Here is a 115,343-nt window from a genome sequence, read left to right on the forward strand (position 1 = left end):
GCTCAGTGCAAAACAAATGTCCGTGCGTGCAGAAGCAATGTGAATCAGAACATCCGCAGGAACAACGGGCATTTGAAAGGCACCTTGAATCGGTTCTAACTGCTTAAACCCTTCAGGCGAAGTATGATAAAGCTTTGACCATAGTTCAGGACCGAAAGCGATTGCAGTTTTAATCTCAGCTTCGGGGTGTTGCGTGATCAGGCGATCACGAGTGCTCAATAAGGCATTGAGACGCTTTTTTAAGCCATCAATAGACAGATTTTTTAAATTTAAAACGATGAAGCGAGCATGGTCAGAGGGTAAAGGTAAAATTACAGATTGGGCTGTCATATCGAGATGGCTCCTCAATTTTTATTTATCAATCTAGCTATTGTGCATGAACTGGCAACAGCTGGGTAGTAAAGTCTTATACTTTTTACCAATTAAATTAATCGAAATGTGTCGTTTTAAAACCGCTATAATGCTTTGTTCAAAATATTTTATTTTTTGTTATGTCCTATCAAGTTTGGTTTGCATATATGTTGGCGTGTTGGGTGATTAGTATCTCACCAGGCGCAGGCGCTATTGCATCAATGTCGAGTGGTTTGAACTATGGTTTTCGCCACGGTTACTGGAATGCAATAGGGTTGCAACTGGCATTGTTGGTTCAAATCGCAATTGTTGCTGCAGGGGTAGGGGTATTATTTGCTACTACACCGATGGCTTTTCTTGCTGTGAAATGGTTTGGAGTTTGCTATTTACTGTACTTAGCCTATATGCAATGGACAGCTAAAACACAGTCTATAGATATCCCAACAGAACAACCGACTAAATCCATTCCCAAGTTGATTCTATACGGCTTTGTGGTGAATATCAGTAATCCAAAAGCGATCGTATTCTTACTTGCAGTATTGCCGCAATTTTTAGATCTGTCTAAACCACAATGGATTCAATATGTGATTATGGCGATCACGATGATTACGATCGATTTAATTGTGATGGCTGGCTACACAGGGTTGGCTGCAAAAGTCTTGAGATTGCTTAAATCTCCCAAGCAGCAAAAGTATATGAATCGTACCTTTGCCGTATTATTTAGTTGTGCTGCTGGTTTGTTGAGTTTAGTACATCAGTAAAAGTCTCATGGTTTGAGTTATTGAACAATTAAAAATAAATCCAATAGAATATCTGTTAAGCCGAGGGTCACTTGAATTATTTAGAATTTTATCTGTATGCCATCAGTGTAATTATCATGATAGCAACACCAGGACCAGTCATGATTTTGGTGGCAAGTGCGGGTTTAAAAGGGGGCTATCGCAAATCATTACAAACCATCGTCGGAACAAACCTCGCTTCTTTGGTATTGATTGCAATTTCCATTTTAATTTTAAAGGGAATGTTGAGTGTTAATGAAACACTTTTCCTGATCATCAAAATCCTTGGATGTCTTTATATTGCTTATTTAGGTTATGGCATTCTCAAAGAGGTGTGGTTTCAGCAAGACCAGCAGTTGACTACTGTACTTTCGCCAGTAGAGGGTGGTTTAACGAAAGGTTTTCTGGTCGGTATTTCAAACCCTAAAGATATTATTTTTTTCTCTTCGTTTTTTCCACAATTTATCCATGTTCATTCAGATCTGAATGTAAGTTTAGTTATCCTCGTGATCACATGGATTATCTTGGATTTCCTCACCTTATCTATAGTTTATTTGTCTTTTAATCAGTTGTCTAAAAGTCGAATTTATCCCAAAATATTAGGGCTTTGCGGTTTAATTTTAGTCACAATCGCGCTTTATGGCTTATACATTTCAGCTCAAAGCCTATTTTAAGTATTGGATGTTCAATGAACCCTATAAGCGATGCTAGGGTTTAATTGAAATTATCCTTTTTTAATTTTCATCGTGCAGAAGATCAGTGCAAACAATAAAGACATGGTCAAAACAATGCTTAGACCTGTTGAAATATTTAATGCTGCACTTGACCATAAGCCTACAGTGACACCAATTTGTGCAATCACAAAAGCACCGATCACCATTTGTTTAGGTGAGTGCGAAATCAAACGTGCAGCTAAAGCAGGAATAACCAGAAGAGCACCCATCAGCAACGAGCCGACCGCACGTAAAGCCAGTACCGTGAACAATGCCAATAACAACATAAAAATTAAACGTTGCCATTTGGCATTAACACCTTCACTGACTGCAATATCTGGATCAATTGCAATTTGAATTTGCGCTTGCCAGTGAGAATACAAAATTGCCAAAGCGCCAATAATGACAGCCGCGAAAACAGCTAAGTCAGACCATTCAATCGTCAGTAAGTCACCGAATAAATAGCTCAATAGTTCTGGACGTAAAGCAGGTAAGTGCTGGATCAGCAATAAACCTGAACAGAGTAGGGTGGCTGCGCATAAAGCAAGTAGAGCATCATTTGGCAGGCGAGGGTCGTGTAGAACCCACAGCACAGCAACCAAAAGTACTGCGGTAAAAGTAACACCGACCCAGAGCGGTAAACTTAACATTGCTGCCAAAGCCACACCCAGCAAAGTACCATGAGCCATGGTATCTGCAAAGAAAGACATTCTGCGCCATAACATCAAACAGCCCAGTGGTGCAGTTAGAAACACCAACAGTGTGCCCATGATCCAAGCAGGTAAGAGTAATTCTAACCATTCCATCATGGTTTAAGCTTCCGGTTCAGGGTGAATGTGAGGATGTGAACCATGTTCACAGGTTTTGGCAGAGTCACCATGCGCACAATGATCATGGTGATGTTGGTAAAAGGCATGTTGCTTGCCAAAAGTGTCACCAAATAAAGCCTGATACTCAGGATGTTGTTGAATGCTGTCTGGTAAGCCGCTGCAACATATATGCTTGTTTAAACATACAACACGTTGTGTTCCTTGCATCACCCATTGTAAATCATGAGAGACAATCAAGATGGCACAACCATAACGTTCAGGTAAACTTCGAACATAGCCATATAACTCTGCCTCAGACTGGATATCTAAACCTTGCATAGGCTCATCTAAGACTAAAATATCAGGTTGGCGTAATAATGCCCGTGCTAATAAAACGCGTTGACGTTCGCCACCGGAAAGTTGTTGTACTTTAGAGTTTTCGAGTTTTGCTATGCCTGTATCGCGAATGATTTCTGCTTTAATGGCTTTATCACATTTTTCCAGATCAAGAAGATCTTTAACTCTTAATGGAAGGCTATGAGAGGGGTTGAATTTTTGAGGTACATAGGCGAGTTTCAGTTTTGATGAACTGACAATACTCCCTGAATTGGGTTTTAAAATACCCAACAGTACTTTGATCAATGTGGATTTACCCGCACCATTGGGACCAATAAGCGTGACAATTTCTTGTTTTTGTAGCGAAAAATCTACATTTTTTAAAATGTCACGATCATCAATCTGGACATTGATCTGCTTTAGCTGAACAAGGGGGGTGTTCACGCTTTGCTTGAGCACTGCTGACATATTCCTGAAATCTCAATAATACTATGATGTGCTTTGAACTGGTCGGACTCTGCCAAATGATTCAATTGTTGAATCAAACCTATTGCTGAAGCTTCTTTCACTGTATGGCATTCAGTACAGATCAAAAAAGCAGCTTGATGTCCTTCACGTGGATGACAGCAAGGGATATATGCATTAATAGAGGTTAAACGATGGATAAATCCTTTTTCTAAAAGGAAGTCGAGTGTTCTATATACCGTTGGAGGGGCTGCCGGTCGTTCCGCAGCACCTTTCATCTTGGCTAAAAGATCATATGCACCAACGGGTCCTGATGCATTCAAAATCAACTCCAATACTTCTTTACGTAAGGGAGTAAGACGCGCGCCTGAGGTTGCACAAAGGTTTTCTGCTTCTGATAAACGCTCTTGTACATTGAGATGATCGTGTACACCATGCAAAGTATCATGGTGTTCGTGTGAACATAAGCTCATATCAGACCTCAAAACTTCTTATTTGAATGAAGAGAATCATAAATATTAACATGAAGCTCTATCAACTTACGAATGGCGTAGGTATTTTTTAACTTTTGTTATACTATAACATAAATTCTTTTTGGTAATACACTCCCATGAATCGCATGATCGCTTTTTGCTTATGTGCATTATTTGCTAGTGTCACTTGGGCTCAAGCGCCTTTGGTGGTCTCTACTCATCCTATTTATCTGATTGCAAAAGAAATCACCCAAGGAGTAGAAGAACCTGTTTTGCTGTTAGGGAATCAGACCGGGCATGATGTACAGTTAACACCAGATAATCGAAAGACGATTATGGATGCTTCATTGGTAGTTTGGTTGGGTAAAGCACACGAAGCACCTTTAGAAAAAGTTCTTGGAGACAATGCTAAAGCCATCTCGATTCTTGACTCAGGTATTATTCAGGCGCTTCCACTTAGAAATCCGAAAGGCATTGCACTTAAAGACACGATAGATACTCATGTTTGGTTAGATCCAAACAATGCAGTACGCATAGGCTTCTTTATTGCTGCCTTGAGATCACAACAGCATCCTGAAAATAAAACTGCTTATTGGAATAACGCGAAAAAATTTGCCAATGAAATGTTGCTCGCTTCACAAAAAATTACCACAGCGGGTGCTGCACGTCCTTATTGGGCATATCACGATGCTTACCAATATCTTGAGCGTTCACTCAATTTAAAATTTGCAGGTGCAATGACGGATGACCCACATGTGGCACCGACTGTTACACAAATCAAGTTTTTAAACGATACGCGTCCTTACAAAAAAATGTGTTTACTTGCAGAAGCCAGTGCGAGTCCAAGTCAATATCGAAAATTGGGAGAAATTTCTTTTCAATCCGTTGATGAGACTTTAGCAAAACAACAAGATTTTGTGGTTGCATGGCAAGCTTTGGCACAACAGACACAAGCCTGCGTACTTAATGCACGAAAATGATGCAAAAATTAATCAACAAATGCTCATATGAAAAGCAGCCTGTATATCGAAAAAAACACGACTAAGGTCGGGAAAAGATTGCATGTTCAGGGGTGTAACTCTATAATGCCTGCGATTAAAAACGATCATCAGCTAAACTTGTCAAGCATTTATGCTGTGAGTGGATAAAAAATGAGCCAAACTAGTCGCTTGATTGACCGACGATTAGCAAAAGCTTTGGTCTATTTACAAGCATTAATGATACCTGTTTCAGCCTTGGTAGCGTGGGTCTTGAAAGACTCGACTGCGGCTTTAAGTGCAGCATTAGGTGCACTGTTATGTTGGCTTGCCAGTTGTTATTTTTCTTGGCAGTCGTTTCGAGCCGCTGGTGCACGTGCTTCAAAACAGGTTCTTTCGAACATGTATCGAGGCTTGATGGGCAAATTTGCAATTGTGATCGTTGGTTTCATTTTAATTTTAAGCAATGTTAAACCGTTATCCCCGGTAGCATTGTTTTGTGGTTTTATTCTCGTGCAGGCGATGTCGTGGGTTGCTCCATTTTGGGTAGCACGGCAACAAAAACGAGTATAAGCGCAGCAGAAATTGAAAATTTTTTTGGGGATTAACGAGATATCATGCAGCACGCGATATTCGTTAACCCTATTTATTATTTGACATTGACCAGGTGTGATTTATGGCTGCTGAAGAACATGCCCTGACTTCGACCGAGTATATCAAGCATCACTTGACCAATATGACCTATGGCAAAATGCCAGATGGTACTTGGAAATTGGCTGAGAATGGTGCAGAAGCTCAACAGATGGGGTTCACTGCTATTCACTTGGATTCAATGGGTTGGTCAATTGGCCTTGGTTTGATTTTCTGTTTGATATTCTGGTGTGTGGCGAAAGCTGCAAACTCTGGTGTTCCTACCAAGTTCCAGTCTGCAATCGAAATGATTATCGAGTTTGTTGACTCAAGTGTTCGTGATACGTTTCATGGTAAATCACGTTTAATTGCACCTTTAGCCTTGACCATTTTTGTGTGGATTTTCCTCATGAATGCGATGGACTTAATTCCTGTTGACTGGATTCCTTATCTAGCACAACAAATTGGTGCAAGTGTATTTGGCATGGACCCTCACCACGTTTACTTCAAGGTTGTTCCATCTACAGATCCTAACATTACCCTTGGTATGTCATTGTCTGTATTTGCGTTGATCTTGTTCTATAGTATCCGTGAAAAAGGCATCGGCGGTTTCGTTGGTGAATTAGCACTTAACCCATTTAATCCAAGTAACCCAGTTGCAAAAGCGTTATTGATTCCAGTGAACTTGATTCTAGAATTGGTAACATTCCTTGCACGTCCAATTTCATTGGCGCTCCGACTATTCGGTAACATGTATGCGGGTGAGTTGATCTTCATCTTGATCGCGTTGTTACCTTTCTGGATCCAATGGGCGTTGTCTGTGCCTTGGGCTATCTTCCACATTCTTGTTATTACGTTGCAAGCCTTCATTTTCATGATGCTAACAATCGTATACTTGAGCATGGCAAGCGAAAAACATTAATGGTATTGCCTAACTGTCATCAGGTGGTTAGGTATAATTTTTTTAATTTAATTTGGTATAAACCTAACCTCTGAGGAATTATCATGGAACTCACTTTAGGTCTAGTTGCAATTGCATCTGCTATCTTGATCGCTTTTGGTGCTTTAGGTACTGCGATTGGTTTTGGTCTTTTAGGCGGTCGCTTCCTTGAAGCTGTAGCTCGTCAACCAGAATTGGCTCCACAACTTCAAACTCGTATGTTCTTAATCGCGGGTCTTCTTGATGCTGTGCCTATGATCGGTGTTGGTATTGGCTTGTTCTTCATCTTCGCTAATCCATTTGTAGGTTAATCAGCTTAATTCCGAAATTCACTATTTGAGGAATTTGCAATGAATATCAACCTCACATTGTTTGGCCAAGCGATTGCATTTGCGATATTTGTCGCATTCTGCATGAAGTTTGTATGGCCACCACTAATCAATGCGATTAGTGAGCGTCAGCGTAAAATCGCTGATGGCTTAAACGCTGCGGAGAAAGCGAAAGCTGATCTTGCTGATGCACAAGCACAAGTTAAGCAAGAAATTGATGCGGCGAAAGCACAAGCGGCTCAATTGATCGAACAAGCGAACCGTCGTGCGGCACAATTGATCGAAGAAGCGCGTACTCAAGCATCTGCTGAAGGTGAGCGTATTCGTCAACAAGCGAAAGATGCTGTTGACCAAGACATCAATTCTGCTCGTGAAGAATTACGTCAACAAGTTGCTGCTCTTGCAGTTGCTGGTGCAGAGAAAATTCTGAACCAACAAGTTGACGCAGAAGCTCATAATGCCATGCTGAATCAGCTGGCTGCTAAACTTTAAGAGAGGCGAATATGGCTGAACTCTTGACGTTGGCACGCCCATACGCTAAAGCAGCATTTGCTTATGCATCTGAGCAAAATGCAACTGACGCTTGGTCAAATGCATTACAACTGCTCAGTGCTGCGGTGCAAGATGAAGCATTTTCCGCTTATTTAAATCGCCCTGAGTTGACACCTGCTGAGCAGGTTGGTCTTTTTGCGAAAGTTTTAGGTAACGAACAAACTGAAGCTGTGTCAAACTTTTTGACACTTCTTGCAGACAATGGTCGTTTAGCATTGTTACCTGAAATCGACACAGAATTTGAACAACTCAAATCGCAAAATAACAACACTGTAGATGTTGTGATTGAGTCAGCTTTCCCGCTGGACTCAGTGCAAGAACAGAAGTTGGCTCATGCGTTAGAAAAACGTTTGAACAGCGCTGTGAAAATTACAGTTGAAGTAAACCCAGCATTGATTGCTGGTGTTGTTATTCGTGCAGGCGACCAAGTGATAGATGATTCTGCGCTTAGCAAGCTTGAAAAAATGCGGACTCGTCTTCTAGCGTAATTGTTAAAAATAACTGCGAACAGAAGACTGAACTTTAAAAAGATTGAGGTATAGCGCAATGCAACAACTGAATCCATCCGAGATCAGTGCGCTCATTAAACAGCGTATCGGCGATCTGGACACCAGCGCGACCGCTAAGAACGAAGGGACCATTGTTATGGTTTCCGACGGTATTGTGCGTATTCACGGCCTTGCTGATGCAATGTACGGTGAAATGATCGAATTCGACGGCGGCTTATTTGGTATGGCACTGAACCTAGAACAGGATTCAGTGGGTGCCGTTGTCTTAGGTAACTACTTAAGCCTTCAAGAAGGTCAAAAAGCTCGTTGCACAGGTCGTGTATTAGAAGTTCCGGTTGGTCCAGAACTTTTAGGCCGTGTAGTAGATGCTTTGGGTAACCCAATTGATGGTAAAGGCCCTATTGATGCAAAACTTACTGATGCTGTTGAAAAAGTAGCACCAGGTGTTATTTGGCGTCAATCAGTGGATCAACCTGTACAAACTGGTTATAAATCAGTAGATACAATGATCCCTGTTGGTCGTGGTCAGCGTGAGTTGATCATCGGTGACCGTCAAACTGGTAAAACAGCAATGGCGATCGATGCGATCATTGCTCAAAAGCAGTCAGGCATTAAATGTGTATACGTTGCGATTGGTCAAAAACAATCAACAATTGCAAACGTAGTACGTAAGCTTGAAGAAACTGGCGCTATGGCGTACACGACTGTTGTAGCAGCAGCTGCTGCTGATCCTGCAGCGATGCAGTATCTAGCACCTTATGCTGGTTGTACAATGGGTGAGTACTTCCGTGACCGCGGTGAAGACGCGCTTATCATTTATGATGACTTGTCTAAACAAGCTGTTGCTTACCGTCAAATTTCATTGCTTCTTCGTCGTCCACCAGGTCGTGAAGCTTATCCAGGTGACGTGTTCTATCTTCATTCACGTCTACTTGAGCGTGCTTCTCGTGTATCTGCTGACTATGTTGAGAAATTCACGAATGGTGAAGTTAAAGGCCAAACTGGTTCATTAACTGCATTGCCAATTATTGAAACTCAAGCGGGTGACGTATCTGCATTCGTACCAACAAACGTAATTTCGATTACTGACGGTCAGATCTTCTTAGAAACATCATTATTCAACGCAGGTATTCGTCCTGCTGTGAACGCGGGTATCTCTGTATCACGTGTTGGTGGTTCTGCTCAAACTAAGATCATCAAAAAATTGTCAGGTGGTATCCGTACCGCTCTTGCACAATACCGTGAATTGGCTGCGTTTGCTCAGTTCGCTTCAGACCTTGACGAAGCAACTCGTAAGCAACTTGAACATGGTCAACGTGTAACTGAATTAATGAAGCAAAAACAATATGCTCCATATTCAATTGCTGACCAAGCAGTTTCAATTTATGCATCTAACGAAGGCTATATGGCTGACGTTGAAGTGAAGAAAATCGTAGACTTTGATACTGCGTTGATCTCTTACTTCCGTTCAGAGCATGCTGCGTTAATGCAAAACATCGATGCAACTGGTAACTACGACAAAGACATCGAAGCTGCAATTAAAGCAGGTATTGAAAGCTTTAAAGCGACTCAAACTTACTAAGATTCAACGATGTTGAATCTAGTTAAGGTTTGGTTCACGGATCAACCTTCGGAAGCTCGAAAGGGCTTTCGAATACTAGGTTAAGCGTATGGCAAATTTAAAAGAAATTCGCGCCAAAGTAGCTAGTATCAAAAGCACGCAGAAAATTACTCGCGCGATGCAGATGGTAGCAGCTTCTAAGATGCGTCGTGCGCAAGAGCGCATGGCTCAGGGCCGTCCGTATGCCGAAAATATGCACCGTGTAATTGCTCATTTGGTACAAGCGAATCCTGAATACAAACATCGTTATATGGTTGAACGCCCAGTAAAACGCGTTGGCTATATCATTGTTTCTTCAGATCGTGGTCTTGCTGGTGGTTTGAACATTAACTTGTTCAAAAAAGTGGTTAAACACGTCCAACAGCAACAAGAGCAGTCAATTGAAGTTCAATTTGCTTTGATTGGTCAAAAAGCGGTTTCGTTTTTTAAAAACTACGGCGGTAAAGTACTTGGAGCAACTACAAACGTAGGTGATGCACCAAGTCTTGAACAGTTAACTGGTTCTGTACAGGTGATGTTAGATGCATTCGATAAAGGCGAATTAGATCGTATTTATCTTGTGTCAAACGGCTTTGTCAATGCCATGACTCAAAACCAAAAAATCGAACAACTCGTTCCTTTGGCTGCGGCTGATACGAACGAAGATCTTAACCGTCAATATGGTTGGGATTACTTATATGAACCAGAAGCTGAAGAGCTTTTAAATGGTTTGTTGGTTCGTTACATTGAGTCTATGGTTTATCAAGGTGTGATTGAAAACATCGCATGTGAGCAATCTGCACGTATGGTTGCAATGAAAGCTGCAACTGATAACGCAGGTGAGCTTATCAAGAGCCTACAACTCATTTATAACAAGCTGCGTCAAGCCGCGATTACTCAGGAAATTTCTGAGATCGTTGGTGGTGCCGCTGCCGTTTAACATTATTTTGAATTGAGGAGACAGCAATGAGTAGCGGTCGTATCATTCAGATCATCGGCGCGGTTATCGACGTCGAGTTTGAACGCAACAGCGTTCCTAAGATCTATGACGCTCTCCAAGTTGACGGTACTGAAACTACTTTAGAAGTTCAGCAACAACTTGGTGATGGTGTAGTTCGTACCATCGCAATGGGATCTACTGAAGGTCTTAAACGTGGTCTAAACGTGTCTAATACTGGTGCGCCAATTTCTGTACCAGTAGGTACTGCATGTTTAGGTCGTATCATGGACGTTCTTGGTCGCCCAATCGACGAAGCTGGTCCTGTAGCGACTGAAGAGCGTTTACCGATTCACCGTCAAGCACCTTCTTATGCTGAACAAGCAGCTTCTACTGACCTTTTAGAAACAGGTATTAAAGTCATTGACTTACTTTGCCCGTTTGCAAAAGGTGGTAAAGTTGGTTTATTCGGTGGTGCCGGTGTTGGTAAAACTGTAAACATGATGGAATTGATCAACAACATCGCGAAAGCACACTCAGGTTTATCTGTGTTTGCTGGTGTTGGTGAGCGTACTCGTGAAGGTAACGACTTCTATCACGAGATGAAAGATTCTAACGTTCTTGACAAAGTAGCAATGGTCTACGGTCAGATGAATGAGCCACCAGGTAACCGTTTACGCGTAGCGTTAACTGGTTTGACGATGGCGGAATACTTCCGTGATGAGAAAGATGAAAACGGTAAAGGCCGTGACGTATTGTTGTTCGTTGACAACATTTACCGTTACACATTGGCTGGTACTGAAGTATCTGCTCTTTTAGGTCGTATGCCATCTGCAGTAGGTTACCAACCGACGCTTGCAGAAGAGATGGGTGTTCTTCAAGAACGTATTACATCGACTAAGTCTGGTTCGATTACATCTATCCAAGCGGTATATGTACCTGCCGATGACTTAACAGATCCATCGCCTGCAACTACATTTGCTCACTTAGATGCAACTGTAGTATTGAGCCGTGACATCGCATCTTCTGGTATTTATCCAGCGATCGATCCACTTGACTCTACTTCACGCCAGTTAGATCCATTGGTTGTTGGTGCTGAGCATTATGAAATTGCACGTTCTGTACAGAACGTATTGCAACGTTATAAAGAGCTTAAAGACATCATTGCGATCTTGGGTATGGACGAGTTAGCTGAAGAAGACAAACTTACTGTGTACCGTGCACGTAAGATTCAACGTTTCTTCTCTCAACCGTTCCACGTAGCTGAAGTGTTTACTGGTGCTCCTGGTAAACTTGTACCACTTAAAGAAACAATTCGTGGCTTTAAAGGTCTTCTAGCTGGTGAATACGATCACATCCCAGAACAAGCGTTCTATATGGTTGGTGGTATTGACGAAGTGATCGCTAAAGCCGAGAAGCTTTAATTAGCAACTCTCATTTAGGAGATTCACATGTCGACTATGCAATGTGATGTTGTAAGTGTTAAAGAGTCTTTGTACTCAGGCACTGTGACAATGCTTATCGCAAAAGGTGCTGGCGGTGAATTGGGTATTATGCCTGGTCACGCGCCGTTAGTCACTTTGCTCAAGCCGGGCGCGATTCGCGTTCTGCTTGAAAACGGTACAGAAGAGTTAATCTATGTATCTGGTGGTGTTCTAGAAGTTCAACCGCATGTCGTTACGGTTCTTGCAGATACTGCAGTTCGTGCTGACAACTTAGATGAAGCTGCAATTCTTGAAGCACGTAAAAATGCTGAACAGTTGCTTGCAAATCAAAAGAGCGATTTGGACGCTGCTGCTGCTTTGGCTGCGCTTGCAGAAACTGCTGCTCAGTTGGAAACCATCCGCAAAATCAAAAACCGCGCTCAATAAGACGCAGTTGGCGATTGAAAAACCACCCGAGAGGGTGGTTTTTTTATGGTTAAAAATATATATTTACTAAATAAAATTATTTAGCGCAGTAATTTGTAAATGTTTAATTGTTACGAGATAGAAAGTGTAGAGAATATTAAATCTATACTTTAAGCAGAGAACACTTTTTTCGTATTTGATACGAATGTATTACTTAATCTATATTTTTATCAATCAGAAACATTAGAGAAGATTTTTTCTTCTATTGAACATGTAAAAGATAGAGCCTTCATTCCATTTCAAGTACGACTAGAATTTGAGAATAGAAGACTAAATATTATTTCAAATAATTTAAATAAATATAATAAACTAAAAAGTATTTTAAATGATGGAAAGGATTCGATATATAAAAGTATAGTTGATAAACAAGTATATAAAGATCAAATTAAATTTACTCAGTCAAAGGATTAATAGATCGAAAAGTTCATTAAAGTTAATAATGTACGAAGTATTAGATACAAAGTATATGCATTGTTATTAAAGTTCACCCACTTTTTTACTAATATTTGGAAGATACAGAGTTTCTTTAGGTAACAAAGCCGTTGCTTCATCCAATTTTCCATCAAAAACCAACTGATGTACATGTTGCGCTTCTTGGGTAATGTCTGTGATATTCACAATCCAATCCTGAATATAGTGTTGAACGGCTTCACCTGTTAACCCAATTTGAATTGCACGATAGTCCAAAGGTTCTAAGTATAGATTTCTTTCTGGATCCCATTGAATACGTACTGGATGTTGATCTTTAAAATGTTGCCAAGTTTCATTGTCCATGTGTTCAGCTTTATGGCTTGTACAACTATGTTCTAAAGCCCAATCGAAACCTTGTTTAGATATATCAATCGCAAGTATGCTTTTCTGTCCTTCATCTTTATAACCCCATCCACAGCGATACATCATCCATAAATAAGATGGTTTAATCCAAGTCATACGGCTTTCTTTAAAAAATGGATTATTTAAGAAACCATGTTTTACCGCATGTTGTGCAAGGGGAGGATTGTATGCTTGATAAACGCGTATGGTATTTTCGGCTTGAAATGCACGTATTTGTTTAAAATTATTCATTTTTCTCCAATAGAAATTGTGTTTTTATAAATTGTTTTTTTAGCAAGATGCTTAAGTTCTTTTGTTGTCTCTTGAATTATTCTATATGAAATTTTATTAATTGGCAATATGACACTTTAAAATTTATTATAAAGCTAAGTGATTTGATACATTTTTTGCTAAAGTCGAATTTTCAATTCATTGCTAAGTTTATATGTTAAAACATTGTATTTAGAATAAATCACTATGCACCTCATTGACCAACAAGCACACTTTTGGGAACTCTACCAAGCCCAAGACCAATACTATCTCAGTATTGCTGTCGATATGAGCTCAGTTGTATCTTGTTGGGATATTGCACTCACTGAAGCAGATATTGCGCAATATCAGCACAAAGGACGAATTGCAATCGAAGATTTGGCAAATTCAATTGTGGCAGAAACCTATCGTGGTGATTTTTCCAATTTAGAACGCAATAAAGTCCCTGTACAAATTCAACAACAAATGCAAATGGCATTTAAAGTATGGAAAACAGCGCAAGACTAAATTTTTATAGATCAACAGGCTGAATTGCAAAACCATCGTTTGGAATGAGTTTTACTTTAAATAACGTATCAAAGCCTTCAGAAATTTTGGGAATTTCAAGTTTATAAAAGGTCGCTTTTACTCCCTTTTCGGGAATATTGGCTTTACCTGAGCGTTGAGCATTACGCTGTAAAGTACGGTCGAGGTCTGTTTCAAAATAATAAGAAATAACTTGAAAACCTACAGCTTTGGCACGTTGAATATAACGGGCGCGATCTATCTGGCGCATGTTGGTATTGTCGATCACAATTTTGGTTTTTGAAGCCAACTCTGCTTCAAAGATCATATTCTCACGATGCCTTGTTTTCAGCATATCTAAATTGATACGTAAATGCGTATGGTAAAAATAGTGTTGATAAAATGTTGATTTACCAGAAGCTTGTACACCTGTGAATAGAATCAGTTGCATGAAACACTACAAAAATACGATGAATTCCGTATTAAACCATGTTTATGAATTTTGCTACAATTGATTCAATGTTGAGAACGCTTATAAATCTAAAATGAAAAAATATACTCAATTTCGCTCTATATTTTCCGTATTTATTTTCGGCAGTCTGAGTGCTTGTCAAAGTCAGTTTGTCACTACACCGAACCTACCCACTGAAGCCAATTTGGTGGCAAATTCAGTCAATAATGGTTTGGAAACGGAGTTGAATATTGATTATATTATTGCCTTTAAAAACTTAAAAATGGCATATGGTCAATGTGTTGCTTTTACTGGTGAACATGAGTTTGTATTTACTGACAATAAATTAGAACAAGATCTGGAAATGGGGACTTTATTCGCACGTACAGAGGGTGGAGCCTCATATGCGCCGAGTTAAGAGTTAAAGCATTGGAAAACATTAATAAATTTGTGATGATGGTGTGGCAGATATTAACCTCTTACTGTGAATATTTACCAACAACCATCATTAAGTCACAATCATGAATGTATTTGAACAATTAATGCAAGCCCTTCCTACTCATTTTTCCGAACTCGCTTACCAACATGAAGCATTTCAACGCATTAGAAAAATCAAAAGCCCTGAAGAACTTTTTCAAATTATCATGTTGTATTGTGTACACGATTTATCATTGAAAAGCTGTGCAGGCGTGTTTGCTCAAACATATGGTCGTCTGTCCGATGATGCGATTAAAGAACGATTATGTAAGAGCATAAACTGGATTAAATCACTCATAATTCATATGTTTAAAATCACACACCGACAAAGTGACGACAGCTTACGTTTTGTAATCGTTGATAGTACAAGCATCCAAGAACGCGGTGCAGATGGAGCGACATATCGCTTACATACAGCAATGGACTTATGGAATTTATCTTTACTTGAAGTTGTACTCAGTACTCGTAAAGTCGCAGAAAGTTTACAACATCATAGGTTTGAGAAAGGAGATGTGGTGATTGCCGATCGTGGCTACAGTCGCACAAAAACCATCCTTCCTGTTGTTGATATGGGGGTAGAAATAGTGATTCGGTACAACCCAAATTCGATGCTGACTTATGAAAAAATAATAAAAAACGATCATATAGAGTTCAAACAAATAGATTGGCAAGAAAAATTAAATCAAAATTCTAATCAACCGCAAGTGATAGAAGCTTGGATGATAGGAGGAACGAAAACAGAGCAAAAATACTACAAAGTATATATTCATGCATTTCCTAGAAGTGAAGCAGACGCAGAGCAAGTACGTCGAAAAATTAAGAGGCAATCCAGTAAAAGGTGTGCAAAGAACCCACCAAAAGCGATCACATTGTATTTGGCTAATTGGATGTTGATCATCAGTACTTTGCCACCAACACGTCTTTCGGCAGAACAAATCAAGAATATTTACCAAGCACGTTGGCAGATTGAAATAGCATTTAAACGACTGAAAAGTATATTAAATATTGATAAGTTACGCGCTAAGAAAGGAAGTATGCTTGCAGAGGTTTATTTATTGGGTAAGTTACTCTATGCGGTCTTATTAGAAAAATTGATTGTGCAAAAATTTCCGCATACAACTTTATTTGAGTTTTGGAATGAACGTCCGTTAAGTCTTTGGCGACCACTCACTCTAATACAAAATCAAGTTAAAGCAGGTTTGATGGCATTGTTTCCGATGCGCTCTGAATTTACAGAGGATATACTTTATAGCCTGTCAGAACGCAGGCGAAAGCGGAAATTACAGTTTATGATCAAATGAATTTATGATGAAATTCAAATAATTGAAGAGTTATTATGGCTTAACTCGGCGCATATGGGGTGGAGCCTATTTATCAAAAACTCTGGTGGAATCTATTGGTAAGAATAGAACCCGATTAACACTATTCTTACCAGTAGGTTATAAATCTGCTCAAGCACGTTTTAAACTTGATGCAAAACGAGCATTAGGACAAGATCCGTCATGTAATGTTGCAAAGCCTATCTAAATGAATCAATCAGATGTCGGATCAACTTTGTTCAGAAGAAGCTGTATCTTTTGAGTTGGGAATCATCATACTGGCAAGTTTAAGCATATCCATCTGAATATTATTCATTTGCTGTTCAATTTTCTTGAAATCAACTTTTGAAATATCCAAGTCGCCATTTAAAAGTGCAGAGTTAAGAAGTTGCTGATTACTCTGTAAAACTTGCTGGCGTAAGCCATCTATTTCCTGACTTTTTAGATCTAGGGAAATTAAAGCAGTGTTAAAGCCCTGTAGCTCTCGACTCAGATCTTTTACAGTTTGTTGTAAGACAACATGATCTTTAGATTGAATAGCTTGTTGCAAATCAGACTGAGTCTGTTGCAGTTTCTCAATATAATCACCCGTTTTTAATTGAACATCGGCGACATCGCGAGCGATATAAAACAGGTTACCCGATTTTAAATCCTCAGCGCTTTTATGGGGCACTTCTGATTTTTGCTCAAGTGCTGAATCAGATGCTTGAGTTGATTCAGTCTGTTGAGTGTCTTGTTGTTGATGTGATTGTTCAGCGGCTTGATTACAGCCCAAAAGTAAAATGCCTGAAGTAAAAATAATAAAAGGTAAAACAGCACCTTGTAGTAACTTTTTCATTGAAATCCAAAATTCATTTGATGGGCTATGTAGTGAATATAGGATGCAAAAATGTAGAGATTGAGGATTGTTGCAAAGGGCATACAGACTGTAACGTGAACCATTCAATTCTTTAAAAGAGTCAAATACGAGTGCAATGGTTGCACTCGTACGCTTATTTAATCGTGAGTATCGAATGTTCTATAAAATGAGGCTAAAGTCTTTAGAGCATCAATTTACGATGTTTAGTATCAAGTTGCGCTGTTATTTAAAGTTGTGTTGTTATTTAGCCAATTCAGCTTCGATTGCTGAAGTGATGCGTGGGTCATCAGCAGTAATATCTGGTGCAAAACGTGCCACAATTTCACCATTTTTTCCAATTAAGAACTTCTCAAAGTTCCAAAGCACTTCTGGTTTAGGATTTGGCGTTAAACCGTAATCGACTAAATCTTTCCACCATGGACCTTCACCAATTCGCTCTGGAATTGAATGAATTAAAGTATCATAGAGCGGGTGCTTGTCATCGCCAGCCACAGAAATTTTTGCAAAAAGTGGGAAGTCGACATTGTAGGTCAATGAACAAAATTGCTCGATCTCATCATTGCTACCGGGTTCTTGAGCAAGAAAGTTATTTGCAGGAAAGCCTAAAACTTCAAATCCTTGATCTTTTTTTTCGGTATAAAGTTTTTCAAGCCCCTCATATTGTGGCGTTAGCCCACATTTAGAAGCAACATTGACAATTAACAGGACTTTACCTTGATATTGATTCAAGGTAACTGGCTCACCTTTGATGGTATTGACTGGAATATCGTATACAGAATTGCTCATGGCTTTATCCTTAAACATTAAGTCTTCAAGTAGAAAAATATGTTTAATGTTTTAACGATATTGCATGATTTCGGCAAGTTGCATTTGTATCTAAGTGCAAATAAAAAAAGCAGATCAAGAGACCTGCTTTTAGCATGAATCAAATTGAATTGATTATGGTGCAGCATTGGCTTTCGTTTGAAGCGCTTGCATTTCAGTTAACAGGCTTTGCTGTAACTCAGTACCTTTCTTTTGAAGTTCCATAATTTTTTGTGGATCTGGTGAACTTGCTAAACCAGCTTCAGACATTTCAACGCCTAGGTTGTTTGATTCTTTCATTTTGTCACGTACTGATGCAACTTCAGTACTCTTAAGTGCTAAACCATCAAGGTCTTTGTTGAAGCCATCAACATAAGTTTTCATTTTATCAACAACGCCTTTCAGCGCATCTTTATCACCTTTTTGAGCAGCTTGCATAACTTCAGTTTGGAAGTTTAATGCTTCTTTTGCTTTCGCTGTAGACATTGTTTGAAGTGCAGTTAAGTCACTTTTGATATCCGCAGCATTGTTGGTGCTGAGTGAAACAGCCGCAGCAGCTGGTTTGCTGTCTGTACCAGACGTAGCATCTGCTGGTTTTTTGTCACACGCAGTTAAAGCCAATGCTGAAGCACATAGCGTAGCAAGTAGTAATTTTTTCATTATAAAACCCTTCATTATTTAAAATTCTTAAGAACCTGACCCTAAGTCTACATATTCATAAAGTTATATGCTTAATTTTGAGCATAAGATGCAAAATGCACAATTTTAAGGCAATTTTCTATAGTATTTTTGTACATAAGCTTAGCAATAAAGTGAAAATTGTCACTCAAAAGAGGTCCTAATCTAAATATTTCGCATCTGAGCAGGTGTCTGCTGTGTATAACGTTTAAAAAATTCAATAAAGCTAGAAGTGTGTTGGTATCCCAATTCTAGGCTGATTTTTTTCACTGAAAAACCTTGTTGAATCAGTGAAATAGCATGAATGATTTTGGCACGATTGCGCCATTCAGACAGAGACAGTTTTAGCGAATCTTGGCTGAGTCGAAGTGCGTGTCGTTCAGTAATTTGAAAGCTATCTAAAATTTCCTGTAAGCCGCGGTTAAATTGTTGGGTATCTGAAAGCTGTTCAAGAATTGGCTTTAAAATGGGATGATTTGTTTGCGGTAAATAGTGTTCATAACAGGGGCTATTTTGAATTTGATCAACCAACAGTTGTAATAGGTGTTGATGATATGTTGGAGAAGGAATTCCTTGCTTTTGCTGATCCAAAATTTCTTCAATGGTATGACGCAAAAATGGTCGAATACTTAATGTTTGTGTGTTGCTTGACAACTGTTGGCAAAGCTGCGGATGAAGACGGATACAAATATAATGTGTTAATAAATCATCGACCGCTGTACAGCAATGTTCAGTTTGCGGGGGAATCCATAAACCATAACTGGGCGGTGATAAATAAGTTTGATCTGCAACTGTCAGCTCTAAAGTACCATTTAGGCTTAAATTGAAGTCACCCCATAAATTACAATGAGGGGTGACGACATCATGTTTCTGATAGAAAAATTCTTCTACGGAAATCAGATTGGAATACATGGTTAAAAGTTTTAACTCTCACATTGCATAGCATTGGTTTCAGTTTTTGGATTATTTAAGCCTCGACTCAAAGTGAAAATTGAAATAAAGGCTAAAAGAATAAAGCTAAGTACACTATACAATAAAATGTTGGCATTAAAATGATCAACAATATAGCCGCCGATCAAAGCACCTGTTGCAATCATTACTTGGAAAAAACCAACAAATAAAGGCATGCCTTTTTCAACTGCATGAGGCGCATGTAAAAACATCCATATATTGGCTGTTGTTGGAAACGCACCAAATGCAAAACCCCACAGCGCAGTCAGAATAAATGCACCAATCGGTTGAATTGCCAAGAGTGGGAAGCCGAAGAACACAATTCCAAAACAAATTGCGACAAAGGCAAAAGTATAGCGAACATTTAAATTACCACTGTAACCAGCAAACGCATTCCCAAATACGCCAGCTACACCAAATAGTAACAAGAGTGAACTGATGGTTGCATTATCAAAACCTGCTGAATTTTTGAAAAATGGTGTGAGATAACTAAATGAAGAAAAGTGAGCTAAACCAATTAATAAGATAATAATTAAACCTTGTCTGGCTTTATTGATTCTTAATAGAGCAGGTAAATCTTTAAAATGGATGGCTGATTCTGGTTTTAGACTCGGGATAAATTTGACACCCAGCAACAACACAATAAATCCAATGACAGCGGTAATGGCAAATGATGTACGCCAACCATAAGCATCACTGAGCCATGTGCCAATTGGCACACCAAGTACAGTCGCTAAAGTTACACCAGCCATAACCGTCGCTGTTGCTTTGGCAATAGGCAGGTGTCTCGGAGCTAAACGACCACTTAAAGCAATGGCAGTTGCCCAGAAGCCACCAATGGCAAAACCAAGAATAAAACGGCTGATTAATAAAATTTCAAAATTCGGTGCAATTGCAGTAATGGCATTGGCAATAACCATGGTTGCAGCAAGGGCGAGTAGCAAATAACGTCGATCTAAATTTTTTACCAGTACGGGTAACAATGGAGCCGCTAAGGCTGCCATGATGCCTGGTAATGTAATCATTAACCCTGCTGTACCCACAGAGACATGCAAATCTGTAGAAATGCTATTCAGAACACCAATAGGAAGGAATTCGCTGGTGACCAAAGCGAAAGCAGTGACAGCAACGGTAAGCAGTGCTAGCCAACTGCCTTGATTACTGGGGGCAACCTCTGATGAAGGTTGTTGCGAAATTTCTGATTGCATCATGTTCATGAATATAGTCCTGATGAAAGCATGAGAATGTGAGAGGGAGTTTTAATTGATTAGCGATCGTTATAAAAATAAAATATTTGATTAATTCTTAGCTGTCAATTAATTTAATAATGTTTGTTATAAAAATATGTGTGAAGATTATGGCGGATTCTGAAGAGCATGATTTAGTCGCGGAAAAACAGGTGATTAAACGCGGACGTGGTCGCCCCAAATGTTTTGATGAGCAACAGGCATTGCACAAAGCGATGTTGTTGTTCTGGGAATTTGGTTATGAGGCGACATCGATGAGTGATTTAACCAAAGCACTCAATCTTACTGCACCGAGTATTTACAGTAGTTTTGGTGATAAATCACAGTTTTTTTATGCCTGTTTAGCCTATTACTTAAAACATGAGGCTTGTTCACTAGATATTATTTTTCAACAAGCCAAGACCGCAAAAATTGCGATTGAACTTTATCTGCATGAAAATCTTAAAAAACTTGTTCAACAGAATAAACCAACAGGCTGTATGTTGGTGACAGCAACCATCAATTGTTCTCAAGAACATGCGCCAATTCAACATGATTTACTACTCAAAAGACAGCAAGTCAAAGAAAGAATTTATCAACGCTTAGAGCAAGGGATAAAAGATGGTGATCTAAATCCACAAGCTGATTTACAAGCAATGGCAGATTATTATTCTACGGTGATCCAAGGTTTAACCATGCAAGCTCGTGATGGTGTGGGGTTAAAACAGTTGCAAAATGTGGTGGCACTGGCAATAAAAACTTGGGACTTATTTTAGGTTTGAGAATATTCGGTAATATCAATACCTTACAGTGATTTGTCTGAAAAACCCTATAGATGTCTGAAATGCCATATTTAAATTGATTCAGACTTCATTGATAATTCTTGCAAGTTCTCATGAATAGTGGAAGTTATGTACACCAACACGAAACCTATGTGGTGGGCAGTCAGTTTACCCATTATCGCTGTCTTGATCTGGTCACTCAATATTGCAGTGACACGTTATGTCACAGATTATATTTCACCTGTCAGTATTAGTTTTTATCGCTGGTTGGTGGCATTTATTCTTTTGACTCCTTTTATGTTGTCTAAGGTCTGGCAGCAACGGGATTTAATCCGTCAACACTTTGTTCAATTTGCCGTACTGAGTGCTTTTGGGATGTTCTTGTACCAAGGTTTGGCATATAGTGCGGCGCATTACACCACTGCAACGAATATGGGGATTATCAATGCCTTTATTCCAGTATTTACGATACTGGTATCGATGATGTTGTTGCGTGAAATTCCAAATCGCTATGCAGTGATCGGGAGCATATTGTCTTTTGCAGGATTAGTGTATGTGATCGGGCGTGGAGATTTTGCTAATTTGACTCAATTGGCAGGTCATTCTGGTGATCTGATCATGGTCTTAGCTGTGTTCTTTTATGCCTTTTATGGCGTATTTTTAAAGAAATGGCAATTAAAAGTGCCCTTACTCCTGAGTCTATATGTACAAATCGCATTTACTTTGATTTATCACTTACCTTTTGTATTTTATTTAGGGATCGATACGATAAATGCGAGTAATGTTGCCAGTGTGCTGTATGCAGGTGCATTCCCATCCCTGATCGCACCTTTACTTTGGATGATGGCGGTTCAATATTTGGGTCCAAATCGAACCAGTATTTTTATGAACTTAATGCCTGTATTTACCGCCATTATTGCGTATTTTTGGTTACATGAAGATTGGACGATTTATCATACAATTGGTGGAATCATCATTTTGGTCGGTATTGCTTTGGCACAAAAAAAGTCACATAGTGTCAAAAAAAGTAAATCTATTTCTGCATCTTAAATTTAAAATGAGTGAAATTTATACGATTAATCAACTATTTTGTGTTCTGATTCAGTATTAAATTCACTCAAAAATTATTTTTAATTAAGAATTTAGCGTTCAAAATCTTAAATAATAAAATAAATTTAACTACTTAAATATATTGCGAGTTTGTAATCAATTGCTGATTATAAAGTATGATTAAAAAATAGGCGGAATAATATGTTTGTATTCGAAAAATATTTATAGGATAATATTTTTCATCGAGCCAATTAAGAATTTCTTAATGAAACTGGCTTACACTGTATTTATCAAATTCATCATACCCTCTGGATGTGATTAACCGCATCCTTTTTTATACTCAGCCAACCCTATATATGGCTGAGTTTTTTTTTGCTTTTTTTAATGTCAATTTTCACAAAAGATGACGTGTTGATTGAGATATTTCTGATTAATCACGAATGATTTGCCCAGTTGAGGCATCAATAATTTTGCTTGGCTCTCGGCTTAAACCTAAATCACCATTTAAATAATTCAATTCTGAGCCAAAATAGTGACTGGCTTCTTGTAGTGAGCGAGCTGGTGTTAAACTTGCAGGATTGGCGCTGGTTGAAACAATAAAACCATTAAATGCATTGCACAAAGCTGTACATAATGGGTGATTGGTGACTCGAACAGCGACTTGTGTATGTTGACCTTTGATCCATTGTGGAATCTGTTCGTCTGCTGGAAGTAACCATGTTGTCGCTCGTTCCGTGTGAGAACGTTGAGTCCAAGATTGTATGATTTGTTCACGAATACTTGAGTCTACATTTGTTAGTAGATGTTCAACTTGCGAAAGCTGACCTGCCAGTAAGATGACCCCTTTTTCAATAGGGCGTTGCTTGAGTCTAAGAATTTCTAAAAATGCATGTTCATTAAATGGGTCGCAACCTAGACCCCATACCGCCTCTGTTGGATAAGCCAATACTTTACCTTGTTGAAGAATTTGTGCAGCTTCAGCAACTGAGGTTGTAATCATTGATGTTCACCTTGTCAGTTCGAAAAAATAGAAGGCTATTGTGAACCTTAATAGCTGACTCGGCAACGTAAGTATAGTCCAGATTGTTGAATGCAGAGTCCCAACAGTTCTAATTCCATCAAATAACTGGTTAATTGTGCGGTGTTGAGTTTGGATTTTTGAGCCAATGTATCTAGGTCTTGCCCAATCCAATCTAGTAATTGGTAGAGTTGGAATAAATATTCAGGAATTTCAGGGGGCTGTGAGTTGGTTTCAGCTTGCTGTGTACATTGCCATTGGGTGGGTAGAGCTAAATCTTCCACAATTTGTTCAGGATGATCAACAAGGATTGCACCCTCACGAATGAGTTGATGGCAACCTTGGTGGTGTTCTCCATAAATATGCCCAGGAATGGCAAAAATAATTTTACCTTGTTCAGCCGCCGTTTGAGCGGTAATTAATGAGCCGCTACCCAATTGTGCTTCTGCGACAAGAACACCTAGACTTAAACCGCTCACAATACGATTTCGATAAGGAAAATTACGTGAAATAGGCTGAGTCTCTGGAAGATACTCACTGATGATGCTTCCAGAATTTTGTAGAATTTGCTCTTGTAACTTTCGATTTTGGCTTGGATAAACTAAATCTAACCCTGTACCAATCACAGCAATGGTTCGCTGGTTTTTGAGACCACCCATATGTGCAGCTTCATCAATTCCTTGCGCTAACCCGCTGGTAATAAAAAAGCCTTTTTCACTTAAATAATAAGCAAAATCATATGCCACTTGTTTTCCATGCGGACTGGCTTTTCGACTACCGACAATTGCAATCTGAGGTTGACTCAAGTTTTGTGAAGACCCTTTTCCAAATAAAATTGGAGGATGGTTTTGATAAGGAAGCAGTTGTTGTGGGTAATTTGAATCGGTATCTAACAGAATAAAATCACTATGTTGTTGGATTTTATCTAAGCATATTTTAAATTGGGATTGTCCTTGTGCTGTTACAAAGACATTGGCTCGCTCGATATGATTTTTATGAATTTTAAGTTCAGACCAGCGGGGTAAGCTTTCTGGAGCTACCGCTTTTGCAATAGAACCAAAATAACTCTCTAGCTTACGGAAGGCGCTGGTTGAGTGTTGAACCAAATACCAAAGTTGAATGGCATTCAATTGATGATCGGGTATTTGATTCAACATATTTACATCACATTACTGAAAAATCACTGATCTGTAATCGCAGGTGGTTTGATCTCAGCACCTATTTTAATCGGTAAGTTGCTTTCTAAAATATAAGCATAACTCAGATGATCAAAACTTTTAAAAATCATCAGTGTACCAATTTGCTGACTTGGTAATTTTACCGATTCCTTGGTTTTTGGATCACGAACAACTTCACCTTGTTGATAAATACTAAATACTTGTCCAGGTTTCGCACCTTGTAAGTTACCGCGATCAATAGTGACCACACTGTGTTGCGCTGCTGTACCAATCGAACCTTGGACACGCACCACTTTACCACCAGTACTCACTTCATTAGTGGTGGTTGGATAGAACAAGCTCGGTAGTTCTGCATCATAGCTAGGAAGAACATAATCACCTTTACGAACTTCGGCATTGTAGCTCTTGGTCAATTCAAGTGTGGTGACATCATTTTCACCCGCCGTTGCGATTGCTGAAGCAACTTCAGATAACTCCAGTCCCGCATTAAACTTTTTACCTTCCGCATTGAGGAACATATAAGGTTTACCTTCGCGGTAAATGCCATAGCGCTGACCTACCACTAAGCCATTTCCGCGTGCATATACGGTTTGACCAGCACCCGTAATCACACGATTATCAGCAGCACCAATGGTATAAGGAATATTTTGTAAAGACTCAGGACTGATGACAATGCTGTGTTCTAGCCACGGTTGAATATCAGATAGAGGAATCACCGAAATTGCACTGTTTAATGACTCCACACGTACTTGTGGACGTAAAGATGTTCCACCTTGATGACGACGAATAATACCCTCACAACCATCACCTTCATCCACGCCGATTAATGGACGACCATCTAAAGTACATAACAGTAATTTATCGCCAGGATAAATCCAGTGTGGATTTTTAACATGTTTATTGCTTGCCCAGATTTCAGGCCAACGCCACGGCTTACTTAAAAATTTCCCTGCGATATCCCATAAGGTATCACCACGTTTCACCACATAAACATTGGGTGCACTGGATTTGAGTGCAGGTGGATTAACATTTGGGCTTGCATGTGTCATTTCCATGTAAGTGAATCCTGCACTTAAACATAGTGTCACAGCAAGTAACTGTTTCTTGAACCCCTTGGCATGAAAACCTGTTATGCCAGTTAAAACCTTTTTCATTATCATAATTCCTAAAATTATGTCTCTATATGCGTTATAATACGCATATTACACACATTTTTTTAATGAAGCATATTCTTCATTTAGTTTTAAGATCAATGGCATAGCAACAGAGGATACAGTATGGCCTTATTACCAATTTTAAGTTTTCCTGATCCCCGTTTACGTACCATTGCAAAACCTGTCGATGCTGTAACTGATGAAATTCGTCAATTAGCAGCTGACATGTTTGAAACCATGTATGAAGCGCCAGGTATTGGTCTGGCTGCTACACAGGTCGATCAACATATTCAACTTATCGTCATGGATTTGTCTGAAAATAAAGACCAACCTATGGTGTTCATTAACCCCAAAATAACACCACTTACAGAAGAAACATTCTCTTATGAAGAGGGATGTCTTTCTGTTCCCCAAATATACGATAAAGTTGAGCGTCCGTCACGAGTTAAAATCGAAGCAATTGACCTTGATGGTAAAGCTTTTGAGCTTGAAGCGGATGAATTATTGGCTGTGTGTATTCAACATGAAATGGACCACTTAAACGGTAAGTTATTTGTTGACTATTTATCTCCGTTGAAGCGTCAACGTGCACGTGAAAAAGTTGAAAAAGTCGTGCGTCAACGTGAAAAGCAGAAAGTTCCTGCAAAACGTTGATATAGAGAATTGAAAGTTAAAAGTTTCTTGAATTTTTCTTCAATACAAAGCCCAATTTTGTTTGGGCTTTGTTATACTCTGGCTCGAAAAATGTTGAGACGAACGTTTTGTTGAGAATAGGTTTACTGCTGGGTTTCACCGCAGTTTTTTTACAGATTGCTGTATTTTTACAGCCTTTGCTACCGAAGCAATATCAAATTGCGCCGGTCTGTGAAACTATTACTCAAGCTTTAGTGCAAAGTCACTTTTATGAGAAACATCAACAAAGTACTCATCATCAACATCATTCGGCTTCTTTGACGCAGGAGGCTTCGGGTCATCAGCATCTGATGGCACATCATGAGCCTGCTGTACAAGAACAGACAAGCCATCATCATGATGCAGGTCACCAATGCCAATACTGTACAGTCTATGGCAATCTGGTTTTACCTCCAGAACTTGAAGTCAAAGAAATCTTAGATCGTATCCAAGTACGTCTGGTTGCATTTCAAAAAGCATTTCGACATGTTTATTTTGTCCTGCAACGCTTATTTTTACTTCCTCAAGGACGCGCTCCGCCCGTTTTCGCTTAAATCAAAACTTTTTTAGGAACTTTTTGTCGAGGTCCTGATGCTGCTTTGTCGCAGCTCATATTTATGATTTAAGAGAAAGAAAATGGCTCAACCTCAATTTTTTTTACAGCCCTTAGCGGCTGCGATTTCTATCGCTTGTTATTCAGTAACCGCTTTTGCTCAAGATCAGCAGGAAACTGCTCAACTCACACCGATTGTTGTGACAGCTCAGCTCAATAATGACGCCAACGGATTGATTGTTCATGCTGATCCTAAACAGCCAATTCAGCCTGTACCTGCAACAGATGGTGCGGACTATCTACAAAGTATCGCGGGTTTTAACGCCATTAAAAGTGGTGGAACCAATGGTGATGTTACGTTCCGTGGCATGTTTGGTACACGAATCAAAATATTGACAGATGGTACAGAAAACTTAGGCGCATGCCCTGCACGAATGGATGCACCAACATCATATATTCAACCTGAAAGCTTTGATCGAATTTCAGTCGTGAAAGGACCACAAACCGTTCAATATGCCAATACAGGTTCAGCAGCAACTGTCATTTTTGAGCGTCAGAAACCAACATTGACTGATGAGAAAAACTATCTCGGTCAAGCCAGTGTTTTGGTCGGATCTTTTGGGCGTTTGGACCACAACATTGAAGCTGCTGTTGGCGACAGTAAAAAATATTTACGTGTCAATGCCAACCGTTCTGAATCCAATAGCTATGAAGATGGTGATGGTCATAAAGTTCCATCTTCTTGGGAGCGCTGGAATACGGACTTGGCTCTGGGATGGACACCCAATGAGGATACTTGGGTTGAACTAACAGGCGGTAAAGCAGATGGTGAGGCTGAATATGCCGGTCGAACCATGGATGGCTCGCAGTTTGCTCGTGAAAGCCTTGGTCTACGTTTTGAGAAAAAAAATCTGAGCCCTGTGATTAAAAAACTCGAAGGGCAGGTTAATTATAGTTATAACGACCATATTATGGATAATTATAGTTTACGTAAGCCAAGTCCTGAATTGGTTATGAATAACAAACATGAGATGGTGTTAAATCATTCCGATATGGAGGTGACACGCCGTACTTTAAATAGCCGTTTAGCCATGACCAGTGAATGGGATAAGTTAAGTTTAATTACAGGGATAGATTCACAATTTAATAAGCATGGTGGAGATATGGTGTCTCCAAAAATGAATATGCCTTTTGCGCTTAATATGAAATTTCAGTCTTATGGTGCATTTGGTGAGTTAGGCTATCAGTTTAATGATGCCTACAAGTTGGTGACAGGTGCTCGTTTAGATCAAGTGAATGTAAAGGATTTAAGAGCAGAATCAAAAGCAAAAGGGCTTAATCTTGAGTTAGATAAAACATTACCAAGTGCCTTTATACGTTTAGAAGGTCAGCATCCTGAACATAATGCCAAGTCTTATATTGGTTTAGGTTATGTGGAACGTGTTCCAGATTATTGGGAGCTTTTTAGTTCAGCTCATGGTAATCCTGGTACACCTAATGCTTTTAACGGCTTAGATACTGAAAAAACTTTACAGTTGGATCTTGGTTATCAATACCAACATGGTCCTTTCAGCGCATGGACATCAGCTTATGCTGGGTTGATTAATGACTTTATTTTATTGAGTTATCATAATCATCCAACAGGTGGAATGGATGGGCATAGTCATGGTTCATCATTTAGTGCGGGTGCAAAAAATGTCGATGCAACCATTGCAGGTGCAGAAGCTGGGGTAGGTTACCAATTTACTGATGCCATTCAAGCTGATCTTAGTGCAATGTATGCATGGGGTGAAAATACCGACACACATCAAGCATTACCACAAATTGCACCATTAGAAGGACGTTTAAACTTACGATATGTGCAAGATCAATATTCTTTTGGATTGTTATGGCGTGCTGTGGCAAAACAAGATCGTATTAGCCTAAACCAAGGTAATATCGTGGGTTATGATACAGGTGAAAGCAAAGGCTTTACCACTTTGGCTCTAAATGCTTCTTACAACATTCAAAAAAATCTGAATTTGTCTGTTGGTGTCGATAATGTATTCGATAAAACCTATACCGAACATTTGAATAAGTTAGGTGTTGGCGCTGATGGTCAAGTCGGCACACAGCAATTTAATAATACTGGGCGTAACTATTGGGCGCGCGTGAGCATGAAATTTTAATTTTACCGAAATATGAGGATGTCATATGAGTAACGACAGTAATAAGTTATCGCCAGAAAAGTCATTTTGGGGATGGAAGTTGCTAGTCATCGCAATTATTTTAAGCTGCATTTTCATGGGAATCTTCTATTTGGCGATTACCAATGAACCTGACTATATGCCAAGTCAAAAACAGAAAGCGGCTGAACAGCACGACATGTCTAAGATGAGTCATGAAGATATGCAAAATATACAGCATTCAGCTTCAGAGCCAAAGCATAATCATTGATGATGTGAAAATCTTAAAATAAAAAGGAGGTCTGAGGACTTCCTTTTTAATTACAGATATTTAAAATAGGGTCAAACAGTAAAGATAATTAGAAATGAATGAAAAAATAGAAGCTTATCTTGATATTTTTAAACAATATGGCGAAGTTTCCATCGCGGATGAAGAGTGGACAACAGCGTTTGAACAAATATTTAGAGAACGACTAAAAATTGAAGGAATTGACGAAATTCGTATTTATCAGACCATTGTACAACCTGATCGAAAATTAATTTGTAGAGTATTTCATCAACCCAGTATGAAAATTCTTCAGGAATATCCTGCAAGAACAGCATTTATTCGTTGGTTACCTTTGCTTTGTATTGTGCTTTGTTATTTTTTAATCATCTCACTGATTGCTTTAAGTTCAGAGAAAATGTTGACAGTGGCATTTCTACTATTCTTACCTTTTAGTCTGGGTGCGATCATGGAGTATGTGAAATCTTTAAAATCTCCAAATTCGTTAAAACAAACATTTCTTCAGCAAATTTATATTTTATTCGGGATCATTGTTGTTGGTGTAGTCATTTTAAGAGAGGGTGGCATTTGTCTGATCATGGCAGCGCCGATATTTTTCCTCTGTTCGACTTTAGGTGCGACATGCATGCATTTTTTATGTCGACGTTTATGGAAGCCATATAATAAAGTTTACTCTATTGTACTTTTACCTTTGCTAGGCTTGTTACTATTACCTGATTTCTCTCAGTATCATAATGGTGTAACACGTCAAGAAATTATTGTTAATGCACCTATTCAAGATGTTTTTGCATCGATTAATAATATCCAACAGATTCAGTCCAGCGAAATAAAATTTAGTCCAATTTTTTTAATGGGTTTTCCAAAACCAATTTCTGGAATGACTGAGCAAACAGATAATGGCTTGATTCGTCAAATTTATTGGCAACGCGGTATTCATTTCCAAGAAAAAATCACTCAGTCTCATGCACCAACGCAGTTGGCTTGGACTTATGTTTTTAATCAGGAATCCTTTCCCAAAGGATCTTTAGATGATCATTTGAAAATTGGTGGAGCATATTTCAATTTGTTAACAACAGACTATCAACTGGAAGCCATTAGTCCACAGCAAACGAAAATGGTATTAACGATCGATTATCGTTTATCAACTGAAGTGAATTGGTATGCGGATTTATGGACACGCTATGTGCTGAATGAATTTAGTGATGTTGTACTTAATATCTATAAACACCGCTTGGAAAAACAAAGTTAAGGCTGAACACCTTAACTTTTCAAATCATGACTGATGCATACTCGCGAGTTGCTTTCCTGCATTTTGATAGAGGCTTAGGGCATATTCTTGTTTGGCACGACCACTTTCTTGCAAATATTGATCAAGTTTAGGGATATGTTTTGCGCCACGATAAACCAATGTATTTTTAGCAATTAAATACAATGGATACCATGCCAGCGTACGCGGTTTCAGTCCTAGATTTTTCATTTTACGTTGCCCAATAAAAAACTGAGTAATGTCTAAATGGTTTTGATAAGCCTTTCTTTGTAAAAATCTATTGAAATATTTATAGTGCCGCTCAAAAGGTTCTTTGGATAAACTGACGGCTAAAGCTTTGCTGCTTTCATCAACTTTGGGATGCGCATAATTCATCCACTGTAATAATTTCCACGCTTCAGACTCTTTATTGACTAACCATTTTTCATCTATTCCCATTAACCAACCCGCGTACTTCCAAAAATGCATCAAGGCATCGCACTCAGCTTTGCTTGGAAAAATACCAATGGCTCTCACACCGATCAGAAGCACCGCACTAAAGGCAATATTGGTCATGGCTTGATCATATTGATTGATGGGTGTGCCCCAAATCTCGTGATCCCAATCTTTTGACTTATTCAACTGATAACGTACAAGAGAATGAATGAACCGAACATAAATCGTCGAGGTAAAGCCATCGTTAAAACGTGAGAAGCTATTCAGTTGATTGACATCTAACCACCACTTATGCGTTTCTGCTAAACGTTTTCCTGCATATTTATGCAAAGCCCCAGTCTGAATAAGTGGTTGGTTAAAGCCGGGGTATTGATAACCTGTCATTAAAGCGAGATCACGTAGAATAAAAGTTCCATTGGAACCTAAACGATGCGTGAATTTGATTGCTGTTTCAATTTTGGCTGAATCCAGCCAACTCGGTGCATGCTCGACAATTTTAAAAAAATCAGTGAGCACTGGAATATCATGAGGAAGTTTATCTAAACCTTGATACAACGCCGCTTCAAAAAGCTTGCGATTTTGTCTAGGGTTGGTCATGACCCAATCCATAACTTGATCCATTGCATTATCACCCGTTTGTAGCGCATCGTTTAAAGATAAATACTCGGCATAACTTGGCTGTAGCGGTTGTTCTGTAAAATAATGAAAAATTCTAGTCTTGAGATTAGTTCGTGACATTTTTTCATAGGGTGCAAGTCGTTGTGGCTTAACTAAGGTTTGCATTTTTCGTTTGACCTGATTATTGTTTAGTCAAACTCTAATATGAATAATTATTCGTATTCAATTCGCATTTCGGGATGAATATGCCAATGAGAAAACAACCCCAACAACAACGTGCTCGAAATGTTGTAGATAGCATTTTAGAAGCAACACAATTGTGTATTGCTGAACACGGTTTGCTAAATGTCACCACACCTAAAATTTCTGAAAAATCAGGTGTCAGTGTCGGATCGATATATCAGTATTTTGGCAATAAAGAAGAAATCATTCAGGAGTTGCTACGCCGTAAAAGCGAGCAGCTCGGACTTGCACTTAAACAAATTGCCATCAGCCAAGAAGGTTTAAGTTTAAATGAAATCATACCGCTTAGTATTCAATTCGGTTTTGACATGATGAAAGCTGATGGTGGTTTCTTTATAGAGGTGTTGAAACATTGGCATGGTTATAACAATTCAGAAGCTGCAAAAGTTTTAGAAAAGCACTTCTATGAAGTCGGCTTATATGTATTCAGTCGCTTTTTTAAGGATTGGAGTTTTGAAGTGCTTAAGAATAAGTCTTTCGTCATTATTAACAGTACGCTTTTTACTATGATGCGCTATGTAAGCCATAATAACTTTCTAATTTCAGAGCAACAGCTTAAAAAAGAACTAACCTTAATGATCTTGGCTTATTTGGAACAAGATACCAACATCGTGCAATCTCAAAGCCAAGCCTAAAATAAAAGGCGAACCAAAACGTCAGTCCAAAATGTCAATAGATATGTGAAAGAACGGATTGTTTGGTTATCACCATCTCCACACGTGTCCTCATATGTAAGTAGAGTAAGTAGAGATAGTCATTCAGCAGATTATTGTGATTTTGATTCATAGGTAGGTATAGAACAAGAAATAATAATGATCGAGATGAAAATTCGAGTGATGCTGTTGAACTGAAGAGGAGTGCTCAAGGAGACTAACGAATTAAAATCATATTCACTGTGTGTTTTTTAAACCAAAAATGCATTTTTTTAATAAAAAAGCCAGATTTAGGGGAATAAATAGGCAAACAAAGCGAAATTAAGAAAATAATTAAAAAAGGGGGTTGTGTTAGGTTAGGAATGCTGTAGAATGCACATCCATCGGCGGTGATGAAGATTAAAACTTCTGATAAAACAATGACTTGGTTGAATTGATTAAGTTGGGTTTTAGAAAGGAAGTTTAAAAAATAATTTGAAATCACAGTTGACTTTCTAGAGATAGAGAGTAATATAGCCGACCTAGCTTGATGCTGACGAAGCATGAAGAAGATCATTAAGAGAATATGAAGAACAACTTGTGTGGATTTTTACTGATTGATTGATCGAAATATTATCATTGATTGATTGGTTTAAATTACTCGAAGTTTATTTGAGAGAATTTGTCAGTAATTGATGAGCCAGAATTGTGACCTTAAGTCACTAATGATTTTAACTGAAGAGTTTGATCATGGCTCAGATTGAACGCTGGCGGCAGGCTTAACACATGCAAGTCGAGCGGGGGAGATTGCTTCGGTAATTGACCTAGCGGCGGACGGGTGAGTAATACTTAGGAATCTGCCTATTAATGGGGGACAACATCTCGAAAGGGATGCTAATACCGCATACGCCCTACGGGGGAAAGCAGGGGATCACTTGTGACCTTGCGTTAATAGATGAGCCTAAGTCGGATTAGCTAGTTGGTGGGGTAAAGGCCTACCAAGGCGACGATCTGTAGCGGGTCTGAGAGGATGATCCGCCACACTGGGACTGAGACACGGCCCAGACTCCTACGGGAGGCAGCAGTGGGGAATATTGGACAATGGGGGGAACCCTGATCCAGCCATGCCGCGTGTGTGAAGAAGGCCTTATGGTTGTAAAGCACTTTAAGCGAGGAGGAGGCTCTTTTGGTTAATACCCAAGATGAGTGGACGTTACTCGCAGAATAAGCACCGGCTAACTCTGTGCCAGCAGCCGCGGTAATACAGAGGGTGCGAGCGTTAATCGGATTTACTGGGCGTAAAGCGTGCGTAGGCGGCTTTTTAAGTCGGATGTGAAATCCCCGAGCTTAACTTGGGAATTGCATTCGATACTGGGAAGCTAGAGTATGGGAGAGGATGGTAGAATTCCAGGTGTAGCGGTGAAATGCGTAGAGATCTGGAGGAATACCGATGGCGAAGGCAGCCATCTGGCCTAATACTGACGCTGAGGTACGAAAGCATGGGGAGCAAACAGGATTAGATACCCTGGTAGTCCATGCCGTAAACGATGTCTACTAGCCGTTGGGGTCTTTGAGACTTTAGTGGCGCAGCTAACGCGATAAGTAGACCGCCTGGGGAGTACGGTCGCAAGACTAAAACTCAAATGAATTGACGGGGGCCCGCACAAGCGGTGGAGCATGTGGTTTAATTCGATGCAACGCGAAGAACCTTACCTGGTCTTGACATAGTAAGAACTTTCCAGAGATGGATTGGTGCCTTCGGGAACTTACATACAGGTGCTGCATGGCTGTCGTCAGCTCGTGTCGTGAGATGTTGGGTTAAGTCCCGCAACGAGCGCAACCCTTTTCCTTACTTGCCAGCATTTCGGATGGGAACTTTAAGGATACTGCCAGTGACAAACTGGAGGAAGGCGGGGACGACGTCAAGTCATCATGGCCCTTACGACCAGGGCTACACACGTGCTACAATGGTCGGTACAAAGGGTTGCTACCTAGCGATAGGATGCTAATCTCAAAAAGCCGATCGTAGTCCGGATTGGAGTCTGCAACTCGACTCCATGAAGTCGGAATCGCTAGTAATCGCGGATCAGAATGCCGCGGTGAATACGTTCCCGGGCCTTGTACACACCGCCCGTCACACCATGGGAGTTTGTTGCACCAGAAGTAGGTAGTCTAACCGTAAGGAGGACGCTTACCACGGTGTGGCCGATGACTGGGGTGAAGTCGTAACAAGGTAGCCGTAGGGGAACCTGCGGCTGGATCACCTCCTTAACGAAAGATTGACGATTGGTAAGAATCCACAACAAGTTGTTCTTCATTGATGTATCTGAGGGTCTGTAGCTCAGTTGGTTAGAGCACACGCTTGATAAGCGTGGGGTCACAAGTTCAAGTCTTGTCAGACCCACCAAGTCTACTGAACACAGAAGAGCAGATATATTAAGATCTTAAGCTGGGGACTTAGCTTAGTTGGTAGAGCGCCTGCTTTGCACGCAGGAGGTCAGGAGTTCGACTCTCCTAGTCTCCACCACTACTACGCAGTTACCTGATTAAAAAAGATTGATTATAGAAATTAATGAACTGAAGTTTATAGAGTTTATTAACTTCTGTGATTTATCACAGTGAACTACTTGCTGACGAGGCGGTAGTGAATCATTAACAGAATATATTTGAGTTGAAATAATTGTTTAACTCGTTTTATGAAGCTTAACAAGCAATTGTTAAAGCGGAATGAAATGAGAACTAGCGATAAAACTGAATCAAGCGTTTTGGTATATGAATTAAATTGAAGCTGTACAGTGATTAAGTTCACAAGCAACAAATAGAAGTGGTTAAATCCACATTGTTGATCCTCCTTGTAGGGATTAACGACTGTTTGGGGTTGTATAGTCAAGTAATTAAGTGCATGTGGTGGATGCCTTGGCAGTCAGAGGCGATGAAAGACGTAATAGCCTGCGATAAGCTTCGGGGAGGCGGCAAATATCCTGTGATCCGGAGATTTCTGAATGGGGAAACCCACTTACCATAAGGTAGGTATCGCATGATGAATACATAGTCATGCGAGGCGAACGAGGGGAAGTGAAACATCTCAGTACCCTTAGGAAAAGAAATCAATTGAGATTCCCTCAGTAGCGGCGAGCGAACGGGGATCAGCCCATTAAGTTATATGTGTATTAGCGGAAAGCTCTGGGAAGTGCTACCGTAGAGGGTGATAGTCCCGTACACGAAAGTGCACATATAATGATGACGAGTAGGGCGAGGCACGTGAAACCTTGTCTGAATATGGGGGGACCATCCTCCAAGGCTAAATACTCCTGACTGACCGATAGTGAACCAGTACCGTGAGGGAAAGGCGAAAAGAACCCCTGTGAGGGGAGTGAAATAGATCCTGAAACCGCATGCATACAAGCAGTGGGAGCCGACTTGTTCGGTGACTGCGTACCTTTTGTATAATGGGTCAGCGACTTATATTCAGTAGCAAGGTTAACCGTATAGGGGAGCCGTAGAGAAATCGAGTCTTAATAGGGCGTTTAGTTGCTGGGTATAGACCCGAAACCGGGTGATCTATCCATGAGCAGGTTGAAGGTTGGGTAACACTAACTGGAGGACCGAACCCACTGTCGTTGAAAAGCCAGGGGATGACTTGTGGATAGGGGTGAAAGGCTAATCAAACTCGGTGATAGCTGGTTCTCCCCGAAAGCTATTTAGGTAGCGCCTCGGACGAATACCATAGGGGGTAGAGCACTGTTTCGGCTAGGGGGTCATCCCGACTTACCAAACCGATGCAAACTCCGAATACCTATGAGTACTATCCGGGAGACAGACTGCGGGTGCTAACGTCCGTAGTCAAGAGGAAAACAATCCAGACCGCCAGCTAAGGCCCCAAAATTATAGTTAAGTGGGAAACGATGTGGGAAGGCATAGACAGCTAGGAGGTTGGCTTAGAAGCAGCCACCCTTTAAAGAAAGCGTAATAGCTCACTAGTCGAGTCGGCTTGCGCGGAAGATGTAACGGGGCTAAAACTATATGCCGAAGCTGCGGATGTATACATTGTATACGTGGTAGGGGAGCGTTCTGTAAGCCGATGAAGGTGTGTTGAGAAGCATGCTGGAGGTATCAGAAGTGCGAATGCTGACGTGAGTAACGACAAAACGGGTGAAAAACCCGTTCGCTGAAAGACCAAGGGTTCCAGTCCAACGTTAATCGGGGCTGGGTGAGTCGACCCCTAAGGCGAGGCCGAGAGGCGTAGTCGATGGGAAATTGGTTAATATTCCAATACTTCTGTGTAATGCGATGAGAGGACGGAGAAAGTTAAGTCAGCCTGGCGTTGGTTGTCCAGGTGGAAGGTTGTAGGCATGCATCTTAGGCAAATCCGGGGTGCTCTATGCTGAGAACTGATAGCAAGCGAGTTTACTCGTGAAGTGGCTGATACTATGCTTCCAGGAAAAGTCTCTAAGCTTCAGTTACACAGGAATCGTACCCGAAACCGACACAGGTGGTCAGGTCGAGTAGACCAAAGCGCTTGAGAGAACTCTGCTGAAGGAACTAGGCAAAATGGTACCGTAACTTCGGGAGAAGGTACGCTGCTGACGGTGATAGGACTTGCTCCTTGAGCTATTGGCAGCCACAGAAACCAGGCCCCTGCAACTGTTTATTAAAAACATAGCACTCTGCAAACACGAAAGTGGACGTATAGGGTGTGATGCCTGCCCGGTGCTGGAAGGTTAATTGATGGGGTTAGCGTAAGCGAAGCTCTTGATCGAAGCCCCAGTAAACGGCGGCCGTAACTATAACGGTCCTAAGGTAGCGAAATTCCTTGTCGGGTAAGTTCCGACCTGCACGAATGGCATAATGATGGGGGCGCTGTCTCCAGCAGAGGCTCAGTGAAATCGAAATCGCCGTGAAGATGCGGTGTACCCGCGGCTAGACGGAAAGACCCCGTGAACCTTTACTGCAGCTTGACATTGAACTTTGATCTTACTTGTGTAGGATAGGTGGGAGGCTTAGAAGTAGCGACGCCAGTTGCTATGGAGCCATCCTTGAAATACCACCCTGGTAATATTGAGGTTCTAACTCTGTCCCGTTATCCGGGACGAGGACCATGTCTGGTGGGTAGTTTGACTGGGGCGGTCTCCTCCTAAAGAGTAACGGAGGAGTACGAAGGTGCGCTCAGCGTGGTCGGAAATCACGCGTAGAGTATAAAGGCAAAAGCGCGCTTAACTGCGAGACCCACAAGTCGAGCAGGTACGAAAGTAGGTCTTAGTGATCCGGTGGTTCTGTATGGAAGGGCCATCGCTCAACGGATAAAAGGTACTCTGGGGATAACAGGCTGATACCGCCCAAGAGTTCATATCGACGGCGGTGTTTGGCACCTCGATGTCGGCTCATCTCATCCTGGGGCTGAAGCAGGTCCCAAGGGTATGGCTGTTCGCCATTTAAAGAGGTACGCGAGCTGGGTTTAGAACGTCGTGAGACAGTTCGGTCCCTATCTACCGTGGGCGTTGGAAATTTGAGAGGATCTGCTCCTAGTACGAGAGGACCAGAGTGGACGAACCTCTGGTGTACCGGTTGTGACGCCAGTCGCATCGCCGGGTAGCTATGTTCGGAAGGGATAACCGCTGAAAGCATCTAAGCGGGAAGCCTACCTCAAGATAAGATTTCCCTAGGACTTTATGTCCTCTAAAGAGCCGTTGAAGACTACGACGTTGATAGGTTGGATGTGGAAGTGCGGTGACGCATGAAGCTGACCAATACTAATTGCTCGTGAGGCTTGACTATACAACACCCAAGCAGTTGTATGTGAAGCATCATTTGATTCATAAAAGATCAAAGAAACTTGATTTAGTTGTAAAGCTAGTTACAATAACCAACTCAAATGTTCTTCTGTTAAACTCATTTGGAACAAAGTAAGGCATACCCATAAGACCCGAAAAAGTCCATAACAGTTTGCTGGCGACAATAGCAAGAGTGAACCACCTGATCCCTTCCCGAACTCAGAAGTGAAACCTCTTAGCGCTGATGGTAGTGTGGGGTTACCCATGTGAGAGTAAGTCATCGCCAGCTTTTAATTCTTAAAACACCCTCAACTAAAATGTTGAGGGTGTTTTTTTATGGGGAAAATATAAAAGTGAATGAATGAAATGATGTTTTTAGAATATAATTTAGAGGATGAGAATACAAAAACGAAAATGCTCGAACATAATAGAGCTCATAGTTTTTCTTTAGGCTTTTATCCTAAGGTTGAATTTGCTACAGTTGCAATATTTTGCTATCAACAAAATAAAAAAATGCCAAAACAAATTGGTTCAGGTGTAGCTGTTTGTTTGTGTGGAGAATATTTTATTTTTTCGGCGGCACATGTATTTCATGAATTTGGAAATAAGCCAATCATTGTAGGTTATTTTGGAGGCTTAAAACTTATTTATTTACAAGGAGATAGGTTCAGTACAGCAAAATCAGGGAAAAATCATAATAGTGATCCTATAGATGCAAGTGTTTATCATATACATTCTAAATTAGATGAAAGCTTTAAAAAGATTTTTTTAGATTATGATGATTTGGACTTACATAGAACTAACTTGAAAGTATGTAATAATTTTCAAGATAATCCTTATATTATTTCAGGGATTAAATCAAATAGATCAAACATCTCGAATAGTATAGCCAATTTTAAGCAAGAGGGATTTCCTACAAGAGAAATGCCGAAAGAAGTCTATGATTATTATAATTTAAATCAAGATATACATGTTGCTATGGTCTATGATAAGAAAAGACTAATTAATGGAAAATTATGGGAGACTTCTCCAAATTTAAAAGGATGTAGTGGGGGGGCTATCATTCGTTCACAGGGTATTTTTTTCAAGGAGCCCTTTATTGTAAATCAACCAAAGCAAAAACTAACAGCAATTCTAATTGAGCATAAGCTAGGCAGAGGGAAATATTTTGATACCGCTGTTGGAATTAGGATAAATATTCATTTAGGTTTGATTAATAAATACTTGCCAAATCTAAAATTTTATTCAATACCTTAATTAGAATAAAAGGACATGATTTGCGAATTTAGTGTTTTAATACATCTAAGAGAAATGATTAGATGGAAAAAGTTATTGCTTATCTAAGAAGCTTATAGCTTCTTAAGATGTACATCATAATATATTATATAGTTACAAAAAGAAAACCCCATCATCCTGATGGGGTTTTCTTCGTATTGGTGTGTTAGATTTGACTCCTGTCGAATCTCACGTTCCTGATGCTCAGACGTTTTGTTATTGTTGTTTTGTCTGGGAAACTTCCTGTTCCCGATAACGATAGAATAGGTGAATTTAAAGCAACCGTATATTCGCTAAATTCGGCAGGATTTGTAGGTAAATGCTTACTTCGAATGGATTAGAAAATTGCTGTTAACAATATAAAATAGTTCAATACTGTCTTTTCTTTACAATAAATAAAACATCAAAGTATTGAGGAACAAGAAATGGAAGCGTTACGACAGAAATTTTTTTACTTACCTCTACTCATGGGCTGTACATTACTCAGTGCATGCAATGCTCAAAGCAATTCATCATCTGAAGTAAAACAAGCGACAGAAAGCACAACTGCGATGATTGATCAAAGCTATCGTGTTGAAAAAGTCGCGACATTTGATGAACCCTGGGCAATGACTGAATTGGTGGATGGGCGATTATTGATTACAGAGAGACGAGGGAAATTAAAGCTCTATGATCCTTCTTCATCACAAAGCATTGATATTTTAGGTGTTCCGCCAGTTGCTTATGGTGGGCAAGGTGGATTGGGTGATATTGCTTTGCACCCTGACTATAAAAATAATCATCAAATCTATTTGAGTTATGCTGAAAAAGGCAATGGTGGTTATGGCGCAGTTGTAGTTCGTGGTGAATTAAACCTGCAAGAAACAAATCCTCAAATCCGCAATATACAAAGAATATGGGAACAAGTTCCAAAGGTCTCAGGACAAGGGCATTATGCGCATCGTATGTTATTTGGGAAAGATGGAAAGCTTTGGATCAGTTCTGGAGAACGTCAGAAATTTGATCCTGCACAAGATATGAAGTCGAATTTGGGTAAAGTCATTAGACTGAATGATGATGGTACTGTTGTTGCAGATAACCCATTCACTCAACAAGGTGAAATCGCAAAACAAGTCTGGTCTTTAGGGCATCGTAATCCCTTAGGTATCGCTTTTGATCATAAAGACCAATTGTGGGTTGTAGAAATGGGACCTAAGGGCGGTGATGAATTAAATCTAATTCATAAAGGTGAGAATTATGGTTATCCCATTGTTTCCAATGGGGATCATTATTCAGGAAAAGAGATTCCTGATCATGTCACCCGTCCTGAATTTAAAGCACCTGAGATCAGTTGGACACCTGTAATTTCTCCATCGAATTTGGTGTTTTATCAAAAACAATTGTTCCCTCAATGGACGAATAAGGCGCTCATTGGTGGATTGTCTTCAGAAGCAATTATTGTGGTCGATACTGAATCAAAGCCAGTTCGTGAAATACAGCGTTTGAACATGAAACAGCGGATTCGAGATATTTATCCAGCGCATGATGGTTCGATTTGGGTACTGGAAGATGGAAAAAATGCTGGGCTATTAAGACTATTACTAAAATAGAAAACTTATTTAATTCAATATATTGTTATATCTTAAGGATAGATGATACATCAAACTTTTATGATGAGAAAATGTTGAAACAATTTAATCAATATGAGGTTAATTGATACGGTAGTATATTAATCATGCTATCCTTTTGATTTTAAAATAACATAAAATGAGAACAAATAATGCCTGCAACTACAATTGATGTTCGATATCAATATTCTGTTGAACAAGAAGTGGATTTAGTTGGAGCAGTTCAAAATGCTTTAGTTAGTGTATTTAAAATTACTGATGATGATCGTAATATTTGTTTAATCGTACATGATCCACATCGCTTTTTATGCCCTCCAAATAAGCGTAATCCCGAAAAGTTTACTCGTATCACTATCGATTGCTTTGTTGGGCGTACATTGGACACAAAACGAAGTTTGTATCTTAAAATTGTAAATAACCTTTCTGCATTTGGAATTCCAAAAGATCATATAAAAATTATATTAAGAGAGATCCCAACGGAAAATTGGGGAGTACGTGGTGGTCAAGCAGCTTGTGATATTGATTTGGGATTTGATATTCAAATTTGATCCAAAATCAAACTTACTTGACTCCGTATTGTCATTGAAATGACTTAAAATTGTCATCCTGATTGGTTTAAATAAGGCTCATTTAAACCAATAAAAAGACCTTTATGAAAAAATTAGCCTACTCACTTTTAGCTTTCAGTATATTGGGTTTAACCGCTTGTAATGATGATGACAACGACTTTTCGTTCGAATCATCGGTTACCGTGCCTACATTGCTATCATTTGCTAAGCTTGATGTTGAAACTTATGCTGCTGGTCCAAATTCAGGCGCTTTCGTCAAAGGTGCCAATGGTATATTTCCGCCATTTAAAGGACAGCCCGTACAAGGTTTTTCAGGTGCATTAAAAAATAATGACGGTACCTATATGGTCATGGCTGATAATGGTTTTGGTACCCAAGATAATTCATCAGATTTTCTGTTGCGTTTGTATCAGATCAAATCTGATTTTCGAACCAAGTCATCTGGAACAGCGAAAGTTCAAGTGATGAGCTTTGTCCAACTTCGTGACCCAAATAAATTAATTCCGTTTAATATCGTCAATCAAAATACCGCTGATCGTTTGCTCACTGGCGCTGATTTTGATCCTGAATCGATTCAACGTACTGCGGATGGTACGTATTGGATTGGGGATGAGTTTGGACCTTATTTACTGCATTTTGATAAAGATGGAATCTTGTTGGATGCGCCAATTCCATTACCAAATCCATTGAAAGTAGGCGCTGAATTACGCTCACCACAAAACCAGTTCAACAAAGCGAATATAAATTATGTTGAACCATTGGTTCAGCAAAGTGGCGGTTTCGAAGGTATGGCATTGTCTAAAGATGGGCAATATTTATACCCATTACTAGAGAAACCCTTAAAAGGCGAGACCACTCAGCAATTACTGATTTCTCAATTTGATGTAAAGAAAAAAGCCTATACAGGACGTTATTATTATTTCACTTTAAATACCAAAGCGACCAATATTGGTGACTTCCAAATGTACGATGACAAATCTGGCATTATTATCGAACGTGATGCGAGTCAGAATAAGCTCGATGGTTATAAAAAGCTGATTCAAATTGAGCTTGGCGATGTTGGTAAAGCGGTTAAACGTTCAGATTTGGTCGATTTAATGAACGTTGCTAATCCAAATAATTTATATGGTGCGCCACATGATGGTGATATCGGTACAGGCACTACATTCGCCTTTCCATTTGAAACGATTGAAGATGTCATTATTGAAAATAAAAATACTTTAACTGTGATGAACGACAATAATTTTCCCGGATCTTCTGGACGAAATGCAAAGCGTGCTGATGACAATGAAATTATTCAGATCAAGTTGCCTAAGGCATTGTATTAATACTGAGTCGCAACTATTCAAAGAATCGTATGTGGATATTTGATCAGAGTAAAAAGCCAGTCATTTGACTGGCTTTTTGTACTTCCTAAATAAGGCAATTAGGCTAAACAATCTTGTTTAGAGACTTGATCTGGGCAACCCAGAGGATTTAAAGCGCATTTTAAATCTTCGATCTGCTCATGAGTTACATAACCTTTAGATTTGAGGTAATCCGCAACTCGATCATTACGTAAACTTAAAAATGCTGCATCATATACGCCTAAATCAACAAATAATGCTGCTGTTTCTAAACTATTGAAGCGATCAAGGAAGACATCATTGCCATACATCAAGAATACATGGTCATAGTCTGCATGAGCATCTACTTTTAGACGCATTGCGAGCGTTGTCGGTGAAGTTTTAATGAATAACAAGTCTGATAGTTCATCAAACTGGGTCATGTCTAAACTATTTTCCCCAGTTTTAACTTTACCTAACCATGCTTTAAATACCAATACAGCACCACCACGAAGTAACATACTCCAGACTTGATGACGAACCTCATCATTTAAGCATTCGCATTCATCTTCTAAGCGTTGAACTAACTTTTCTTCTTGTTGGGCTAATTTATCAAATAAACCTAGACCTTGTGGATGAAATGCAACAGGTGCAAATACATCAAATTTTAATTCATCAAAAACTTGCAGTGCTAAAGGTACTGTTGCTTGATAGATGGTATTCAGCGCTTGGATTTGAGTGTCTTGCAACTTACTATGTTTAAAAATAGCTTGCCAATCGATTTCAGGCAGAATTGAATTAGCACCATATTGACGATGGAATTGTTGAGCTTGGTGTAGCCCATGTGGAACAGTTTCTGAAATATTCATAGCTAAAATCCTATTTAAAATTGAATTCAAACGCTGTTTTTGTTTCCCTAAACATGAGCGTGATTTTGTCTTGAATTAATTTTTGATTTATCTGAGATGCAATAGGAATACGACTAAAGTTGTATATGGGGTGAAAAGTAGTTTTTTATTATTTAAAATCAAATAAATATAAAATTGTAACTAGCTATACAAGTGTATATTTACTATTTTGATGTTATTTGCCATAGAAAATAAAGCTTTGGAATCTTTCGCCAATAAACAAGGCAGTCTTTGGCAGCTTTTTGAATGCTTTTGCACAATCCTTAAAAAAAATTGCTATTTATCTTAAAAAAATGTGTAACACACGCGCTAGAGCACGAAGCTCTAGCGCGTGTAAATGTTTCAAAACATTAAAGAAGGGGATTCTAATAGGCAACACTATTTTGAAATTTTCAATCCAGATAACCATGCGCGTAGTGAGGCTGGTTTAAGTGGTTTCTTTAAAAGCACAACATTTAAATCTTTGACACGTTGTGGTAATTCAGGATCGGAGTCTGCGGTGATCAGTGCTGCAGGAACATTTTCCTGACGATTTTCAATGATGAAATCCAAACCAATTTTGCTATTGTTTAGATGCTGATCCACTAACCAGACTTGAATATTTTCTCTTTGAATAATGTCCAAAGCCTGTTCAGGTTCTGTGGCCTTAAAGACTTGATAACCCCATTTGGTCAGCAGGGTAGTCATGCCTTCCAAAATTGTATCGTCATTATCTAAACATAAAATCTTATATGCTTTTGCTTTTAAAGGAACAGCTTGCACTGGTGTAGCAACAATTTTAGGTGCTTCTACAACGGGGACATCAATCATGAAGCATGAGCCTTTACCGAGCTCTGAATAGACATGTACAGGATAATCCAACAAGCTGGTCATTCGTTGAACAATCGCAAGACCAAGCCCTAAACCTTGTTCCCCCCAAGGTGAAGTATGCCCACAACGCTCAAACTCCTGAAACAGTTTAATGCGTTGTTCTTCTGCAATCCCAGGACCTGTATCCCAAACACCAATGCGGATATGTTGTGGAAGATCTGAAGCACGCAGTACACCCACCACGACACGCCCACGCGCTGTATAACGTAAGGCATTACTAACAAAGTTTTGGATGATACGACGAATCCATTGCGGGTCGGTGTCAATCCAGAATTGAGCATCATGTACGTGCAACTGGATATCACGTTGTGCGGCAATCGATTTAAATTGCAGTTCCAAATCACTGAGTAAATCATGTAATGGATAGGCTTGGCGTTTCGGCTGAATTGAACCACCTTCCAAGCGTGCAATATCCAAAAGAGCAGATAACATGCTTTCTGCACCATGCAAAGCACGGTCAAGCTGTTGTAAGGTTTTTCGGTCTTCATCCGACTGAACGCTTTGTTCTAATGCTGTACTGAATAGACGTGCGGCATGCATGGGCTGAAGTAAGTCATGGCTGGCGGCGGCAATAAAGCGACTTTTTGACATGTTGGCTTTATCGGCTTGTTCGCGTGCAAGTTGTTGTTCTTCAAGTGCATCAGCCAACTGTTGGGTACGATCAGAGACACGGGCTTCAAGTACAGCTTCATTTTCACGGAATGCGGTAATATCAGCAAAAGTGGTAACGAAACCTCCACCTTCAATTGGATTTCCACGCATTTGAATGACACGACCATCTTTACGAATTCGTTCAAACTCATGCGCACTTCCGACTTTCATCCAGTGAATTCGCTTGCGTACATGTTCTTCTACAGAGCCAGGACCACATTCACCACGTTCAGCGTTATAACGAATCAAGTCTGCAATTGGACAACCGACATAAACGAGATCTTTAGGATAATCAAAAAGTTTGAGGTATTGATTGTTCCATGCTACCAGACACATATTTTCATCCACCACACTGACCCCTTGCGTCATATGGTCAATCATGGTCATGATGAGATTTTGGTTAAAGCGTTGCCATTGTGAGGCTTGGTCAAGAATGTTGGCAACTTGCCCCAAGGCTAAGCCGTTATTGACCATCGCTGTAGTTAATAAGGTACGCGCAGATGCTGCACCAATCGTTCCAGCAAGATACTGTTCGGTAAAACGCCACCACATCCCATTTGCACTGCTATTTTCATTTAAAACCACATTGTTCATAGCACAGAATTGCTGAAATGCGTGTGTTGCAGGCCCTTCACCAGTGATACGTTTAGCCAGTGCGATTAAATCGCCAACTTTGAGCTTGGCGACATCGTGGTGCAAATAGTTAATATCAGTCGAAGTATTTTGCGCAGGTAAAGGTTTGGTTTCGTAATAGAAAAAGCTTTCGGCCTGTATTTGTTCAGCAATACTTGGGCGATAAATTCGAGATACCCAGATATATAAGGTAATGTTTAATCCGAGTGCCCAAATAACACCATGTGTTAATGGTGCGAATGATTCAAAACCAAATAATGCTTCTGGTCTTAACCATTCGATATTTAAAGGACCAAACATTAAAAACTGATGTGCGAACTCACTATACTCAACAGGTAAGCTTCGCAAAATTGTTGGAAGCAACAAGGTATATGACCACAGGATAAAACCGACCACTAAACCAGAATAGACCCCTTGGCGGCTACCTCCTCGCCAATATAAACCACCAATCAATGCTGGTGAGAACTGTGCAACAGCACTGAATGCCAAAAGACCAAAAGTTGAGAGTTGGTCAATATCATTAAAGAAATGGAAGAATAGAAAACCAAGTAGCATCACCGCTAAAATACACACACGACGTGTAAATTTAAGCACTTGCGGTAAGCGTTTATCATGACGGGAAAGAATTCCAAATTTCCATAAAGCAGGCATGATCAAGTCATTACTCAGCATGATAGACAGTGCGACAGAAGAGACCAAAAGCATCCCTGTAGATGCAGAAAACCCCCCTAAAAATGCCAGTAAAGATAACCAGTCTTGGTTATAACTAATCGGTAAAGAAAGTACCGCAACATCTGGAATGGTTAAATATTTCGGTGCTGCATGAAGTGCCCAACTGGCAATTGGAATAATGGCAATAATGGTAAGGATTAAATAAGCAGCAAACCAGCGTCTAGCACCTCGAATATGCTTTTCATCGCGTAACTCCACCACAGCAACGTGGAACTGACGGGGCAAACAAATAATCGCTAAAGATGCCAATAAGGTTTGAATCCAAAATGTTTCAGGAACACCAAACAGTTGCACTTCATGAAAGGTTTTTTGTACATCATGTGAAATTTGTACAATATTTTGAGGGTGGTCAAAAATAAAAAAGAAGGCAACACAGAGTAGTGCAAACAGTTTGACAAAAGATTCAAATGCTACCGCAAGCATGAGTCCGCCATGCTGTTCGGTATTGGCGATTTGTCGCGTTCCAAACATCATCGCTAAGATTGCAAGCACCGCAGTGAGTCCAAGTACACCATTGGTTGTGGTTGAAACAACTTGGGTATTATGATCCAGCATGACCGATGCACTGAGTGCAATCGCACGTAACTGCAAAGCCAAATAAGGAATAATTGCAATAACTGCTAAGATGGTGACCAAAGAGGCAAGTGTTCCGCTTTTACCATAACGAGCAGCAACAAAGTCGGCAATCGATGAAATTGCATGATGCTGGCGTACACGACCTAAACGACGCCAAATGTCATAACCTAGCCAAACGAATAACAAAGGTCCTAAATAAATCGGTAGGAAAATAATCCCTTCTCTTACTGCTGCACCAGTTGCACCATAAAAAGTCCAAGATGAACAATAAACGCCCAATGTTAGACTAAAGAGAAGCATTCTGCCGCGAGTGCTTAATCGGCTGGCATGCTTCTCCCCAAAGAAGGCACAAACGAAGAGAATGAAGATGTAAAGGGCTAAAACCCCTATAATTAACCAACTGTTCATAAGGACTACAGTATAAAAATCTACCCCCTATCATACCGCATCCATGAATTGACTCACGCACTTTGCTCAAAATTTAACGACCAAAGTCTAAGTTACGAGAACCCCACAATATTGTTAATTTTGACCATGTAAAAAAAGATTAAAAAAAGCAACCAGGGTTCTGGTCGCTTATCAAGGAGCATGGTTATGGATGAGAGACAAGTAGAGGCGATTCTACAAAATCCAAAATTCAAAGAAATGGTTGCTAAAAAAAGTAGATTGAGCTGGACATTAACTGCAATTATGTTGTTCGTTTATGTTGGATTTATGCTTTTAGTTGGCTATAACAAAGAATTTTTGATGACTTCATTTAGTGGTGGAGTCACCACTTGGGGTATTCCTTTAGGTCTAGGCATTATTGTTTTATCTTTCATTTTGTGTGGTGTGTATTCATATATTGCCAACAATAAATTGGATCAATTGAATGAAGATGCAATGAGAGAAGTAGAAGCAATTGCTCATGAAAAAGGACTTCACTAAGATGAAATGGAACTCTTTAAAGACTAAAGCAGCACTTGCATCTACTGCACTGCTTTCTACTGTTGCACAAGCTGGTCCAGATTTAGGTGAAGCTCAGCAACAAGCGACCAACTGGCATGCGATTATCATGTTCGCAATTTTCGTTGGTCTTACCTTGTTCATCACTAAATGGGCTGCAAAACAAACCACCAATACAGCAGACTTCTATACAGCTGGCGGTGGTATCTCAGGTTTCCAAAATGGTTTGGCGATTGCCGGTGACTACATGTCAGCTGCATCGTTCTTGGGTATTTCTGCAATGGTGTTTAGCTCAGGTTTTGATGGCCTGCTTTATTCACTAGGTTTCATGGTTGGTTGGCCAGTTGTACTGTTCTTGGTTGCTGAACGTCTGCGTAACTTAGGAAAATACAACCTTTCTGATGTGGTTTCATTCCGCTTAGAAGAAAAGCCGGTACGTACACTTGCTGCAATCAGTTCTTTGGTTGTTGTTGCATTCTATTTGATTGCACAAATGGTGGGTGCAGGACAGCTAATCAAACTTCTTTTTGGTTTGAACTATAACATTGCAGTGGTGATCGTTGGTCTTCTGATGATGGCTTATGTGATCTTTGGTGGCATGTTGGCGACTACATGGGTACAGATCATTAAAGCGGTGATGTTGCTTTCAGGTGCAACATTCATGGCGTTCATGGTGATGCATTCTGTAGGCTATAGCTTCTCTGAAATGTTTAAACAATCTATCGATGTATTTGCAAAAGTGCATGATGTAAGCATCGAAGATGCAACTAAGATCATGGGTCCAGGTAGCTTGGCGAAAAACCCATTAGATGCATTATCGCTTGGTTTAGCATTAATGTTTGGTACCGCAGGTTTACCACATATCTTAATGCGTTTCTTTACTGTTAAAGACGCAAAAGAAGCGCGTAAATCAGTTGTTGTGGCAACAGGTTTCATTGGTTACTTCTACTTATTAACATTCATTATCGGCTTCGGTGCGATTCTGTTCGTATCAAACAACCCACAATTCATTGATGTAGCAAAAATGGCTGTAACTGGCAAACTAGAATTAGTTGGCGGTAACAACATGGCAGCGGTACACCTTGCTGATGCAGTGGGTGGCGATCTGTTCATGGGCTTCATTTCAGCAGTGGCGTTTGCAACTATTCTTGCAGTTGTTGCAGGTTTGACACTTTCAGGTGCTTCAGCAATTTCACATGACTTATATGCAAACGTAATTAAAAAAGGTCAAACTACACCTGAATCTGAATTACGTATGTCTAAGATCGCAACTTTAGGTCTAGCAATTTTCGCGATGATCTTAGGTATTTTGTTCGAAAAACAAAACGTTGCTTTCATGGTTGGTTTGGCATTCTCCGTAGCTGCATGTGCAAACTTCCCAGTGTTGGTACTTTCAATGTTCTGGAAAGGCTTAACGACACGTGGTGCAGTTATCGGTGGTGTTGTTGGTCTAGTAACAGCAGTGACTTTAATTATCTTATCGAAAGCTGTTTGGGTAGATACTTTAAAAATCTCTGATACACCAATCAACTCATTCAATGGTCCTGCAATCTTCGCTATGCCATTAGCCTTCATTTGCTGCTGGTTGTTCTCTGTGACTGATAAATCAGCACGTGCACAAGCAGAACGCAAAGCATTTGATGCACAGTTTGTACGCTCACAAACAGGTATCGGCATCTCAGGTGCTTCAGATCACTAATTGATTTGAGATCAATTCTAAAAAGCACCTTTAAGAAGGTGCTTTTTTTATGGGTTTTCAATTTGAAAGCCTTCATGTCCCTTTTATAACAGGATTAAGTGCTTGAATAATTTAGAGTAGAAATAAAGCTTGAAAAGCGCACGATTTAGCATGTTATAAATAAGATGAATTATCTCAATTTATAGATTGAACAATAAGGTAAAATTTAAACAATTTATCAAATTGAATGAATATGTTAATTTGAAGTTTTAAAACAATAACCAGAAATTATTTATGCAATCAATCGTCGAATTTTGGAAAGGATTCAAGCAATTGCCTTCGGCATGGCTATTATTGGTGCAATTGCTGATTTTGGTTTTGTCTGTGTACACCAATGCCAGTAGAAGCTATCAAATTCTTACATGGCTGCTTGGGGTGTCTGCATTGTTGATCATTGCCAAGGTAATACGACAAACACCAACATTTACCGTGCTTGGGTTAAGCTTTGTGTTGGGGGCTTTTTCGTTATCTTTTTTGATGCTGATCGGTTTTCATTCAGTTACTTTGCAAATTATCGCCCATGCTTTTGAAGCAGCAGCATATTTTTGTGCTGCTTATGGACTGATCCGTTATATGTTTGCAGACCGTTACCTCACCAAAGATGAGTTATTTGCTGCTGGGGCAGTTTTTACCCTGATTGCTTGGGGCTTTGCCTTTTTATACAGTATTTGCCAATTATTGGTTCCACAAAGCTTTCAAAACCCCAATCATGTTGCGGATTATCAGACTTGGCTGGATTTATTGTTTATTAGTTTTAGTTTGCAATCTGCAACTGGATTGTCGGATTTGATCCCTGTTGCACCCGCAGCACGTGTGATTTCGATGTTGCAAATGTTTTGTGGTGTGATGTATTTTGCGCTGATCGTTTCACGTATGATTGCACTGCAATATATTGAAAATAAACCAAAATAACGTGAAAACTATCTTGTTACATTTGCTAAATTGTTGAAAATATTAATTTAAATTATAATGTGTGCTGAATCTAATCGCTGTTCTACAGGATTCGTCTTTTTTCACTATTGTGAATGCCTTTTTTGACTTTAATACGTCTGTCCTTTTAATATAAAAACCTGGGGGAAATATGCCTTCCAAAAAAATCACTTGGTTTGACAATATCAATCCAAATGTTTTCTTGAGCACTGTTGGAATAATTGCGCTGTTTTTAGCGGTGGTTATCTTTGCACCTAATGCCTTTGAACTGATGACCACGCAAATGAATAAATGGATCACGGATTCATTTAGCTGGTTCTATGTTTTGTCCGTCGCAATTTTTTTAATTTTGCTTATTTTTATTGCCTTTTCTGAGATGGGCAAAATTAAACTCGGTCCAGACCACAGTCAGCCTGAATATAGCAATGGGTCATGGTTTGCCATGCTGTTTACTGCTGGTATGGGGATCGGTTTGATGTTCTTTAGTGTGGCTGAACCAGTCATGCACTATGTCAATCCGCCTACTGGAGATCCCCAAAGTATTGACTCTGCGCAACAAGCGATGAGAATTACCTTTTTCCATTGGGGTTTACACGCTTGGGCGATCTATGCTGTGGTTGGTCTAACACTGGCTTATTTTGCTTTCCGTTATCATTTACCACTAAAAGTTCGTTCGGGCCTATATCCAATTATTGGACGTAGGATCTATGGACCTATTGGCGATGCTGTGGATACCTTTGCGACCATTGGTACGGTATTTGGTGTTGCCACGACTTTAGGTTTCGGTGTAACCCAAATTAACTCTGGCTTGAGCTATTTATTCGGCTGGGAAAGTAATATTACAACGCAAATTATATTGATCATCATCGTCAGTACACTTGCGTCACTGTCCGTATTTTTAGGCTTAGATAAAGGAATTAAAAGACTTTCTGAGCTGAATCTGGTCTTGGCTTTGCTACTTCTTGTTTTTATTTTTCTCGCCAGTTCAAGTGTTTATATTTTACAAGCCACAATTCAAAATGCTGGACAATACATCTCTAATTTATTCACCATGACCTTTAATTTATATGCCTATCAATCCAATGGTTGGATCGGTGGGTGGACCATTGTGTATTGGGCATGGTGGATTTCATGGTCACCATTTGTGGGGATGTTTATTGCCCGTGTTTCGAAAGGGCGTACCATTCGAGAGTTTATTGTTGGCGTTTTGCTGATTCCGACAGGTTTTACCCTGATCTGGATGGGCTTTATTGGTAATGCTGCATTATTCAGTATTTTGCAACAGGGGCAAGACAGTTTGATGGCTGCTGTGCAAAAAGATTCTTCAGTGGCATTGTTTGAATTCCTCGCTCATTTACCTTTCGCAGGAATCTCAAGTCTAATCGCGACGGTACTGGTGGTTCTATTTTTTGTCACCTCAGCAGATTCTGGTGCATTGGTTACCGACTATCTCACAGCAAAGTCTGATAATTCACCGACTTGGCAACGTTTGTTTTGGACCATTTTAATGGCAGTACTTTCGATCATTCTATTAATGGTGGGTGGGCTTAGTGCATTACAATCCGCGACAATGATGAGCGCATTGCCATTCACATTTATTATGCTGTTGTTATGTTGGGGCTTAGTGAAAGCACTTCGTGTGGATGTGACCAAAATGCAAGCTTTACAAGTCGCAAGAATTACTCCAAGAGCTGTACAAAACCCACGAAGTTGGCAACAACGTCTAGGCTTAATTATGCATTATCCGCATACACAAGCTGAGGTGCATGAATATATCCAATCTCATGTGATTAAAGCTTTTGAAAGTATTCGTTTTGAATTCAAACGCCGTCATTTGAATGTCGTCATCAAAGAATTGGAAGATGGTGTTCAGTTGAGTGTAGATCATCATGACGAACTAAACTTTATTTATAAAGTAATGGTGCGGGAAATGGTTGCACCCAGCTTTATGATGAATGAACAGCATCAACAAACAGATGACTTTTATCAAGCTGAAGTATTTTTAAGAGAGGGCGGTCAGAACTATGATGTGATGGAGTGGACACAGGAAGACTTGATTCAGGACATCATTGATCAATATGAACGTCACCTGCATTTTTTAAATGTACTGAGAAGCTAAGTTATTTATCTTCAAGCAATAAAAAAGGACTCGTGAGAGTCCTTTTTTACAGATTCAATTTCTAAGTTATTAGAAACGGAATTTAGCGTTTAAGCCAACAGTTTGCGTATCACCAACATAAGCGATCGCTTGACCTTTATTCGCTTCGTAGTTTGCATTTACGTAGCTTGCACCAACTGCAATCGCAGGAGTGATGAAGTAGTTTACGTTCGCGCCCCAAGCTGAATCTGGAGTACCTTCGTAGCTAGATGCTGCGTAAGAAGCACCAACGCTTAATTGTGGGTTCAAATAGAAATCAGTTTTGAATTGGTATGCAGTTGCATCACCATAGATAATGCCTGATTCAAATGCTAAAGACATGTTCGTACCGTCAATACCGCCAACGTATTTAGCACGTGCAGTGATTGCGTCTTGATCTTCACCAATTGTTGCAGCTTCAGCAGTTGCTTTAGCAACACCATTACCCATTACATTGAATGCATCTAAAGCAACTTGGTCAGCAACGTTGGTATAACCAACAGCAACTAAGAAGTTTTGAGTAGGTAAAGCACCTAATTCTAAAGCAAAACGGTCGCCTTGATCGTTAGATAAGCCGTGTTTGCCATCAAGAATTGTGTGGCTATAAGATACGCTTGCATAAGCAGGAACATATGGTGTTGGAACATAAGCTTCAGCTTTAGCGCCATAGTTGTGTGCAGTTACGCCAGCATCTAATTCGCCATAGTTGTACGCTAAAGATACGTTAGAAGCTTGGTTTAAGAACGCTGCTTCAGCCAAAGGACCTTTAGAAGAGTCAACATTTTTGAAGTAGAAAGTACCTTGAAGACCACCAGTGAAGTCTTTGTCATTTTCAGTTGTATCGATATACTCTGATTGACCTTGAACTTCAAATTGGTATGCTTGTGCGCCGGTCATGGCTAATAATAGAGCAGTGGCTAAACCGAGTTTTTTCATAATCTTTTCCAATAGGAGAAATTGGTGAAACACACGGCATTGTATTGTAACAAGATATTAAGTCAATGATGTTTAAGACGTATGTTTACAAAGCAGATACATGAAAAAAACACTGTTTAAAAAACGAACATTTGTTTAACTTCGAGTCAACCTTAGAAAAAGTTTAATCAGAACAAGTAAATAAAACTAAAGAGCAGTAATATTTATTAAAAAAAGGATGGCAAAATACGAATTTTATTGATTTGTTTTTTCTATTGTATTCTGTTGTTAATTTGTATTTTCGATGGTTTTTTTGCAATCTATGTCAAGAAAATGTCATTAAAATCTGCTTAGCTGGCATAAAATATGTGATTCAATATTCATTTTATTTAATAAAGTGTTGATCGTGGCGCAATTATTAGTAAAAACGATAATATTTCTATATCCGATCAATTTAATAGGTTTTACAAAGTGTGATGGATTTTAGATAATAAGTCTATAAAGTTCATTGCTAATCAATGAGTTTTTTTAAATTCGCAGTTTATATGCCCAGCTTTCCCCAAGGTTGGGCTTTTTTTTGTTTAAAAATCAATAAATTTTCATCAAATCAGGTAGGGGGAGAAATTTTGCACCAATATAGTGCTAAAGTTAACCTTTTAGGATAGAGTTGGCATGATTTTTGCCAAAAAAAATCCCAATTTTCAAAGAAAACTGGGATTTTTCGCCAAAATCTGGAGCAAAGCTAAAGTTTCTGCTGAGGAAAACCTAATTATTGCCCTAATGAGGTGCATTATGCACCAATATATTGCACATGTAAATATTTTCTTACATTCTTGGCACAATATATTTTTCCATGATCTCTACGATTTCAATTTTTCAGCATGTTAGAGTGGTATTTAAGGTCACCAATATCATGAAGTTTAAAATGAAAGGTTTATTTTGTATCATCCTCAGTAGTTTGGCATTTTCAGGTTGTGTTTATGATTCAAAACTACAACGCCCAGTCATATCAGAGCGAGAAACTGAGATTCCTTTATTATTTAATCAAGCACAGACTCAAGCTGTGTTTGTTACTTATGATGGGATTCATCTAAAAAGTTATGGTAATGATCTAAGCCGAGCAAAGACTGAATATATTCCTGCATCTACATTTAAGATGTTGAATGCTTTAATTGGCTTGCAAAATGCAAAAGCAACCAATACTGAAGTATTTCATTGGAATGGTGAAAAGCGCGCTTTTTCAGCATGGGAAAAAGATATGACTTTGGCAGAAGCGATGCAGGCTTCAGCTGTTCCTGTATATCAAGAGCTTGCTCGACGTATTGGCTTGGAATTGATGCGTGAAGAAGTGAAGCGTGTAGGTTTTGGCAATGCGGAGATTGGTCAGCAAGTCGATAATTTTTGGTTGGTGGGTCCTTTAAAAATCTCCCCTGAACAAGAAGTTCAATTTGCCTATCAACTGGCAATGAAGCAATTGCCTTTTGATTCAAATGTACAGCAACAAGTCAAAGATATGCTTTATATCGAGAGACGTGGTGACAGTAAACTGTATGCTAAAAGTGGTTGGGGAATGGATGTTGAACCTCAAGTGGGTTGGTATACGGGATGGGTTGAACAACCCAATGGCAAGGTGACTGCATTTGCGTTAAATATGAACATGCAAGCAGGTAATGATCCAGCTGAACGTAAACAATTAACCTTAAGTATTTTGGACAAATTGGGTCTATTTTTTTATTTAAGATAAATGCATGAGTTAAAAAAATGCCCAGTTTATTGGGGGTAACTGGGCATTGAAAAGGGTATATTTTCAAAATGTGATAATTCATTTGATTTTTATATTTTAAGAATAATCTATTTATATGTAAAATGTTAATTTTCAATATCACTTATCTGTAAAAGCGATAGTATAGTGAATGCAATAAACAGACTGAAGTTTAAATACTTGGGTAGAATTGATTCAGATACCCTATAATATAGCCAAATTTTTTAGATTCATTCGACATTACTTCCCATAGGGTCATGACGATGGTGCAGGAACTCCGATCAGAACAAATAAGCACCCGTTTGCTTATCCTTATGTCAGTCATTATTTTGTCCGTTTTATTGATCGCTGTTCCTCAAATTATCAGTAATTATCAAGAATATGTTCGTTCAAAGAGAATTTTAGTCGATATTCAAACCTTACAAATTTTTGCAGAAACATCAAATAAAATATCACGAGAAAGGGCACCAACGAATAAGGCAATGTCGAGCTCAACCCAAGATTTGTCTGAAAATATGAAAGCCTTGCAAGATTATCGTAAGGGGGTGGATCGGCAAATTGATCTAACTGTCGAATCTTTAAGGCAGACAGGCTTCAATGCTTTAGCGGATCAGGTGGATGTACAGTTAAGACATGATTTAGCTGTCGCACGGGGGAAGGTCGATGCTTATTTGGCATTGCCTGCAAAAGAACGTACTTCTGTTCAAATGGATCAAGCAATTCAGGGGATGTTTGCTGCATGGGATAGCTGTAGAGCCATGTTACAGCGCTTAATCAATGACTCAAAAAAAATAAATAGTGATGTGACGGACTATGCATCTATCGTATTGATCTTGGCGGATTTACGAGATCAATCGGGGCGTGTGGCTTCCAATATTATGGCACCACTGAGTTTTTCAGAGCCTATTCCTGAATATAACAAAGCGCGCTCACTACAGACTCAAGAGCAAGTAAAATACTTATGGCGTTTGATGGATACCATGCAAATGGAAAATTTAAAAACGCCAGCATATCTACATTTATACGCTCAAGTAAAAAGCCAATTTATTGATCAAGGATTACCGACTGTTAATCGTTTAATTGAGGAAAGTTCACATCAGCAAGCTTATTTTTTAACAGCCAATCAGTTGACTGATGTTTTGGTTGGGAAATTCAATTCAGTGATCGACTTACAAAAGTATTTATTGGAAACACATGCGTTGAGTGCTCAAGCACAATTGGAGTCGGAGCAACGTCAGTTTTTGATCACATTATTTATCTCGCTTTTGTCATTGGCTGTGGCGATTTTTACCATGTTATATACTAGGAAAAAACTCTTTGAGCCTTTGATTTATGCTAGAAATATGATTTTAGAGTTATCACAAGTTCAAGAGCGTGACTATATGGGCGCTGTTTCTACCGCTCCTAGTAAAGAAGTGCACACATTGAAAGATGCCATTGATAAATTAAAAGAAATGTTAAAACAGCGTGATGCTTTTGAATTTCAATTACAGAACAGTGCCAATACGGACATTTTAACCGGAGTTTCGAATCGTTTGGCATTAGAAGATTATTTAAAAAATATTGCCACTCAAACAGAACGTTTTGAAAAACTCACACTAATCATGGTGGATATTGATAATTTTAAATATGTGAATGATCAATTTGGGCATATCCTAGGCGATTCTGTCATTGTGGAAATTGCCCAGTGTCTAAAAGCCAATATTGCCCAGTCAAATTTGATTGTACGTTTTGGTGGCGATGAGTTTTTGATTTTAATTGATCAAGTCGAGTGGGATTGGGCGTTGCAAATTGCTGAAAGTATTTTGGCAGATGTTTCCCAGTTGAAATTTAATCATACACCTTCAACAGATCACTTGAATGTTTCCGTAAGTATTGGCGTAGCAACAGGGGCAAAGAATTGGGAAGATTTATTCGCGCAAGCGGATGCATCTTTATTTAAAGCAAAGGCACAAGGTCGCAATAAAGTCGTGGGATAGTTCATTCAAACACGGTTATTTGAGATTCACTTTTTTTAATTCCCGATATAACTGATCCAGAAATTGCTGTTGTTCAGTATCATGTTTAAAGTAGCGTTGATAAAGCACACTACAATTTTCTACATCAGCTATATTATTCAGATTAAATGACCAATCGTTATTATTTTTAATTGTAATTCCAAGATGGTCATTACAACTTTTCCATAATTTTGAAAATCTCGTGCTTTGACTCGGTGATAACTTTTCGAATTCTGCATGAACACTATAACCGCGCATTTGTGAATTGAAAAATTTCTCGATCATACTGACGGGTACGCCACCCCATATGATGTTTTGTCCACTTGGCATCAAAATGGATTGTAGTTTATTTTCATTCATGAGTTGATTTTGTTTGCCTGTCTTAAAACTTTGTTTCTCATAGGTCAGTATAGTCCCTGCCGGTACATTTATTTTTTTAATGATCATGGGTTGTGTAGTGACGAAATATGGATAGTTGGGGCGACCATTTCCACCAGCTGGATTCATATTGCCGATACAGCCGCTGAGTAAAGCAATACTGGGGATCAAAAAGCATGGGTAAAGAAACTTCATATGATGAATATCCTGTGCTATGGATTGATCTTGCCTTGTATAAATTGGAAATGCAAAATTTTTACAGTTAAAAGACAGAGTAATGAGCCAAGATATAGATCAGAAAACCTGACATATAAGCTAATAATTGACGGATAGATGGGTAAAAGACAAATATCAAAGTGGATAAAAAATATCAGTTATATATGTTAATTTTAATTATAAAGACTTAGAGTCCTCTATGCCCCTTTAACGACGAGCATAGAGACGTGAGCCCTCTCTAAAACAAGAGAGGGCAGAAATGCAATAAATCGCCTTACTTCAACAACGGTTTTAGGAATTTCGCTGTATGTGAAACTTTCGATTTAACCACATCTTCTGGTGTGCCTTCAGCAATAATTTGACCACCACCTGAACCACCTTCAGGACCTAAGTCAATTACCCAGTCCGCAGTTTTAATCACATCCAGATTATGCTCAATCACCACAATCGTATTGCCCTTATTGCGAAGCTCATGCAGGATGTCTAAAAGCTTGGCAATATCGTGGAAGTGTAAGCCCGTCGTTGGTTCGTCAAGGACATATAAGGTTTTGCCTGTATCTCTCTTTGCCAATTCACGTGCCAATTTAACACGTTGTGCTTCACCACCAGACAAAGTGGTTGCTGACTGACCTAAACGAATATAGCCTAAACCCACTTGGTTTAAGGTTTCTAATCGACGGTGAATGACAGGAATTGCATCAAAGAAATGCATGGCATCTTCAACCGTCATTTCCAACACATCAGAAATATTTTTACCTTTATAGCCGACTTCCAAAGTTTCACGGTTATAACGTTGACCATGGCAGGCATCACAAGGCACGTACATATCAGGCAAGAAATGCATCGCCACTTTGATCATGCCATCACCTTCACAGGCTTCGCAACGACCACCTTTGACGTTGAAAGAGAAACGACCTGCGGCATAACCACGTGCTTTCGCTTCAGGTGTTTGAGCAAATAATTCACGAATCGGGGTGAATAAACCTGTATAGGTTGCAGGATTGGAGCGTGGTGTACGTCCAATCGGGCTTTGGTCAATATCGACCACTTTATCAAGGAATTGCAAGCCATCAATCGAGTCGAACTTTTCCGCCGTTAAGGTGGTTGCACCATTGAGTTGAGTTGCAGCCAAAGGCAATAGCGTACGGTTGATCAGTGTTGATTTTCCTGAACCAGAAACCCCTGTCACACAGGTCATCACACCCAAAGGTATGCTCAGATCAACATTTTTAAGGTTATGACCTGCTGCGCCCATCAGTTTAATTTGCTCATCAGGTTTTGGCGGTGTTACACGCTGTTTAGGCACTGCGATTTTTAATTTTCCAGATAAGTATTTACCAGTTAAAGAATCTTCATTGCTTGCCAATTCTTCATAAGTACCTTCTGCAATGACATGGCCGCCATGGATACCAGCGCCAGGACCAATATCAATAATATGGTCAGCGGCACGAATGGCATCTTCATCATGTTCAACCACCAATACCGTATTGCCAAGATCACGCAATCGTACCAATGTTTCAAGTAAACGGTCATTATCACGTTGATGTAAACCGATAGATGGTTCATCTAAAACATACATCACGCCCATTAAGCCTGCACCGATTTGCGAAGCAAGGCGAATACGCTGTGCTTCACCTCCTGAAAGGGTTTCAGCCGAACGTGAAAGGCTTAAATAATTTAAACCAACGGAAACAAGGAAATGCAAACGCTCACGAATTTCTTTAAAAATCTTATCGGCAATTTCACCTTTGGCACCTTCAAGATTTAAATCTTGATAGTAGCTTTCAGCATCACCAATCGACATTTTAGTTATTTGAGCAATGGTTTTATCTTTTACCCGAACATGACGGGAAATTTCATTTAAGCGTGAGCCACCACAAGCATCACAAGCGGCATTTGATAAATATTGTGCCAAATCATCGCGAACATAATTCGATTCAGTTTCACGATAGCGGCGTTCTAAATGGGGCAAAATACCTTCGAAAGGTTGTACTCGATTGTGCTTACGACCACGTTCATCGATATAGCTTAAATCAACTTTTTCCTTGCCTGTTCCATACAGAAATTTCTTTTTGGTTTCTGCATCCAGCTCATTCCATGGTGTATCTAATGAAAAACCGAAATGATCTGCAACTTTTTGAATCATGCTGTAGTAGTAAGGGCGTTGTCTGTCCCAACCACGTATCGCCCCTTGGCTAATAGATACATCAGGGCTAGGGATTAATTTTTCAGCGCTAAAGTGGCTTCGCGTACCCAAACCATCACAGACAGGGCAGGCACCGAAAGGATTGTTGAACGAAAACAGACGGGGTTCAAGTTCGGCTACTGCACGATCACATTCAGGGCATGAGTGCTTTGCAGAAAACACACGATCAGGCTGCTCACCGCTCATCCACGATAGAACTGCAATATCACCACCTAGACGTAGTGCTGTTTCAAAGCTTTCTGCAATACGGTTCCCTAAATCGTCACGTACTTTAAAGCGATCAACAACCACTTCGATGGTATGTTTTTTCTTTTTATCCAGCTCTGGCGGAGTATCGATATCAATCACTTCACCATCAACACGCGCACGGACAAAACCTTGACTTTGTAATTGTTCAAACAGATTGGTGTATTCACCTTTACGCTCACGAACCACAGGTGCAAGTAGCATTAACGCTGTACCTTCTTCTAGAGCTTTAACTGCATCTACCATTTCAGAAACAGTTTGTGCAACCATGGGTAAGTCATGTTCAGGGCAATAGGGTGTACCTACACGTGCATAGAGTAGACGTAGATAGTCATAAATCTCAGTGATGGTTCCGACTGTTGAACGAGGGTTATGGCTGGTCGACTTTTGTTCGATGGCAATCGCAGGGCTTAAACCTTCAATTGAGTCGACTTCTGGTTTTTCCATTTGTGAGAGGAATTGACGTGCATAGGCAGAGAGGGATTCAACATAACGACGTTGACCTTCAGCATATAAAGTATCAAAAGCCAGTGATGATTTTCCTGAGCCTGAAAGTCCCGTGATCACCACAAACTTGTCACGTGGAATATCGAGTGACACATTTTTTAAATTATGGGTACGTGCGCCTCGAATACGGATATGACTTTGACTCATAAAACTTTCTCGAAATTATGCGAATTAAAGTGCTATATGATAGCGATTTAATTTTGTTCAAGCTGTAAAAAATAGTTTTTAAGCGACAAATTGTGTCATCTAACTGACCATTTTTTAAAAGCTACCACAATCAATGTTTTACATAAAATAATAAGATTCATAGCATTAGACTGATTGTGATTTATTTTATTGGTCTAATTTTTATACGTTCAATATGACAATATAATTTATTTAAAATGAAATGCTTATGAAATAACCAGTTTCATATATCAAAAGTTGAGTCTGTATTTTTTACCCAACGGATTGGTTTGTTTTGAGTGTCTGGTTATGACTACTGAATGAGATGAAAAACCATTTATCTAGAAAAACAGATTGTAAGACAACTATTCTGCGATTGGTTATTATTTTTACTGTAACATATGTGATGTGCATCGCATTTACAGGGGGCTTAAAAATGAATATACACAAACTTATATGTGTTCTTTGTTTGGTATTTTCGTGCAATGTTTTTGCAGAAGATGCTACGCCAGTCCTGTTTGACCAAGTTTTACAGCTTAAACCAAATCAATTGTATGAAGTGGAATTAGAAGATGTTCAACCTGGTGATCAGATTTGGACAGCTGTATATTTAGTCGGACGTCAAAACTTCCCTGGATTGACGTCAAAAGCAGATTTTATACTTGAAAATCAAGGCTTATTAAATAAAGCGAAGCCAAGCGAACATTCCACACAGCAAACCTTGATTGCAGAGCAACTTACACAAACCAATCAGTATTCATTTCATCAATTTAAAGCGTTAACCGCTTTGTTGGATGAAAACGCTGTTCAACTCATTCAAGATCCCAAATTAGAAAAAACCGACACCATTCGTATCTACAGCCAGCTGAATGATTGGATTCCTGAATACAATACTTATGAACCGATAAAGGTTAAATTTGGCATTCAAAATGCAGTGGATTTTGATGTTGTTGCTGCCTATGTTTTAGTTGGCAAAGGTGAAAAACCAGCTGCGCTGACTGAATTAAACTTTAAAAATATCAAACCCTCTTATCTGACGACAAGTATCCCACCTGTACAAGCAGATTTTAGCCAAACAGAGACCAACAAATCTGAATACCATTTAAGCCGAAGTGAAATTAAATTCATTTTTTTCCTCGGTGCGTTAGCGGCAATGGCTTTTTTTGCTTTTATTCATCGTGGCAAATTGAAACGTGCATTCTAATTCAACATTGTTTTGATTTTGGATGAAATAAGCTGATTTTTTAGATTTCAAAAGGATAATGTTGGCGTAAACTCTTGCTCAGATCTGATGTTTGTTTGAGTGGTATTCAATGTTGTCTTTATTTTTGAAATGCAGTATCGGTGCAGCAGTAGTTTTACTGATTTCAATTCTTTCAAAAAGTAAGACATTTTATATTGCGGGCTTGGTTCCACTGTTTCCGACCTTTGCACTGATCGCACATGTAATCGTAGCTCAAGAAAAAGGTGCCGAAGCGTTAAAACAAACCGCTTTATTCGGAATATGGTCACTCGTTCCTTATTTTATTTATTTGTTGGTGGTTTATTTATTGGCAACAAAACTTTCAATGTGGTCTTGTTTTGGCGTTGCGACATTGTGTTGGATTGTAGCTGCTGCAGGTTTAATTTATGGATGGCAAATATTCCACCAATGATATAGTCGTTTTAGTCCTGCTTTGAAGTAATTGCATCTGTATTCAATGTTATTGATCTAATTTGAATAGATTGATCAAAAGTTGAACCCTATCAGACTGAATAAGATGAGTTTTTGAAAATTCATCTTATTCATTCCATCGATTGACGATATAAAGCTTAGACGACGAATTGTTTAGGCGCTTCTAAGTTTTTAATTGCATTATAGATTTGATCAGCATGGTTACACACAATCAGTTTGGCACGATGTTGTGGTGGTAAAAAGCCTTCAACAACAGCATGATCTAACTGGGCAATCAAATGGTCATAAAATCCATTCACGTTATATAACATCATGGGTTTTTGATGTTGATTGAGTTGTCCCCATGTGGCGACTTCTAAGATTTCTTCAAAGGTTCCAAAACCACCTGGAAGAGCAACAAAGGCACTGGCACGATCTGCCATCATGGCTTTTCGTTCATGCATACTTTGTACAATGTGTAGTTCAGTCAGTTGATTATGTGCAATTTCATAATCCAGCATAAATTCAGGGATCACGCCTACCACATCACCACCATGTTCAGTCACGGTATCTGCAACTTGTCTCATCAAACCAATACTGGCTCCACCATAGACAATGCCAAAACCATGTTCGGCTATGCCTTGAGCCAATTGAATTGCTTTTTCTCTATAAGTCGGATTATTTCCAGGTCGGGAGCCACAATACAGTGCAATTAAACATTGAGTTGCTTTAGGAGTTTGCTGATCTAATTCTAACGATTCATTTATCATTACAGGCAATACACTATTCATCATTTATTTTTTCACCTTAACTTATCATGTTCTTATGTATTTCGACTACCTTAAGCAAGAAATATGACAAAAACATGTTGCGTTATAGGCACTTTTGCAATGATTTGTATCGTTAAGGGTTGCTATTGAGGTGAGAGTGAGCAAATCATGAAAATGAGCGATCTCCGGCGTTACGACAATATAGTGAGTTACGATTTATGCGCTAAGCAAATAAAATCCCATACAAATAAGATGAAATTTTTATCAAAACTGCCTATAATTAAAGCCTGTTTATCAACAAATGAATCATCATGGGTAGTGGTTGTAGTCGCTCCGAAAATGCACAATCTTTAGACAAAAAAATATTTCAAAATAAACTAAAGTTTTCTTCTCTGTTTCGAAATTTACAGTTCTCAAATGCTGAAAATATCAATTGCGCAACTGCAATGGAGCAAGATCAATGATACTTGAATGGATGTCCGATCCTTCGGCGTGGGTTGGTCTGGCGACTTTGGTTGTTTTGGAAATAGTTCTAGGTATTGATAACCTTGTTTTTATTGCAATTTTGGCAGAAAAACTTCCTCCAGAGCAACGTAATAAAGCACGGATTTTAGGCTTGTTGCTTGCGCTGTGTATGCGTATGGTTTTACTGGCATCCATTGCTTGGGTGGTTACGCTCACCGCACCTTTATTTCATATTTTCGACCACCCTTTCTCTGGTCGTGACCTTATCCTGTTGTTTGGTGGGGTATTCCTGCTTTTTAAAGGCACAATGGAACTGCATGAACGCCTTGAAGGTGGACAGGATTTAAAAGAAGAAAATCCAGTCCATGCGGCTTTTTGGATGGTGATTGTTCAGATTGTCATTCTTGATGCTGTATTCTCCCTAGACAGTGTGATTACTGCGGTAGGTATGGTGAAAGAGCTTTCAGTGATGATGATTGCTGTGGTGATCGCCGTCGGGATTATGCTGTGGGCATCTAAACCTTTGATGGACTTTGTCAACAAACATCCGACTGTCGTGATTTTATGTCTAGGCTTCTTGATGATGATTGGTTTTTCATTGATTGTTGAGGGCTTTGGATACCATATTCCGAAAGGTTATTTATATGCTGCCATTGGTTTCTCGGTATTGATTGAGTTCATGAACCAAACCATGCGTAAGAACCAAGAAAAGATGGTCACAACCACAGATTTGCGTTTCCGTACGGCTTCAGCAGTGTTGAAAATGTTAGGGGGCAAAAATGCAGAAAGTCAAAATGGTAAAGCCGATGATGTGATTGCAACACAAGCTTTAGCAGATGAAATCTTTGATGATGAAAATGGGGCATACCATAGTGTCATGGTACAAGGTGTATTGGGTTTATCTGAGCGCCCAGTGAAATCAGTCATGACGCCACGACCAGAATTAGAATGGTTGGACTTGGATGAAGACGAAGCCACCATCAAAGAAAATTTAATGGCAATGTCTCACTCAAGACTGATCTTGGCGCATGGTGAATTAGACAATATCGCAGGTATTGTGCTCACGCATAAAGTGCTCAATGATTATATTGAAACGGGTATTTTGAATTTTGACAAACACTTACGTGAACCTGTCATTGTTCATGAAAATGCACAAGTGTTGATGGTGATGGAGCAACTACGTCAAGCACCTTTGCAAATGGCGATTGTCCTCAATGAATATGGTTCAATCGAGGGAATTGCCACGCCTATTGATGTACTTGAGGCGATTGCAGGTGAATTCCCTGATGAAGATGAGTTGGAAGCTGCTGCTGAAAGCTTGGAAGATGGTTCATTGATGTTGGAAGGTTCAACCGATATTCGCCATGTTTCATTGCTGTTAGGTCGAGACTTGGTAGATGAGTCAGAGCAATATTCAACACTTTCGGGTTATATCTTGTTCCATCTTGGTCGCTTACCTGAAAATGGTCAGAAGTTACAAGCAGATGGTTATGAGTTTGAAGTGGTCACGATGGATGGGCATAAGATTGAAAAAGTTCATATTGTGGCATTGTCGCCATCTAAAGACTCAGAATAAACCTTAATATTGAAAGCAAGGATATTGAAAACAAGCCAGTTGAAAAACTGGCTTATTTTTTTGTTCAGATGATCGGAATAAGCTGTAGCGTAGCCAATGGCGACATTCATGTTGCTTTAGGATAGAGAGATCTTCCACGGTTTATTTAAAAGAGCAAAACAAATAAAGCATCAAACAGTCACTAAAAATTCGTATAAAAGGTTTAAAGTCGAGTTGGAGTAAATCATTCAAAGTAAATGACTTATATGAATAATCTGGTGGTATGACTTGAGTATTCTTGAAAACTTGCATCATTTAAATCAGCTGTTTTTATAACGCTATATTTTTGTGAAAAGTTTCGATTTTAAGTAGGGTTGCATTATCATTTAAGCCTATTCAGATTTTGAGTTTTCTATGTCCAATCTATCCTGTCCCTGTGGTTCGGCGCAATATAGTCAATGTTGTCAGCCACTACATTTGGGGCAAAAAAAAGCCCAGACAGCTGAGCAATTAATGAAATCTCGCTATAGCGCATTTGCCAAACAAGAGATTGCATATATTGTGGCAACCACTGCATTGGGGCAGCAGCAAGCATTGGATGTACAGGCGATTGCGGCATGGAGTAAGTCTAATCAGTGGCTCAAATTAGAGGTAGTTCAAGCCAAAGAAAAGCTGGATAAAAATCATGCTCAGGTTGAGTTTAAAGCACATTTTCATGATGGTCAGCAAACGCAGATTCATCATGAAGTTTCACATTTTGTCTATCATGTAGGTCAGTGGTATTTTTTAGATCCAACCACAGATCAGCAAGTTACAATGAAACAGCCTTGTGTTTGCGGATCAACAAAAAAATTTAAGCAATGTTGTGCGCAATTCTTGTAGCTTTTAGCTCGTTTTGACTTAAAATAGCGCGCATCTTTTACCCATCAGTGGATGAAGGGCAATGTTACTGACCATTATTTATATTATTGCAATTACAGCAGAAGCCATGACGGGAGCGTTGTCAGCAGGACGACGTAGTATGGACTGGTTTGGTGTAGTGTTGATTGCCTGTGTAACCGCACTCGGCGGTGGTTCGGTCCGTGATGTCTTGTTGGGACATTATCCGCTCACTTGGGTGAAACATCCTGAATATCTTGTACTGACATGCTGCGCGGCTTTTGTCACAATTCTCATCGCTAAATGGATGAAGCATTTGCACTCCATTTTCTTATTGTTAGATGCCTTGGGTTTAATTGGTTTTACCATTATTGGTTGTCAGATTGCGTTACAGATGGGGCATGGTTTTGTTGTTTCAGCAGTTGCTGGTGTTTTGACAGGTGTGTCAGGCGGTATTTTACGAGACATTTTGTGTAATGATGTTCCGTTGGTATTCCGTCGAGAGTTGTATGCATCAATTTCCTTTGTTGCTGTTATTTTCTACTGGTTCTGTATAGACTTTGGCTTATCTCTAGAAATCACTGTAATTTCGACATTGGTGTTTGGTTTTGCGCTACGCTGTATTGCCATTTATTTTGGTTTAGAAATGCCGAAATTTATTTATAAAGATGATGATGGACAATCAGCCTCCTCTAAAGATGAAAGCTGAATATAGTGATGCTATTTAGAAGAGTATTTTGAAGATTTATCGCCGAATTTGAGGTTGTATATGTCATATAGAGGCAACCCAAAGATTAAACTTGAAAAATTTACAACCTTAGATTTTAGAGCAAATTTTCAACTCGTCAAAAAAGTTGATGTCATGCAAAAAGGTAGTCTCAGTTGACGGATTTAATCACCATTATTGATCCTGTAAATATTCCATCTCGAAAAATTTTGATCAACAATGGTTTTCATTCTCAAGAATTTAAAGATTTTGACGGATTGTCGGGAGAAATTCTGAACTTAACTCTTCAAAAATAAAGTGTATACCACGCTTGTCGATCAATTTACCTATTTATTGAGTGTCTTATGGATTTAGTATCACGTGTACAACGTCTACCCATTGGGAAGTTTCACTATACTTTGCTGTGGGTGATCGGACTGGGGTGGATGTTCGATGCCATGGATACAGGTCTGATTTCATTTATTTTGACCAAAATGGCAGAAGAATGGCAGATGACACCTACGGAAAAAGGCTGGGTGGTCTCTATTGGCTTTGTCGGAATGGCAATCGGTGCTGTATTTTCAGGTGGCTTGGCTGATCGAATCGGTCGAAGAACAGTCTTTGCGATTACTTTGGTGACGTATAGCATTGCAACCGCGTTATGTGCTTTTGCGCCGAATCTGACATGGCTGTTGATTTTCCGTTTTATTGTCGGATTAGGGTTGGGTGGGCAATTGCCTGTTGCTGTGACGCTGGTCAGTGAATATATCCCTGCTCAGGTTCGAGGTCGGTTTATTGTTTTGCTTGAAAGTTTTTGGGGGTTAGGCTGGTTAGTTGCAGCTTTGATTTCATACTTTGTGATCCCTGATTATGGTTGGCATATCGCATTTTTGATTGGTGGATTACCTGCCATTTATGTTTTCATGATTTTGAAAAAAGTGCCTGAATCTGTTCCTTATCTAATTAATCGTGGTCGCATTGACGAAGCTCATGCGCTGGTACAAAAACTTGAACGACAATGTGGTGTAGAAGTGATCACTACGATTGAAGTCAAACCTGTTGCCGCCAAGCCAAATCTTTCCTTCACTCAACTGTGGTCGAGCATTTTTGCCCGCCGGACCTTGATGTTGTGGTTGATTTGGTTTGGTATCGTCTATTCTTATTATGGCATTTTTACATGGTTACCCAGTTTGTTGGTCAAACAAGGTTATACCATCGTGCAGTCTTTTGAATATGTCTTGGGCATGATTTTGGCGCAGTTGCCGGGTTATGTTGCTGCTGCTTGGCTGGTTGAAAAGCTGGGGCGTAAAGCTACGCTGGCAGGCTTTATTGCGATGTGTGCGGTATCTGCGTATTTCTTTGGACAAGCCACCTCAGTCAATATGATCATGTTTTGGGGCTGTTTAATGTCTTTCTTCAATTTGGGTGCGTGGGGTGTTTTATATACTTATACGCCTGAACAGTATCCTACCAATATTCGTGCCTTTGGCTCAGGTTGGGCATCTGCGATTGGGCGTATTGGCGGAATCGTTGCACCACTGGTCGTCACTCATATGATGGTGGCAAGCAATGGTTTTAGTTCAGTCTTTATGATGTTTACAGCCGTACTTTTAGCAGTAGCAGCTGTTGTACTGGTCTTGGGTGAAGAAACCAAGGGCAAGACTTTAGAAGAGATTGGGTTATAGTCGTTGATTAGAAGTATTAAAAGTAAAGCGCCGAAAAAACGATAACAAATAATAAGTGTAGAATGGCTGATATCGGGTTAATCTTAGCGATCAGCCGTTTTAATTTTTCGTATATTGAATTAAAAAACAAACAATTTATCGCTATATTATGGATTAGATCAAACAAGAATTGAGGCGAAATAATGAAAAGTAAAATAGGATTAAGCTTCTGTATTATTTATCTTTTGCTTAGTGCATTTTGTCTTTATATTGCATTAGATCCAATGACTGATAACAAAGGAAATTTTGTTTTCTTACAATTACCCATAGGTTTTCAAGTGTCAGCATTTAATGTAATAGGGTTAGGTCCTTTATTGGATCGGTTGTCTTGGATGGAAGCGTATAGCTTAGTGGTTCCTGTTACTTTGCTGTTTTTATATGGGATCGGATGGTTGCTGAGTTTGAGCATCCATTTTATAAACGCACGAATTGGACCACTCTAATAAGTTTCAGCATTTATAAATTTCGTTTGAAATAAAGCGTATATTCGAATTTTAAAATAACCATTTAAATAAAAGTTGCTCATTTTCCAAAAAGTGGATAATTTTACGTCATTAGAAACACCGAAAGACGCAATTTGTCGTTGTGGCGTACACTTGTGCTTGTGTCGTCAGGCGCTGCGACTTAGCATAAGAATGTAGATACATCAGCATTTATTTAGAACGAATTTAATTAGGATAAAAGGTTGTTATGACAAGCCTTGCGCATCATGCGACAGAAAACCGTTCCGTAGCAGAATTTACTGAACAAGCTTACCTGAACTATGCCATGTACGTGATCATGGATCGTGCACTGCCTCATATCAGTGATGGTTTAAAACCTGTACAGCGCCGTATCGTCTATGCGATGAGCGAGTTGGGATTAAAGCCAAGTGGTAAGCCAAAGAAATCTGCACGTACAGTCGGTGACGTACTGGGTAAATATCATCCTCATGGTGACTTTGCATGTTATGAAGCTATGGTGCTGATGGCTCAGCCATTTAGTTATCGTTATCCATTCATTGAAGGTCAGGGCAACTGGGGTTCACCTGATGATCCTAAGTCTTTCGCAGCAATGCGTTATACCGAAGCTAAACTTTCAACTTATAGCGATTTATTATTATCAGAGTTAGGTCAAGGTACTTGTGATTGGCAAGATAACTTTGATGGTTCAATGAAAGAGCCAGTGAGTTTACCTGCGCGTGTACCGAATATTTTGCTGAATGGTACAACAGGTATTGCTGTTGGGATGGCGACCGATATTCCACCGCACAACTTACGTGAAGTGGTCAAAGGCACAATTGCATTAATTCGTAATCCTAATTTAACCGATGAAAAAGTTGCAGAATATATTCCTGCACCTGATTTGCCGACCAAAGCAGAAATTATTACCTCACGTGAAGAATTACTTAAGCTCCAAACCACAGGGCGTGGAAGTTACCGAACACGTGCAATTTATCATATTGAAAAAAATGAAATCGTCATAACTGAACTGCCTTACCAAGTTTCAGGCTCTAAGGTTATTACGCAAATTGCAGATCAGATGCAAGCCAAAAAATTGCCTTTGGTGAGTGATTTACGTGATGAGTCAGATCATAAAAACCCAACACGTTTAGTGATTGTACTGCGCTCAAATCGTATTGATGCAGAAGCGGTAATGAGTCATTTGTTTGCGACTACAGACTTAGAATCCAGTTATCGTGTCAATATGAACATGATCGGAGCTGATGGTCGTCCACAAGTCAAATCAATTCGCAGAATATTATTAGAATGGATTGAAATTCGTAAACATACTGTCACACGTCGACTGCAATATCATCTCAACAAGATTGAAAAGCGCCTGCATATCTTAGGTGGTTTGATCATTGCTTATTTAAACATTGATGAAGTGATCAAAATCATTCGTGAAGAAGATCAGCCAAAACCTGTGTTAATGATGCGTTTCAATATTGATGAAATACAGGCTGAAGCGATTTTAGAACTCAAGTTACGTCATTTGGCAAAACTTGAAGAAATGGAAATGCGTCGTGAGCAGGAAGAACTTGAGGCAAGAGCGGCGGTGATTCGTGAGCAGTTGGCAAATCCAGAATCTTTAAAATCTTTGATTATTGAAGAGCTTAAAGATGATGCGAAAAAATTTGGTGATGATCGCCGTTCACCAATTGTGCAACGTGAAGAATCACAGGCAATGAGCGAGCAAGACTTGATGCCTGCTGAAGCTGTCACAGTAATTCTTTCAGAAGCAGGTTGGATTCGTTCAGCCAAAGGTCATGAAATTGATGTTGAGAAATTGAATTTCCGTGCAGGCGATCAGTACTTGAGTTCTGCACAAGGTAAGTCGAATCAAAAAGTGTATATTTTGGATGAGACCGGTCGAAGTTATGCCTTGTCAATAAATAGTTTGCCTTCTGCACGTGGTTTGGGAGAACCGTTGAGTTCAAAACTGTCACCTGCTAACGGTGTGAGCTTTATTCAAGTACTGGTAGGGGATGAAGATAAAGAAATTATTGCTGTAAGTTCAAGAGGTTATGGTTTTAAGTCTCAAGCGAAACAATTGGATACCAATGCCAAAGCGGGTAAAACATTCTTGACTGTAACAGATGATGCGAAAGCTATGCCGATAGAGGTCGTTGAAAATCAGACTCATTTGGCTATACTCAGTTCAGTAGGACGTTTACTTTTGATTGATTTGTCAGAATTGCCAACGCTGAATAAAGGAAAGGGAAACAAGTTGATACAACTTGAGGCTGATGAATATATTCAGTTTATGCTAACGTTGAATTTAGATGATGTAATTCAAGTGCTTGCAGGACAGCAACAATTAAAACTAAAAGGTGATGATTTACAGAAGTATATTGGTAAACGAGCATCGAAAGGTCAACTCTTACCCCGTGGATATCAAAAAGCAAATAAACTGTTGATTCAAAGATAAAACTAGCATCCTTGGATCGAAATACGTTATATATGCAATGTGTTCGTGGAAATGGATGCAATATTGAGCACAAAGAAGCCAAAAAATTATGCTCGATATTGAGAAAAACAGTTTAAAACTAAGGATTACTGATTGGAGATTATGGCATTATGGAAAAGATTTGGTTCGCTGAATACCAAAAGACTGGGATTCCAGAGACTGTAGAATTGCCCCAGGAAAATACTTCTCTTATTGATATTTTTGAGCGTAATTTCCAAAAGTTTGGTTCGCGTGATGCCTTTATCTTCATGGATAAGGTGATGTCATTCAGTGATCTTGAATTGGCAAGCCGTAAATTTGCAACTTATTTACAAAGTTTGGGTTTGGCAAAAGGCGCACGTGTCGCAGTAATGATGCCTAATGTCCTTCAATATCCTATTGTTGCTTTGGCGGTATTCCGTGCAGGTTTAGTGCTTGTCAATGTCAACCCACTTTATACTGCACGTGAACTAGAGCATCAGTTAAATGACTCAGGTGCAGAAGCATTGGTTATTGTTGAAAACTTTGCAACAGTTTACCAAGCAATTATCGGAAAAACGCCAGTAAAACATGTGGTTGTTGCCTCTGTTGGTGACATGCTAGGTACTTTAAAAGGTACTTTAGTGAATTTTGTATTACGTAAAGTACGTAAGCAAATTCCAGATTGGAACATTCCTGGACATATTAAATTTAATGCCGCATTGGCAAAAGTAAGTCCAAGCAACTACAAACGCCCTAACATGACGTTGAGTGATACTGCTGTGTTGCAATATACAGGTGGTACTACAGGCGTTTCAAAAGGTGCTGAACTGACTCATCGCAATTTAGTTGCAAACTTAATGCAATGTGATGGTATTTTCCAAAGTAAGTTTGGTCAGGGTGACGGTGCTAAAGATGACCGTATCTTCTGTGCATTGCCGCTTTACCACATCTTTGCATTTATGGTGTGTGCACTTTATGGTATGTACAAAGGTCAAGCAAATATTCTGATTCCTAACCCACGTGACTTACCTGCGGTGATTAAAGAATTACGTAAATATCAGCCGGGCTTTTTCCCAGCGGTCAATACATTATTCAATGCATTGGTACATAACGAAGAATTTAGACAGCTCGATTTCAGCAATTTAAAAATGGCGATGGGCGGTGGTATGGCTGTATTGCCTTCAACTGCGGAAGAGTGGAAAAAAGTGACGGGTACCATCATTATTGAAGGTTATGGTTTATCTGAAACTTCGCCTGTTGCAACAGCTAACCCACCTGCAACGACTGAATTCAGCGGTACAATCGGTGTTCCATTACCTTTGACTGATGTGGCGATCCTTGATGATGATGGCAACCACCTACCACAAGGTGAACAAGGTGAAATCTCGATTCGTGGACCACAAGTCATGAAAGGTTATTGGAACCGTCCTGATGAAACTGCGAAAGTGATGACAGCTGATGGTTATTTCCGTACTGGTGATATCGGTGTCATGGATGCCCGTGGTTATTTCAAAATTGTAGACCGCAAAAAAGACATGATTTTAGTGTCTGGTTTTAATGTTTATCCATCTGAAATTGAAGAAGTCATTGCACAACATCCAAAAGTGCTTGAAGTTGCAGCGATTGGTGTACCTGATGAAAAATCTGGTGAAGTGCCAAAACTGTTTGTTGTGAAAAAAGATCCTTCATTAACAACAGAAGAAGTTCTTGAATTTGCAAAACAAAACTTAACTGGCTACAAACGCCCACGTTATGTGGAGTTTATGGATGATTTACCAAAATCGAATGTAGGTAAAATCTTACGTAAAGATTTGCGTAAATAAGCAAAAACTCAAATTGAAAAAGCGCCAAGATTGGCGCTTTTTTTTGTAACATAGAACAGTGCAACGATGGATAGAATCAGAAATTTTGCTTTGAGCGACTATACCAACCATCAATATAGGGACGGCTTAAACCTACAATCGCAGTAAAGGTCAACATTGTTCCCATTTGACGACCTAAAGCAGAAGGAACAATACTGCCGTAACTCATATAAATATCAATCGAACAATAGATGATAATGATCGCAAGCCACAAATATAGATTCATTCGTTTGATCGCAACCGCAAAAAAAGCCACAATTAAAATGATAAGCGTGCCTAATGTTGACTGCCAGTTATAATTGGCACAAATCACACATAATAAAAATGCCAAAATAGGCAGCACAATTTTAAGAATACGATCAATCTCGGCATGTTGCTGGCGTTGTTTCTCTAAAACTTCAAACAATTCATTTTGGTCGGGCTGCACGACATTGTCCTCACTACACAATTTTGCAAAACTCTGCATTAAACAAAAAATATTCTGTTATTGCCATGCTATGATAACCTGCATTAACACTTCATGAGAAAAAATCATGTCTGGGATAGATGGCATCATATATTTAATTCTAATTGCCTGTTTACTTCCTTATGTTTTTACCATTATTGCGAAAGTATCTGGGGGATTTAAACTCGCAGATAACCAGAATCCTCGTGACTTTTTAGCCAAAAGCACAGGCTTGTCGGCACGCGCCAATGCGGTACAACAAAATAGTTTTGAAAGCTTACCTTTATTTATTGCCGCTGTGCTTATGGCTGAGTATATGGTGGTCTCACAACATTTGATCATGATGTTGGGGATTGCTTATATTGTACTGCGCATTATCTATGGGATTTGTTATCTAGCCAATATTTCAGCATTACGCTCAATCATTTGGTTTCTATCGATGGCTTGTCCAATCATTTTATTATTATTGATTATTCGAATTGTCTGAGTGGATTTAGACGAAATCCATTCATTTTGATGATGCAAAATGTATAATCCGCAGCTGTTCGCGTATTTTAGCGTTATAATCGTCAAGATTTTTTATAAGACCTCACTTCAAAGAGTATCCTATGAGCTATAGCAATATTCCTGCTGGTAAAGATGCACCTAATGACATCTATGTAATCATCGAAATCCCAGCCAATGCTGCACCAATCAAATATGAAGTAGATAAAGATTCAGATGCTTTATTTGTTGACCGTTTCATGGGTACTGCAATGTTCTACCCAGCGAACTACGGTTATGTTCCAAATACCTTGTCTGAAGATGGTGACCCATTAGACGTATTGGTCGTTACACCACATCCGTTGGTACATGGTTCAGTGATTCGTTGTCGTCCAGTGGGTAAATTAAACATGGAAGATGATGGTGGTATCGATGCTAAACTTATCGCTGTACCACACGACAAATTAACACCGCTTTATAAAGATGTGAAAGAATATTCAGATCTTCCAGCTTTGTTGTTGAATCAAATTGAACACTTCTTTGCACATTACAAAGATTTAGAGCCTGGGAAATGGGTTAAATTGACAGGTTGGGAAGGTTCTGAAGTTGCTAAAGCTGAAGTATTAAAAGCAATCGAAGCAGCAAAATAAGCCTGATAGAAATGCGGTTTGAAGATTAAATAATCTTCAAACCAATAAAAAACCTGCATGATTAAATGGACTGAACCCCAAATCTTGGACAGTTTAGTTAACGCTGGATTGAGTTCTGAATTGAACAGGGCTCAATCCTTTTAGTTTAATTTGTATTCTCTCATGATTATAGTAATGGATGTAGTCATGAATTTGTTGCTCTAAGACTTCAATGCTTTCTGGTTTCTCTAGATAAATCGTCTCTGATTTTAATGTACCAAAGAAACTCTCCATCAAAGCATTGTCCCAACAATTCCCTTTTCTACTCATACTTTGCTTAATCTTATTCGCTTTAAGCGTACTCCTAAATTGGCTCATTTGATAATGCCAGCCTTGATCTGAATGAAGCATAAGCTTGTGTTTTCGTGAGTTTGGTAAATGACTTATGGCTTGATCAAGCATATCTTTAACAAGTTGAAATACTGGGCGTCTTGAAAGTGTATAGCTCACAATCTCATTGTTATAGCAGTCTAAAATCGGAGATAAATATAACTTCGTATCAGCAACTTTAAATTCGGTTATATCTGTCAGCCAACGCTTATTGGGTCGCTTCGCTTCAAAGTTACGTTTGAGTTTATTTTTGACTATTTTATTGGATGTACCTTTGTAGGCATTGTACTTTTTACGCCGAATCAATGAAATTAAACCAAAGCCTCTCATCAACCTAGCAATCAATTTATGGTTATGATGAAGACCTTGTTGCTTCAAGGCTAAAGTGATTCGTCTATAACCATATCTACCTTTATGCTGATCATAAATTTGGCAAATTCGTTGCTTGAGCTCTGCATATTTATCTACGGCATTTAGCTTGGCTTTATGATAGTAGAAACTACTCCTCGATAACTCAGCAATATCTAAAAGCAATGGCAAAGCAAACTCAGTACTCATCTGATCAATCAACCTTGCTTGTTGTCCTTTTTGGGTGGATTCAGCAAGGCGTCGAGCTTTTTTAAGTAAGCATTCTCAGCGCGTAAATAGAGTAGTTCATGCTGAAGCTCAGCAGTTGTTTTTTCATGATCAGGTTTATCAACAATATATTTATGTTTATTTTTAGACATGGGTGCTCTTCCTTTAGACTTTGGTTCTAGTCCAAGCATACCATCGGTTTGATAGATTTTACGCCATACACTGATCAAACTCGGGGAAGAAATACCAAAACGAAGAGCTGTATCAGATAAACTTAATCGCTCATCCTGCATAGTTGTTAATACTTTATATTTAAATTCAGCTGTATAAATTGTCTTATTCTGTTTTGGTTTTATTGCATCAATTCCACCTAAGTTGAATTGAGCCAACCATTTAGAGACATCCTTATCACTAATCGAAAAATGCTTGGCTGTTGATAAACTAGAATGGCCTTGAGCATAATAAGCAATGACTGCTTGTTTAAACTTTAAATTGTATTTCATAAAAATACCCTATAAGTTGTGTCCAACTTATAGGGTTCAGTTCAAAATGCAGGTTTTTTTTGGTCGTTTTTCTATTTTAAATTAGAAAAATTTCACAGGAATATCAAGGAAAATACGCCATTCGTTGGTATCACCGATATAAACAGGGTTATACGCGTCGCTTGCACGGTAGTAAGAGTGGCGAACACGTAAGCTTGCATCTTTTGCAAAACCGCTTTGCATAGTGTATTTCACTTGGTTGAAGAATTCGCGTTCTTGAGCATTGTCGGTCACATTGCGAACTTTAATATCCCAACCATAAACAAATGCAGTCGTCCAGTTTAATCCAGGAACACCATAACCACCAAAGTCTAAGTTATATTGAACTTGAGCAGATTTTTCATGGTTACCAATAAAGTCTGACAAGTACGAGTTTGGTAAATAAACACTTTGGAAACCATCGGCATTTTGACCATAGTCATAACCAACATCACCCGTGTTTTGTTGGTAAGCCAACATCACACTGTGTGGACCTTGATTATAGGTTGAAGACAACGCCCAAATATTATTGGTCTTTTCTACGCCTGCTTTACCTGTTTCTGCATAGTCAGCATTAACTGGACCCGTTGCCGAGTAAGTATTGGCATTTTTATCAAACTTAGTGTGATAGCCACTGAAGTCAAACGTCAAAGAGCTTTGATTTGCTAGAGGATATTTATAATTTGCATTGATATAATGACGCTCTAAAGCATTTTTAGAGTCTAAACCATAATAAGATGCACTGAGTTGGTCATCAAACTTGTACTTAGCACCCCAAACAATGGCATCATCCAGATGATTACTGTCTGTATTGATATGATCAGACATTTGGTCTTTGGTAAATTTACCAGCAACAAGTTCTAAGTTCTTAATTTCACGGCTGGTCAATAAAGTCCCTGTAAAGTATTCAGGAACAAGACGTGTGGTATTACTTGCCAATACAGGTAAATCTAAAACTTGAGTACCATAACGCACAGTGGTGTTTGAGAAACGTGCTTTCACGTTTGCACCACCACGAGCCCAGTGATGGTAAGGATTACCTTGATCATCACGAGGGATCATGTTGTTGCCTGAATGTTGGTTGTCACCAATTTTAAAAGAACCGTCACCCACAACACCCACACCAAAACCAACAACGCCTTGTGTGAAACCTGAATCTAAGTCAACAATTGCAGTTTGTGCAAATGAACTTTGGTCTTCGATGCCATGTTTTTTATCGCGAAGGATGTAACCAGTACGAAACAATACAGAACCTTTGGCATCTTCAACGAAACCTTTTGCATCACTTTGTTCGCTAGCAAATGTAGGTGTAATTAAAGCAGCATTAATTAATATAGCTAAAGTAAGTTTTGGAGCATTCAACATGAATTGCCTCGTGAACGAGAATAAATGGTACTGACTGATTGAATTCAGAGCAGATAATGGATGAATTGTATATTTAATCTATAAAAAGGGAATGACCTTTGATTAAAAATATTACATTTTTGTAATTTTCTACTCAATATTAATTTATTTCTTTATGAAAAAAAATTCTAAAGTTGCTTAAATATGATTAAATTGTTTGAAATTTCCATTATTTTAATGGATTTGGTTGTTCTGTAGCCACTATTTTTACCAAAAATTCAAAAAAACAGTAAAATTTCAGCAAATTTTTCCTCTTACTTATTTAATTTCATGAATTCAATTTTTTCCCAAATTTTATGGGCTTTGCCTATCTGTGTTGTATCGTGTTCTGTATTTGCGGATCAGACAGATCATTCTGCTGAAAATAGTATAATTTCTGGAAATATAGGAGTGGTATCTAAGTATATCTATCGCGGTGGTGAGGAAAATCAAGATCTTGCAATGCAAGGCGGTTTAGCCTATGCGCATCAAAGTGGCATAACATTAGGCTATTGGGGTTCGACTTTAGGCTATGATCCATCAGATGACAGACAAGATCATGGCTTTGAACATAATTTCTATGTGTCATATGGACAGGAAATTGATCAAAATTGGCGCTACAACCTTAAAACCACAGCCTATGTGTACCATCATGGTGGAACGGTCTACGCTGAGCAGGGGGATCATCGTAAAACTGATGATTTAGATATTTTAGCTGAGATTGTTTATAAGAATTTAACAGTGGGTGCGGCAGTAATGCTCGCTGATTCATCTTATGCCAATGCGGGTGATGTCTATTTAAGTGCAGCTTATAGTTATCCATTAGCGCATGAATTTGTGTTTAATACATCTTTTGGCGGCTCTTTCTACAATACTCAGCACGATAATCAGATTGTGCAATCGAAAAAGAATTTTACCTTCAATGAAGCGCGTATAGGTGTCAGTAAGTCAATTGCAAATACTGGGCTGTTGGCATCTTTTGATTACGTCGTAGGTGGCAAGAGTCGTATTGGAGAAGATTATGATGATCACATGGTACTTGGCTTGATCTACAATTTTTAGCTGATACCCAAGCCCCATTTTTATGCTCAAAAATTTAACACAGTGCATGACCTAAGATTGGGCATGCACTTTTTTTAAGCATTTTTTAAGTTAAAATCTGTTTTTGATCAAAAATAGTACATTTTGTTGCAGTGTTGTGACATTTAAGCTTTGAAAAATATTTATGAGATTTTTATGTCACGAATCACATCAATGATAGAAAATTTATGCGACGGTTTTACATACTCATCAGCAGTCAAAATCATGCTGAAAGTAGGTAAATATGAAGCATCGTCATTTCGTGTTCAATGATCTAATGATCCGTACACAACTCAGAAAAAGAAATTTTATCCAACAAAAAAAATTAATAATTTTATTTATGATCAATAGTTTGGGGTGTTTTAATCAAAATTATAAAAAATTAAAAAATATTCTTGGCATGGCAATTGCTAAATGCTTAGGGAGTTCATCAAATTTTAGCATAACAAATAAACATCGTATGATGGGGGAGCACTCAAGATGAAATTCTCAACTAAAGCACTAGCATTGGCAGTTTTATCGTCTACAGCAACTATGGCAATGGCGGAAGATAACGCACTGTCAAAATTAGGTTTAAGTTTCTCAGGAAGTGCTGCCATAACCAATGACTATCGCTTTCGTGGTATGACGCAAACAATGAGCGATCCAGCAGTACAAGCAGGCTTCACTTTATCACATACCTCAGGTCTATATGTTGGTCTATGGGGTTCCAATGTGAACTTTGGCGAGTCAGATCCTCATTTAGAATTAGACCCATCGATCGGTTTTACAACACCATTAGAACTTTCACCAACGTTTAAGCCAACTTTAGATGTTGGTGTGGTTGAATATAACTACCCAAGTGCAAGCAGTGACTTTAACTGGACTGAATTTTACGCAAAATTAATATTTGCAGATGTGTTTGTGAAAGGTGGAAGCTTATTAACAAACGTGAACTATACCAATGACTGGGCTGCGGTCGGTGGAAATAGCTGGAATTTTAACCTAGGTTATTCTGCACCATTCGGCGATACTGGTTTTGGTGGTGTTGCCAATGTGGGTTATACCACAATGGATGAAAAAGCATTACCAGATGGTAAAGACAACTATGTAGACTGGAAAGTTGGGGTTAACTACACTGTTAAATCAATTCCAGGTGTTACTGCGGAACTTGCTGCTGTAGGGACAAATATTGATACAGATGGTTTTACCAACGCTTCAAAACGTGGAGTTGAAACAGGTGCTGTGTTTACGCTAACCAAAGCATTCTAAGTACGATTAAAATGAAAAAAGGTGACTTTAAGTCACCTTTTTTTATATCCAGTCAGCCAAGTTAAGCGGTTGCTCCAAATGCAGCATGATAGTTGACTTTCCCATGAGGAATATCTTGGGTAAAGGCAAGGGCTTGAAAGTATTCAGCAGGGACACCTTCAAGGATCAAATGGGCATAAGGTTTAAAGCCAAATTTTGAGTAGTAAGCAGGATCACCAAGGACTACACATCCCGCAGCGCCAAGTTGTTTGAGTTGTTGTAAGGACTCTTGTATTAACGCCTTACCCACACCTTGTTGTTGGTACGCTGGAACAACAGAAACTGGACCTAAGCCATACCAGTTTGGCTCGCCAGAGGAAATCACCACAGGTGAAATCGCAACATGCCCGATGATCTTGCCTTCAAATTCAGCAACAATCGAAATACTTAATTGATTTGCTTCCCTGAGTGCATTCACGATGAAGTGTTCGGTGTGATCTGTATGTGCTGCATGTTCAAAAGCTTGTTGTGTGATATTGAAAATACTTTCAATATCATCTGCTTGTTCGTTGCGTAAAGTTAAGTTGAGCATCTTGATTATATCGTACCTATTATTTAGCTCATTCTAAGAGTGCTTTTATTGCACTGGCAAGGCTTAGTCTAAATACATTTTTTAAATTTGCTGAAATCAGTATTTAACTATTTTACTCATATTTTTATGATCAATAGTGTTTGATCACCTGAGTTAAAAATAGGATGCAGACAGAATATGATCAGAAACTCTTAATGCCTGTGCAGCAATGGTGAGCGCAGGATTTACGGCTGCGGAGCTTGGAAAAAAGCTTGCATCAACCACAAATAAATTATCATGATCATAAGATCTGCAAAAACTGTTGAGGGGTGAAGTCCGAGGATCAAGCCCCATACGAATAGTGCCACATTGATGCGACGGTGTTCTTTTATCAAATGGTTGTTGAAGAACCCAATAGAAGCCACAATCTTTCAGAATTGCACTAAATTTATGTACTAACTTCTGATGTGCACTCCAATTATTTCTTTCCCATACCAAATTAATTTTGTCATTTTCAACAAAAACTCGATTATGTGGGGAGGGCAAATCTTCACTCATGGCATAAAAGTCGATGCTATGTTTGCTGAAATAATTCAAAGCAAAAGCGGGTATAAATGGGATATTGGATTTCAGAATTTTGCCCGAAACTTTGCCGAGAAGCTGAATATTGCCGAGTGGTAAACCATTAACACCATCATTTAAATAAAAGTCATTGATGCCAAAAGTTTTTGAGTAAAGTGAATCATTGGTATATCGATGATTAAAACCGATAATTGCTGAACAATTATGATTCATGAAGTTACGCCCAACCATAGTAGAACTGTTGGATAAACCCTCTGGATTGCTTTGATTTTTTGAACGAAGCAATAGTGCTGCTGAGTGAATAGCACCTGCTGAGAGCACCACCAGTTTAGGTCGAATGGATTCAAGCTTGCCATTGTGTGAAAAAAACACTTCTTCAATATGGTTTGTTGTTGAAGAGGTTTTTAACTGAATCACCTTGCTCTGTGTTTGTAATCTCACATTGTTGTATTGAATTGCCTGAAGCAGTGGTCCCGTTTCTGCATCAATTTTGCCATTAAAAAAATGCGGGTGCGCATCCCAAGGTACTTTACGAGTTTGTTTCCATTGTTCAATATCCATTGCCAAAGGTAAGGGATAAGGATGAAGACCTTGAGCCTTGAGTTGGTCTTTGACTGCGCGAATTGCTGGTTCATCTTCAATTGCTTTAAATGGATAAGACGTTGAATGGTAAGGTTCGGTAGGATCAAAATGTTCATCGCCCCTCACTTTAAAAAGTACTTCTGCTTTTGCATACCACGGTTCTAAGGTTTGATAGGTAAATGGCCATGCTGGAGAGATTCCTCCTTGGTGTGTCATTTCTAAGAAGTCTTGTTGACGATACCTTGCCAGAACAGCACCAAAGAATTTGGAGTTGCCACCCACATAATAATAATTGCCTGGTTTAAAAGGTTTTTTATCTTTATCCAACCATTCTTCATTGGGCTTAAAGTATTGCTCTGTAAAAATCTTATCTTGATCTTCATTGATTGGAGAATCGGGCAGTTGAATACCGCATTCAAGAATAAGTATATTCAGACCACTTGCGGCAAGACCTGCTGCCATTGTTGAGCCACCGATACCAGAGCCTATGATGAGAATATCTGTTTGATGATTTAAAAACATAGTGATTCTCCTAAAGTAAGCGAGATATGCTTTTTATTTTCAATGGCTTGTTGTATTGCTAAAGCAATTTCTAAAGAACGTAAACCATCATAGGCTGTTGCAGCAGGTCGCCCCCGATTTTGAATGGCATTTTTAAACTGTTGAAAAGAACTGACGTATAAGTTGTGATGCTCAATTGGAATACGTTGGCAACCCTTATCATTGTTAAGATGTAATTCTCCAATAGCATGTTGGGTCAATGTATTCGATGCCTGTAAATTTCCTTTGGACCCGATGATATCGATACTGGTTTGAAAATATTGTGCGGTAAAAGAATCATAAAAACTGACCAATGCACCTTTCGCAAATTCAATTGTACCCATCACTGTTTCAGGCACATTATTCGGGCTAAGCACTCCTGTTTGAGCCATAGCACTTACGCTGATAGGTTCATCGTTAAGTAAAAAGCGAAGTGTATCAATGTCATGAACAGTAATATCAAGGATAACACCACCTTCTGAAGGTGTGTGGATACGCCAGCTCTGTAAATTCTTCGGCAGAGAGACAGCATGACAAAATCGAATGTTCTGCACTTCACCAATACAATTGTTTGCAATGAGTTCACGTATTTTTTGTATGACAGCAGAATTTCGAAGATGATAATTGACAGCTAAAACCACCTGATGGATTTTTGCCTGTTCAATCATCTGTTGGGCATCTGAGATACTGAGTGCCATCGGCTTTTCACACATCACGTGCTTTTTTGCTTTTAAAGCAATCATTGCTTGTTCGGCATGAAGCGAATTTGCACTCGAAATATAAACAGCGTCAACCTCATTGTCATAAAGTGCGTGTTTTAAATCATGAGAAAATTTTTGAATATTTTGTTTACGGGCAAAGTCTTGAGCTCGTACCAAATCATTGCTGACGATACCGGTCACTTCGTCACCAACTGCTCTGATCGCCGAAATAATCCATTCCTGTGCAACATTACTTGCACCCACCAATAGCCAGTTCATGTTTAGTCTCCTTGCTGAGAACAAAATATGCTGAATACCCAAATACCGAGGTAACAAATGATCGGTACATAAAGACTGGTACTCAATGAGCTGATATCTGCAACCAAACCTGTTAGAGGAGGAACAATTGCACCACCTACAATGCCACAACATAAGATGCCAGAGCCTTCAGCTGCTCTTTCTTTTAAGTGTTTCGAGGCAAGTGAGAAAATGGTCGGAAACATGATGGAGTTAAAGAAACCGACAGCGAGGATCGCAATTCCTGCAATATTTCCTCGTAAAGTACTACTGGTGAACAAAAGCGCCATAACTGCGATGGAAAACAATGCCAGTAGTTTGGCAGGTGTAATAATTTTCATCAGTGCTGAACACAGGAAGCGAGCGATCATTGCACCACCCCAGTAAAATGCAACAAGTTTGCCAGCATGTTCAGCAGAGATATTCATAATCTCGGCTTGAGATAAGTAGTTCACCAGAACACTGCCGATGGTGACTTCAGCACCGACATATAAGAAAAGACAAATAAAACCTAAAGCAAATCTGGGGGACTTTAGTAAGCTGAGTGAGGCGCTTAAACTTATATGAGCTGACGAGCTTAGGTTTTTAGGACCATCATTTCGAAAGCGCGCCAGTAAAATACAAAAGATAGCGATGACGATGGCAATACCAGTATAGGCATGACTGATGACAGAAGACTCCTGTTGCAGATATGCAGTCATTTCGATACTGCTCAATTGCGAGGTATCGACAGTCGCAATGCTTCCTAAGATGATAATCGCACCAAAGTAAGGTGCAATAGTCGTCCCCAATGAGTTGAAAGCGTGTCCAAGTGTAAGGCGGCTTGAAACTGTTTCTGCTTTACCCAACTGAGTGAGCAGGGGATTGGTCACCACTTGAATAATGGTCACCCCTACTGCAAGAATAAACAGGGCAGATAAAAAGGCTGCAAACATATGAATCTTGGTTGCAGGAATGAAGGCTAGACATCCGATTGCCATAACAAAAAGTCCAATAATGGCAGAACGAACATATCCAAATTTATAAATCAATCGACTTGCAGGAATAGAAGCAACAAAGTAAGCAAAGAAAAAAGCGGATTGAACGAGCATAGCTTCCATGTAGCTCAGTTGAAAAACTTCTTTGAGTTTGGGAATTAAAACGTCGTTCAGGCTGGTAATACTGCCGAATAGAAAAAACAAAGCAAAAACCATTATATTTAATGAATAATTATTTTGTGAATTCTGTCGGAGCTCTTGATTATTGAATAGCATTTGATTTTTCATTTGATACCTTTCCGTGGTATATAAAAATGATAATAATCAGCATGGCTTTTTTAATTAATGTTGAATAGATATTAATTTATCAATAAATGATACTATTGTTGCAATATGTCAGGGAGTATAATAATGAGATCTGAATATGAGAAAGTTATAGTAAAACCATATTCATCCTGGTCATTTTTAAATCGAAGAATGGAGTAAGGAATACCTTTTCAGTGGCATCACCATCCAGAGTTTGAATTTACATTGACGGTGAATAGCTATAGTAAACGATATATCGGTAGCGATATTAGCAATTACCATGAAAACGATCTGGTCATGATTGGTCCAAACATTTCTCATACTTGGCAATCTTTTGGAAAATTTAACCCCAATCAGCCCTATATTGCTCTCGTGATCTGGGTTAGTACTGAATGGATTCAAAACGTTATCAATATTTTTCCAGAAATGCGATCTCTGAATAACTTACTTATCTTGTCAAATAATGTTGTGATCTTTAGTGACGATGTTAAGCATAAAGTGATTGATCATTTTCATAACATTCCAGCACTGGGTTGGTCTGAACGGACACCATTGTTATTAAAGATTCTTTTGACGCTTTCTCAAGATGAGAAAATGATCATCACACATGTTAATAAATTAAATATAAGCTCTGAGAACAATAAGAAAATTCAAAATTTTATAGAAGTAATGGACTATATCGATAAAAATTATCATAAGAAAATATCAATTGAGGATTTAGCCGAGATGTGTTTTGTGAGTCCGGCAACTTTCTATCGATCATTTAAGAAAATTTTAAAAAAATCACCGATGGAATATATTATTAATTTAAGAATTAATCATGCAGCAGAGTTAATTTTAGAGAGGAATATGGCAATAGCCAATATAGCAGAATATGTGGGTTATTCTTCTTTGGCGTTATTTAATCGGCATTTTAAGAGTATTAAAAAAATATCTCCACGCGAATACAGATTGAAATATAATAAACAATTTATATAATATTTCTGATGATTTTAGAGTTGTAGAATCATCAGATGGCTTAATCAATAACATTTGAGATGTATTATTTTTTTACGTCACTCATTTTAATCAAACGGGCAATATCAATTGTTCTTTCATAGATTAAATCTGCTGCATTGATACATGCCTCATTTAAATTCATCGGTCCTGAGGTTAAAGAAAATGCTGCACTTACACCATAGTCATAAAGCGCTTGATAATTTTCACCCAAAGCCCCTGCAATCACGATGACAGGTACGTTTGCTGCTTGTGCAATTTGGGCAATACCGAATGGCGTTTTGCCATTTAATGTTTGTCCATCAAATTTTCCTTCCCCTGTAATAACCCAATCTGCACCTTGGATTTTACTGGAAAGATGATTGAGTTCTGCAATGACTTCAACACCAGATCTGAACTCGGCATTTAAATAAGCTTTAGCAGCAAAGCCAAGCCCTCCAGCTGCACCCGAACCTTGCTCATTGCGTTTATCATGACCTAATAAGAGCGCAGAAAGATCAGCAAAATGAGCAAGGGCTTGGTCTAATTGCAAGACTTGATCTGGTGTGGCTCCTTTTTGTGGTCCAAAAATATAAGATGCACCATTTTCACCGCAAAGTGGATTAGTAACATCTGCTGCTAAAACAAATTTTGTTTTTGCTGTACGCGGATCGAAGTCAGTTAAATCAATTTTTGCTAAGTGTTGAAGTGCTAGACCACCAGCTGCAATGGGATGGTGGTTTTTATCTAAAAGTCGCGCACCTAAAGCGGATAAAAGCCCTGTGCCAGCATCATTTGTAGCACTGCCACCCAAGGTTAAAATAATTTCTTTAGCACCAACATCAAGTGCAGCAACAATCAGTTCACCTGTTCCAAAGGTACTGGTGATACACGCATCACGTTGAGTAGGTGCAAGGTATTGAATCCCACTTGCTTGTGCCATTTCAATCAAGGCAATTTTTTCAGTTTTTAACCAACCCCATCGGGCAAGAACAGGATTTCCTAAAGGACCTTGGACAGATTGTTCTCGCCATTCCCCTTTACAAATATCAAGGACCGCCTCAATTGAACCTTCACCACCATCTGCCATCGGGCAAATCAGAATTTCTGCTTCTGGGAATATGGTTTGCCATCCGAGTGCTATGCTTTTGGCGACACTCTGTGCAGACAAACTATCTTTAAACGAATCTGGAGCAATGATAACTTTCATAAATATTCTCAAAACCAATTTTTGAAGGAATAGGCGGACTTTTTAAGCATTACTGATCTAAAGCATTTTATTGTTCGATATTTATCCAGTGTTCCTTAATCCCGCAGCAATACCCGCAATACTCACCATCAGAGCTTGATCGACTGGAGTATTTTCTTGATGATCATTGGCTAAGTAATCACGTCGCCGTTTCATTAATTCAGCTTGGAGTAAGTGTAATGGCAGTAGATAGGGGTTACGAACTTGCATGGATTGGTCAAGAACAGTATTGCTACCCAGTAATTTAGCTTCGCCCTTGATAAATAGGAGTGTTTCGATCGATTGTTCTAACTGAAGGCGTAATTGATGACCTAATTTTTTCAAATTTTTATCATCTGTTAAATGAGATTCATAATACAGCGTAATATGACGATCGGCTTTTGCAAGAACCATTTCCAACATATCAATCAAGGTTTGGAAATAAGGCCACTGAATCAGCATTTCATCGATTGAGGTTTTCTTCCCCTCCTTTAACATTTGATAGAGGGCTTCACCTGTACCTAACCATGCGGGTAACATTAGACGAATTTGAGTCCATGCAAATACCCACGGAATGGCACGCAATGATTCAATGCCACCACTGGTTTTGCGTTTTGCTGGACGTGAACCTAATGGAAGCATTTGTAGTTCGAGTTCAGGCGTAATCGACCTTAGATACTGCACAAAATATGGATTTTCTCTCACAGTTCGACGATAAGCGTTTACTGAGATATCTGTCATTTGGTGCATTAAATCTCGCCATTCCTGTTTTGGAGTCGGTGGCGGCAGTAGGGTGGCTTCCAAAGCTGCTGCGGTATAAATTTCAAGATTTTGTAAAGCAATACTCTCTAATCCAAATTTAAATCGAATCATTTCACCTTGCTCGGTTACTCGTATTGATCCAGAAATTGAACCAGGTGGTTGTGAAAATAAAGCTTGCAAAGTAGGTGCCCCGCCTCGGCTAATCGATCCTCCTCGCCCATGAAATAGGGTGAGTTGAATATCGTGAGTTTTGGCAATTTCGGTCAGTTGTTCTTGGGCACGATATTGAGCCCAATTTGCAGACATAAAACCTGCATCTTTGGCAGAATCTGAGTAGCCGATCATCACTTCATGCTTAGCTTGGATATGTTGCTTATACCAATCTATTTGAAATAGGGTTTCCATTGTATTTGCTGCACCCTCTAAGTCTTTGAGGGTTTCAAATAGAGGAACAACCCGTAATGGTTGTAAAATGCCAGCTTCTTTCTGTAAAAGAAGTACCGCCAATACATCACTTGGATGTGCTGTCATTGAAATAATATATGCACCTAAGCTTTCAGTAGGTTGCCTAGCAAGCATCTGCATGGTCGCGAATACTTCTTTAACATCAGGATGTTCGATTAGACTCTCGGGTGAACTGTGTAAATATTTAGGTAGCAACGGACGTTTGTTCTGTAATTCTCGAATTAAGAAATTTTGTCGCGCTTGTTCTGTCCATGATTCAAAATTTCCCAAGCCTAAATATTCTGTGACTGCCGAAATGGCTTGACGATGCTGACCAGATTCTTGGCGAATATCGAGTTTGAGTAGCTCAATACCAAAACAATTTACGCGATAGATGAAATCTAGCAATTTACCATTGGCAATCTCAGGTAAATGACACGCCATGAGAGAGCGGTGACATAGTAATAATGGTGCAAGTAATTCATTTTTATCTTGAATGACAGCGTTTAATTGATCATCACATTCAATCCCTTGTAATTTCAGGCTTAACCAATGCAGTGTTGTTTTTAGTTTTTCACGTATATGACGTAAATACTCTCGATATGGTTCAGGATGAGCATCACCGAGAGCTTCTTTCAATTCTTGTGAACAGGCTTGAAGGGAGAGTTCCCAACGAAGATCCTCAAGATCTTTAAGATAGAGACTAGCGGCTTGCCAACGAGATAACCAAAGCACTTCTTGAGTGATCTGATGGTTCACATTTGGATTGCCATCTCTGTCTCCCCCCATCCATGAGGCAAAGCGAATTGGACAAACAGTGCATGGTAGGTGTAGGTCGCAATTCTTAAAAACAAGATCGTCTAACTCACGAATAAATTTGGGTACAGCATTCCATAAGGTTTGTTCAATGGTGGTGAAGCCCCATTTTGCTTCATCAATAGGGGTAGGTCGATTTTGGCGAATTTCGTCAGTTTCCCAAGCAGAACAGATTAACTGCCTGAGATCCTGCATGATCACGTGATGTTCACGAGCTGTGAGTTGTTGTTGATCCAACTTTGATAGGCAATCATTGATTTTGTCATATTTCTGAATCAAGGTACGGCGACTGACTTCTGTCGGATGCGCCGTTAACACCAATTCAATATTTAATTGACAGATTTGTTCGAATAATTGCGTTGATGTGATGTGTTGTTGTTTAAACTTCTCAAATAATGGTACCAGTGGGTTTGGCGATTGCGCTTGTTCATTGAGTTCACTTTGCCGCCTTTGCCGAACAACATGATATTGTTCTGCAATATTAGCAAAGTTTAAAAAATACGAAAAAGCGCGCGTTAGTGGCAAAATTTCCTGATCTTTTAAGTTTAAGAAAAGGTATTCAAGTTGTTGTTCAGCATCAGTTTGACCATCTAAAGTCGCTTTAGATAAAGTGCGTATTTGCTCAACCAAGTTGAATAAGTTTTGATCTTCATGATTTTTTAGGGTTTCTCCTAAGAGATTCCCTAAAAGCCGAACATCTTCACGTAAAGCGCTGTCAATTTGTTGAATCATATTTTACTGTCCAGTGTTCGGTCGAAACTCATTGCGCTTTGTTTTGAAGCCATGCATATACCCCGATCGCTGCAAAGCAAAAGGTTGGAATGATAAAAGCCAATTGAATGTTTTTTAGGTCTGCAATTAAACCCATGAAATAGGGGGAAATCGCTCCTCCAACTAAGGTCATGACTAAAAATGAACCGGCTTTTTTGGTATGTGAGCCTAAGTTTTTTACCCCCATTGCAAAGATAGTGGGATACATAATTGAGGAAAAGAAGAAGGAAAGAATCAGGGCATAAATAGACACAACAGACAAACCTGAAACAACCACTGCACATAAAATGACATTGATCACCGCATAGCTAATCAACATGCTGACTGGAGCGAAAAAACGCATGAAAAATGTGCTTACAAAGCGCCCAATCATAAATACAATCAAGCCAACTGAGAGTAAAAAGGACGCTTTTTGAGGACTAAGCCCAGCCCAATGATCAATTGCAAAATTGATAAAGAACGAACAAATACCGACATGGGCTGCAATCCATGCAAACTGTGCAACGAGTGCACCTGTAAAATTCGGGAATGACCAAATAGAGCGAGCTTGATTGTGCTGGTCAGTGAGTTGTTTGCTTACTTGTACTTCAGGAAGAGGTGTTTTTGCAAAAATGATCATCATAATGACCACCACAAATGCTAAACAAACATAAGTGAACATGACGGGATTAAGTGAAAGTTGTCCTAAGGAAATTGAAGGTGCGAAGAATAAAGCGCCACCAATTAAGGGACCAATAAAGACCCCTAATCCGTTAAAAGATTGTGCGAAATTCAAACGTCTTTCCGCATGTTCAGGTTCGCCTAATATAGAAGCATAAAGATTTGCAGCAGTTTCTAAGCAACCCAAACCACAAGCCAGTATAAACAGTGCGAAGAGGAACATACCGAATACGGCAGCATTTGTGGCAGGAATAAACAGCAATGCACCTAATGCAAATAGACCTAAGCCAACTTGGATACCTGCTTTATATCCAAAACGTTCCATAAATAAGCCAATCGGAAGTGCGATTAGAAAATACGCGCCATAATAGGCAGCTTGAACAAACCCTGACTGGGCTTTGGTCACATGCAATGAGTCTTGAAAGTGTTTGTTTAAAACATCCAGTAAGCCATGTGATAATCCCCACATGAAAAACAGGCTGGTGATTAATATAAATGCAATCCTCGTGGCAGACTTTGGATAGCTAACTGGGCTATTGATCATGGTATTGTTATTTACGTCCATGTGTATTTTCCTATTTTTGAGGGAAAAGGAGGAGTTTCTACTCCTCTTAAAAATGTCTATTCGGCTTCGATGCCACCATAGACCGCTAAAAATTGTTTCATGCGCTGAATGGCTAAATCTGGCTTGATCAGTGCTCCAGCTTGATCTGCTAAACGAAAAATTGTGCAGTAATGGGACATGCTTCGTGCAGATTGCATTCCTCCTAACATGCTGAAGTGATCTTGGTGACCATTTAGCCAAGCCAAAAACACAATGCCTGCTTTGTAATAGCGCGTAGGCGCACAGAAAATTTCTCTGGAAAGTTGTACGGTTGGCTGGATAATTTCTTGGTAGTGTTGGAGATCACCGTTTGCTAAGGCGACCAGTGCATGAGCAGCAACAGGTGCGATTGGATCAAAAATTCCAAGTAAGGCATGCGAAAAACGCTCACCATCTCCTGCGATTAATTCACCAAAATTAAAATCATCTCCTGTATAAAGCTTTACACCTTGAGGTAAACGACGACGTAGTTCAATTTCCCATTTTGCCTCCAAGAGGGAAATCTTGATGCCATCTACTTTGTTGATATTTGCTTCGATGATGGATAAAACAGTGTCCATCGCTGTGGGAATATCCGTACTGCCCCAATAGCCATGTAGACTTGGGTCAAAAGCTTCACCAAGCCAATGTAAAATTACTTTGTCTTTGGCTTCTTGTAGTAATGTTGAATATACCTTGCGATAGTCTGTAGCACTTTTTGCAGTTGCACACAAAGCTCGACTCGCCATTAAAATTGCACTGACACCCGCCCGATTTACAACTTCAAATTGAGCTCTATATGCTTGAAGAACATCATCTATGGTGGTTTCAGCATTAAAGTTTAATTGATCTGTACCCACGCCACAGCTGAGCATTGCTCCAGGAATTGTTTTTGCATGTGCTGCACTGCGAGTAATCAGCTCAGCAGATTCTTCCCAGCTCAACCCCATCCCACGTTGGGCGGTATCCATAGCTTCCGCAACTCTAAAGCCTAAACGCCATAAATATTCACGAAATGCCAATGTTTTATCCCAATCGATTGAGAGCGTCTCATTCCAAGGATTTCCAGACTTCATCGGTTGCACGACGACATGTGCAGCAGCGTAGACAATCCGATTCATGGTCCCTTTGGCAGGTGATGCAAAAGGGGACTGTGCATATTTCAATGTATACAGTTCAAGCATTTTTTCATTCAGTGAAGGCAATCGTATTTTCATGAGCTTTATCCGTGATGTGCAATGTTTTTCCTAAAATGAGATCAGCCGCTTTTTCAGCAATCATGATGGTTGGTGCATTGGTGTTACAGCTTGGAACCCGTGGCATGACAGATGCATCCACGATTCTTAAACCATCAATACCATGGACTTTCAGATCACTTGAAACCACAGCATCATTCCCATTTCCGATTCGGCATGTCCCAACAGGGTGATGATCTGTTTTTGCATTTGCACAGGCATATTCAAACAACTGTTGATCTGTGACTTTAGAATTTCCAGGAAGTTTTTCTTCTAGAACAAAGCGTTTGAGTGCTGGTTGACTGAGTATTTCTCGTGCCAAACGTAGTCCTTTCATTGACATTTCTCTGTCATAAGGATCTGCCCAATAATTAGGGTCAATAAGAGGTGCACTAGATGGGTTGGCATTCGCAAGCCTAACAGTGCCTCGAGAGCGAGGTCTCAAGAGAGCAGAGTTAAGCGTCACTCCCGGATTGGTCATATGCTCGACCCCAGATTCGATTCCAGAACCCAAACCTAAATGAAGTTGAATATCGGGAGAGCGTGCCGTTTCGTCGGCATACCAAAAACCACCTGTTTCAAAAAGGCTGGATGCAACTGGTCCCTTTTTGAGTAGTAGATATTGCAGACCTGCCCAAGCTGCTAAAAATGGTGAGGAATAGGCATCATAGGTATGATTGCCTGTACATTCGGCGATTACAAATAGGTCTAAATGATCTTGGAAATTCGCACCAACCCCTGACAAATGATGTTTTAGCTCAATGCCTACATCACGTAGGTGATCGGCGGGTCCAATACCCGATTGCATCAATAATTTCGGTGAGCCTATCGCGCCACTACTGATAATAATTTCCCTTTCCGTATAATACATACCAGATTTAGCTGCTTCTGGATGAATCACTTCTACTGCTATGGCTCTTTTATCTGACAGTATGATGCGTTGGGTAAATGCATCTAAAAGTACGGTTAAATTACTCCGATGCTGTACAGGACGAAGATAGGCTGTTGAGGTTGACGATCGTTTTGCATGTAACTGAGTCAGTTGGTAATGACCTAAACCTTCTTGCTTTTCACCGTTAAAATCGGGATTAAAAGGAATACCTAACTCTTGACCCGCTTGAAAGAAAGCTTCACAAATAGGCAAAGGGCTTACTGGATTGGAAACCCCTAAAGGTCCACCATAAGCGTGGTAGCGATTGGCAAAACGTTCATTGTTTTCTGCGCGTTTAAAATAAGGTAGAACATCGGCATAAGACCAACCTTTTGCACCACATTCCGTTGCCCATTCATCATAGTCAGCCGCTGCGCCACGTGTATATATTTGCGCATTGACCGATGAACCGCCACCAATGACTTTGCCTTGAGTAAAACGTAAAACTCTATTGTTCAGGTGCTTCTGAGGAACTGTACTCCAGCCCCATGACCCACGACCTTTGGTCATTTTTGCAAAACCAGCAGGCATACTATAAAGCGGATGTTTATCTTCACCCCCTGCTTCCAAGAGCAGAACGTTTATAGATGGGTCTTCACTAAGACGATTGGCTAACACACATCCCGCTGAGCCACCGCCTACAATAATATAATCATATTTCATCGTATTTCTCAGAAAGTAGGAATTGAAAGACCACCATCAATATTGATGACGGAGCCAGTAGAAAAATTTAATTTGCCTGAGGCTAGACTGCTGACGGCAACAGCGATATCTTCGGTTTCTCCCCAGCGGGCCATTGGAACAAGACCATTTTTGAAGCGTTCTTCGTATTTGTTGGCAACACCAGCGGTCATATCAGTTCGTATAACACCAGGACGAATTTCGAATACACCAATATTGGCTGCGGCTAAACGCAATGCGAAAAGTTTGGTACTCATTGCCAATGCAGCTTTGGATAAGCAATATTCACCTCGCTCAGGTGATGCCATTTCAGCACTGACACTGGAAATTGTGATAATGCTCCGAGGATGCTGAGAGGGGACTGAGAGCATATGCTTGGCCACGAGTTGGGTGAAGAAAAATGTCCCTCTTAAATTTGTATTGATCACCAAATCAAATGCTTCTGGTTGCATTGCCAGTAAATCACCACGACACGGTGAGCCAATGCCTGCGTTATTGACCAGACAATCTATTTTTCCTCCCCAGGCGATGACTTTATCGATCAGTTGCTGTTGTGCTTCCAAGTTTTCTAGTTCGCTGGCAATTGCCAGCGCTTTTCCTCCAACAGATTCAACCTCAGCGCATAAGGCTGTGCTTTTAGCGTCTTCATGACGACAGGTGAACACAATATCGAAACCTTCACTTGCCAATTGCATCACCACCGAGGCACCAATTCCTCTACGTCCACCTGTAATGAGTGCTAATGGTCGCGATTTAATATCTGAAATCCTTTTCATTATTTTTCCTTTTTGGAACGTTCCAATTTTAACTTAAACAAACTTTTCACTAAGACTGAGTAAGCCACCAATGAGTTCTTTCTCCGATATGTAATTGAATGGTTTTCTGTTCTGTATAATCTTCTACGGCATTGAGACCTAATTCGCGACCAATACCTGATGCTTTAAATCCACCAAAAGGAAGTTCTGGAAAACCTTCGAGAAAGTTATTGATCCAGATGGTTCCTGCATGAATACCTTTTGCTGCTTGTAAGCAAATATCAATATCTTTGCTCCAAACTGCTGCAGAGAGTCCGTAACTGGTTTGATTGGCAATTGTGATTGCCTCTTCGATTGTGCTGAAGTTGAGTATCGATAATACAGGACCAAACACTTCTTCATGGGCGATGGACATACCCGATTCAACATTTGTAATAATCGTTGGCTGGAAATACATACCTACGGTTGTTGGAATACGTTCTCCGCCCAAACGTATCGTGGCACCCTCTGCTTTTGCATTTTTTATCGCTGTTTCGATAATGTTGAGTTGAGTTTCACTGGTAATTGCACCAACTTTTACATCGGGGTGTAGTGGGTCACCAACAGGTACCTGCTTAGAACGGTCAATCACTGCTTGTGTGAAACGTTCAGCAATGTCTGCATGGACTAAAATTCGACTGCCACTATTGCAACATTCACCTGCATTGAAATAGACACCAAATACCACAGCATCGACAGCAGCTTCCCAATCACAATCTGGGAAAATAATTTGTGGATTTTTGCCCCCAAGTTCAAGAGAGACTTTCTTTAATGAACGCCCAGCTTCTGCTGCAATATGACGTCCCACACGTGTAGAACCAGTGAAGGAAACCATGTCTATATCAGGATGGTTAATCAGTGGTTCACCAACAGTTGGACCTAAGCCCGTGACAATATTTACTACCCCTTGAGGTAAACCTGCTTCAAGTAAAATTTCACCGAGGATTAAGGTCGTACCATTGGTGAGTTCACTTGGTTTGATCACAGCTGTACATCCTGCTGCTAAAGCAAAAGGTAATTTTTGGCTGAGAATCCAAATGGGGAAATTCCATGGCGTGATCATGGCAACCACACCAATCGGTTGACGTACAACTATGCCAAGCGTTGAGTTACCTAAATTATTATAGCTTTCACCATGTAGGGTTCTTGCCAGTGCAGCTGCATATTTCCATAAATCCACACAACCAGAAACTTCACTGCGTGCTTGCGTCAGAGGTTTGCCTGTTTCTAAACTTTCAATCAATGCCATTTCTTCAACACGATTTGCAATGCCTTCAGCAACTCGTATCAATAGATCTGCGCGTTCACTGCCAGATCGACTTGACCATGTACCCTGATCAAATGCTTTACGGGCGGCGTCTACGGCACGTAAAGCATCTTCGCGACAAGCGTCAGGATAAATGCCGACAATGACATCATGAGCAGGGCTTTTTCGTTCAGTTATTTTTCCTTGTTGTGAGATACACAGTTCGCCATCAATCAACATACGACTTTGATAAGGTTGTTTAATCACAGGTGCATGATGCTCTAAGTTTAAGAATTTCATTTCATCTTCCTTTATAGTCTGCGGAACGGCGTTCACTAAAGCTTGCTAAACCTTCTTTTGCATCTTCAGTTGTTGCGGCAAGTGCTCCCGCCATTCCTTCCAAAACTGCTGCCAAATGATGACCTTCACCTGCATCAATAAGTTGTTTTGTTAGTTGTATGGAAATCGGGGCTTTTCGTCCTATTTCTTCGGCGATCTGTAGAGCACAGGCTAAAACCTCTCCTGAATGACTAATCTCTTGAATTAAGCCTTGTTTAAGTGCTTGTTCAGCATTCATTTTTCTTCCTGTCATTGCGAGATATTTAACCGAACTTGCACCGATTAAACGAACTAGACGTTGTGTTCCAGACCAACCTGGGCATGTCGCGATGCCTGTTTCTGGCAAAGCAAATGTGGCATTTGGGTCACTGACTCGAATATCCGCAGTCGCTAATAGCTCTAATCCACCACCAAAAGCATGACCATTGATCGCTGCAATCACAGGAAAACGTAATCGAGCCCATAAATCGAAAACTTGGTGTCCTTTTCTGGTCCAATGACGCCACATATCCAGCGGTTTTAGCTCTGCCCAGACATGAATATCAGCACCTACACAAAAGGCACGATCACCAGTCGCCGTAATAATGGCGGCTATAATATCTGTTCGTTGATCAAGAGACTTTGCAATATCATCAAGCTGATCTAGCATTTCAGGCGTGAGAGCATTCAATTTTTCAGGTCGCTCTAATTGGACGATAGCAATCGAATTTTCAAAACGGAGGCTGACTGAACCAGATGATCTATTCATGCTGTATACTCCTTAAGCTCTAGTCCCATAACCGCATCTGTAAATAAGCTGGGTCTCATAATTTTTAAATCATCAGAGACGAGTAGGGGGAATTCTGCTTGCGAGAGAACATCTTTTTCTAAATCTATACCTGGGGCAATTTCTGTAATCAGTAAACCTTCTGTCGTTAATTTCATGACACAACGTTCAGTGATATAAAGGATGTTTTGTCCTCGCTGTAGAGCCATATGACCACTGAAAGTGACATGATCAACTTTGTTGACCAATTTACGTGATTTGCCTTCCTGATAAATCTTTAAAGCACCATCACCCACTGTTAATTTTGCGCCAGCAGTGAAAAAGCCAGAAAAAACAATATTCTTCGCATGTGTGGTGATGTCAACAAAACCACCGCAACCTGCTGTTAGATAAGGCTTGCTAGGAAGTTTCGAAACATTCACATTGCCTTCGCGATCAATTTGTAAAAAAGAAAGTAGAGAGAGGTTAAAACCACCACCTTGAAAATAAGTAAATTGTGCGGACGATGGCATAATTGCATCGGCATTTACAGCGCAACCAAATGCAAAATCGAGTAAAGGCATTCCGCCCACAGCTCCTTGTTCAATCAACCAAGTCACCTCATCGTGATAACCTTCTTCCAATAGAATCCGAGGGACATTGGCAGAGATTCCAAAACCTAAATTCACCGACATACCTTTTTCGACTTGCATTGCAGCTCGACGGGCAATGACCTTTTCAGCTCCCCAAGGCGTCATGTCAAATACTGAGTCTGGCTGTTGAATTTCACCACTGATTGCTGGGTCATAGCTGATTTGTGTGGTTTGCATTTGGTCAGGAGCAACCACGATATAATCCACTAAATTACAAGGGATATGCACATGATGCGGCTTTATGGAGCCTGCGCGAACCATACGTTTCACTTGGACAATGACAATCCCACCATTGTTACGAACAGCAAGTGCTTGATCGAGCGCGCCAAGTAAACCGCCTTCATGTTCAAAAGATAGGTTGCCTTTTTCATCGGCGGTGGTTGCTCGAATAATGGCAACGTTAGGAATGATGTTTGGAAAGAACAACCAATCTTCACCTGCAAAATTTACCTTTTCTACAATGGGTTGAGCTTCAGCTTTTGCATTCATCGCACAACCTTGTAAATCTGGGTCTACAAAAGTATTAAAACCAACTTTTGTTAAAACACCTGGACGTTTTGCCGCGACATCGCGATGCAAGTCAAACATGATGCCACTGGGAACGTTATATGCGGCTATTTCGTTATTGACGATCATTTTCCATATCTCTGGCATGGGTAAAGAGGATGGACCACTTGGAAAAGAGCCAGCAATGACTTTTTTGATTAACCCGGTCTGCGCCAGATGCTCAATGCCTTTGATTCCATACAAATCTCCAGCAGCAATAGGATGAAGCAAAGTCAAGTCTTTAGGCTGAGCAATGTGTTGATAGCGCTTTCCAATCGCAGAAAGAATATGATCTGGACAAGCCAAACCACTTGATGAGCTGACAGTCACAATGTCGCCATCGATGATCAATTTTGCAGCTTGTTCGGCACTAATAAGTTTGTTCATGTTTTTTCACTTTTACACAAATAGTTTTTAGATTGCTTTAAATGGTTCTGTTCAAGATCAATAGACGTTGGTGTTGTCGGTGATCGAAGAGAAACCACTTGCTTTAAAACAAATGGAAAAATTTAGTGGTCGCTGGTTTCAATCCATTTCCATTGTTTTTGTCCTCATAAGTTCCTTCTTATGTGGTTTATGTTTGTTATAGGAACGTTCTAATTAATTTTTGTAACGTTCCAAAAATATAGAATTACTACATGCCGATGTCAATATATTTTTTAAAGAAGGGAAAATTAAGTAAAAAAGAAATGGTATGCTACTAGCACTTCGACGCAGGTTAATGAGGTATCTCACTTGAGTAGCAAAGCACCAAAAAGTAAAGCCACCATTATGGATATTGCGAAAGTTTCGGGTGTTTCCAAATCAACCGTCTCTTTAGTCTTGAATAATAGTGAATTGGTCAAACCTGAAACTGCTGAAAATGTTCGAAAGGTCGCTGCTCAACTGGGTTATATCTACAATCGTAGTGCGGCTAACTTGCGTCAAGGGGTAAGTAATATTATTGGTGTAGTCGTCAATGATTTAACCAATACCTTTTTTGTCGAGTTATTGATTGGTGCGGAGAGAAAACTTTTAGAATCAAACTTTACCACTTTGCTTGCACATACAGCCGAAGATCATGCTTTACAACAGCAAGTTATTGTCACTATGCGTGAACATAAAATTGCGGGTTTGATTATTTGTCCTACTTTCGATACCTCGCCTGAATTAATCTCGATGTTAAAAAAATGGGGGGTGCCTTTTGTTATGGTAATGCGCTCTTTGGAAGGAGAGATCTGTGATTTTGTGGGTGCAGATAATCGACTTGGTATCCAACTTTTAACTCAACATTTAATCGATTTAGGACATAAAGAAATCGGATTTATTGGTCGCCATACGGGTTATTCAGTCAGTTTAGAGCGCTTGCAAGGGTTTAAAGATTGTTTGGAAAAAAATGGATTAGCTTGTAATGAGCAATGGATCATTGATGGTCCAATTAGTCGTGAAGGTGGGAAATTAGGTATTGCTCAATTACTTGATTTAGAACATAAACCTTCAGCCGTAATTTGTTACAACGATTTGATCGCAATCGGTGTTTTAAGCGAATTGGATCGACGTGGTTTAAAAGCTGGTAGAGATATTGCTGTCGTGGGTGGAGATGGAATTTCAGAATCAGAATATTGTAGTCCTCCATTGACTACCGTTGCTCATCAACCAGAAAAACTCGGTGAAATCGCAAGTGAGTTATTGTTAACTCGAATTAAAAAACCAGAGGCACCTCCTTTAAAGTTTTTGCTGAAACCAAAGCTAATTGTACGTGAGTCTTGTGGCAGTCAAAAACAACCGTCTGAGCATAAGACCAATTAAATATAAAGCACTTAACACCCTGCATAGATCTGATATAAATATCGTGATTTATTGTTTTTGTTTAAAAAAATTAAAGATCAAGGCTTAAATACTTCTATAAATTAATATTGACAGATTAAATTTGTATATCTATATTTTTTGGAACGTTCCAATTTATCATGGAACGTTCCATTGTTAGAAATTCGATATCAGAAATTGAATATTAGAAATGAAAATTGCATTTGTAATATCGAGATATTGATGAAGCATAAAAATTGATTAAAAAGGAATTTTAATGAAAAAATTAATTGGATTGATTGGGATCACCAGTATTTTTAGTAGCTATCCAGCTTATGCAGTAGAATTACACGGTTATTTTCGTACAGGAATAGGGACTAGTGAAAACGGCAATATTCAAGAATGTTTTAAATTAGCTGGTGCTCCCACCAAATACCGTTTGGGCAACGAATGTGAACAATATGCGGAGTTTTCTGCCAAGCAGCCTATCGCAAATTTTAAGGATGGTTCACAGCTCAGTATCAATGGAATGGTGCAGTTTTATAATGTATATGGACAAGCACTTAAGTTTAGTGGAGACAATGGCTACACACGATTGAATCAAATTTATCTGGATTGGCGTAATCTTGCTGTGCTCAATGGCGGAAATTTTTGGGCTGGACGAAGATATTATAATCGTAATGATAGTCATATGACGGACTTCTTTTACTGGAACCAAAGCGCAACAGGTTTCGGTATAGATAGTTATGATCTGAATGATTACAAAATCAGTTATTCCTTCTCACGAAAAGACAATTTATTTCAAGAGGAGATGGCATCCAAGCATGATCTCACTGTAAAAGGGATAAACATCAACCCAGACAATGAGTTACAGCTAGGAGCTTCTTATATTGATCATCAGCAAAACAATGGATGGTCGCTTATTGTTCAGGATATTCAAAAGCATCGTTTCAACGGCAAGAACACGGTTGCTTTGCAATATGGAGAAGGACCTGGAACAGGATTAAGTTATACAGGTGATGTCAATTTAAGTCGAAATAATACAACATTTAGAGCACTTGAAATGTTTGATTGGCAGACAGAGTCGAACCGTTTCAATGGGCAAATGCAAGCAGTCTATCAAAAAAATAATTTTAAGGATTTGCCGAACATGGAATGGATTTCATTGGGTTCAAGAACCTCTTATGTATTGAATGATAAACTCAAAATTACGGGAGAACTTGGATTTGATCAGATCAAAGATACAGAAAAGAGAAATTTAACTAAGCTTACACTTGCACCAACTTGGGCATTCAAAGGTACCAAATATTATGATCGACCAGAGCTTCGGGTCTATTATACCTACGCAAATTGGAACAATGCTGAAAGAAAATTAAGGGATCAAGTGATGCCAGATAGTAATTTTGTTGCCTCCAATAATGGTTCAAACTTCGGGATTCAATTGGAAAACTGGTGGTAATGCTTGTTTAGCGAATAAAACATCCATTTTGACTGGCATTTCAGCGGATTATTGGAATGCTAGCTTTATTTGGGGGCATAAATATGAGTCTATTAACCGTTTAATCTAGTTTATATACATAAAATTAGTATTTTATGTATATTTTAATGTTCTTTATCTAATTCTAAGATTGCTTTCCTTATTCTTTTAATAAGTATGCTGTTAAGATTTACTGCTTTTTTTAATATTGATCGTATAGTCAAGTGTATCGACCATATTTGAAAGTTTTAGTGATGTAAAATTATTAAACATTGAAATTATTTGAAAAAAGGTAACTATAAATATGATGGCGTAAAAATAAAACTGAAAATTTGGATTCAATTTTAAAAAGTTTTGGACATTAATGTTACTTAGTTGGTTTAGAATAAGTACCAGGGTAGCTAAAATTGTTGGAAAAATCCCTATCTTATCGATGGTACCAGTGATTATTGAGGTTCTTCTATCAAAATGTTCTTTTTCATAAATTATTTCCCTTTTTGACAGTTCAAGATCATCTTCATTAAATTTGATTAGTTCGGGTAAAAATTTAATCTTTGATCTAACATTTATATCAGCATTGCGTAATAACAAGAAGGATGGGCTTTTAAAAAATAGGAATAGACTTTTACGTGAGTTATAAATTTCAACCAATGTGCTTACTAATAAAAATATCTCAGAAACTAAAAGTAATATTAGTGAAGTTAAAATAATATTTTGATTTTTAGAATATGCACCTATTCCTATTAAAATTAAGGAAAAAATAAAAAAAATGGCACATATGGATATCGTACCATAATAGACTCCATTATTTTTTTTGTTTGATTTTTTTCTTAGCAAAGATTGATAGTTTTCTATTTTTAATAGAATCTCTTTAATTTTTCTCTGACTTGAGTTTAACAAAATAATCTCCTTACACGGCATGGTGAAGAGTTGGAAATAGGCACGGTGCAATTTACCTATTTCACAAAGTTAGATTTAGTATTTATAGGTCAGATTCTAAGACTGCGTTCCCCGATAAGACAAAGCTTCTGTCAAATGTGTACTTTGAATTTGTTCACTTTGTGCTAAATCTGCAATGGTTCTAGAAACTCGTAAAATACGGTGATACGCCCGAGCCGATAAGTTTAAGCGTTGTTGTGCCATCTCAATCATCTTTTGGGATGTTTCATCCAAAACTACATGCTTTTCCAACTGTTTTGGCGATAACGCGTGATTTAATCCGCCTTGGCGTTGAATTTGAAAATGAAAAGCTTGGAGTACGCGTTCTCGCACTGTTGCTGAATCTTCAACAGGGGTAGTATCTTGTAATTCTTGAGCTTTTAAGGGTGGTACATCGATATGTAAATCAATACGATCCAATAAAGGACCTGAGATTCGACTTTGATAACGTTTGATTGATTCAGCTGAGCACTGGCAACGGCTATCTTGATTAAAAGCATAACCACAAGGACATGGATTCATTGCTGCGATGAGTTGAAAGTTTGCTGGAAAGGTAATTTGTCTTGATGCTCTCGAAATGATGATTTCTTTAGACTCTAGGGGTTGCCTTAAAACTTCTAGAACTTTCTTATCAAACTCGGGTAATTCATCCAAGAAAAGTACCCCTAAATGTGCAAGTGTAATTTCTCCAGGTTTCGGGTTCGATCCACCTCCTACCAAGGCAATTGCAGACGCAGTATGATGAGGTGCTCGAAAAGGTCGCTGCCCAAAGTGATGTTGAGTGTTGGCAATGGAATAAATACTGGCGACTTCGAGATTTTCTTGTGGATTCAATGCAGGCAAAATACTAGGTAAACGTGAAGCTAAAAGTGTTTTACCTGTTCCCGGCGGCCCTTTAAATAAAAGCGAGTGTCCACCTGCAGCGGCAATTTCTAGAGCTCTTCGAGGGCGTAACTGACCTTTTACATCAGCCAAATCAAATTTATATTGTTTGTCCAAAGTAGATTTTTGTGTGGAGGTTACTTCAATTTTTTGTGTATTTAAAAAATGATCACAGACTTGTTTTAAATGATGTGCAGCAAATACCTTGAATTCAGGTAATTGTGCGGCTTCATCAGCATTTTCTTGAGGAAGCATCAATTGGTGCTTTGCCAATTGACAAGCCATTGCAATCGTTAATGTACCAGTAACAGGTCTTAAATGACCATCCAGTGCTAACTCACCAATAAACTCGAAATCGTCTGTGACATTCTCAGGGAGTTGACCTGTCGCAATCAGAATTCCTAATGCAATCGGAAGATCTAAGCGAGAGCCATCCTTAGGAAGGTCTGCAGGTGCCAGATTGATGGTCAAGCGTTTGGTTGGAAACTGAAAACCACTATTGATTATTGCAGAGCGGACACGATCCTTACTTTCACGAACGGCTGCTTCTGCCAAACCAACAATCGTTAAAGAAGGTAGTCCTGCACTAACATGGACCTCTACTTCAATTAAAGGTGCATGCAATCCAAGTAAGCCTCGTGTATAAATTTTGGCTAAAGACATTGTTATTTTCCAAGTTTGCTTTATTTTTAATCATTATTATAATTTTTGCACCACTTTTGTGTAAATTTAGTTTATTTTTTATGCTGAATAAGCACCTCAAGTGCTTTTACTTGCGCTTGTAATTCAGTCAATCTTAAATTGGCATTATTTAGTGCAGTTTTTTGACGCTCGATTTCATCTTTAGAGACAATGTCCATTTTGCTGATAGCTTCGTTCAATAAGGCACGTAGGTTATGTTCGATATCTTTTTTAGGTTGATCGACTTGTTCCAAAATTGCTTGTAGTAATGTTTCAATCATGAGGAATCCAAAATGTTGATATTCTTTGCCTAGTGTAACATCGTGTATGGATTTTTACTTGAGTAATTTTTATTGGTTTATCAAGGCATCAAAGATAAGAAAATCGTGAGTGAATTTTAAAAAAAATGATCATTATTGTGAGTTTTTTCAAGTTGAAACTTCACCTAAGGATATACAATAGGTTATAAAGGCAATACGTGTTGATCAAATTAGCCACCCCAACCGTTAATAAGATTGGCACGAAAATTGAACATAAAACCTTACTGGTGAAATAAGCCGAAGGAAAACAATATGAAGCTCGTAACTGCAATTGTAAAACCGTTTAAATTAGATGACGTGCGTGAAGCCTTGTCTGATATAGGCGTTCAAGGGATTACCGTAACTGAGGTTAAAGGTTTTGGTCGTCAAAAAGGGCATACAGAACTTTACCGTGGTGCTGAATATGTCGTGGATTTTCTCCCAAAAGTGAAAATTGAAATCGCGATCAGTGATGACATGGTAGATTCAGTGATTGAATCTATTACACGTGTTGCGAGCACTGGGAAAATTGGTGACGGAAAAATTTTCGTGACGAATTTAGAGCAAGTGATTCGTATTCGTACAGGTGAAACAGGTCCAGACGCTGTTTAATTTGGCACGAAGATTGCTGGTTATGTTGATGAAGACATAACTCACAAAATTAGGTTGGGGGATACGAATGAAAAAAATGCTATTAGCGCTCAGCCTGTCTGGCGCACTTCTTGGCGGATCAGTTGCGTGGGCAGAAGAAAGCGTAACTGAGCCTGCATCTACCGCTGTTGCATCAGCAAGTGATGTCAGCACAGCGACAACAGATACCACAGCAAGCGTTGCACCTGAGGCAACTGCAACAGTTGCACCTGCACCAGAAGCAGAGAAACCAACACTCAACACAGGCGATACTGCGTGGATTTTAGTGTCTACAGCATTGGTCTTGCTGATGACGATTCCAGGTTTGGCATTGTTTTATGGTGGTATGGTTCGTAAGAAAAACGTACTGGCAACAATGGCACAAAGTTTCACTGCTGCAGCAATTGTAAGTATTGTATGGGTGGTTGTGGGGTACTCACTAGCTTTTGGATCTGGCAATGCTTTTATCGGCGGGTTAGATAAAGCCATGCTGTCTGGCATCACCACAGATGCACTGAGCGGAAGTATCCCTGAAATTCTATTTGTTATTTTCCAAATGACTTTTGCGATTATTACAGTTGCCATTATTAGTGGTTCTGTGGCTGATCGTATGAAGTTCAGCGCTTGGATCAGCTTTATTACCATTTGGGTGATTGTTGTTTATGCTCCGATTGCACATTGGGTATGGGGTGGTGGTTGGTTAATGAATGACGGTGCACTTGATTTTGCAGGTGGTACAGTGGTTCATATCAACTCAGGTGTTGCTGGTTTAGTTGCTGCATATCTACTCGGTAAACGTATGGGCTTAGGCAAAGAGTCTATGGCGCCACATAACTTAACTTTAACTGTATTGGGTGCGAGTCTGGTATGGGTAGGTTGGTTTGGTTTCAATGGTGGTTCAGCTTTAGGTGCTAATGGTTCAGCAGCATATGCTTTGGTGACAACTCAAGTTGCAGCAGCTGCAGCCGCAATCGCTTGGTTAGTGGTTGAGAAGATTGTCCGTGGCAAAGGCTCTGTATTGGGTGCAGCATCAGGTGCGGTTGCAGGTCTTGTGGTGATTACGCCAGCTGCGGGTTTTGTAACCGTCAGTGGTGCATTGATCATGGGCTTGATTGGTGGTGTGGTATGTTTCTGGGGAATCTCTGGTCTTAAACGTATCTTGAAAGCAGATGACTCTTTAGATGCCTTTGGTCTACATGGTGTGGGCGGTATCGTGGGTGCGATTTTAACAGCAGTTTTTGCAAGCTCATTCATTATGGGTGACAAAGCGCCAACCAACATGATGCATCAATTATGGGTTCAAGTAGAGGGTGTATTGGCAACGATTGCTTACTCGGCAGTGGTGACATTCATTCTTCTTAAAATTATCGATGTGGTGATTGGAATCCGTGTTGAAAATGATGATGAACGTATGGGCTTGGATTTAAGCCAACATGGTGAACGCATCGAATAATTAAAATGGTGAGAAGAAGAGCTTTTTAGAATAATAACTATATATAGTATTAAACAGCCCGTGAGGGCTGTTTTTTTTCCATATCTTGCGAAACCCTCAACAAAAACCTGTTTTTTTGCTACACTAGCTGAAATTATGAATTTTGCTTAATTAAACCACTATGCATTGTCCATTTTGTAACGCTGCAGATAGTAAAGTGATCGATTCCCGTTTGGCTGCTGAAGGTAGTCAGATTCGTCGTCGCCGTGAATGTATCAGTTGTGGCGAACGTTTTACCACTTTTGAAAGTTATGAAGTGGTGATGCCACGTGTAACCAAGTCTGATGGTAAAAATGAACCATTTGATGAAGCAAAATTGCGTCGTTCTTTGATGCATGCTTTGCAAAAAAGACCTGTGACTCAAGAGCAAATTGAAACAGTCATTAGTGATATTCAATTACAAATTCGTCGTTTAGGTGAACGTGATGTGCGTTCACGTACCATTGGCGAAATTGTCATGAAATCTTTGTTTGCACTTGATCATGTGGCATATGTGCGTTTTGCTTCGGTTTATCAGGATTTCCAAGATATTGATGCTTTTCGCCATCAAATTGAGCAAATGCAAGCACGTGGTCAAGACCACTGATTTATTTTTCATAGGATTAAATTAGGAATTTTATGTCTGAGTTGGATTCAAACTCTAAGTCTGAAGATGCTGTCAATATCGATCAGGTTTGGATGCAGAAAGCGATTGAGCTCGCCAAGCTTGGACAGTATTCCACACGACCAAATCCAAATGTTGGTTGCGTTATTGTCAAAGATGGAGTCCTCATTGGAGAGGGTTTTCATCCCCAAGCCGGACAACCTCATGCAGAAGTGTTTGCAATGCGTCAAGCTGGAGCGTCTGCAAAAGGCGCAACGGCTTATGTGACTTTGGAGCCTTGTGCACATTATGGCCGTACACCACCTTGTGCAAAAGGTTTGGTTGAAGCAGGTGTGGCAAAAGTTATCGTTGCATGTGCAGACCCAAATCCACTTGTCGCAGGTAAAGGTGTAGAGATTTTACGTCAGGCTGGAATTGTTGTTGAAACAGGTGTTTGTGAACAACAAGCCACCCAACTCAACTTAGGTTTCCTAAAAGCAATGGCAACGGGTTTACCTTATGTGCGTTTAAAAGTCGCTTCGAGTCTAGATGGACGCACCGCTATGGCATCAGGTGAATCCAAATGGATTACTGGTGCTGAGTCTCGTCAAGATGTACAACATTGGCGTGCTATTTCAGGTGCAGTGATTACTGGGATTGAGACCATTCTGGCGGATGATCCTCAGCTCAATGTTCGAAGTTTAGCCAATGTGGAACTGGAAAAAGTCGTACAGCCGAAACGTGTCATCTTAGATCGGAAAGGTCGCTTACCGTTGACCGCTCAAGTGCTTAAGCATCCTGAAACAGTGATGGTAATGGGACCATTTCGTCGGGAATTGGCTGAACTTGGTGTGGTGCAATTAGACGTCCAGTCATTAAAAGATTTATTAGGCACTTTAAAAGATTTTCAAATTTATGATGTGTTGGTTGAAGCTGGTGCAACCTTATCGACTGCATTTTTACAGGAAAAACTGGTTGATGAGTTAATCAGTTATGTTGCTCCGACTTTTTTAGGGCAATCAGCACGACCAATGTTTAATGCAGAATTTGAAACCATGGCACAACAATTACGTTTTATGCTTAAAGATGTTCATCAATTTGGTGATGATATTCGTTTAAGACTTCTCCCTGCGCAAGAGTCAGTATGAATTCAGAGTTAACATCATCGGTTTATCATAAACGTCGCCATGCTGCGCGTACAACAGATGAATATCTTTTTCATCAGTTGGTTCCTTATTTGGGAAACAAGCGGCGTTTGTTGCACCTGATTCTCGAAGCGCTCGAAATTACTGGAACATTGAATCCTAAAGGTAAACGTGCGCCTATTTTTGCAGATTTTTTTGCAGGTAGCGGAGTCGTTTCACGTTTGGCTCGTCAAAATGGCTATCGTGTGATTGCCAATGATTGGGAGCCTTATAGTCATGCCCTGAACCATGCCATTCTTGCTTGCACCGATGCGCCGGCATTTAAAGAATTGGGTGGCTATCAAAAAGCCATTGATTATTTAAATCGTTTACCTGAAGTCAAAGGTTGGGTGACGCATAATTTATGCCCACGTAATGATGAGATTTATGACCCAGCGCGCGATCGTTTGTTCTTTAAGCGTCGTAATGGTATGCGTATCGATGCAATTCGCCAACAGATTGCGACATGGCAGGCACAAGGCGCTATTGATGATGTTGAAATGAGTGCCTTACTTGCCCCTTTGCTTTACTCAGCCAGTTTTGTCAGTAATACCAGTGGTGTATTTAAAAGTTTTCATCATGGCTGGGGCGGAAAGACTCAAACGGCATTAGAACGAATTGAATCACTGTTGTGGTTAACACCAAGCCGTTTTAGTGAGGTGGGTGACAATAAGCAAAAAACACCAATGGCGGAAATGTGGTGTGTGGATGCACAGCATTTGGCAAACCAGATGAGCGGTTTTGAAGTGGATGTGGCGTATTTAGATCCTCCTTATAACCAACACGCTTACAGCAGTAATTATCATGTACTCAATTCATTAACCCTTTGGGATCAAGTCGATCTACCTACACCAGATACCAAAGGTTTTAAAAGTGGAATTGATCGCGCATGGCGAAAAGAGCGTCCAAGCCCATATAACTCGTCCAAGCATGCACAAGAAGCTTATGAGAGCCTGTTGGAAACCATTAATGCACGTTATATTCTCACCAGTTACTCCACTGATGGAAATATTGAAGCCAAAGATTTATTGGCGGCAAATCTAAAACGTGGCAAAGTTACCTTGTTGACACAGGATGTTCCGCGTTATCGCGTGAGTAAACAACGTCAGTCAGAGCGTGCTCGTGTACTTGAGTTTATTGTCATTACCGATACGCATGCCAAGTCTGGACCACCTTTGCGTCAGCTTTTGGGGCAACTTTACCATTTTGCTGAGTTGGGTGGTGTGGATACATCGGGTGTGAGTACACAACTGGCTTTATGGTAATCTTGTTATCCTCGTCTTTAAATTAAAGCTGGGGATATGGTAATCAACACAATAGATATTCATCAGCCCTCAGATTGAGGCAGTAGGTCGTAGTATGTTCACAGGCATTGTTGAAAGTTTAGGTAAAGTTGACAGCTTACAAAGTGTAGGTGGTGATGTGCGCTTGCGTATTCAGACTGACCTAGATATGTCTGATGTACATTTGGGTGATTCTATTGCTACCAATGGCATTTGCTTAACGGTGATTGACTGGGGAGACAATTGGTATGCTGCCGATGTTTCTCGTGAAAGTCTGAATCGTTCAACTTTGGCAAGTTGGAACGTTGGACAAGTGGTGAATGTTGAAAAAGCAATGTTGCCAACCACACGCTTTGGCGGTCATATTGTCAGTGGGCATGTCGATGCAGTGGGTGAAATTACCGTAGTTCGTTCAGATGCACGTTCGCTATATTTTGAGGTAACTGCACCTGTTGAAATCGCTAAATATTTGGCTGAAAAAGGTTCGATCACTGTAGATGGAATTAGCTTAACCATCAATCATTTACGTGGCAATATTCTCAGTCTCAATTTGATTCCACATACTGCTGAACGTACCAATATTGGAACATGGAAAGTGGGCGCCAAGGTGAACTTGGAAGTTGATGTATTGGCACGTTATATCGAGCGTTTACTGCTCGGTGATAAAGCCGCTGAGGTTAAAGCTGAATCAAAACTGAGCATGGAATTTCTCGCTAAGAATGGTTTTTTAAAATAACTCAAATAGACGCTAAGATCGAAAAAGCCTAATTAATTTAGGCTTTTTAATATTTACATGGTTAAATTAGACTAATATATTGTGGATACTTCTTTGAAGAGAGTTGAGTATTGCTTGATTTTTTATTGCATTTAGAACAATTATTGCCCACTTTCTTAGAAAATTATGGGCTATGGATTTATGCCATTTTGTTTTTGATTATTTTTGCAGAAACTGGCTCAATCTTTATGTTTTTTCTCCCCGGTGATAGCTTATTGATCGCTGTTGGTGCCCTATGCTCGACTGCTGAATCGGTTCATCTTCATTATATGGGGGTGTTGCTGATCATTGCTTCTATTTTAGGTTATATCGTCAACTACTATACAGGGCGGGCTTTAGGCTTTAAGTATTTTCATGCGCATTCACGTTGGTTTAAGCCTGAATATATTAAAAAGACCAATCATTATTTTGAGCGTCATGGGGGTAAAACGATTCTTGTTGCACGTTTTGTACCTTTTGTTCGTTCGTTCGCTCCATTCGCAGCAGGTGCAGGACATATGAAAATGCCTGTATTCATGCTGTATAACGTGTTGGGTGGCTGGATTTGGATTGCGCTGTTGTTGGGTGCAGGTTATGGGGCAGGTAATCTACTGTCGCTATTGATCGATTCATTCTAAACACATTGAGAATAGATACCAATCAGCCGAATGTTGTACCCAACATTCGGCTGATTGGTATCTATCATATGATCGCAGGTTATCATCGAAGAAATTTAAAAAAAGCCATCGCAATAAATCAGAATAATATGACGATATTTTTACGCACTGACACAAAAAAAACTTCAGAAACTGCAAACATAAAAAGCTTTCAAATCGCCAAAGTGCTAACATTTTGCAAGTTTTAAAATCTTAATGCTGGTGGGAAAAAATGTTGATACAACGTGGTGGTTTAAAAGTTGTGGCTGGGCTTGGAATTTCAGGCGTTTCAGCTGTAAATTTTCTGCATGAAAATGGCTACCGTGTTGCAGTCACTGATTCACGTCAACTCCCACCAGGACACGATCAAATTCCAGCAACAGTGCAAACCAGTTTTGGTAAATTGGACCAAGATTTGCTGTTGCAAGCGGAAGAAATTGTCATTAGCCCGGGATTGGATATTAAACTGCCAGAGATTCAAGCGGCGATCGCCAAAGGGATTCCAGTCGTCAGTGAGATTCAGATTTTACGTCGTGCAACAGATAAACCAATTGTTGCCATTACTGGCTCAAATGCCAAGAGTACGGTAACGACCTTAATAGGTTTAATGGCGCAGGATGCAGGCGTTAAAGTTGCTGTTGGAGGCAATCTTGGACGTCCAGCCTTGGATCTAACGCGTGATGATCCTGATGTCTATATTCTTGAACTGTCGAGCTTCCAGCTTGAAACCACTTCAAATTTAAATGCTGAAGTTGCTGTGGTGTTAAATATGAGTGAAGACCATTTGGATCGTCATGGTGATATGGCGGGTTATCATGCGGCGAAACATCGTATTTTCCAAGGTGTGAAAAAAGTGGTGTTTAACCGTGATGACTCACTCACTCGCCCGTTGGTTCCAGATGTAACCCCAATGCAAAGCTTTGGTCTCAATGCACCTGATTTAAAACAATACGGTATTCTCAGAGAAGACAATGGTACGATCTGGTTAGCGCGTGGTCGTGAACGATTGTTGAAAAGTTCAGAGATGTACATCCAAGGTACGCATAATGTTGCGAATGCTTTGGCATGTTTGGCTTTAGGTGAAGCGATTGGTCTACCGATAGACAAGATGTTGGAAACACTCAAGACCTTCAAGGGTTTAGAGCATCGTTGTGAGTTCGTTAAAGAAGTGGCGGGTGTTCGCTATTATAATGATTCTAAAGGGACCAATATTGGAGCAACTTTGGCTGCTTTAGATGGTTTAGGTGCTGCAATTGAAGCGCAAGGTGGCAAAGTGGCGATTATTCTAGGTGGTCAAGGCAAAGGGCAAGATTTTACTGCTTTACGCCAGTCCTTAGAAAAATATGCCAAACTGGCGGTACTGATCGGTGAAGATCGACCTGTGATCGAAAAAGCAATTCAAGGCACAACTGAGCTATTGCATGCTGAAACGCTACAGGAAGCTGTGGCGCTGTGTCAGCAACATACGCAAGCACAGGATGTGGTGTTATTATCACCAGCATGTGCAAGTTTTGATATGTTTACAGGTTATCCGCAACGCGGTCATCGCTTTGTTGAATATGTAAATGCGCTAAACTAAAAGAATCATAAGGAAAATAAAGTATGGCTGGGTTAGCTCAGACGACAATAAGTAAACTTCATCAAGCGTATGAACGTTGGATGCCAAAATTGCCCGCAGAAATTACCCCACGTAATGTATTGCTGTTTTGTGTCATCTCACTATTGTGTATCGGTACCGTGATGGTTGCTTCAGCGTCAATGCCGTATGCGGAGCGGATGCATGAAAACGAATTCCATTATGTCATTCGTCATGCGATTTCAATTGTGGTGGCTTTTCTAGCCGCTGTAGTGACCTATCGGATTTCGCTGAATCTGTGGTTTAAAAACACCTTTCCTTTGTGGTTGATCACTATTCTACTGTTACTTGCTGTTTTAGTGGTGGGAACAGAGGTAAACGGTTCTACACGTTGGATTCGTGTCGGCGGTTTCACCTTGCAGGCGACAGAAGTTGCCAAGGTGATGATGGCAATTTTTACTGCTGATTATGTGGTTCGTCGTGCTGAAGAGGTTCGAAACAATATTAAAGGCTTGGTTCGACTCGGTGTCGTAATGTTACTGACGGTAGGGTTAATTATTGCAGAGCCTGATCTCGGGGCAACAGTAGTGATTGCGGTATCGATGTTAGGGGTGTTTTTCCTTGCTGGTGCGCCGATGATTCAGTTTGGTTTCGCTTTTGGTGCCATTCTGGTTGCGTTTGTTTCCTTGATTGTATTCGAACCTTACCGTTATGAGCGTTTGATGTCATTCTCTAATCCATGGGCTGACCCTTTAGGTTCGGGTTATCAATTGTCCAATGCCTTGATGGCATTTGGGCGAGGTGAGTGGTTTGGAGTCGGTTTAGGGCACAGTATTCAAAAGATGTCTTATTTACCTGAGGCGCATACAGACTTTATGTTGGCGATCTTGGGTGAAGAGTTTGGTTTCTTTGGGATTGCGACGGTGTTATTGCTTTCATTTGTGATGCTGATTTGTTGTATTCGAATTGGTCAGCGCGCTTTAAATCATCAGTATTTACGTGCTGGCTATTTAGCTTACGGAATTAGTATTATTTTCTTACTGCAAATTCTGGTCAATGCAGGAATGAATATGGGCATGTTGCCGACCAAAGGTTTGACCCTGCCATTTATTAGTTATGGGGGTTCATCTTTGATTATGTGCGCAGTCATGATCAGTTTGATTTTAAAAATTGATGCAACAACCAAAGAAGCCAACCCAGCAAGGGAAGAATCGAGTTTTTAGAATTTTCCTTAGCTTGAATACTTCAAAAGCCATTTGTGATCAAATGGCTTTTTTGTGAGATGTGCTGTGAACTTATAGCATTTTTATTGTTGATATAAGCACTGTGATTATTGATAAATGCCGGTTAAATGGATGCCTTGGGGGATACGTGAAATATCCCATTGTTGCACAGCTTGAGCCAACATATGTGCAGGCTGATCTAAGTCTACAGGTGCCTGACCCAATGCGAGAATTGCCTGTGAAAGTAGGGGCGCTGCATTTTCAATATTTAGTGCATGAGCAAGATTTTGCTTTGAGAGCTTTTGACCTTGTTCATTCATGGCGAGCGGAAGGTGCATATACTCAATTGCTGGATAGCCAAGAAGTTGCCCTAGCCATATTTGACGTTCAGTATTATCCAATAAGTCTGAACCACGTACGATATGGTTAATTCCTTGTAAATAGTCATCTACAACGACTGCCAATTGATAGTTGATGATGCCGTCACGGCGCTTAAGGACAAAGTCACCAAGATCATGTTGTAAGTTAGAGCAATGTAGCCCTTGCAAACGATCATGGAAGCAAATGTTTTGATCTGTGACTTTTACACGAATGGCTTGATCTTTAAACTCAAGCTGTTTATCTCGACATGTGCCTGTATAGATATGGTTTGAACCAAGAATCTTTCGAGTACACGCACAAGCATATACCCAATTGTGTTGTTTGAGCTGGTCGATAACAGATTCATAAATTGCAATGCGTTGTCTTTGATAAATGATTTCAACATCAGATTCAAATCCAAAAGCATCTAAACATTGTAAGATGTGTTGTTCGCTATCGGGATAGATGCGAGGAATATCCGTATCTTCTATACGGACGATCCATTGCCCTCTATGTGCTTTTGCATCGCAATAACTGG

100 protein-coding genes, 2 tRNA genes, 3 rRNA genes and 4 pseudogenes (2 of these 109 running past the window's edge) are annotated in these 115,343 nt (G+C 39.5%); 66 read left to right on the forward strand and 43 right to left on the reverse strand.

What is annotated here, in order from left to right:
* A protein-coding gene (locus I9192_RS00775) for a Dyp-type peroxidase (RefSeq protein ID WP_200150055.1) crosses the window boundary here: on the reverse strand, positions 1 to 330 show its beginning. The gene continues 591 nt to the left of window position 1, outside the view; 330 of the gene's 921 nt are visible here — the first part of the coding sequence; it begins with the start codon at positions 328 to 330; its stop codon lies beyond the left edge, outside the window.
* A 161-nt stretch (positions 331 to 491) separates the two neighbouring features.
* Between I9192_RS00775 and I9192_RS00780 the strand changes: the two genes are divergently transcribed.
* Positions 492 to 1,112 (forward strand): LysE family transporter, encoded by a 621-nt coding sequence (locus I9192_RS00780; protein WP_200150056.1) that lies wholly within the window; start codon positions 492 to 494, stop codon positions 1,110 to 1,112.
* A 71-nt stretch (positions 1,113 to 1,183) separates the two neighbouring features.
* Positions 1,184 to 1,804, forward strand: a complete 621-nt coding sequence (locus tag I9192_RS00785; protein ID WP_035300732.1) for a LysE family translocator — start codon at positions 1,184 to 1,186, stop codon at positions 1,802 to 1,804.
* A gap of 50 nt (positions 1,805 to 1,854) precedes the next feature.
* On the opposite strand, the gene znuB is transcribed toward I9192_RS00785, so the two are convergent.
* The 3 genes from znuB to I9192_RS00800 are packed head-to-tail and all read right to left on the reverse strand — an operon-like array spanning position 1,855 to position 3,926.
* The gene (gene znuB / locus I9192_RS00790; protein ID WP_151714171.1) at positions 1,855 to 2,652 is read right to left on the reverse strand and encodes a zinc ABC transporter permease subunit ZnuB; all 798 of its coding nucleotides are present in this window, start codon (positions 2,650 to 2,652) and stop codon (positions 1,855 to 1,857) included.
* Positions 2,653 to 2,655: 3 nt separating this feature from the next.
* Positions 2,656 to 3,456, reverse strand: coding sequence for a zinc ABC transporter ATP-binding protein ZnuC (gene znuC / locus I9192_RS00795; protein WP_151714170.1), 801 nt, complete (start codon positions 3,454 to 3,456; stop codon positions 2,656 to 2,658).
* Complete coding sequence (locus I9192_RS00800) at positions 3,429 to 3,926, reverse strand: transcriptional repressor (protein ID WP_004831994.1); 498 nt, start codon at positions 3,924 to 3,926, stop codon at positions 3,429 to 3,431. The genes znuC and I9192_RS00800 overlap by 28 nt, the downstream gene beginning before the upstream one ends.
* A 137-nt stretch (positions 3,927 to 4,063) precedes the next feature.
* On the opposite strand from I9192_RS00800, the gene I9192_RS00805 reads away from it, so the two are divergent.
* The 11 genes and pseudogenes from I9192_RS00805 to I9192_RS22515 form a co-directional block, all read left to right on the forward strand.
* The gene (locus I9192_RS00805; protein WP_004831993.1) at positions 4,064 to 4,906 is read left to right on the forward strand and encodes a metal ABC transporter substrate-binding protein; all 843 of its coding nucleotides are present in this window, start codon (positions 4,064 to 4,066) and stop codon (positions 4,904 to 4,906) included.
* 171 nt (positions 4,907 to 5,077) lie between these two features.
* Positions 5,078 to 5,476, forward strand: coding sequence for an ATP synthase subunit I (locus I9192_RS00810; protein WP_005034576.1), 399 nt, complete (start codon positions 5,078 to 5,080; stop codon positions 5,474 to 5,476).
* A gap of 103 nt (positions 5,477 to 5,579) precedes the next feature.
* Positions 5,580 to 6,455, forward strand: a complete 876-nt coding sequence (atpB, locus tag I9192_RS00815) for a F0F1 ATP synthase subunit A (protein WP_004831991.1) — start codon at positions 5,580 to 5,582, stop codon at positions 6,453 to 6,455.
* 83 nt (positions 6,456 to 6,538) lie between these two features.
* The gene (gene atpE, locus I9192_RS00820; RefSeq protein WP_000424060.1) at positions 6,539 to 6,784 is read left to right on the forward strand and encodes a F0F1 ATP synthase subunit C; all 246 of its coding nucleotides are present in this window, start codon (positions 6,539 to 6,541) and stop codon (positions 6,782 to 6,784) included.
* 39 nt (positions 6,785 to 6,823) lie between these two features.
* Positions 6,824 to 7,294, forward strand: a complete 471-nt coding sequence (locus I9192_RS00825; protein WP_004831990.1) for a F0F1 ATP synthase subunit B — start codon at positions 6,824 to 6,826, stop codon at positions 7,292 to 7,294.
* An 11-nt stretch (positions 7,295 to 7,305) separates the two neighbouring features.
* Positions 7,306 to 7,842 carry a F0F1 ATP synthase subunit delta gene (locus I9192_RS00830; RefSeq protein WP_004831989.1) on the forward strand — a complete coding sequence of 179 codons (537 nt, stop codon included), beginning with the start codon at positions 7,306 to 7,308 and terminating at the stop codon, positions 7,840 to 7,842.
* A 58-nt stretch (positions 7,843 to 7,900) separates the two neighbouring features.
* Positions 7,901 to 9,445 (forward strand): F0F1 ATP synthase subunit alpha, encoded by a 1,545-nt coding sequence (atpA, locus tag I9192_RS00835; RefSeq protein ID WP_004831988.1) that lies wholly within the window; start codon positions 7,901 to 7,903, stop codon positions 9,443 to 9,445.
* A gap of 88 nt (positions 9,446 to 9,533) precedes the next feature.
* Positions 9,534 to 10,403 carry a F0F1 ATP synthase subunit gamma gene (gene atpG / locus I9192_RS00840; protein ID WP_004831987.1) on the forward strand — a complete coding sequence of 290 codons (870 nt, stop codon included), beginning with the start codon at positions 9,534 to 9,536 and terminating at the stop codon, positions 10,401 to 10,403.
* A gap of 26 nt (positions 10,404 to 10,429) precedes the next feature.
* Complete coding sequence (gene atpD / locus I9192_RS00845; protein ID WP_004831984.1) at positions 10,430 to 11,824, forward strand: F0F1 ATP synthase subunit beta; 1,395 nt, start codon at positions 10,430 to 10,432, stop codon at positions 11,822 to 11,824.
* Between the two features lie 27 nt (positions 11,825 to 11,851).
* Positions 11,852 to 12,271: a F0F1 ATP synthase subunit epsilon gene (locus tag I9192_RS00850; RefSeq protein ID WP_004831982.1), complete on the forward strand. Its 420-nt coding sequence runs from the start codon at positions 11,852 to 11,854 to the stop codon at positions 12,269 to 12,271.
* Between the two features lie 180 nt (positions 12,272 to 12,451).
* Positions 12,452 to 12,721 (forward strand): annotated as a pseudogene (locus I9192_RS22515) (PIN-like domain-containing protein); the annotation flags it as partial.
* 66 nt (positions 12,722 to 12,787) lie between these two features.
* Here the strand turns inward: I9192_RS22515 and I9192_RS00860 are convergent.
* The gene (locus I9192_RS00860) at positions 12,788 to 13,375 is read right to left on the reverse strand and encodes a DUF4291 domain-containing protein (RefSeq protein WP_005034571.1); all 588 of its coding nucleotides are present in this window, start codon (positions 13,373 to 13,375) and stop codon (positions 12,788 to 12,790) included.
* A 225-nt stretch (positions 13,376 to 13,600) separates the two neighbouring features.
* Here I9192_RS00860 and I9192_RS00865 point away from each other — a divergent pair, with 225 nt between their 5' ends.
* A complete protein-coding gene (locus I9192_RS00865; RefSeq protein WP_005034568.1) occupies positions 13,601 to 13,900 on the forward strand; it encodes a hypothetical protein in 300 nt (99 codons plus the stop codon).
* Positions 13,901 to 13,904: 4 nt separating this feature from the next.
* Here I9192_RS00865 and I9192_RS00870 read toward each other — a convergent pair whose 3' ends face one another.
* Positions 13,905 to 14,348, reverse strand: a complete 444-nt coding sequence (locus tag I9192_RS00870) for an ATP-binding protein (RefSeq protein WP_005034566.1) — start codon at positions 14,346 to 14,348, stop codon at positions 13,905 to 13,907.
* Positions 14,349 to 14,442: 94 nt separating this feature from the next.
* On the opposite strand from I9192_RS00870, the pseudogene I9192_RS00875 reads away from it, so the two are divergent.
* The 3 genes and pseudogenes from I9192_RS00875 to I9192_RS00885 form a co-directional block, all read left to right on the forward strand.
* Positions 14,443 to 14,748: pseudogene (locus tag I9192_RS00875) on the forward strand (hypothetical protein); the annotation flags it as partial.
* 121 nt (positions 14,749 to 14,869) lie between these two features.
* On the forward strand, positions 14,870 to 16,126 hold the full coding sequence (locus I9192_RS00880; protein WP_005034183.1) for a transposase: 1,257 nt from the start codon (positions 14,870 to 14,872) through the stop codon (positions 16,124 to 16,126).
* Positions 16,127 to 16,166: 40 nt separating this feature from the next.
* A pseudogene (locus I9192_RS00885) lies at positions 16,167 to 16,352 on the forward strand (hypothetical protein); the annotation flags it as partial.
* Between the two features lie 21 nt (positions 16,353 to 16,373).
* Here the strand turns inward: I9192_RS00885 and I9192_RS00890 are convergent.
* The 5 genes from I9192_RS00890 to I9192_RS00910 all read right to left on the reverse strand — a co-directional run bounded on the left by I9192_RS00890 (position 16,374) and on the right by I9192_RS00910 (position 20,653).
* Positions 16,374 to 16,982 carry a hypothetical protein gene (locus I9192_RS00890; RefSeq protein WP_005034561.1) on the reverse strand — a complete coding sequence of 203 codons (609 nt, stop codon included), beginning with the start codon at positions 16,980 to 16,982 and terminating at the stop codon, positions 16,374 to 16,376.
* A gap of 261 nt (positions 16,983 to 17,243) precedes the next feature.
* Positions 17,244 to 17,789 carry a glutathione peroxidase gene (locus I9192_RS00895; protein ID WP_004831969.1) on the reverse strand — a complete coding sequence of 182 codons (546 nt, stop codon included), beginning with the start codon at positions 17,787 to 17,789 and terminating at the stop codon, positions 17,244 to 17,246.
* Positions 17,790 to 17,942: 153 nt separating this feature from the next.
* A complete protein-coding gene (locus I9192_RS00900; RefSeq protein WP_200150057.1) occupies positions 17,943 to 18,467 on the reverse strand; it encodes a hypothetical protein in 525 nt (174 codons plus the stop codon).
* A gap of 183 nt (positions 18,468 to 18,650) precedes the next feature.
* On the reverse strand, positions 18,651 to 19,397 hold the full coding sequence (locus I9192_RS00905) for a helix-turn-helix domain-containing protein (RefSeq protein WP_005034555.1): 747 nt from the start codon (positions 19,395 to 19,397) through the stop codon (positions 18,651 to 18,653).
* 11 nt (positions 19,398 to 19,408) lie between these two features.
* Positions 19,409 to 20,653 carry an MFS transporter gene (locus I9192_RS00910; RefSeq protein WP_200150058.1) on the reverse strand — a complete coding sequence of 415 codons (1,245 nt, stop codon included), beginning with the start codon at positions 20,651 to 20,653 and terminating at the stop codon, positions 19,409 to 19,411.
* Positions 20,654 to 20,793: 140 nt separating this feature from the next.
* Between I9192_RS00910 and I9192_RS00915 the strand changes: the two genes are divergently transcribed.
* Entirely contained in the window at positions 20,794 to 21,438 is a 645-nt protein-coding gene (locus I9192_RS00915; protein ID WP_005034551.1) for a TetR/AcrR family transcriptional regulator, read from the forward strand.
* A gap of 156 nt (positions 21,439 to 21,594) precedes the next feature.
* A complete protein-coding gene (locus I9192_RS00920) occupies positions 21,595 to 22,494 on the forward strand; it encodes a DMT family transporter (RefSeq protein ID WP_004831959.1) in 900 nt (299 codons plus the stop codon).
* Positions 22,495 to 22,924: 430 nt separating this feature from the next.
* Here the strand turns inward: I9192_RS00920 and I9192_RS00925 are convergent, their stop codons facing one another.
* Genes I9192_RS00925 through I9192_RS00935 form a run of 3 tightly spaced genes read right to left on the reverse strand, consistent with a single transcriptional unit; the run spans position 22,925 to position 25,844 of the window.
* Entirely contained in the window at positions 22,925 to 23,494 is a 570-nt protein-coding gene (locus tag I9192_RS00925) for an L-threonylcarbamoyladenylate synthase (RefSeq protein WP_005034549.1), read from the reverse strand.
* 47 nt (positions 23,495 to 23,541) lie between these two features.
* Entirely contained in the window at positions 23,542 to 24,669 is a 1,128-nt protein-coding gene (gene dprA / locus I9192_RS00930; RefSeq protein WP_005034547.1) for a DNA-processing protein DprA, read from the reverse strand.
* A 23-nt stretch (positions 24,670 to 24,692) separates the two neighbouring features.
* Entirely contained in the window at positions 24,693 to 25,844 is a 1,152-nt protein-coding gene (locus I9192_RS00935; protein WP_005034545.1) for a LysM peptidoglycan-binding domain-containing protein, read from the reverse strand.
* A gap of 123 nt (positions 25,845 to 25,967) precedes the next feature.
* Between I9192_RS00935 and def the strand changes: the two genes are divergently transcribed.
* The 5 genes from def to I9192_RS00960 all read left to right on the forward strand — a co-directional run bounded on the left by def (position 25,968) and on the right by I9192_RS00960 (position 30,769).
* Positions 25,968 to 26,498, forward strand: a complete 531-nt coding sequence (gene def, locus I9192_RS00940; RefSeq protein ID WP_004831951.1) for a peptide deformylase — start codon at positions 25,968 to 25,970, stop codon at positions 26,496 to 26,498.
* A 68-nt stretch (positions 26,499 to 26,566) separates the two neighbouring features.
* On the forward strand, positions 26,567 to 27,070 hold the full coding sequence (locus I9192_RS00945) for a DUF2946 family protein (protein ID WP_370469256.1): 504 nt from the start codon (positions 26,567 to 26,569) through the stop codon (positions 27,068 to 27,070).
* 82 nt (positions 27,071 to 27,152) lie between these two features.
* Positions 27,153 to 29,237 carry a TonB-dependent copper receptor gene (locus I9192_RS00950; protein ID WP_005034542.1) on the forward strand — a complete coding sequence of 695 codons (2,085 nt, stop codon included), beginning with the start codon at positions 27,153 to 27,155 and terminating at the stop codon, positions 29,235 to 29,237.
* A gap of 25 nt (positions 29,238 to 29,262) precedes the next feature.
* The gene (locus I9192_RS00955; protein WP_005034540.1) at positions 29,263 to 29,505 is read left to right on the forward strand and encodes a DUF4199 domain-containing protein; all 243 of its coding nucleotides are present in this window, start codon (positions 29,263 to 29,265) and stop codon (positions 29,503 to 29,505) included.
* A gap of 94 nt (positions 29,506 to 29,599) precedes the next feature.
* Positions 29,600 to 30,769, forward strand: coding sequence for a hypothetical protein (locus tag I9192_RS00960; protein ID WP_004831943.1), 1,170 nt, complete (start codon positions 29,600 to 29,602; stop codon positions 30,767 to 30,769).
* A gap of 24 nt (positions 30,770 to 30,793) precedes the next feature.
* Here I9192_RS00960 and I9192_RS00965 read toward each other — a convergent pair whose 3' ends face one another.
* Positions 30,794 to 32,005, reverse strand: coding sequence for an oxygenase MpaB family protein (locus I9192_RS00965; RefSeq protein ID WP_005034537.1), 1,212 nt, complete (start codon positions 32,003 to 32,005; stop codon positions 30,794 to 30,796).
* Positions 32,006 to 32,091: 86 nt separating this feature from the next.
* Here I9192_RS00965 and I9192_RS00970 point away from each other — a divergent pair, with 86 nt between their 5' ends.
* A complete protein-coding gene (locus tag I9192_RS00970; protein WP_026040263.1) occupies positions 32,092 to 32,718 on the forward strand; it encodes a TetR/AcrR family transcriptional regulator in 627 nt (208 codons plus the stop codon).
* A 235-nt stretch (positions 32,719 to 32,953) separates the two neighbouring features.
* Here the strand turns inward: I9192_RS00970 and I9192_RS00975 are convergent, their stop codons facing one another.
* Entirely contained in the window at positions 32,954 to 33,280 is a 327-nt protein-coding gene (locus I9192_RS00975) for a hypothetical protein (RefSeq protein ID WP_005034533.1), read from the reverse strand.
* A gap of 167 nt (positions 33,281 to 33,447) precedes the next feature.
* Between I9192_RS00975 and I9192_RS00980 the strand changes: the two genes are divergently transcribed.
* The 9 genes from I9192_RS00980 to I9192_RS01020 all read left to right on the forward strand — a co-directional run bounded on the left by I9192_RS00980 (position 33,448) and on the right by I9192_RS01020 (position 43,265).
* A 16S ribosomal RNA gene (locus I9192_RS00980) occupies positions 33,448 to 34,986 on the forward strand.
* Between the two features lie 59 nt (positions 34,987 to 35,045).
* Positions 35,046 to 35,122: transfer RNA gene (locus tag I9192_RS00985), tRNA-Ile, on the forward strand.
* Positions 35,123 to 35,166: 44 nt separating this feature from the next.
* Positions 35,167 to 35,242: transfer RNA gene (locus tag I9192_RS00990), tRNA-Ala, on the forward strand.
* Positions 35,243 to 35,599: 357 nt separating this feature from the next.
* Positions 35,600 to 38,490 (forward strand): 23S ribosomal RNA (locus tag I9192_RS00995).
* Between the two features lie 170 nt (positions 38,491 to 38,660).
* Positions 38,661 to 38,775: ribosomal RNA gene (rrf, locus tag I9192_RS01000) — 5S ribosomal RNA — on the forward strand.
* The 16S, 23S and 5S rRNA genes sit together here with 2 tRNA genes alongside, the layout of an rRNA operon.
* 68 nt (positions 38,776 to 38,843) lie before the next feature.
* Positions 38,844 to 39,743 (forward strand): hypothetical protein, encoded by a 900-nt coding sequence (locus tag I9192_RS01005; protein ID WP_005034530.1) that lies wholly within the window; start codon positions 38,844 to 38,846, stop codon positions 39,741 to 39,743.
* 443 nt (positions 39,744 to 40,186) lie between these two features.
* The gene (locus I9192_RS01010) at positions 40,187 to 41,350 is read left to right on the forward strand and encodes a PQQ-dependent sugar dehydrogenase (RefSeq protein ID WP_005034528.1); all 1,164 of its coding nucleotides are present in this window, start codon (positions 40,187 to 40,189) and stop codon (positions 41,348 to 41,350) included.
* 170 nt (positions 41,351 to 41,520) lie between these two features.
* Entirely contained in the window at positions 41,521 to 41,916 is a 396-nt protein-coding gene (locus tag I9192_RS01015; protein ID WP_005034526.1) for a tautomerase family protein, read from the forward strand.
* 104 nt (positions 41,917 to 42,020) lie between these two features.
* The gene (locus I9192_RS01020) at positions 42,021 to 43,265 is read left to right on the forward strand and encodes an esterase-like activity of phytase family protein (protein ID WP_005034524.1); all 1,245 of its coding nucleotides are present in this window, start codon (positions 42,021 to 42,023) and stop codon (positions 43,263 to 43,265) included.
* A 98-nt stretch (positions 43,266 to 43,363) separates the two neighbouring features.
* Here I9192_RS01020 and I9192_RS01025 read toward each other — a convergent pair whose 3' ends face one another.
* Positions 43,364 to 44,131, reverse strand: a complete 768-nt coding sequence (locus I9192_RS01025; protein WP_200150059.1) for a hypothetical protein — start codon at positions 44,129 to 44,131, stop codon at positions 43,364 to 43,366.
* A 417-nt stretch (positions 44,132 to 44,548) separates the two neighbouring features.
* A complete protein-coding gene (locus I9192_RS01030; RefSeq protein ID WP_005034520.1) occupies positions 44,549 to 48,040 on the reverse strand; it encodes a hybrid sensor histidine kinase/response regulator in 3,492 nt (1,163 codons plus the stop codon).
* 186 nt (positions 48,041 to 48,226) lie between these two features.
* Between I9192_RS01030 and I9192_RS01035 the strand changes: the two genes are divergently transcribed.
* The 4 genes from I9192_RS01035 to I9192_RS01050 all read left to right on the forward strand — a co-directional run bounded on the left by I9192_RS01035 (position 48,227) and on the right by I9192_RS01050 (position 53,364).
* A complete protein-coding gene (locus tag I9192_RS01035; protein WP_004825640.1) occupies positions 48,227 to 48,559 on the forward strand; it encodes a DUF485 domain-containing protein in 333 nt (110 codons plus the stop codon).
* A gap of 1 nt (position 48,560) precedes the next feature.
* Positions 48,561 to 50,276, forward strand: a complete 1,716-nt coding sequence (locus tag I9192_RS01040) for a cation acetate symporter (protein WP_004825638.1) — start codon at positions 48,561 to 48,563, stop codon at positions 50,274 to 50,276.
* 273 nt (positions 50,277 to 50,549) lie between these two features.
* Positions 50,550 to 51,227, forward strand: coding sequence for an ion channel (locus tag I9192_RS01045; RefSeq protein WP_046759753.1), 678 nt, complete (start codon positions 50,550 to 50,552; stop codon positions 51,225 to 51,227).
* A 169-nt stretch (positions 51,228 to 51,396) separates the two neighbouring features.
* The gene (locus tag I9192_RS01050; RefSeq protein ID WP_004825635.1) at positions 51,397 to 53,364 is read left to right on the forward strand and encodes a BCCT family transporter; all 1,968 of its coding nucleotides are present in this window, start codon (positions 51,397 to 51,399) and stop codon (positions 53,362 to 53,364) included.
* Between the two features lie 69 nt (positions 53,365 to 53,433).
* Here the strand turns inward: I9192_RS01050 and omp33-36 are convergent, their stop codons facing one another.
* The gene (gene omp33-36, locus I9192_RS01055) at positions 53,434 to 54,318 is read right to left on the reverse strand and encodes a porin Omp33-36 (RefSeq protein ID WP_139419256.1); all 885 of its coding nucleotides are present in this window, start codon (positions 54,316 to 54,318) and stop codon (positions 53,434 to 53,436) included.
* A gap of 904 nt (positions 54,319 to 55,222) precedes the next feature.
* Here omp33-36 and blaOXA point away from each other — a divergent pair.
* Both blaOXA and I9192_RS01065 read left to right on the forward strand, forming a co-directional pair.
* Positions 55,223 to 56,041 carry an OXA-229 family carbapenem-hydrolyzing class D beta-lactamase gene (blaOXA, locus tag I9192_RS01060; protein ID WP_227567258.1) on the forward strand — a complete coding sequence of 273 codons (819 nt, stop codon included), beginning with the start codon at positions 55,223 to 55,225 and terminating at the stop codon, positions 56,039 to 56,041.
* Positions 56,042 to 56,322: 281 nt separating this feature from the next.
* Positions 56,323 to 58,038: a GGDEF domain-containing protein gene (locus tag I9192_RS01065; RefSeq protein WP_005034512.1), complete on the forward strand. Its 1,716-nt coding sequence runs from the start codon at positions 56,323 to 56,325 to the stop codon at positions 58,036 to 58,038.
* Between the two features lie 15 nt (positions 58,039 to 58,053).
* Here the strand turns inward: I9192_RS01065 and I9192_RS01070 are convergent, their stop codons facing one another.
* Both I9192_RS01070 and uvrA read right to left on the reverse strand, forming a co-directional pair.
* Positions 58,054 to 58,629, reverse strand: a complete 576-nt coding sequence (locus I9192_RS01070) for a hypothetical protein (RefSeq protein WP_005034511.1) — start codon at positions 58,627 to 58,629, stop codon at positions 58,054 to 58,056.
* 295 nt (positions 58,630 to 58,924) lie between these two features.
* A complete protein-coding gene (gene uvrA, locus I9192_RS01075; protein WP_005034507.1) occupies positions 58,925 to 61,756 on the reverse strand; it encodes an excinuclease ABC subunit UvrA in 2,832 nt (943 codons plus the stop codon).
* A gap of 454 nt (positions 61,757 to 62,210) precedes the next feature.
* Between uvrA and I9192_RS01080 the strand changes: the two genes are divergently transcribed.
* Both I9192_RS01080 and I9192_RS01085 read left to right on the forward strand, forming a co-directional pair.
* Positions 62,211 to 62,978: a hypothetical protein gene (locus I9192_RS01080; protein ID WP_058968248.1), complete on the forward strand. Its 768-nt coding sequence runs from the start codon at positions 62,211 to 62,213 to the stop codon at positions 62,976 to 62,978.
* 109 nt (positions 62,979 to 63,087) lie between these two features.
* A complete protein-coding gene (locus tag I9192_RS01085; RefSeq protein ID WP_005034503.1) occupies positions 63,088 to 63,429 on the forward strand; it encodes a GlpM family protein in 342 nt (113 codons plus the stop codon).
* Between the two features lie 157 nt (positions 63,430 to 63,586).
* On the opposite strand, the gene I9192_RS01090 is transcribed toward I9192_RS01085, so the two are convergent.
* Entirely contained in the window at positions 63,587 to 64,222 is a 636-nt protein-coding gene (locus I9192_RS01090; RefSeq protein ID WP_370469254.1) for an LOG family protein, read from the reverse strand.
* 436 nt (positions 64,223 to 64,658) lie between these two features.
* Between I9192_RS01090 and I9192_RS01095 the strand changes: the two genes are divergently transcribed.
* The 8 genes and pseudogenes from I9192_RS01095 (at position 64,659) to I9192_RS01130 (ending at position 74,260) form a co-directional block, all read left to right on the forward strand.
* Positions 64,659 to 66,239, forward strand: a complete 1,581-nt coding sequence (locus I9192_RS01095) for a TerC family protein (RefSeq protein WP_004825615.1) — start codon at positions 64,659 to 64,661, stop codon at positions 66,237 to 66,239.
* Between the two features lie 393 nt (positions 66,240 to 66,632).
* Positions 66,633 to 67,100, forward strand: coding sequence for a YchJ family protein (locus I9192_RS01100; RefSeq protein WP_151750949.1), 468 nt, complete (start codon positions 66,633 to 66,635; stop codon positions 67,098 to 67,100).
* A 61-nt stretch (positions 67,101 to 67,161) separates the two neighbouring features.
* The gene (locus I9192_RS01105) at positions 67,162 to 67,806 is read left to right on the forward strand and encodes a trimeric intracellular cation channel family protein (protein ID WP_004825611.1); all 645 of its coding nucleotides are present in this window, start codon (positions 67,162 to 67,164) and stop codon (positions 67,804 to 67,806) included.
* A gap of 182 nt (positions 67,807 to 67,988) precedes the next feature.
* Positions 67,989 to 68,120, forward strand: a pseudogene (locus tag I9192_RS22210) (GNAT family N-acetyltransferase); the annotation flags it as partial.
* A gap of 48 nt (positions 68,121 to 68,168) precedes the next feature.
* Positions 68,169 to 69,488 (forward strand): niacin transporter NiaP, encoded by a 1,320-nt coding sequence (gene niaP, locus I9192_RS01115; protein WP_200150060.1) that lies wholly within the window; start codon positions 68,169 to 68,171, stop codon positions 69,486 to 69,488.
* 182 nt (positions 69,489 to 69,670) lie between these two features.
* Positions 69,671 to 69,970, forward strand: a complete 300-nt coding sequence (locus tag I9192_RS01120) for a hypothetical protein (RefSeq protein ID WP_009584008.1) — start codon at positions 69,671 to 69,673, stop codon at positions 69,968 to 69,970.
* A gap of 247 nt (positions 69,971 to 70,217) precedes the next feature.
* Positions 70,218 to 72,437, forward strand: coding sequence for a DNA topoisomerase IV subunit A (parC, locus tag I9192_RS01125; RefSeq protein WP_200150061.1), 2,220 nt, complete (start codon positions 70,218 to 70,220; stop codon positions 72,435 to 72,437).
* A gap of 149 nt (positions 72,438 to 72,586) precedes the next feature.
* A complete protein-coding gene (locus I9192_RS01130) occupies positions 72,587 to 74,260 on the forward strand; it encodes a long-chain-fatty-acid--CoA ligase (protein WP_005034492.1) in 1,674 nt (557 codons plus the stop codon).
* A gap of 76 nt (positions 74,261 to 74,336) precedes the next feature.
* On the opposite strand, the gene I9192_RS01135 is transcribed toward I9192_RS01130, so the two are convergent.
* The gene (locus I9192_RS01135; protein WP_010591096.1) at positions 74,337 to 74,765 is read right to left on the reverse strand and encodes a hypothetical protein; all 429 of its coding nucleotides are present in this window, start codon (positions 74,763 to 74,765) and stop codon (positions 74,337 to 74,339) included.
* Between the two features lie 67 nt (positions 74,766 to 74,832).
* On the opposite strand from I9192_RS01135, the gene I9192_RS01140 reads away from it, so the two are divergent.
* Together I9192_RS01140 and ppa are read left to right on the forward strand one after the other, a co-directional pair.
* Positions 74,833 to 75,231, forward strand: a complete 399-nt coding sequence (locus tag I9192_RS01140) for an MAPEG family protein (RefSeq protein ID WP_004825596.1) — start codon at positions 74,833 to 74,835, stop codon at positions 75,229 to 75,231.
* Between the two features lie 121 nt (positions 75,232 to 75,352).
* Positions 75,353 to 75,877, forward strand: a complete 525-nt coding sequence (gene ppa, locus I9192_RS01145; protein WP_004825594.1) for an inorganic diphosphatase — start codon at positions 75,353 to 75,355, stop codon at positions 75,875 to 75,877.
* A 93-nt stretch (positions 75,878 to 75,970) separates the two neighbouring features.
* On the opposite strand, the gene I9192_RS01150 is transcribed toward ppa, so the two are convergent.
* The 3 genes from I9192_RS01150 to I9192_RS01160 form a co-directional block, all read right to left on the reverse strand.
* Positions 75,971 to 76,816: an IS3 family transposase gene (locus I9192_RS01150; RefSeq protein ID WP_010591792.1), complete on the reverse strand. Its 846-nt coding sequence runs from the start codon at positions 76,814 to 76,816 to the stop codon at positions 75,971 to 75,973.
* Complete coding sequence (locus I9192_RS01155; protein ID WP_005029281.1) at positions 76,813 to 77,325, reverse strand: helix-turn-helix domain-containing protein; 513 nt, start codon at positions 77,323 to 77,325, stop codon at positions 76,813 to 76,815. The genes I9192_RS01150 and I9192_RS01155 overlap by 4 nt, the downstream gene beginning before the upstream one ends.
* Positions 77,326 to 77,406: 81 nt before the next feature.
* On the reverse strand, positions 77,407 to 78,708 hold the full coding sequence (locus I9192_RS01160) for an OprD family outer membrane porin (protein WP_005034487.1): 1,302 nt from the start codon (positions 78,706 to 78,708) through the stop codon (positions 77,407 to 77,409).
* Positions 78,709 to 79,017: 309 nt separating this feature from the next.
* Here I9192_RS01160 and I9192_RS01165 point away from each other — a divergent pair, with 309 nt between their 5' ends.
* Positions 79,018 to 79,788 (forward strand): TorF family putative porin, encoded by a 771-nt coding sequence (locus I9192_RS01165; protein ID WP_005034486.1) that lies wholly within the window; start codon positions 79,018 to 79,020, stop codon positions 79,786 to 79,788.
* Between the two features lie 498 nt (positions 79,789 to 80,286).
* On the forward strand, positions 80,287 to 81,057 hold the full coding sequence (locus tag I9192_RS01170) for a TorF family putative porin (RefSeq protein WP_200150062.1): 771 nt from the start codon (positions 80,287 to 80,289) through the stop codon (positions 81,055 to 81,057).
* 61 nt (positions 81,058 to 81,118) lie between these two features.
* On the opposite strand, the gene I9192_RS01175 is transcribed toward I9192_RS01170, so the two are convergent.
* The 4 genes from I9192_RS01175 to I9192_RS01190 form a co-directional block, all read right to left on the reverse strand.
* Complete coding sequence (locus I9192_RS01175; RefSeq protein ID WP_200150063.1) at positions 81,119 to 81,628, reverse strand: GNAT family N-acetyltransferase; 510 nt, start codon at positions 81,626 to 81,628, stop codon at positions 81,119 to 81,121.
* A gap of 153 nt (positions 81,629 to 81,781) precedes the next feature.
* Positions 81,782 to 83,293, reverse strand: a complete 1,512-nt coding sequence (locus tag I9192_RS01180) for a GMC oxidoreductase (RefSeq protein WP_200150064.1) — start codon at positions 83,291 to 83,293, stop codon at positions 81,782 to 81,784.
* Positions 83,284 to 84,291, reverse strand: coding sequence for a Gfo/Idh/MocA family protein (locus I9192_RS01185; RefSeq protein WP_200150065.1), 1,008 nt, complete (start codon positions 84,289 to 84,291; stop codon positions 83,284 to 83,286). The genes I9192_RS01180 and I9192_RS01185 overlap by 10 nt, the downstream gene beginning before the upstream one ends.
* Positions 84,292 to 84,293: 2 nt before the next feature.
* Positions 84,294 to 85,490, reverse strand: a complete 1,197-nt coding sequence (locus tag I9192_RS01190) for a sugar MFS transporter (protein WP_252509374.1) — start codon at positions 85,488 to 85,490, stop codon at positions 84,294 to 84,296.
* Between the two features lie 399 nt (positions 85,491 to 85,889).
* Between I9192_RS01190 and I9192_RS01195 the strand changes: the two genes are divergently transcribed.
* Positions 85,890 to 86,570: an AraC family transcriptional regulator gene (locus tag I9192_RS01195; RefSeq protein ID WP_227567151.1), complete on the forward strand. Its 681-nt coding sequence runs from the start codon at positions 85,890 to 85,892 to the stop codon at positions 86,568 to 86,570.
* Positions 86,571 to 86,634: 64 nt separating this feature from the next.
* On the opposite strand, the gene I9192_RS01200 is transcribed toward I9192_RS01195, so the two are convergent.
* From I9192_RS01200 to I9192_RS01240, 9 genes are all read right to left on the reverse strand, one after another.
* Positions 86,635 to 87,777: a glycerate kinase gene (locus I9192_RS01200; RefSeq protein ID WP_009583972.1), complete on the reverse strand. Its 1,143-nt coding sequence runs from the start codon at positions 87,775 to 87,777 to the stop codon at positions 86,635 to 86,637.
* A gap of 81 nt (positions 87,778 to 87,858) precedes the next feature.
* Complete coding sequence (gene ppc, locus I9192_RS01205) at positions 87,859 to 90,549, reverse strand: phosphoenolpyruvate carboxylase (protein WP_100884351.1); 2,691 nt, start codon at positions 90,547 to 90,549, stop codon at positions 87,859 to 87,861.
* A gap of 28 nt (positions 90,550 to 90,577) precedes the next feature.
* Positions 90,578 to 91,813, reverse strand: a complete 1,236-nt coding sequence (locus I9192_RS01210) for a sugar MFS transporter (RefSeq protein WP_005034465.1) — start codon at positions 91,811 to 91,813, stop codon at positions 90,578 to 90,580.
* A 56-nt stretch (positions 91,814 to 91,869) separates the two neighbouring features.
* Positions 91,870 to 93,048, reverse strand: a complete 1,179-nt coding sequence (locus tag I9192_RS01215) for a dihydrodipicolinate synthase family protein (protein WP_200150066.1) — start codon at positions 93,046 to 93,048, stop codon at positions 91,870 to 91,872.
* Positions 93,020 to 94,660, reverse strand: a complete 1,641-nt coding sequence (locus tag I9192_RS01220) for a GMC family oxidoreductase (RefSeq protein ID WP_200150067.1) — start codon at positions 94,658 to 94,660, stop codon at positions 93,020 to 93,022. The genes I9192_RS01215 and I9192_RS01220 overlap by 29 nt, the downstream gene beginning before the upstream one ends.
* 8 nt (positions 94,661 to 94,668) lie before the next feature.
* Entirely contained in the window at positions 94,669 to 95,454 is a 786-nt protein-coding gene (locus I9192_RS01225) for a 3-ketoacyl-ACP reductase (protein ID WP_004825564.1), read from the reverse strand.
* A gap of 49 nt (positions 95,455 to 95,503) precedes the next feature.
* On the reverse strand, positions 95,504 to 97,018 hold the full coding sequence (locus tag I9192_RS01230; RefSeq protein WP_200150068.1) for an aldehyde dehydrogenase family protein: 1,515 nt from the start codon (positions 97,016 to 97,018) through the stop codon (positions 95,504 to 95,506).
* A gap of 1 nt (position 97,019) precedes the next feature.
* Positions 97,020 to 97,805 carry an enoyl-CoA hydratase/isomerase family protein gene (locus tag I9192_RS01235; RefSeq protein WP_005034455.1) on the reverse strand — a complete coding sequence of 262 codons (786 nt, stop codon included), beginning with the start codon at positions 97,803 to 97,805 and terminating at the stop codon, positions 97,020 to 97,022.
* On the reverse strand, positions 97,802 to 99,388 hold the full coding sequence (locus I9192_RS01240; RefSeq protein WP_005034453.1) for an acyl CoA:acetate/3-ketoacid CoA transferase: 1,587 nt from the start codon (positions 99,386 to 99,388) through the stop codon (positions 97,802 to 97,804). The genes I9192_RS01235 and I9192_RS01240 overlap by 4 nt, the downstream gene beginning before the upstream one ends.
* 348 nt (positions 99,389 to 99,736) lie before the next feature.
* Between I9192_RS01240 and I9192_RS01245 the strand changes: the two genes are divergently transcribed.
* Complete coding sequence (locus I9192_RS01245; protein ID WP_004825556.1) at positions 99,737 to 100,789, forward strand: LacI family DNA-binding transcriptional regulator; 1,053 nt, start codon at positions 99,737 to 99,739, stop codon at positions 100,787 to 100,789.
* 274 nt (positions 100,790 to 101,063) lie between these two features.
* Positions 101,064 to 102,245 carry a maltoporin gene (locus tag I9192_RS01250; protein WP_005034451.1) on the forward strand — a complete coding sequence of 394 codons (1,182 nt, stop codon included), beginning with the start codon at positions 101,064 to 101,066 and terminating at the stop codon, positions 102,243 to 102,245.
* A gap of 201 nt (positions 102,246 to 102,446) precedes the next feature.
* Here the strand turns inward: I9192_RS01250 and I9192_RS01255 are convergent, their stop codons facing one another.
* The 3 genes from I9192_RS01255 to I9192_RS01265 form a co-directional block, all read right to left on the reverse strand.
* On the reverse strand, positions 102,447 to 103,163 hold the full coding sequence (locus I9192_RS01255) for a hypothetical protein (protein ID WP_010590840.1): 717 nt from the start codon (positions 103,161 to 103,163) through the stop codon (positions 102,447 to 102,449).
* Positions 103,164 to 103,259: 96 nt separating this feature from the next.
* Positions 103,260 to 104,747 (reverse strand): YifB family Mg chelatase-like AAA ATPase, encoded by a 1,488-nt coding sequence (locus tag I9192_RS01260; protein WP_005034447.1) that lies wholly within the window; start codon positions 104,745 to 104,747, stop codon positions 103,260 to 103,262.
* Positions 104,748 to 104,818: 71 nt separating this feature from the next.
* Positions 104,819 to 105,046, reverse strand: a complete 228-nt coding sequence (locus I9192_RS01265; protein WP_004825547.1) for an accessory factor UbiK family protein — start codon at positions 105,044 to 105,046, stop codon at positions 104,819 to 104,821.
* 291 nt (positions 105,047 to 105,337) lie between these two features.
* Here I9192_RS01265 and glnK point away from each other — a divergent pair, with 291 nt between their 5' ends.
* From glnK to ftsW, 9 genes are all read left to right on the forward strand, one after another.
* The gene (gene glnK / locus I9192_RS01270; protein ID WP_004725283.1) at positions 105,338 to 105,676 is read left to right on the forward strand and encodes a P-II family nitrogen regulator; all 339 of its coding nucleotides are present in this window, start codon (positions 105,338 to 105,340) and stop codon (positions 105,674 to 105,676) included.
* A 67-nt stretch (positions 105,677 to 105,743) separates the two neighbouring features.
* Complete coding sequence (gene amt, locus I9192_RS01275) at positions 105,744 to 107,147, forward strand: ammonium transporter (protein WP_004825546.1); 1,404 nt, start codon at positions 105,744 to 105,746, stop codon at positions 107,145 to 107,147.
* Between the two features lie 160 nt (positions 107,148 to 107,307).
* The gene (gene nrdR / locus I9192_RS01280) at positions 107,308 to 107,772 is read left to right on the forward strand and encodes a transcriptional regulator NrdR (RefSeq protein ID WP_004825545.1); all 465 of its coding nucleotides are present in this window, start codon (positions 107,308 to 107,310) and stop codon (positions 107,770 to 107,772) included.
* Between the two features lie 32 nt (positions 107,773 to 107,804).
* The gene (ribD, locus tag I9192_RS01285) at positions 107,805 to 108,917 is read left to right on the forward strand and encodes a bifunctional diaminohydroxyphosphoribosylaminopyrimidine deaminase/5-amino-6-(5-phosphoribosylamino)uracil reductase RibD (RefSeq protein ID WP_005034444.1); all 1,113 of its coding nucleotides are present in this window, start codon (positions 107,805 to 107,807) and stop codon (positions 108,915 to 108,917) included.
* Entirely contained in the window at positions 108,914 to 110,218 is a 1,305-nt protein-coding gene (locus tag I9192_RS01290; protein ID WP_004825539.1) for a DNA adenine methylase, read from the forward strand. The genes ribD and I9192_RS01290 overlap by 4 nt, the downstream gene beginning before the upstream one ends.
* A gap of 94 nt (positions 110,219 to 110,312) precedes the next feature.
* Positions 110,313 to 110,972 carry a riboflavin synthase gene (locus I9192_RS01295; RefSeq protein WP_005034441.1) on the forward strand — a complete coding sequence of 220 codons (660 nt, stop codon included), beginning with the start codon at positions 110,313 to 110,315 and terminating at the stop codon, positions 110,970 to 110,972.
* Positions 110,973 to 111,082: 110 nt separating this feature from the next.
* Positions 111,083 to 111,628, forward strand: coding sequence for a VTT domain-containing protein (locus I9192_RS01300; RefSeq protein WP_004825534.1), 546 nt, complete (start codon positions 111,083 to 111,085; stop codon positions 111,626 to 111,628).
* 250 nt (positions 111,629 to 111,878) lie between these two features.
* Positions 111,879 to 113,225 carry a UDP-N-acetylmuramoyl-L-alanine--D-glutamate ligase gene (gene murD, locus I9192_RS01305; protein ID WP_005034438.1) on the forward strand — a complete coding sequence of 449 codons (1,347 nt, stop codon included), beginning with the start codon at positions 111,879 to 111,881 and terminating at the stop codon, positions 113,223 to 113,225.
* Positions 113,226 to 113,248: 23 nt separating this feature from the next.
* Positions 113,249 to 114,445, forward strand: coding sequence for a putative lipid II flippase FtsW (gene ftsW, locus I9192_RS01310; protein ID WP_004825531.1), 1,197 nt, complete (start codon positions 113,249 to 113,251; stop codon positions 114,443 to 114,445).
* A gap of 107 nt (positions 114,446 to 114,552) precedes the next feature.
* Here the strand turns inward: ftsW and gluQRS are convergent, their stop codons facing one another.
* Positions 114,553 to 115,343, reverse strand: partial view of a tRNA glutamyl-Q(34) synthetase GluQRS gene (gene gluQRS, locus I9192_RS01315; protein WP_005034435.1) — the 3' portion only. The gene runs 127 nt beyond the window's last position; the window shows 791 of its 918 coding nt (coding positions 128–918); the start codon falls outside the window, past its right edge; it ends in the stop codon at positions 114,553 to 114,555.

Origin of the sequence: Acinetobacter bereziniae (assembly GCF_016576965.1) — a bacterium.
GTDB classification, from domain to species: Bacteria; Pseudomonadota; Gammaproteobacteria; order Pseudomonadales; family Moraxellaceae; genus Acinetobacter; species Acinetobacter bereziniae.

Bases quoted from the DNA above. Each gene is read 5' to 3' on its own strand.
- I9192_RS01095 (WP_004825615.1), top strand. From the start codon at position 64,659: ATGATACTTGAATGGATGTCCGATCCTTCGGCGTGGGTTGGTCTGGCG.
- I9192_RS01120 (WP_009584008.1), top strand. From the start codon at position 69,671: ATGAAAAGTAAAATAGGATTAAGCTTCTGTATTATTTATCTTTTGCTT.
- I9192_RS00965 (WP_005034537.1), bottom strand. From the start codon at position 32,005: ATGCAAACCTTAGTTAAGCCACAACGACTTGCACCCTATGAAAAAATG.
- niaP (WP_200150060.1), top strand. From the start codon at position 68,169: ATGGATTTAGTATCACGTGTACAACGTCTACCCATTGGGAAGTTTCAC.
- I9192_RS01180 (WP_200150064.1), bottom strand. From the start codon at position 83,293: ATGTTTTTAAATCATCAAACAGATATTCTCATCATAGGCTCTGGTATC.
- I9192_RS00810 (WP_005034576.1), top strand. From the start codon at position 5,078: ATGAGCCAAACTAGTCGCTTGATTGACCGACGATTAGCAAAAGCTTTG.
- atpA (WP_004831988.1), top strand. From the start codon at position 7,901: ATGCAACAACTGAATCCATCCGAGATCAGTGCGCTCATTAAACAGCGT.
- I9192_RS01220 (WP_200150067.1), bottom strand. From the start codon at position 94,660: ATGAAATATGATTATATTATTGTAGGCGGTGGCTCAGCGGGATGTGTG.
- ppc (WP_100884351.1), bottom strand. From the start codon at position 90,549: ATGATTCAACAAATTGACAGCGCTTTACGTGAAGATGTTCGGCTTTTA.
- I9192_RS01175 (WP_200150063.1), bottom strand. From the start codon at position 81,628: ATGCTCAACTTAACTTTACGCAACGAACAAGCAGATGATATTGAAAGT.
- I9192_RS00780 (WP_200150056.1), top strand. From the start codon at position 492: ATGTCCTATCAAGTTTGGTTTGCATATATGTTGGCGTGTTGGGTGATT.
- I9192_RS01250 (WP_005034451.1), top strand. From the start codon at position 101,064: ATGAAAAAATTAATTGGATTGATTGGGATCACCAGTATTTTTAGTAGC.
- I9192_RS00890 (WP_005034561.1), bottom strand. From the start codon at position 16,982: ATGAAAAAGTTACTACAAGGTGCTGTTTTACCTTTTATTATTTTTACT.
- I9192_RS01240 (WP_005034453.1), bottom strand. From the start codon at position 99,388: ATGAACAAACTTATTAGTGCCGAACAAGCTGCAAAATTGATCATCGAT.
- I9192_RS00895 (WP_004831969.1), bottom strand. From the start codon at position 17,789: ATGAGCAATTCTGTATACGATATTCCAGTCAATACCATCAAAGGTGAG.
- I9192_RS01195 (WP_227567151.1), top strand. From the start codon at position 85,890: ATGATTGGTCCAAACATTTCTCATACTTGGCAATCTTTTGGAAAATTT.
- I9192_RS00870 (WP_005034566.1), bottom strand. From the start codon at position 14,348: ATGCAACTGATTCTATTCACAGGTGTACAAGCTTCTGGTAAATCAACA.
- I9192_RS00865 (WP_005034568.1), top strand. From the start codon at position 13,601: ATGCACCTCATTGACCAACAAGCACACTTTTGGGAACTCTACCAAGCC.
- glnK (WP_004725283.1), top strand. From the start codon at position 105,338: ATGAAGCTCGTAACTGCAATTGTAAAACCGTTTAAATTAGATGACGTG.
- blaOXA (WP_227567258.1), top strand. From the start codon at position 55,223: ATGAAAGGTTTATTTTGTATCATCCTCAGTAGTTTGGCATTTTCAGGT.
- I9192_RS01015 (WP_005034526.1), top strand. From the start codon at position 41,521: ATGCCTGCAACTACAATTGATGTTCGATATCAATATTCTGTTGAACAA.
- ppa (WP_004825594.1), top strand. From the start codon at position 75,353: ATGAGCTATAGCAATATTCCTGCTGGTAAAGATGCACCTAATGACATC.
- I9192_RS00975 (WP_005034533.1), bottom strand. From the start codon at position 33,280: ATGCTTCGTCAGCATCAAGCTAGGTCGGCTATATTACTCTCTATCTCT.
- I9192_RS01035 (WP_004825640.1), top strand. From the start codon at position 48,227: ATGGATGAGAGACAAGTAGAGGCGATTCTACAAAATCCAAAATTCAAA.
- I9192_RS00850 (WP_004831982.1), top strand. From the start codon at position 11,852: ATGTCGACTATGCAATGTGATGTTGTAAGTGTTAAAGAGTCTTTGTAC.
- I9192_RS00825 (WP_004831990.1), top strand. From the start codon at position 6,824: ATGAATATCAACCTCACATTGTTTGGCCAAGCGATTGCATTTGCGATA.
- I9192_RS01225 (WP_004825564.1), bottom strand. From the start codon at position 95,454: ATGAAAAGGATTTCAGATATTAAATCGCGACCATTAGCACTCATTACA.
- atpG (WP_004831987.1), top strand. From the start codon at position 9,534: ATGGCAAATTTAAAAGAAATTCGCGCCAAAGTAGCTAGTATCAAAAGC.
- I9192_RS00970 (WP_026040263.1), top strand. From the start codon at position 32,092: ATGAGAAAACAACCCCAACAACAACGTGCTCGAAATGTTGTAGATAGC.
- I9192_RS00920 (WP_004831959.1), top strand. From the start codon at position 21,595: ATGTGGTGGGCAGTCAGTTTACCCATTATCGCTGTCTTGATCTGGTCA.
- atpD (WP_004831984.1), top strand. From the start codon at position 10,430: ATGAGTAGCGGTCGTATCATTCAGATCATCGGCGCGGTTATCGACGTC.
- ribD (WP_005034444.1), top strand. From the start codon at position 107,805: ATGTCTGAGTTGGATTCAAACTCTAAGTCTGAAGATGCTGTCAATATC.
- I9192_RS01290 (WP_004825539.1), top strand. From the start codon at position 108,914: ATGAATTCAGAGTTAACATCATCGGTTTATCATAAACGTCGCCATGCT.
- I9192_RS00860 (WP_005034571.1), bottom strand. From the start codon at position 13,375: ATGAATAATTTTAAACAAATACGTGCATTTCAAGCCGAAAATACCATA.
- omp33-36 (WP_139419256.1), bottom strand. From the start codon at position 54,318: ATGAAAAAACTCGGTTTAGCCACTGCTCTATTATTAGCCATGACCGGC.
- I9192_RS01295 (WP_005034441.1), top strand. From the start codon at position 110,313: ATGTTCACAGGCATTGTTGAAAGTTTAGGTAAAGTTGACAGCTTACAA.
- I9192_RS00955 (WP_005034540.1), top strand. From the start codon at position 29,263: ATGAGTAACGACAGTAATAAGTTATCGCCAGAAAAGTCATTTTGGGGA.
- I9192_RS00800 (WP_004831994.1), bottom strand. From the start codon at position 3,926: ATGAGCTTATGTTCACACGAACACCATGATACTTTGCATGGTGTACAC.
- I9192_RS01070 (WP_005034511.1), bottom strand. From the start codon at position 58,629: ATGAAGTTTCTTTACCCATGCTTTTTGATCCCCAGTATTGCTTTACTC.
- I9192_RS01105 (WP_004825611.1), top strand. From the start codon at position 67,162: ATGTTACTGACCATTATTTATATTATTGCAATTACAGCAGAAGCCATG.
- I9192_RS01050 (WP_004825635.1), top strand. From the start codon at position 51,397: ATGCCTTCCAAAAAAATCACTTGGTTTGACAATATCAATCCAAATGTT.
- I9192_RS00905 (WP_005034555.1), bottom strand. From the start codon at position 19,397: ATGTATTCCAATCTGATTTCCGTAGAAGAATTTTTCTATCAGAAACAT.
- I9192_RS00915 (WP_005034551.1), top strand. From the start codon at position 20,794: ATGGCGGATTCTGAAGAGCATGATTTAGTCGCGGAAAAACAGGTGATT.
- I9192_RS01005 (WP_005034530.1), top strand. From the start codon at position 38,844: ATGAATGAAATGATGTTTTTAGAATATAATTTAGAGGATGAGAATACA.
- uvrA (WP_005034507.1), bottom strand. From the start codon at position 61,756: ATGAGTCAAAGTCATATCCGTATTCGAGGCGCACGTACCCATAATTTA.
- I9192_RS01045 (WP_046759753.1), top strand. From the start codon at position 50,550: ATGCAATCAATCGTCGAATTTTGGAAAGGATTCAAGCAATTGCCTTCG.
- I9192_RS01065 (WP_005034512.1), top strand. From the start codon at position 56,323: ATGGTGCAGGAACTCCGATCAGAACAAATAAGCACCCGTTTGCTTATC.
- I9192_RS01165 (WP_005034486.1), top strand. From the start codon at position 79,018: ATGAATTCAATTTTTTCCCAAATTTTATGGGCTTTGCCTATCTGTGTT.
- I9192_RS01030 (WP_005034520.1), bottom strand. From the start codon at position 48,040: ATGAACAGTTGGTTAATTATAGGGGTTTTAGCCCTTTACATCTTCATT.
- I9192_RS01265 (WP_004825547.1), bottom strand. From the start codon at position 105,046: ATGATTGAAACATTACTACAAGCAATTTTGGAACAAGTCGATCAACCT.
- I9192_RS01080 (WP_058968248.1), top strand. From the start codon at position 62,211: ATGAATATACACAAACTTATATGTGTTCTTTGTTTGGTATTTTCGTGC.
- I9192_RS00805 (WP_004831993.1), top strand. From the start codon at position 4,064: ATGAATCGCATGATCGCTTTTTGCTTATGTGCATTATTTGCTAGTGTC.
- I9192_RS01230 (WP_200150068.1), bottom strand. From the start codon at position 97,018: ATGAAATTCTTAAACTTAGAGCATCATGCACCTGTGATTAAACAACCT.
- I9192_RS01090 (WP_370469254.1), bottom strand. From the start codon at position 64,222: ATGATGAATAGTGTATTGCCTGTAATGATAAATGAATCGTTAGAATTA.
- I9192_RS00925 (WP_005034549.1), bottom strand. From the start codon at position 23,494: ATGATTACAACCTCAGTTGCTGAAGCTGCACAAATTCTTCAACAAGGT.
- I9192_RS00900 (WP_200150057.1), bottom strand. From the start codon at position 18,467: ATGAAAAAATTACTACTTGCTACGCTATGTGCTTCAGCATTGGCTTTA.
- I9192_RS01215 (WP_200150066.1), bottom strand. From the start codon at position 93,048: ATGAAAATACGATTGCCTTCACTGAATGAAAAAATGCTTGAACTGTAT.
- I9192_RS01210 (WP_005034465.1), bottom strand. From the start codon at position 91,813: ATGGACGTAAATAACAATACCATGATCAATAGCCCAGTTAGCTATCCA.
- I9192_RS00910 (WP_200150058.1), bottom strand. From the start codon at position 20,653: ATGAACATGATGCAATCAGAAATTTCGCAACAACCTTCATCAGAGGTT.
- I9192_RS01130 (WP_005034492.1), top strand. From the start codon at position 72,587: ATGGAAAAGATTTGGTTCGCTGAATACCAAAAGACTGGGATTCCAGAG.
- dprA (WP_005034547.1), bottom strand. From the start codon at position 24,669: ATGTTGAATCAAATACCCGATCATCAATTGAATGCCATTCAACTTTGG.
- I9192_RS01160 (WP_005034487.1), bottom strand. From the start codon at position 78,708: ATGTTGAATGCTCCAAAACTTACTTTAGCTATATTAATTAATGCTGCT.
- I9192_RS00960 (WP_004831943.1), top strand. From the start codon at position 29,600: ATGAATGAAAAAATAGAAGCTTATCTTGATATTTTTAAACAATATGGC.
- I9192_RS01010 (WP_005034528.1), top strand. From the start codon at position 40,187: ATGGAAGCGTTACGACAGAAATTTTTTTACTTACCTCTACTCATGGGC.
- znuB (WP_151714171.1), bottom strand. From the start codon at position 2,652: ATGATGGAATGGTTAGAATTACTCTTACCTGCTTGGATCATGGGCACA.
- amt (WP_004825546.1), top strand. From the start codon at position 105,744: ATGAAAAAAATGCTATTAGCGCTCAGCCTGTCTGGCGCACTTCTTGGC.
- I9192_RS01170 (WP_200150062.1), top strand. From the start codon at position 80,287: ATGAAATTCTCAACTAAAGCACTAGCATTGGCAGTTTTATCGTCTACA.
- I9192_RS01100 (WP_151750949.1), top strand. From the start codon at position 66,633: ATGTCCAATCTATCCTGTCCCTGTGGTTCGGCGCAATATAGTCAATGT.
- I9192_RS00950 (WP_005034542.1), top strand. From the start codon at position 27,153: ATGGCTCAACCTCAATTTTTTTTACAGCCCTTAGCGGCTGCGATTTCT.
- I9192_RS01140 (WP_004825596.1), top strand. From the start codon at position 74,833: ATGTCTGGGATAGATGGCATCATATATTTAATTCTAATTGCCTGTTTA.
- I9192_RS01040 (WP_004825638.1), top strand. From the start codon at position 48,561: ATGAAATGGAACTCTTTAAAGACTAAAGCAGCACTTGCATCTACTGCA.
- I9192_RS01135 (WP_010591096.1), bottom strand. From the start codon at position 74,765: ATGCAGAGTTTTGCAAAATTGTGTAGTGAGGACAATGTCGTGCAGCCC.
- I9192_RS00935 (WP_005034545.1), bottom strand. From the start codon at position 25,844: ATGAAAAAGGTTTTAACTGGCATAACAGGTTTTCATGCCAAGGGGTTC.
- parC (WP_200150061.1), top strand. From the start codon at position 70,218: ATGACAAGCCTTGCGCATCATGCGACAGAAAACCGTTCCGTAGCAGAA.
- atpB (WP_004831991.1), top strand. From the start codon at position 5,580: ATGGCTGCTGAAGAACATGCCCTGACTTCGACCGAGTATATCAAGCAT.
- def (WP_004831951.1), top strand. From the start codon at position 25,968: ATGGCCTTATTACCAATTTTAAGTTTTCCTGATCCCCGTTTACGTACC.
- nrdR (WP_004825545.1), top strand. From the start codon at position 107,308: ATGCATTGTCCATTTTGTAACGCTGCAGATAGTAAAGTGATCGATTCC.
- znuC (WP_151714170.1), bottom strand. From the start codon at position 3,456: ATGTCAGCAGTGCTCAAGCAAAGCGTGAACACCCCCCTTGTTCAGCTA.
- I9192_RS01155 (WP_005029281.1), bottom strand. From the start codon at position 77,325: ATGAAATACAATTTAAAGTTTAAACAAGCAGTCATTGCTTATTATGCT.
- I9192_RS01200 (WP_009583972.1), bottom strand. From the start codon at position 87,777: ATGAAAGTTATCATTGCTCCAGATTCGTTTAAAGATAGTTTGTCTGCA.
- I9192_RS01260 (WP_005034447.1), bottom strand. From the start codon at position 104,747: ATGTCTTTAGCCAAAATTTATACACGAGGCTTACTTGGATTGCATGCA.
- I9192_RS00830 (WP_004831989.1), top strand. From the start codon at position 7,306: ATGGCTGAACTCTTGACGTTGGCACGCCCATACGCTAAAGCAGCATTT.
- murD (WP_005034438.1), top strand. From the start codon at position 111,879: ATGTTGATACAACGTGGTGGTTTAAAAGTTGTGGCTGGGCTTGGAATT.
- atpE (WP_000424060.1), top strand. From the start codon at position 6,539: ATGGAACTCACTTTAGGTCTAGTTGCAATTGCATCTGCTATCTTGATC.
- I9192_RS01185 (WP_200150065.1), bottom strand. From the start codon at position 84,291: ATGAACTGGCTATTGGTGGGTGCAAGTAATGTTGCACAGGAATGGATT.
- I9192_RS01235 (WP_005034455.1), bottom strand. From the start codon at position 97,805: ATGAATAGATCATCTGGTTCAGTCAGCCTCCGTTTTGAAAATTCGATT.
- ftsW (WP_004825531.1), top strand. From the start codon at position 113,249: ATGGCTGGGTTAGCTCAGACGACAATAAGTAAACTTCATCAAGCGTAT.
- I9192_RS01085 (WP_005034503.1), top strand. From the start codon at position 63,088: ATGTTGTCTTTATTTTTGAAATGCAGTATCGGTGCAGCAGTAGTTTTA.
- I9192_RS00880 (WP_005034183.1), top strand. From the start codon at position 14,870: ATGAATGTATTTGAACAATTAATGCAAGCCCTTCCTACTCATTTTTCC.
- I9192_RS01020 (WP_005034524.1), top strand. From the start codon at position 42,021: ATGAAAAAATTAGCCTACTCACTTTTAGCTTTCAGTATATTGGGTTTA.
- I9192_RS01025 (WP_200150059.1), bottom strand. From the start codon at position 44,131: ATGAATATTTCAGAAACTGTTCCACATGGGCTACACCAAGCTCAACAA.